Origin of the sequence: Cohnella massiliensis (assembly GCF_900169535.1) — a bacterium.
Classification (GTDB): Bacteria; Bacillota; Bacilli; order Paenibacillales; family Paenibacillaceae; genus Cohnella; species Cohnella algarum.
The window spans coordinates 2,854,634-2,960,351 of record NZ_LT821259.1 but is presented as its reverse complement, the minus strand read 5'-3'; the positions used below and the strand labels follow the sequence as shown (position 1 = coordinate 2,960,351).

The following is a 105,718-nucleotide window of genomic DNA, read 5'->3' as shown; positions in this document are numbered from 1 at the left end:
CGGTTTTACGTCCCGGCATCTTTTGAATCTGCCGTGCATTGGCGAGAGTCAATTCACAGGTGGACTCCAGGACGTTCCATATTGGCTTCCACAGCACACCGGTGCTCTCCATCGCTACCTCTCGGCACTCGCGCTCCTCGAGCCAATCCTGCAGCTCCAGCAATTCGCGGGTAGTGGTACCGAACGTGCGGATTTCGGACTTGGGTTTGTGTTCCAACGAACCCGACAAGACGCATGCAACTACGGTTTCCTGATGGACATCCAGACCAGCACAAATTTGACGTACAGCATCCATACCAACACCCTCTTGTTTCAGATTAAACAGACCATGCAGTCCTAAAGGAGAGAGTTTATACGCGTCTTTAGGGACAATGGGCGGCTCTCGCAAACTGCAATAAGACGGATTACTCAACGGGGGACCAATAAATTTCCGTCTTTTGATCTGTTCATTATCTGTTTGTCCAGAATGTAAGAAGGATAAAAGGACGCGTACGACCACATTTTCATCTATGGCGGTGACGGTAACGTCATAGGGGATTACTCACCTCGGCCGGTCAAACGCACACAGCCAGGATCAGTGGGGTCCGGTTGAGTATCTCAACCCGCCATGCGCATGGGGGCGCCTTTTTCGAGGAAAATTTTTTTGACCGTAGATATAGCCGGGTCCGTCTCACGCGACATTCCGCACCAAATCCCCACCTTTCACGATCCCCGTGGAGTTTGTCTTTTTTCCAAGGATTCCTTCAGGCATATTTCTTAGCCTTTTCCTGTCGTTTGCATCGCTTTGCGGCAACCGCTATAATCAGGCCAAGCTTCAGGAAGGAAGGTGGCCGCGATGGGAAGCGATGGGCGGATACGTTCGTTTCCTCCGATCGTGAACGAGCGTTCGAGGATTTTGATATTGGGCAGCATGCCGGGCGTGGCTTCGCTCAAGGCATTCGAATATTACGGCAATCCCCGGAACTATTTGTGGCGGATTGTTTATGGTCTGTTCGGAGATCCGGTACCGGACGACGCTTACGAGGACAGGCTGAAATTCGCGCTCGAACACGGGATCGCGCTTTGGGATACGATTGCTTCGTGCGAGCGGAAGGGGAGTCTGGACAGCGAAATCAGGGAAGAGGAGCCGAACGACATTCCGGGCCTTCTCCGCCGCTTCCCGGGCATCCAGGCGCTCGTTTGCAACGGGACGCAGTCGTATTCCGTGCTGCGCCGTTTTTTCGGCTCGGCGCCGGAGGTGGCGGAGCGGACGGTGCTTCGCTTGCCGTCCACGAGCCCGATTCCGACCCGCGACTATCGCGGGCTGGAGGATCGGCTCGCGGCCTGGCGGCGGGAACTCGCTCCTCTGCTGCCGTCTCCGCAACGCTGAGCGCATTGCCCGAGCGGAGCCATCGGCAGGAGAGGGGCAGGCGGCCGGAAGGTCGGAGCGCCTGCCCCCGGCATTCGCCTCGGAGAGGCCGCGAGGTGCCCCCGAACCGCGTCGCGTTTGAGCGCATTGCCCGAGCGGAGCCATCGGGCAGGAGGGGGCAGGCGGCCGGAAGGTCGGAGCGCCTGCCCCCGGGCAATGCCTCGGAGAGGCCGCGAGTGGGCAGGCCGCGCCTTGCTTGAGCTCTTGCCTTCGGCCATCGCCGCTGACAAGCCGTATCCACGGCCTGCCGCGTCGAACTTGAGAGACTTGCCCGGGCCAGGCCGCTGCCGATCAGGCTTCTTTGTCGGAGAAGCGGTCGCGAATTTCAATCAGCTCCGGCAGCACGCGGAAAAACGCGTCTACGACGTCGGGATCGAAATGCTTGCCCCGCTCGTCGCGAAAAAGCTGCTCGATTTTTTCGATCGGCCAGGCCGCTTTGTAGACGCGTTCCGCGCTCAGCGCGTCGAAGACGTCCGCTACGGCCGTGATCCGTCCGAAAATGTGAATCTCTTCGCCCGCCAGCCCGTTCGGGTAGCCCTCTCCGTTCCATTTTTCATGGTGCTGCTCCGCCACGATGGCGGCGGCATGAAGCAGCTCGCGGCGGGAACCCCGCAGCAGCTGGTGCCCGATCTTCGTGTGGGACTTGATAATGTCGTATTCGGCGTCCGTCAGCTTTCCCGGCTTGTTCAAAATGGAGTCGGGAATGGCGACCTTGCCGATGTCATGCATCGGGGACACCGTCCGCAGGACGTCGGCGTCGTGTTCCGACAGGCCGAGCGAACGAGCGAGCGCATACGAAAATTCCGCCACCCGCCTTACGTGATTGCCGGTTTCCTTGGATCGGATTTCGCCGATTTCGCCCATCGTCGAAATAATTTCCCGCTGGGTGTCGATAATCTCCTGATGGAGCATGACGGATTCGAGCGATTTGCCCGCATAGGAAGCGGCTAGCGACAGCAGCTCGATGTCCTTGGAAGTGAATATCGCGGCTTCGGTCAGCTTGTTGACCGCCTGATAGGCGCCGATGATGCGGCCATCGCTGTTCCGGAACGGAATGGTGATGACGGATTTGGTGACGTAACCGGTTATGCGATCGGTTTCGGCATGATGTCTCGGGTCCGCAGCCGCATCCTCGATGACGATCGGTTCCCCGGTTCGGATGGAATGTCCGACAAGGCCGCTCCCGTACGGAATGCGTATCGGCTTCGTGCCATGCGCGACGGTCGTGAACAGCTCTTCGTTGACCTCGTCGATCAGCCATACCGCGCAGCGGTCCGCCACGATCATTTCCCTGCCCATGTTGGCCATCAGAACCAACACTCGTTCCAGCTGGTTTTCCCCGGTAATTTTGGCCATATAATCAAAAATTACGCTTAGGAGTTGTTCCGACGACAATTCCTGTTTCATCCAATCCCCCGCTTGTTCGATCCCTTGAATGGTTCATATTCGCGGAGAATCGTGTCGAATCCTGCCAGCGACAGGGATGGAGTATAAAAAAATATAGCGTTCCGCCAAAAACTTGGCGGAACGCTATGGAAAGCAGGCCGATTACCAGCCGTTTCGCTGCCTCAAAGACGTGATATGCGCCGTATGATGCCGAATGTGCCAGGCCGCATAAGCAAACAATTCATACAGTTTCGTAGGTCCGTTCGCCGGGTGGATGAATTTGCGTTCGTAAACGGAGGCGTCTAGCGTTCGCAGCAGCGCCTCCAGGCGCACGGCCACCCCCTCGAAGACGAGCAGGGAGGAGTCGACGGGAAAACGCGCCGAATCGGGCAGCTTCGCCCATTCGTCCTCCTCGAACGCCGCGATCGTCGGTTCGTTCTCCGTCAATCCGAGCTTAAAGCGCGTATATTGCTGCATGAGCGCGTCCGCCATATGATGAACGACCTGCCGGGCCGTCCATCCGCCCGGGCGGTACGGGGTATCGAGCTGTTCGTCGCTTAAATCCCGGACCGCGAGCCGCAGGTTTTCCGGGGCGGCCGGAAGTTCCCCGATCCAGCGGCGTATTTCCTCCATGTCCAAAGCGGAAGGCTTTTCGAAAGCTCCGACCGGATAACGCAGATTCTCTTCGTTTTCCATCGCTTCGTTTCCCCTCTCTCGCAGCCGATTATTTCGTCAGCTGTTCCATTTGATCGAGCAGATTTTCGAATACGCTCATCGCTTGGGCGATCGGCTCTTCGGTCGACATGTCGACGCCGGCTTTTTTCAGGATTTCGATCGAGTAGTCGCTTCCGCCGCTGCGGAGGAAGCCGAGATAACGCTCGACCGCGGGCTCTCCTTCGTCCAGGATCTGTTTGGCGAAGCTGGTTGCCGCCGAAAACCCGGTCGCGTATTTATACACGTAAAAGCTGGTGTAGAAATGCGGGATGCGAGCCCATTCCATTTCGATGTCCTTGTCGACGACGACGCCGTCCCCGTAATACGTTTTGTTCAATTCATAGTAGATGTCGCACAGCTCCTGCGGCGTGAGCGCTTCGCCGCTTTCCGCCTTCGCGTGGACGATTTTTTCGAATTCCGCGAACATCGTCTGCCGGAAGACGGTCGTCCGGAACTGGTCGGCGTAGTAGGTGAGCAAGTACATTTTTTCTTTCGGGTCAGTCGTTTTCTCCAGCAGATGGTTCATAAGCAGCGCCTCGTTCAGCGTGGAGGCGACTTCCGCGAGGAAAATCGTATACTGCGCGCTCCGGTAGTCGTTGCTTTCGTCCGAATAATAGGAATGCATCGCATGGCCCATCTCGTGGGCGAGCGTGAACATGCTGTTCAGGTTGTCCTTATGGTTGAGCAGCACGTACGGGTGCGTGCCGAACGCCCCCCAGCTGTAGGCGCCGCTGCGTTTGCCTTCGTTTTCGTAAACGTCGATCCAGCCGCCGTCGAAGCCTTCCTGCAGCACTTTGCGGTAGTTTTCGCCGAGCAGGGCGAGGCTTTCGTACACGGTTTTCTTCGCTTGCTCATAGGAGATGTCCATATCGAATTCTTCCACGAGCGGGGCGAACAGATCATACATATGCAGCTCGTCGACCTTCAGCAGCTTTTTGCGAAGTTCCATGTAGCGATGCATGAGCGGCAAATGCCGATGGATAGTGGCGATCAGGTTGTCGTATACGCTTTGCGGGATATTGTCGCCGAACAAAGACATTTCCAGCGCGCTCGGGTACTTGCGAGTTTTGGCGTAGAAAAGGTTTTTCGTCACGTTCGCGTTCAGCGTCGCAGCGAGCGTATTCCGCCATTTGCCGTACGTGTCGTACATTGCCTTGAACGCTTCGCGGCGCACGTCGCGGTTGCGGCTTTCCAAAAACTGAATATAGCGGCCGTGGGTCAGATCGACTTCCTCGCCTTGCTCGTTTTTCACCTTCGGGAATTTCAGGTCGGCATTGTTCATCATTCCGAAAATGGTGCTGGGCGCCTGGGAAATGTTGCCGACCTGCGCGAGCAGCGCTTCTTCGCTTTTGGACAGGATGTGGGGCTTTTGCCGCAGCATCTCCCGGAGCTCGCGTTTATATGTAGAATTGAGTGCGGGCGAATCGATCATTTGCTTCAGCTTTTCCTCGGACAAGGCCAAAATTTCGGGCGTGATGAACGAAAGCGACTCGTTCGCTTCGACGCTCAATTTTTTCGCTTTTTCCGAGAGCGCCTGGTAGCGGCCTTCGGCCATATCCTCGTGATGCCGCATGCTGGCGTAGACGTAAAGGCGCTCGACGCCCAGCGACAGCTCATCCTCCAGGGCGAAAACGGACGCGACCGTCGCGGCGTCGTTCAGCTTGCCTTGGTAAGCGGCGATGTCCCCGATCTGTTTCTTCACTTTGGCGTATTCGGCATCCCAAGCCTCCTGGCTTGCGAACAGGTCTTCCAGACGCCAGTGAAATTCGGCGTTCGTTTCGTTTCGTTTCGGCAATTGGCTCATGTCGGTTGACAACCTCCTCATCATAATCGCTTGGCGGAGCGTCGATTCCGCGGGCGCCGCGGCGGCTACCGCGGAATCGGGGCGGCCGGAGAGCGCGGCGAACGGCTTCGCGGCCTGGTCGACGGCAAAAGACAACGCCGCCAGCAAGGCGGCGGACAACGGGACATACGATTTCATAACGGACCTCCGTGCGAGCGGATAGGCGATTCCGTTTGGTAGTATGTCCCAACTGGTCCCGAATATAAGTCAGGTTCCCAAGGCGAAAAAGGTGTACACGATGAGCCCGAACGCGAACAGGATCATCAGCGCCGCGAAAATCGCGAGCGGTTTTTTGAGCTTTTGGGGAATGTATTCCCTTTGCCAGATCAGCACGGCTCCGAGACAGAAGACGACGATGGCGAAAATAAGCGTCGGATTATCGTTCAAAGAAATTGGCAGCCTCCCGTTAGCGAATGTCAGACGGAGCGGAGCTTTTCGAGCGTCTCCTGACGCTGCGGCTCGCCGCCCGGAAAGTCCTCGGCGGCAAAATGCCGCTCCGCCCAATTCATCAGCTCCGGCCGGCTAACGAAGCGATGGCATTCCTCGCCCCATTGATCGGAGATTTGACGGACGACGATCGTCTTGCCTTGCACCTCGACGGTCAACATATTATAGTTGTCATGCTTGTAAATCACGTGTTTGGCGAACATGATCGGTTCTCCTGTCCGGCTTCGCCCGCTCCGAAACCGGGACGCGCGAGGCCTTATTGCATGAATTCGGTTTATTTGATCATAGAAGAGATGGGCGAAGAAATCAACGTTTCGCCGGAAAGATTCGGCTGCTCCGTATGTCTCCTCGAAGAGGGCGGAAGATGCCGGACCGGCAATGCCGAATTCCCATCGCGACGGGCGGCTCGCCGAGCTTGAAAACGTTGCCGGGGCGCGGCCGCAGCCGGGCCGCTTACAAAAATCATCAATCTTTTCACATATTGCGTCTTGACAATGAATAGGTTATAATGATTTCATTCGCCGAGCTACGGCGAGATTTTTAGGAGGTTTTTCATTTGAGAGGAACAGTTAAGTGGTTTAACGCAGAGAAAGGTTACGGCTTCATCTCGGTTGAAGACGGCAACGACGTATTCGTGCACTTCTCTGCTATCCAAGGCGAAGGCTTCAAAACCTTGGAAGAAGGTCAAGCGGTTGAATTCGAAATTACGCAAGGCAACCGTGGACCGCAAGCATCCAACGTGGTGAAACTGTAAGTCTCGCTCGCGCGAAGGCTTATCTTCATATCACGAAAGAGCGCTAACGAACAAACCCCCGGAATTCCGGGGGTTTTTCCTTTGGCCGTTCGGGGGCGCCGGCGTCAGACGGGCCGGCCCGCCGCAACGGCCTTGTGGACCTGGCAAATCGTGCCGCCGCCGAGACAGACGTCGCCGTCGTACAGTACGACCGCTTGGCCGGGCGTTACGGCCTTTTGCGGGACGTCGAATTCGACGCGCCACAGCCCGCCTTCAAGCGGTTTGACGGTGACGCCTTGGTCCGCCTGGCGGTAACGGAATTTGGCCGTGCACTTCACTTCCGCGGCCGGCGGCTCCGGGGAAATCCAGTTGACGTTTTCCGCGGTCAGCGCGGTCGAGTACAGGCTCGGATGGGCGTCCCCCTGGACGACGTACAAAATGTTGCGTTCCAGGTCTTTGTCCGCGACGAACCAGGGTTCGCCGCTGCCGGAGCCCCCGATGCCGAGCCCTTGCCGTTGGCCGAGCGTATAGTACATCAGCCCGTCGTGGCGGCCTTTGACCGCTCCGGTCGCCAGATCGACCATGTCGCCGGGCTGCGCGGGAAGGTACTGGCTCAAAAATTCCTTGAAGTTGCGCTCCCCGATAAAGCAAACGCCGGTGCTGTCTTTTTTCTTGGCGGTATACAGCCCGGCTTCTTCGGCGATTTTGCGCACTTCCGGCTTGGGCAGGTGCCCGATCGGAAACATCGCCCGGGACAGCTGGGACTGGTTCAGCGCATGCAGAAAGTAGGTCTGATCCTTGTTGCTATCCACGCCCCGCAGCAGCCGGTATTCGCCGTCCGCTCGCTCGACGCGCGCGTAATGGCCCGTGGCGATGACGTCGGCGCCGAGGTCGAGAGCCTTTTGCAGAAATTCGCCGAACTTGATTTCGCGGTTGCACATGACGTCGGGATTCGGCGTCCGGCCGCGGCGGTATTCGTCCAGAAAGTAGGAGAACACCTTGTCCTGGTACTCGGCTTCGAAATTGACCGTATAATAGGGGATTCCGATCTGATCGCAGACGCGGCGAACGTCTTCGGCGTCCAGTTCAGCGGTGCACACGCCGTTTTCGTCGGTATCGTCCCAATTTTTCATAAAAACGCCGATGACGTCGTAGCCTTGCCGTTTAAGCAAAAGCGCGGTGACGGAAGAATCGACTCCCCCGGACATCCCGACGACGACGCGCACGGATGCGGGATCGGCGGATTGCAGATCGATCATCAGTATCACTCCTTGGGTTACGGGTCCGAAGACGAACCGGCTTTCCGGTTCGCTGCGGATTGTCCTCATTTTAACACAACCTTGCCCGGTGCACACGCCCGCTCCGTCCGCATTCGGCGGAGAGCGAATAGTTTGCGTTTTTTTTGTCCAAAAAGGTGATGTTATGATAACATAGATGTGATATGGGGATACTGCCCTATTTTCCGGTACATTTTCCTGAATTAACAAATAGAAACCATGCCATGCATGAAAACGAGGTGCGATTTTGAAAATTTCGACTAAAGGCCGTTACGGTTTGACGATTATGATGGAGCTCGCGGCAAAATTCGGCGAAGGACCGATTTCGCTCAAAAGCATCGCCGAGAAAAACGGGCTCTCCGAACACTATCTGGAGCAATTGATCGCTCCGCTGCGCAACGCGGGACTCGTGAAAAGCATCCGCGGCGCTTACGGCGGCTACGTCCTGTCCAAGGAACCGGAACAGCTGACGGCGGGCGACGTCATCCGCATTCTGGAAGGGCCGATCAGTCCGGTCGACTTTACGGAAGAGGACGATCCGGCGAAGCGCGATCTTTGGCTGCGGATCCGCGACAGCATCGCGGAAGTGCTCGATTCCACGACGCTGTCCGACCTGATCAACTTTAAAGGCGAAGCCCAGGACAGCTATATGTTCTACATTTAAGGCGGCGAGCATGACGACGATTTATTTTGACCACGCGGCGACCTCCCCGATGCTCCCCGAGGCGATTCGGGCGTACGCGGACGCGGCGGCGGCCGGACCCGCCAACCCGTCCAGCCTTCACCGCTTCGGAAGGGAAGCGCGGTCCCGCGTGACCGCAGCAAGGGACGAGCTGGCCCGCATTTTGGGCTGCCGGCCCGAGGAAATCGCGTTTACGGGCGGAGGCACGGAAAGCGACAACGCCGCTTTGTACGGGGCCGCTCGGTCCCAGCGCGGGCGCGACGCCGCGCGCCGGGGAATCGTGACGACGGCAATCGAGCATCATGCCGTGCTGAACGCTTGCCGCAGGCTGGAAGAGGAAGGGTTCGAGCTTACGCTGCTGCCCGTCGACGACCTCGGCCGGGTTTCGGTCGAAGACGCGGAAGCGGCCATCGGGCCGCATACGGCCGTCGTCAGCATCATGGCGGCCAACAACGAGACCGGCACGAAGCAGCCGATCGAGGAAATCGGCCGCATCGCCCGCCGCCACGGCGCCGTTATGCATACGGACGCCGTTCAGGCATTCGGCTACGAAGCGTTCGATCTGTCGAACCTTCCGGTCGATCTGCTGACGGTAACCGCGCACAAAATCGGCGGCCCGCAAGGCGTGGGCGCCTTATATATTCGCAACGGCACGCCGTTTCAGCCGACGCAGGTGGGCGGTTCCCAGGAGCGTTCCCGCCGGGCCGGCACGGAGAACGTCGCGGGCATCGCGGCGTTCGCCGCGGCTGCGAAGATCGCGCACGAAAGCCGCGAGGAGCGGCGCTCCCTCGCGGAAACGATTCGCCGCAAGCTGATCGAGTCGCTAGAGCGCGAGCTCGGCGCCGACCGTTTCGTCGTGAACGGAGATCCCGATCCGGCGGGAAGATTGCCGAGCATCGCGAACATCGGCTTTTCCGGCATCGCGAACGAAACGATGCTGATGAATCTCGATTTGGCGGGAGTCGCCGCTTCCGGAGGCTCGGCCTGCACGTCGGGCTCTTTGCAGCCATCGCATGTGCTGCTCGCGATGGGACTTTCGGATCATTTTTGCAAATCCGCCGTCCGTTTTAGCTTCGGAATGGGCAATACTATAGAAGAAGCGGAAAAAACCGCAAAAATAATTGCAACCATTGCGGCGCGTTTGCGTAAAAGATAACAAGCGCCTCGCGAAAAAGAGGTGCCAGACCTTGCGAAACGTGCAGCATCTTATCGGGTTGCCGGTTGTTCTGACGAACGGCAAGCGGGTCGGAAGAGTCCAGGATATCGGATTCGACGAGTTTTGGAAGCTCTCTTTCATCGTTTTGGATACGCGCATCTGGTTTCGCAAAGCCGTGTACACGGTGGATTGGAAGGACGTCGCCGTTTGCGGCGACGACGCGCTCGTGATTTCCGATCGCAGCGCGCTGCGCCCCATTCCGCGGAATCAGCTGCTACGTTCGTTTCAAACGGGCACGGTCAGGTTGAAGGAGCTTCCGGTTTGCACCGTAGATGGACAAGAACTAGGCCGGGTGGCGGACGTTTACTTTCGCTCTCCGGAGGGTACACAAATAATAGGCTATGAATTAACGGACGGTTTTCTCGCGGATGTGTTCGAGGGACGGCGTCGGCTGCTGCTGCCGGATGGGCCCGAGGGCGTAACCTTGGGCGAGAATGCCATCCTCGTGCCCGCCTCCTGCGAGCGGGTGCTGAGAGAACCTTACGCGGAAAGTGACAGGTGATAACGATGATGAGATGCCCAAACTGCAATTCCAAAGATATCGGGAAAATCGGTTCCCATCAATTTTATTGCTGGAGCTGCTTTATCGAATTGACGGTCAACGGCGATAAAATGTCGGTCTACCAAGTGGAAGAGGACGGAACGCTCAGCTCGCTCGACGATCTTTTCTTCGAAGAGCCGATTCCTCCGCACGTTCACGCGAACGGGATGTAATTATTACGGCATAAAGCGGGAGCATGAAGTCCGGAACGCGATTTATCGGGCTTCTGTTTTCCCCTGCGCAAACCCCGGTACTCCATCATGATGGAGGCCGGGGTTTTTGCGTGCCTCCGTCCATTCCGCCGGTTTAAGGGAGCGGACAAGTACATATACTGGAAGGAGACGACGGCGGAAGCAGCCATACGGATCGGGGGTGCCGGAATGAACCGGTTTGCGCAAAGCCGCCTTTTTACGGTGCTGATCTTCGTTATTCTCATATTGATCGCCTTGTTTCTCGTCAGTCTCGTCCGCCCGATGCTGCTGTCGGTATACGGCTTTCTTAAAGCCGTGCTCGCTCCGTTCCTGATCGCCATGATTATCGCGTACGTGCTGAACCCGGTCGTCGGGCTGCTGCATGAGCGAAAGGTTCCGAGAACGGCCGCCGTATTGCTGATATATGCGGTTTTTATCGGTTCCAGCGCGGTCATCTTCGTCAACGTGACGCCGATGTTCATCGGGCAAGTGCAGGAGCTGAACGAGCACGTGCCGGAAATGACGATGCGCGCCCAAAATCTGCTGAACCATTTCAACAACAACGACATCCTGCCGGAAAGCGTCCGCAACGGCATCAATCGGGCGATCGCGGGGTTGGAGAAGCAGATATCCGAGCGGGTGACGGAGTTTTTGAACAACATCGGCGCGGTGCTGAACGTGTTTTTTCTGGCGATGATCGTCCCGTTTCTCGCGTTTTACATATTGAAGGACATGGACGTGCTGGAGCGGGCCGTCCTGAAATACGTGCCCCGGGCGAAGCGCAAGCCGATGGTGCGCATGCTCAAAGATATCGACCAGGCGCTCGGAAGCTATATTCGCGGACAGCTGCTCGTATCGGTTTGCATCGGCTTGACAGCCTACATCGGATATTTGCTGATCGGCATGCCGTACCCGCTGCTTCTGGCGGCGTTCGTCGCGCTGTTCGATATTATCCCGTATCTCGGGCCGTTTCTGGGGGCGCTGCCCGCTCTCGTCATGGCTTCGACGATTTCGTGGAAAATGGTGCTGCTCGTCATCGTCGTCAATTCGCTCTGCCAAACGCTCGAAAGCAACGTCATCAGCCCGCAGGTCGTCGGCCGGTCGATGCATATTCATCCGCTGACGATTATTTTGGTGCTGCTGGTCGGAGGGGAGCTCGCCGGCGTTGCGGGCATGATATTGGCCGTTCCGTTCTACGCCGCCGCCAAAGTGGTGGCCCAGCATCTGTTCGGTTACTACATTCGCAGAAAAACCGTTTGACATCGCGAAATTTTGTTGACTATAATCAATTGTGATTGTTTGAAACGCCTATAGTCAACGCGTTGACGAAACAAGAGTACTTTGCAGACCGCAAGACCAGAGAGAAGATTCCCGGGCGCGCGTCGTCCTCGGGCTGAAAGAATCTTCATTGCGAAGGGCGAAGGAAGCCGGTTTCGGAGCGCGGGGCCAATCCCCGCCGGTTCGAGGGCCGTTATCCCCTCTCGAGGAGATCGCGACGTCGCTTGGGCGGCAGCGCGATAACCAGGGTGGTACCGCGAAGCTTTTCGTCCCTGAATTGTTCAGGGACGTTTTTCATTTAAAACTGAAGGATGGTGAAAAAAGTGCTTTCGTCATTCTCTGCGAAAAAATTCAGGAATCTGAATATCGAGCACTTAAAGCTCAACAAATTGAATGTGTTCGTAGGACCGAACAATTCCGGAAAAAGCAATTTGATCGATGCGATAAGTTTTATCTCTGAGATTGTGAAATTCGAGAAGGATCAAGCTTATCCTACGGCTTTCTGGAGCGAATTAAATAAACGCGCATGGGGAAGCTTGCTGGACAGGCAATCCGAAAAGCCCGCTACGATCGAACTGAACTGGATTTTACAGGATGGACAAAATCGTCCGCTGCAATACGATTTTTGCTTTCGGATACCCGAATCGGGTACGGAAGCGTCCGATTACAGGATCACGAAGGAACGGCTTGCGGACGTCGAACCGAGGAAAGGTCATGACCAACCGTACGAGTATTTTTCCTGTCACAGTCATCAGCAAGGGAAGGGCTATTTTTCGGCTCGCTCGCGAACGGAAGGAAAGCAATCGGCGGCCAAGCGGCCGGGGATTGCCGTTTCCCCGTTTGATTCTGTTATGAATCAACTGGAGCAGTTGCTTAATCATGAAAAGTTTCGCACGGAATATTATCCGAACTTTAAAAAGTCACTTGAGCGGGTAAAGCAGTTTTTCGAAGATTTCCGCGCGTATTCGAGCACGAAATTCGACTTGCTGCAAATCCGAGGAGGGGAGCTTCAGCCTTCTTTTTTAACGCATTTGAAACAGGATGGTTCGAATTTAGCGTCTCTTCTGGAATTGCTTGAAAAAAAATATCCCGGCTTCCTGTCGGAATATGCCGGTTATTTGCGGGAGCTCATTCCAGACTTGCAAAACATCATGGTCGATGTAAGCGGAGGGCTTTATCGCAAAACGATCCGCTTGCAGATATCTAACCATTTATTTGCGTTAAACGAAGTGTCGGATGGAACCATTAAGGCAATGCTTCTCGCCGTGTTGCTCTGGACTCCGCAAAAGTTTACTTTGCTTAGCCTTGACGAGCCCGAGCTTAATATCCATCCGGCTTGGCTTAAAGTGATATCGAACTGGATTACACGTTCTGGTTCTTCCGAACAAGTGATGATCAGCACCCATTCCCCCGATTTTTTGGATGGGCTGACTCCGTTATTTCGTTCCGGTGAACTGAACGTTTACCGTTTCAGCTTAAACAAGCCAATGCCAATGATCGAGCAAATCGAGCTCTCCGAATTTGAACCCTATTTTCAGGAGGGCTGGGAACTCGGCGACATATATCGAACCGGAAAACTGGGCGGATGGCCATGGCTCTGACAATCCATTGCTTTTTTTCTGACGGCTATAGCGAAAGAGGCGGAATGTATCCATTTTTAAAAAAATGGAACGACCGTATCGACTGGATCCAGGTGTTTCCTTCCCATGTGAAAGAAAAGCCGGGTCCAAAACCCGGAACGATCGAAAAGCCCAAGCCGACCGGATCTACTGGCAAAGATTTCATTTCCAGGGTCAAAAAATATTTGGTGCTGCCGTCCACACTCAAAGCTATACGGGATGGCGACTATATTTTACTTGTTGACGATGCGGATTGCCGCTTTTCGGCCTATTCGGAAGTGTTGGACAAGCAAGCATCTCTTGAATCCGAATTTAAGGCACTAACCAGAAAAGACATTCGCCTACGCCTCCTGCTTGCATCTCCGGAGCTGGAAGCCTGGTTTTATGCCGATTGGAAGAACAGCATCTCCCTTCTGGTCAGACAACAATATCGGGAGCGTTTTGGCTGGGAGGATTCCCGATGGGTGCGCGTTCTCGCTATGGTTCAGCGGCGCTTTCGAAAAATTTTAAAGGAACACGGTTATTCCACCGACACGCCCGAGTGGTCTGCCATGCCATATAATACGGTTACCGGCACATGCACGTACAAGTTCAGCTCGTTTATTGGAATGGCGCTGGATCAAACTTCGATTTTAATCCATAATCGTAAAATCGTATTGGAGCCACCGAGATTGGAATATAAAAAAGATCGGGATGGCAGCGTTCTGCTTAAGAATATAGATCCAGCCAGAGTAAGTCAAAAGTGTAAAGTTTTCTTTGCTCCGGTATATGAGGAATTATCCCAATTAAAATAAAATTGCAAAACAGATTATGGAGGGAAACCAAAGATGAAAGCTGCGGAAATCCGCGACAAATGGCTGAAATTTTTCGCATCCAAGGGGCATCACGTGGAGCCGAGCGCCTCGCTCGTGCCGCACAACGATCCGTCCCTGCTGTGGATCAACGCGGGGATGGCGCCGCTGAAAGCCTATTTCGACGGGAGGGTGAAGCCGGAAAATCCGCGCATCGCCAACTCGCAAAAGTGCATCCGCACGAACGACATCGAGAACGTCGGCAAGACGCGCCGGCACCATACGTTTTTCGAAATGCTCGGCAATTTCTCGATCGGCGATTATTTTAAAGAAGAAGCGATCGCGTGGGCGTGGGAGTTTCTGACCGGGCCGGAATGGATCGGTTTCGCTCCGGAGCGCCTGTCGGTGACGATCCACCCGGAGGACGAAGAAGCGTTCCGCTACTGGAACGAGAAAATCGGCATCCCGGCGGAGCGCATCGTCAAGCTGGAGGACAACTTCTGGGACATTGGCGAAGGCCCTTGCGGGCCTTGCACCGAAATTTTTTACGACCGCGGCGACAAATACGGCGACCTGTCGGATCCCGAATGCTACCCCGGGGGCGAGAACGAGCGTTTCCTCGAAGTTTGGAACCTCGTGTTCTCGCAATTCAATCATAACAAGGACGGCAGCTATACGCCGCTTCCGAACAAAAACATCGATACCGGCGCAGGCCTGGAACGCTTCGCCTCGATCGTCCAGGACGTCGACTCGAACTTCGATACCGACCTGTTCCAGCCGATCATCGGGCATGCGTCGCGCATCTCCGGCGTCGCCTACCGGGCGGGCGCGGAGACGGACGTGGCGCTCAAAGTCATCGCCGACCATATCCGCACGGTGGCGTTCGCCGTCGGCGACGGCGTTCTGCCGTCCAACGAAGGCCGCGGCTACATCATCCGCCGTTTGCTGCGCCGCGCCGTTCGCTACGGCAAGGTGCTCGGCGTGGACCGTCCGTTCCTGTGGGAGCTGACGCCAACGGTGGGAGACGTCATGGGCTCCTACTATCCGGAAGTGGTGGAAAAGCGCGAATTCATCGAAAAGGTGATCCGCACCGAGGAAGAGCGGTTCCACGAGACGCTGAGCGACGGCCTGGCCATTCTCGCCGACATTTGCGGCAAGGCGAAAAGCGAGGGCGTGTCGGTCATCTCCGGCTCCGACGCGTTCAAGCTTTACGACACGTACGGCTTCCCGTTCGACCTGACGGAGGACTATGCCGCCGAACAGGGAATGACGGTCGATCGCGGCGGCTTCGACGCGGCGATGGAAGAGCAGCGCGAACGCGCCCGTTCGGCCCGCCAGGAGACGGAAAGCATGAAGGTGCAGGGCGGACCGCTGTCGGACTTCACGGAAAAAAGCGAATTCGTCGGATACGACCAGCTGACGGAGCAAGCGCGCGTCATCGCGATCGTGGCGGACGACCGTCTCGTCGATTCCGTCCGCGCGGGCGAGCAGGCGGTCGTGCTGCTTGACCGCACCCCGTTCTACGCGGAAAGCGGCGGCCAGGTGAGCGACAAGGGCACGCTCGTCGGCGAAGGCGGCGTCGTCGCGAACGTGACGGGCCTGTACAAGGCGCCGCACGGACAGCATGCTCACCTCGTGACGGTCGCTTCGGGAACGCTGAAAGCGGGCGACGCGGTAACGGCCAACGTCGACGCGAAGGACCGCGGCGACATCGTGCGCAACCATACGGCGACGCACCTGTTGCACAAAGCGCTCAAGGAAGTGCTCGGCGTCCACGTCAACCAGGCGGGCTCGCTCGTCGAGCCGGATCGGCTGCGCTTCGATTTCTCGCATTTCGGGGCGGTGACGCCCGAAGAACTGGCGGATGTCGAACGCCGCGTCAACGAGCAAATCTGGCTGGGCACCGAGCTGGATATCGGCTACAAGCCGATCGCCGAAGCGAAGGCGATGGGCGCGATGGCGCTGTTCGGCGAGAAATACGGCGACATCGTCCGCGTCGTCCGCGTCGGCGACTACAGCCTCGAGCTGTGCGGCGGCTGCCACGTGCGGAACACGGCGCAGATCGGCCTGTTCAAGCTGGTCAGCGAGAGCGGCATCGGTTCCGGCGTGCGCCGGATCGAGGCGCTGACCGGGCGCCATGCGTACCAATATATGGACGAACAATTGGGACTTCTGCGAGGCGCGGCTACGCTGTTGAAAACGGGCGTCGCCGACGTGCCGAAGCGGATCGAGGCGCTGCAGGGCGAGATCCGCCAGCTGCAGCGGGACTACGAGTCGCTGCAGGGCAAGCTGGGCCGGCTTGCGGCCGCCGATCTGGCGGCGCAAGCGGTCGACGTCGGCGGCGCGAAGCTCGTCGCCGCGCAGGTGAACGCGGAAGGCGGCATGGACGCCATCCGCGGCATCGCGGACGAGCTCAAGGCGAAGCTCGGCTCGGCCGTGGTGGTTCTTGGCGCCGCGGACGGCGACAAGGTTCAGCTTGTCGTCGCGGCAACGGCGGATTTGACCGCGAAAGGCGTGCACGCGGGCAAGCTGATCAAGGAGCTCGCGGCGATTTGCGGCGGGGGCGGCGGCGGCAAGCCGGAGCTTGCCCAAGCGGGCGGCAAGGATCCGTCGAAGCTCGGCGAGGCTCTCGCGGCGGCGGAACGGCTTTTGCAGGCGCAGGTTGCAGGAAAATAACGCAGACGTTGACAGACGCACTTCCCGATTGCGGAAGTGCGTTTGGCGCTCTGCGGATGTTGACGGCTCGCCCGTGAAAGCCGCAATTTCCTGTCCGCGCCAATTTGTGATATGATGATTGGGAATAAAGTGCTGGTCGAAGAGAAGCGAGGTGTTGAGTTGATGAGCCCGTCGGACAAAAATCATCTGGACAAGACGGTCAAATTCGACGTCGTACCCGATCCCGAAGAAGTATCGTCGAAGGATATCCTGCTGTCCGTTCACGATGCGCTGGTGGAGAAGGAATATCATCCCATCAATCAAATCGTAGGTTATCTTCTTTCCGGCGATCCCGCTTACATTCCTCGCCATAATAATGCACGCAGCCTGATTCGGAAGAAGGAACGCGACGAATTGATCGAAGAACTCGTCCGCTTCTATCTTAGCCAACACCGATAGCGCATGCGGATTATGGGGCTGGACTACGGGGATAAGCGCATCGGCGTGGCGCTAAGCGATGCGTTCGGCTGGACCGCGCAAGGAGCGGAAGTGATCGAGCGGAAGAAGGATAACGATTACCTCGTACGCATTCGCGAGCTGGTTCGCGAGAACGAGGTGGAGTCGATCGTGGTCGGACTGCCGAAGAACATGAACGGCACGATCGGGCCGCGTGGCGAAATTTGCATGGCATTCGCGGAAGAACTTAGGCAGAAACTAAACGTGCCCGTCGAACTTTGGGATGAACGTTTGACCACGGTCGCTGCCGAAAGGGCTTTGCTTGAAGCGGATGTCAGCCGCAGCAAGCGCAAGCAGGTGATCGACAAGATGGCGGCGGCCATCCTGCTGCAAAATTATTTGGATTCCCGCCGGAAATGAGGGATAGACGCGATGGCAAACGAATCGAACCGCGAAGAAGAAGCGGAAATTATTTATATTCCCGACGACGAGGGGAACGATGAAGCGTTCGAAGTGATCATGCGCTTCGAGCCGGACGACGGCACCGACCGCAAATACATGCTGCTCGTTCCCGCGGAGGACATCGAGGAAGAACAGGAAGTATACGCTTTCCGCTACGAAGAAGACGACGAAGGCGAAATCAAGCTGTACCCGATCGAGGATCAGGAAGAATGGGACATGGTCGAGGAGACGTTCAATACGCTTACGGCCGAGTTCGGAGACGACAACTAGGGACGCAGGTTCGTCCGTTGCGGGGGAAGATGGCAAATGGACAAAAGCGTTAGCGCGGAGCCTTCGCTCCGCGGCGTTTTCGGAGAAACGATCGAGCTGGACGGCGGCGGCATATACCGGATTTTGGCGGAGCTTTCGTTAGGCGGCAATGCCTATGCGGTCCTCCAGTCCGACGCGATGAAGAAGGACGGAGAGATCGAAGTGTTCCGGGTCACGGCGAACGCGAAGGGCGAGCCGGAACTGGAAACGGTCGAGGACGACGACGAGTGGGAGTCCGTCGCCGAAGCGTACGACGATTTGCAGTTCGGCGGTGACGAGCGGCCCTGAAGGCAAGAAGGGACGTCGACAGAACGCAATCCAAAGAGCGGGCGACCGCTCTTTTGCATGATTAGATGGTTTGGTGTCGGGCAGGAGGGAAGGCAATGGCCAAGGACAACGACGATAACGCAACCGGGTGGAAAGCGTTTTTTCCCGGGGAACAATGGGAAAAGCCGAGCGAGGAGCCGCCCGAACGGCCGAAGCAGGCTGCAGGCGAGCCGGAGGGTCGATTGCGGGATGCCGCCGCCGGACCGGAGGAGGAACGGCCGCTCGATGTCGGGTATCCGCGGGAATTTCCGTCGACCGATGCCGAGCTCGGCAAGCGGAAAAAATCCGGAGACCCGGGAAATCGGCGCGCGACGGAGGCCAAGTCCGAAGGGAAAGCCCCGGAGAAGCGCCGCCGCAAGCCTCGCCCGGCCTTGTGGTCGTTTTTTATCGCGCTGGGGATCGTGCTCGTATCGGGAGGGGCGGTTCTGTTTTACATCTGGAACGGCTTGCGTCCGACCGCCGCGAAGGATCCCGTTCGCTTTACGATCGAAAGAGGGAGCAGCGCGGACGAGGTAGCCGCCGTGCTGGAAACGAACGGACTGATCCGCAACGCTTTTTTGTTCGATTACTGGCTTAAGCTGAAGGACGAAGGCTCCCGCTTTCAAGCCGGCGAATACGAAATGGCCCCCGGAAGCACGCTGGAGGAAATCGTCGCCAAGCTTAACAGCGGCGATACGGTTGCGGCCGAGACGATTCGGTTTACGATTCCGGAAGGGTTTACGGTCGTGCAAATGGCCGACAAGCTTGCGGCGGAAGGGATCGCGGACAAGGACAAGTTTTTGGCCGCGCTGAACGATCCGTCGGCTCTGACCGGTTCCGTGTGGGTCAAGCAAATCCCGGACGACGACGATTTGCGTTATCCGCTGGAAGGCTACTTGTTCCCCGATACGTACGAACTGAAGAAGGGCAGCACGGAAATCGATATCGTCAACCGGATGCTGTCGGAGCTGGACCGGAAGCTGAACCAGCTTCCCGAAGACTGGCAAACGACGCTCGAAGAGCGAGAAATGACCGTTCACGAGCTGCTCACGCTCGCCTCCCTTATCGAACGCGAAGTGGTGCTCGACGAGGAACGGCCGATCGTGGCCAGCGTCATCGAGAACCGGATCGAAGAAAAGATGCCGCTTCAAATCGACGCGACGATTCAGTATTTGCTCGACAAACAGAAGGAAAATTTGACGGAGGCCGATTTGAAGGTCGACAGCCCTTATAATACGTACCAAAATGCCGGACTTCCGCCGGGGCCGATCGCAACGCCCGGTCTGAAATCGATCGAAGCGGTCCTGTATCCCGCGGAAACCGATTACTTTTATTACGTGACCAAAAAAGACGGCAGCAATCAGCATCTTTTCGCTTCGACGTACAGCCAGCATCTGAGAAACAAGGAGCAGAGCGAGCGAAACGTTCAACAATAGCGGCGCGATCTGCTGGCGCAAATGACAAGCTTCATACCAAGGGCCCGGCGCACTCGATCCGTCTCCTGACAAGAGACGGCATCGGCGTCGGGTCGTCATCATTCAAGGAGGTGAGCGGCCATTCTTCCAACTGTTGGGGAATTGCTCGTTTCGGCCGGATCGATCGATCAAATGAAGACCTATATTCAGGCGGGAGCGGACGCGGTGCTGATCGGCGAGGCGCGCTTCGGCATGAGATTGCCGGGAGATATCGGAGCCGACCGGTTGAAAGAAGCGGTAGCCGCGGCTCACGGGCTCGGGGCGAAAGCGTACGTGGCGATGAACAAGCTGTTCCGAAACGAGGAGCTTGTCCATCTTCCGGAGTATGTTCGGCTTGTCGCCGACGCCGGAGCCGACGCCGTCGTTTTCGGCGATCCGGCCGTGCTGCTCAACATTCGGGATCACGCTCCGGGCATGGCGCTTCACTGGAATGCGGAGATGACGGGGACCAATTCGGCGGCTGCCGCCTATTGGGGACGCAAAGGGGCGATCCGGGCCGTCCTCGCCCGCGAGCTGAACGAAGAGGAAATCGTCGATTTCAAGCGCCAATCGGCGCTCGAGGTGCAAGTTCAGGTTCACGGGGCGACGAATATTTATTATTCCCATCGCAATTTGCTTCAAAGCTATATGGATCATCTCGGCAAAGAAGCCCGCCTGGTCGATTTGGGGGGCGACCGCGGACTTTACCTGGTCGAAGTCGAGCGTCCGGAAGAGCATTTGCCCGTGTACGAAGACAGCAACGGCACGCACGTGATGAGCTCGGACGATATTTGCCTGCTCGAGGCATTGCCCGAACTGCTGTCCGCGGGCATCGACAGCTTGTATGTCGAATCTCTGCTCAAAACGGAACGATACAATGAAACGGCGATTCGGGTTTATCGGAAAGCGATCGACGCCTGGAAAGCGGATCCCGACGGCTATGCGTTCCACGAACGGGATTTGGATGCCATACGCGAGCTGCAGCCCGCGGATCGCGAGCTCAGCTTCGGATTTTTGTACAAGGAGCAGGTTTATTGACCCGAAGCATCGCGCAAAGGAGGAATGAACGATGAACGGCACATTGCAAGCGGTCGGCAGGACAGCGGGAAAAGGCAAACGCCATCGGCTTGCCAAGCCCGAGCTGCTGGCTCCGGCGGGCAGTTTGGAAAAGCTTAAATTCGCCGTCCGCTACGGCGCGGACGCCGTCTATATCGGCGGCCAAAAGTACGGCCTGCGTTCCAACGCCGACAACTTCAGCATCGAAGAGATGCGGGAGGGGGTCGAATTCGCTTCCCGCTACGGGGCGAAGGTGTTCGTCGCCACAAATATATTCGCCCACCAGGAAGATTTGCCCGGAGTCGCCGATTATTTGAAGGAGCTGGAGGATGCGGGCATCGCGGCAATCATCGCGGCCGACCCCGCCATCGTCGAAACGGCGCTTCGAAAGACGCCGGGCCTGGAAGTGCATTTGAGCACCCAGCAGTCGACGATGAATTGGCAGGCGGTCCGTTTTTGGAAAGAGGAAGGACTGCCGCGCGTCGTTTTGGCGCGGGAAACGACGATGGACGAAATTCGCGAGATCAAGGACCGCGTCGACATCGAGATCGAAGTTTTCATTCACGGAGCGATGTGCTCGTCCGTATCGGGCCGCTGCGTGCTGTCCAATCACTTCACCGATCGCGACTCCAATCGGGGCGGATGCTGCCAATCGTGCCGGTGGAAGTACGATTTGCGCTCGGGCGAAGGGGCGTACGCGGAGCCGGGCGACCAGCTTTTCACGATGGGAAGCAAAGATTTGGCCATGATCGGGAATTTGCCGGACTTGATCGAAGCGGGCGTCGACAGTTTCAAAATCGAAGGCCGGATGAAGAGCATCCACTACGTCGCTTCGGTCGTCAATGCTTATCGTCAGGCCATCGATGCTTATATGGCCGACCCGGAGGGCTATTCGCTTGCGCCCGAGTGGGTCGGCGACATCGGCAAGGCGGCGAACCGGCCGCTCAGCACCGGCTTTTTCTACAGCACGCCGGGAGCGAACGAGCATATTTACGAGCCGCAGGAGAAGCCGGCGCCGTACGATTTTGCCGCCGTCGTCACGGACTACAATCCTTCGACAGGAATCGCCGTCGTTCAACAGAGGAGTCCGTTCAAGCCGGGAATGGAAGTCGAATTTTTCGGCCCGGGCGGCCGCAGCTTTACCCAGAAGGTCGGAGAGATTAGCGACGATCAGGGAAATCGGTTGGATGTCGCCCGGCATCCGCTGCAGACTATCCGGCTTAAGACGGATTTTCCGGTGGAGCCGTGGGACATTATGCGCAAAAAGATTTTGTAACAACTTCCAATGGAATTTGTGGAAACGAACAAAAAAAGCAAAAATGAGAAGCGAATGAGAGGATTCTAATCTGACTTGTCGAAAATACTCTAGTAAAGTCATTCATTGCCATAAGGGGGCAGATGAAGAACTTACCTGAGTAGGCGGCAAGTCCTTTTTTTGTTTTTATTTTCGTCACTATTAGCCGGAGGGTGTTACTTCAGATGAAAAAGACGTGGCGCGATCGCATGAAAGATGTCGATTTGAAGAAAGGCTCGGGCAACGTGGGCAAGTATGCGCGGTATTTAGGAAAAAGCCTGAAAAACACGAGGTTCGTTTCTCCGTTTCGTTCCGTAGGCATGAAGCTGTTCCTAATTATTTTTTGCGGCATTTTGGCTTGCGTCGTGGCTCTCGGCATGATTTCCTATACGCAAGCGCGCAAAGTAATTGAGACCAAAGTCGCAGAATCCACGATCGAGACGTCGGCGCAAACGGCCGGCCGCATGGATTTGCTTTTGAGCGGGTACGAACGCAAGACGATGGAGTTTCTTTCGGATGCGGAATTTACGACCCTGCTGTCGAGCGCGATCAGCGCGACGGACGATTACGAGAGGTTCGACAGCCAGCGAAACCTGACGAACAAGCTTTCGTCCGTCATGCTTTCGGACTCGATGCTGGCGGGCATTTATTTGATTCCGTCCGACCCGAACATGGAAGTAATGGGATCGGCCTCGTCCGGAGGGCTGCCTAACGTTTCGGAAAATATGCCTGCCTTCGTAACCCAAATGGTCGAGGCTTCCGGCAAAGTCGTTTGGGTGCCCACGATGCCGAAGGGCGTATCCGGCAATATGAGCAGCGGGACGATCGCGGTCGGACGCGCCATGATGAGCGTGAACAGCAACAATCCGTATGTGCTGGTGATCGAGGTCCACATTTCGGCGCTGGACGATATGCTGGAGACGGTCGATTTCGGGGACGGCAGTTCGACCTATATCGTCGCGCCGGACGGCACGATCGTTTACTCCCCCGTCAAGGAAGAAATGGGCACGGCGTACGGTTATGAGCTTCCGGCAAGCGGCAGCTCCAGCAATTTCAAATTGGACAAAAAGGAATACTTGACCGTCGGGGCGGACTCGACGGCCAACGGGTGGAAGGTCGTCGGCAATATGCCGATCGAAACCTTGACGAAGGATGCCGGAGTGATTGCCAGGGTGACCTGGATCGTCGGATCGTTATCCGCCTTGATCGCGGGCGCGATCGGCTGGTTTATCGTCTGGTCGATCGGCAGACCGCTCGGCCAGCTTCGCAACTTGATGAACGAAGGCGAACGCGGCAATTTGACGGTTCGTTCGAATATTCGTTCGAAGGATGAAATCGGGCAGGTTGCGGACAGCTTCAATCGCATGATGGAAAATATTACAAACCTGGTCATGAAGACGACCGAATCGGCGGCGGAAGTGCTCGCGACGGCCGCCTCCCTGGGCGACGCTTCGCGCAAGACGGCCGGAGCCGCCAAGGAGATCGCGATCGCAACCGAAGAAATCGCGAGCGGCGCGACCAACCTCGCCGTCGAATCGGAGCGCGGCAGCGAGATGACCGGAGAAATCGGCAACCAGGTGCAGCTCGTCATCGCCTCCAATACGGAAATGGGCCGTTCCGCCGCCGAAGTCGAGGAAGCGGGCCGGAGAGGTACCGATTATATGGCCGGGTTGATCCAGAAAACGGGGCAAACCGAAGAGATGACCCGTTCGATGGTGGAGAAAGTGGACAAGCTGCAGGACAGCACCCGCTCGATCCGGAAAATTCTCGACGTGCTGGGCAATTTGACCAAGCAGACGAATATTTTGTCGCTTAACGCAACGATCGAGGCGGCGCGGGCCGGCGCGGCGGGCAAAGGCTTCATGGTCGTCGCCGACGAAATCCACAAGCTTGCGGATCAATCGCGGCAATCGATCGGCGTCGTCGGCGAAGTGGTCGAAACGATTCAGAATGAAATCGAAGAGACCGTCTCGGTTTTGTCGGAAGCCTATCCGCTGTTTAAACAGCAGATCGAATCGGTGCGCGAAGCGACGGAAATTTTCCACAACGTTCAGGAGCAGATGAACCTGTTCGCGGAACGGTTGGATTCGGCCACGCAATCGGTCGGACGACTGGAGGAAGCGCAATCGACCTTGTCGCTCGCGATGACGAACGTCAGCGCGGTCGCCCAGCAATCCTCCGCCACGTCGGAGGAGGTCGCGTCGCTCAGCAACGAGCAGTTGAACATCAGCGAAGGGCTCGTTCAGCTGTCCAGCCGGCTGGAGGCCGTATCGGTGCAGCTGCGGGAGTCTCTTTCGAAATTTACGGTTCAATAATGAAACGGTTAGTCGAAAAAAGGTCGTACGGACTGCGGTCCGTCCGGCCTTTTTTTCTACGGCCGACCAATTAACTAACAAGGATTTACAAGGCCTCTGTCGAAGTAGTAATGAGCTATTTGAGGGAGGTCTTTCTTCATGCCATTACCAAAAAATCGAATCGTGCCCGAGGAAACCCTTTATTTCGTGCGGAAATTGAGACTTGCCCAGATTGCGGTAGAAAATTGAAACGTCACCATACCGCGTGGAAGAAGAACATCTCCACGCTCAGCGGCGTTTTTCAGGTTTGGAACATGGCTTATCATTGCCCTCATGAAGAGTGCGGGAACTTAACTAGATATTTCAGATCTGCTCGGGCAGTTGCCCGTTGCATGAAGCACACGTCATACGGATTTGAGCAAAGTCTGTGAGTTAATTGGTCAGCCGTAGTTTTTTTAGTATGAAAAGATTGTTTGCATTCATCTTCGTACGAATGTGCCAAGCAAGCTTGGGGGCAGGCGCGACGCTCGGATAGCGTAAAATAGTGTTCCGTCGCCGACTTCCTTATCCATCCCCATCGGAAGCCGGCTTGACCTTCCGCGGAACCAGTTGAGCTGTGAGTGCCCATCTGCGCTGGTTAACCGGATGCAGCCGGGGGCAGATGGGTAAAAAATACTCAACTGGCCCGGTTAACCGAATGCGGTAGGGGTCAGATGGGTAAAAAATACTCAACTGGTTACTCATCTCAGCCGATAGACCGCATATAGCCGCACTCCGTTAGGTGACCATGGCTCATCTCACTGCCTCCGCACGCCCGCTAATCCAGATAAGCCGAGGCTCCTCATCTGAACCTGCCATACCGAACTTTCCAGGAAATAACGACTCTAGCGATATTTCGCCCAAAACCTCACATATTCATGATCCCCGGGGGTTCTGTCTATCAAGGACGCCGTCCTGCGTTTTCTTATCAAAGACTCCCGCCGATTCAGCCGGGAGTTCACGAAAGCAATCGCCGCGATTCGTCATTTCGACGTTTTTCCGCCCGCCCTTCGTGTTGGACGAATAAAATCCGGCAATAATGGTTACTATCCAACATCCAAAACGGAGGTAACGCGGGTTGAAAGCGTCAAGTCGGCTCAGACTGGTTAAAGTATTGCTGCTGTTTGCCATCTTGTTCGGCATCGCGGAAGCGAGACTTGCGTGGGTGCAGCTCGGCATCGGCGGCAAAAAGCAAGCGCATGCCGTCTTGCAGCGGCAAGCCGCTTTGCAGCATGCGGATGAGCTTGTGCTCGACAACGGGAGGGGGCATTTTCTGGACCGCAACGGCGTTATGCTGACCGGGAAAACCGTCCGCGCGCTGGCGGCTTTTCCCGCGCAAGGCATGCCGAGAGGAACGGAGAAAGAGCTGGGCGAGCTGTCGGACATATTAGGCGCGGATCGCGATCGGCTGGCCGAATGGCTCGACGAACTGCGGACGGCCGACGTGTGGCGCGCGGAAGGGGGGAAACAGGCGTACTCGTTAAGCGAGGAGCAAGCCGCCCGAATCCGGAGCCTCGATTTGTCCGGGATCGCCGTTCTGCCTTACCGCAACCGCTATCCGGACGATGCGGCTTTCGACCCGCTGCAGGCGATCGGGTACGTCTCCCAGGATCCGTCGCATCTTCGGGAAACGTACGGCAAGCGCCTCGCCGACCTGCGCATAAACGAAACCGATCCGATCGGCGGAGCGGGTCTCGAGCATTCTCTGGACCGGCTGCTTCGCGGGACCGGACCGACGAAGGCGATGCAGTTGACCGACGGGGCGCGAAGGCCCTTGAAGGGGCTTGGAATCCACGTCGCATCGCCGGATAATGCCCATTATCCGCTGCAGGTCAAAACGACGATCGATGCCGGTATGCAGCGGGCGGTTACGGAAGTGCTGGACAAGCACGGCATTCGAAGAGGAGCGGTCGTCGTGCTCGATGCGGGAAATGCGGACGTTCTGGCGATGGTCTCCTTGCCGGCATTCGATCCCGGGCGCATCGGAGCGGCCGGAACCGACGAACGGAACCATGCGCTCCTCGCGGTCGCGCCGGGCTCGATCTTCAAAACCGTTACGCTGGCGGCCGCATTGGAGGCCGGCATTACCGACGTAACGGAACGCTTTTATTGCGACGGAACGTACGGCCGCTACGGCCTGAAATGCTGGCACGAGGGGGGGCATGGTTTGCTTACGCTGGAGGAAGCGTTCGCGGAATCGTGCAACGTCGTTTTTGCGGCGCTTGCCGAGCGCCTCGATCCGGCGCTGCTGCAAAGCACGGCCGACAAGCTGGGCATCGGCCGCCAAGTCGGCTGGAGCGCGGAACGTTTCGTCGACGGACAGCCGCTGCGGCTGCTGCCCGAAGAGCAGGCGGGGGCCGTCTTTGCCGATCTGGAGGCGGCAAAGGACGGCGGCGTCCGCACCGGATCCGGAATCGGCCAACGGGACGTGCGGGTGACGCCGCTGCAGGCGGCCAATTTAGCGGTGACGCTGCTGCACGGGGGCAAGGTGCTCGCCCCCCGGATCGTCAGCGAAATCCGCTATGCGGACGGCGGACGGATGGCCCGGCTGCATCCGCAAACGGCTTCGTCCGCTCATGGGAAAATCGGGCCGGATACGGCCGCGTTCGTGCGCAAGGCGATGGAATCCGTCGTCGCGAAAGGGACGGCGGCCTCCGCTTTGAAAACGTCCGTCTGGCCGCTTGCGGGCAAGTCGGGCACCGCCGAGCTGGCGGGCCGGGATGCGGGTTCGAACCATCACTGGTTCATCGGCTACGGGCCGGCGAAAGGAAAAGCCCGATTCGCGGTATCCGTCCTGCTCGAGAAGGAGCCGGCCGGTTTGCGCAATCGGGCGGGGGCCGTATTCGGCGACATTATGGAAGCGTTGCGGCTGCTGGAGGAGGGCCGAAACCGTAAGGATCAGCCCGCTACGGCTGTTCCTTCTGCGGGGGCTGAAGCGGGGAAACGGTGAATTCCTCTTTCGGCAGCCGGATCCATTGCTGCAAATATCCTTGATCGTAAAGCGCCTTGAGCAAAATGATCAGAATCGGCGCCAGAATCAGGCCGGCCACCCCGAACAGCGACATCGAAACGAGCATGGCCGCCAGCATCGTGAACGCCGAAACCCCGACCGTGTTGCCGGTGATTTTCGGTTCGAGCATTTGGCGCGTCAGCGTGACGGCGGCCAGCAGAACGGTCAGCCATATGGCGAGGGTCGTATCCCCCACAATGAACAAATACAAAATCCAGGGGATGAACAGCGCGCTTACGCCAAGCAGAGGCAGCACGTCGAACAGGCCGGCGAGCAGGGCGAGGGCGAACGCGTTTTTGACGCCGAGCAGCAGCAGCGAAATAAAAATGACGATAAACGTGACGCTGATCAGCTTGGCCTGCGCCGAAAAATAAGCGCCGATGCCTTTAAACACGTTTTCCCGCAGAAAAGCGAAGGCGGTCTTGAGCGTTTTGGGCGAACGGTCCGAAGCGATCCGGCGCCACCAATCGATTTCGACGCTCAAAAAATAGGCGAGAATGATCGCCATGACGAAGTTGAAAATAAACGCGGAGAAGGAAGAAAGAAACGAAACGAGCCAGTTCAGGAACGAAGTCGCCACGTTCGTGCCGAACTTCGTTACGGTGTCGACCGCTTCCTGCGCTCTTTGCGTAATGTCGGGCGGAAGCCGGTCGATATGCTGCTTCAAGTATTCGACGATTTGGCCGACTTGACCGGTCAATACTCTTTGGTAATAGGGCAGCTTTTCGCTCAATTGGCTGATCTGGGAGTAAAAAATAAAGCCGAGGCCCGCCAGCACCGCCAGCACGATCAGCGAAAACAGGAGAATGCTGATGCCGGACGCGATCGATTTGCGGATGCCGATGCGGTTCAGGCGTTTGGCGAGCGGCTCGATGCATATAAAGACGAGCAAGGATAAAAATACGGGCGTGGCGATGCTGTACAAATAGCTGAATATGTACATCGTAAGCCATACGGTCAGCGCGACGACGCCGATATCGAATGCGGTGCGCCAGTATTTCTGGTACAAATGAAACATGCATTTCCCACCCTCGGATGAAATAGGATCGTATTACGACTTATTTTACATGATTCCAAAAAAGATGCCTACAACGATGCTAAATGTTAAATACGTATGATAAAATATAAGGTGGCATCATTCGTGTTTAAACTATCCGGCAAGTTGGTGGGAAGTCATGGACAGAATCCTGTGGTGGGTGTTTTATTACTTTACGATTTATGCGTTTTTGCCGGGCTTCGTAAGCCGCACGTTCGGGCTGCGCGCCTTCCGGCGCGGCCGGACCGAGCGCGAGGTTTCGCTTACGTTCGATGACGGTCCCGATCCGAAGTATACGCCGCAATTGCTCGATTTGCTCCGGGAGCACGGCGCGAAAGCGACATTTTTCGTCGTCGGGGCTCACGCGGAAAAGTATCCCGAACTCGTCAAGCGCATTTATGACGAAGGTCACGATCTCGGCATCCATAATTACGTCCACAAAAGCAACTGGGTCATGCGCCCGAGGACGGTCAAGCGGCACGTCCAGCGGACGTCGGACATTTTAGAGGGCATCACCGGAGCGAAACCGCGATTTTATCGCCCGCCTTGGGGAATCATCAATATTTTCGATTTTGTCAGGCGCGGTTCGCTGCAAATCGTACTGTGGACTTCGATGTTCGGCGACTGGAAAGTGAAGGTCGGAGCGGACAACCTCTACGCGAAAATGAAGGAAAAGCTAGGTCCCGGACAGGTGTTTCTGCTGCACGACCGAGGAGATACGCTCGGCGCCGATCCCGGCGCTCCGGCAAATACGATCGAAGCGGTTCGGCGCATTCTGGAAGACGGCCGCAAGCTTGGGTTGCGGTTCGTCGGCATCGGGGAGATGATGGAATTGACCGAACGGTTCAAAGCGGCAAAACGCAGCGGCAGGTCGGTCTCGGCAAGGGAGAACGGCGCGTCCCGCGACGAAACTGCAGCGGCGTCGAGCGGCGTTTCCAAGCCTCGCACGGGTCCGTTCAAACGGGCGGTCGTTGCGGTTTGGCTACTATGGGAAAAGCTGTTCCGCATTGTGTTTCGGCTTCGTCCGGTGGGCGATCGCGCCTTCATGCACTACCGCATTCGCAAGTACGGCGGTCCGGATTTGCAGCTTAAAGATTCGTCCTGGCTGCGCCGCGGCGACGTCGTCATGGAAATGCATTTCGACAACGCCAAAATGTACGAGCTCGGGATGAATTCCCGCTCCGCGCTGCAAATCGCCATCAAGCTGATCCGGGAGACGGAGCATGCGCTTCCCGACTTTGCGCGGGAAGCGGAGCAGCTGCCCGACGGGCATCGAATTCGGGCGCTGTACGGCGTGACGATGGTGAACCGGGGAGCCGAAGGGCTCGGCTTCGAAACGTACGAGCTTCCCCCGGGACTGTTCGCCGCTTCGACCAATTGGTATTTGCGATTGATGATGCGCATCATTCGGCCGGACGGGGGAAAAAGAGGGATGGACAACATCTCTCCGCGAGCCGTCATCATGACGCGGGAGCGGTTGGCCCGATGGCGGGACGACTCGGTTCCGGTTCGCCCGGCTATCCGGACCAAGCAGGCAAGCGAACGGGCGGAGCATGCGGAATTCGAGGAGGAACCGCTGCACAGTCCGGTGGGCTGAAACGATTGAAAACGAAAGAAGGGCTTTCCCGCGGAATCGCTTCGACCCGCGGGAAAGCCCTTTTGCGCGATGCGCGCATAGAACCGGATTAAATTTTCATGACGCCGCCGTTGCTGGCGTTGGTGACCATCGCGGAGTAACGGGCGAGGTAGCCGCGTTTGATTTTCGGCTCGAAGCCTTTCCATTCCGCGCGCCGGCGATCCATTTCCTCGTCGCTCACTTCAAGCGTGATCGTACGGTTGTTCAGATCGAGCTCGATCATGTCGCCGTCGCGCACGAAGGCGATCGGACCGCCTTCGGCTGCCTCCGGGGAGACGTGGCCGACGGCAATGCCGCGCGAAGCTCCGGAAAACCGTCCGTCGGTGATGAGGCCGACTTTCGTGCCGAGGCCCATGCCGACGATTTGCGAAGTGGGAGCGAGCATTTCCGGCATGCCGGGACCGCCTTTCGGCCCTTCGTAGCGGATGACGACGACATGGCCTTCCTTCACTTTGCCTTCGGCGAGACCTTTCAGCACTTCGTCTTGCGAATCGAAGCAGATGGCCGGGCCGCGGTGGTAGCCGCCGACGGATTTGTCTACGGCCCCGACTTTAATGATGGAGCCGCCCGGCGCCAAGTTTCCGAACAGAACGGACAGGCCGCCTTCCTTGCTGTGCGGATCTTCGATCGAGCGAATGACGGCAGGGTTGGCGATTGCGGCTCCCTCCACATTTTCTCTCAACGTCTTGCCGGAGACCGTCAGCACGTCGCCCTTCAGCGCGCCTTCCTTGCGGAACAGCTCGTTGATGATGGCGCTCACGCCGCCCGCTTCGTGCAAGTCTTCGATATGGTGATCGGATGCCGGCGCGAGCTTCGACAGGTACGGCACGCGCTTGGCCACTTCGTTGATGCGCTCGATCGGGTAATCGATGCCCGCTTCGTGGGCGAGGGCAAGCGTATGAAGCACGGTATTGGTCGATCCGCCCATCGCCATGTCCAAAGCGAACGCGTTGTCGATCGAATCTTTCGTCACGATGTCGAGCGGCTTGATGTCCTGCTTAATCAGCTCCATGAGCTGTTTCGCGGACTTCTTGACAAATTCGCGGCGCTCGGGCGCCACGGCCAGGATGGTGCCGTTGCCGGGAAGCGCAAGGCCGAGCACTTCGGCCAGGCAGTTCATCGAGTTGGCGGTAAACATGCCGGAACACGAGCCGCAGGTCGGACAGCCGTATTGTTCGAGCTCGGTCAAGCTTTTTTCGTCGATTTTGCCGGTCATGTAGGCGCCGACGCCTTCGAAGACGCTCGTCAGCGAAATGGCCCGCCCGTCGCTCGTGCGGCCGGCTTTCATCGGGCCGCCGCTGACGAAAATCGTCGGAATGTTGATCCGGAGAGCGGCCATCATCATTCCGGGAGTGATCTTGTCGCAGTTCGGAATGCACACCATGCCGTCGAACCAGTGCGCGTTGACGACCGTCTCGATCGAATCCGCGATGATTTCGCGGCTTGCCAGCGAATACCGCATGCCGATGTGGCCCATCGCGATGCCGTCGTCCACGCCGATCGTGTTGAACTCGAACGGCACGCCGCCCGCTTCGCGGATCGCTTCTTTGACGATTTTGCCGAACTCCTGCAAGTGCACGTGGCCGGGAACGATATCGATATAGGAGTTGCACACCGCGATAAACGGTTTGCCGAAATCTTCTTCCTTGACGCCGGCGGCGCGCAGCAAACTGCGATGCGGTGCGCGGTCGAAGCCTTTTTTGATCATGTCGGACCGCATTTTTTTCGATGCCATTATGAAAATCCCCCAATCTTGTGTTGAGAACTGCTGTGCTCCAGATAAGAATAATTCTATCATACATCTTATCTTATTCGCTATAAAGGTATTGCTGTAACTTGCTGCATGTTCATGCTCGGACGGATGTCGCATGATGTCGAAATAGGAAAAAAGTAGGAAATCTGTTTCAGATTGCGATTTTTTTAGATAAAATATTCTCATATCGCCAGGAAATAGTATAATAGGATGACAGTGGTTGATATTCGAAGCGCGGAGGGGTAGGCCATCCATGGCACAGTTGTACACTCTCTTTTTTTCCCTCGTCGAAACGATGGGAGCGACCGCGATCATTTTGACGCTCTTCCGCTACAAATTGACGAGCTATTTGCTCCCGGCGATCGCCGTCAATCTGTTGATGGCCTTTCAGGGGCTCGTGCTCGGAGGGGATTACCCGATTTCCGATTACACGCCGCTGATCAATATTATTTTGCTGAGCGTATTCATTTGCAAAATCGTCCGGGTTCCGATGATCTGGTCGTTCGTCGTCAGCGTATCCGGCTACATGGTGTCCGTTGTCGTGCAAGCGGGGCTCGTCGTCTTGTCCGGGTATCCGCTCGCGCAGCTGCAGTCGGACTCCGGCAAAATTTACGCGATTCAAACCGCCACCAACGCTTTGCTGATGATCGCTTCCTATGTCCTGTACAAGCGCGGCATCGGCTTGTCGTTTCAGTTCAAGCGGCTGAGCTTCAAGTCCGAGCGGGCGTTCGTTCTCTTTTTGATCGTCGGCATGACGATCGCCTTCGGCATTCTTCTCCGATACAGAGCGGTATACATGGACATTATTTGCCTCGTGCTCGCCCTTCTCGTGTTCGCCTTTTACCTTTTGAAGAAGGAGTCGAAGTGGAATGATTGACCAGCTCGCTTCGAGGATGGCCGTCGCGATCAAGCGGTCGGCGGCAGATCATCCGGCCAGCGTGGACGTGCTAACGTTTTCGCTGATCGCGATTTTGAACGGATTGTCTATCGTTCTCCTCACGATGGCGGTGTCGCTCGCGACGGGCAAGCCGGGAGAAGCGGCCGCGGCGCTTGTCGGCTACGCGCTGCTCCGGCAAATGTCCGGCGGCATCCATCTGAAGTCCGGCGACCTTTGCGTCGTCGTATCGGTTTTGGCGCTAACGGCCATGTCGTTCGCCCGGTTCGACGATTCGGCGGTCATCGGCCTTACGGCCGCGGCCGCTTTTCTGGCCCTCATTTTTTCGCCGTCCCGGATCGACGGACAAACCCGGATTCCCCGCAAATACTACCCGCTTCTTAAAGTTTTGTCCGTCTTGACGGTCGCGTCCAACTTCCTGTTCATGTCCTCCGTGCTCGCCGTCGCGTTTCTGGTGCAGTGCCTCACGTTAATCAGAGGAAGGGGGTGAATTCATATGCAAAAACGTTTTTTCCATGCCATCGCGTCCGCGCTTGGCGTCGTAGCGGTTGCTGTCGTGTCCACGGCATGCCTGTGGTATTTCCATCAGCCGAAAGTGCCGCAAGAACTTCTGAAGTAACCGGATTCGGGGGATGGCGATGATTCTCTCTGTTTCCAAAGATCCGGAGGCGGCTTCGGGGTTCCATGAGCTTCCAGTCGAAGAGATTCTGTTCATCGAAGCTCCGAAACTGAAAGACATGGTCAGTTTTCATACGCTGACCGACAGATTTTATGCGCCGGGTACGCTCAGATATTGGGCGGAAGGATTGAGGGCTTCCGGATTGGATTTTGCCATGGTCGATCGAACGAACGCCATCCATCTGACGAAAGTCATGCACGTCGACCGCCGTTACCGCATCGCTTATTTTGACGAAAGGAAGTCCAAGTCCTGCACCATTTCCATCAGCAACGTGAGCAAAGTGCTCCAATATCTGAGCGTATGATCGAATGAGGCTGCCATGACCGGCAGCCTGTTTTTGTATTTTAGTCATAAAACACAAAAAAACGACGGCAATAAACATGACATGCCTCATTTACTTCTGGATTTTGGCACCCTATAATAAAGAAAATAACGGAGGTGATATTACATGAACCTCACGGAAAGGGAGAAGGAAAAGTTGTTGATCACCGTTGCGGCCGATCTGGCGCAGCGGAGATTAAGCCGGGGCGTGAAGCTCAATTACCCCGAATGCGTGGCGTTGATTACTTCCGCCATCATGGAAGGAGCCCGCGACGGAAAAACGGTGGCGGAATTAATGGCCTACGGCCGCACGCTGCTTACGCGCGATCAGGTGATGGAGGGCGTGGCGGAGATGATCCACGAGGTCCAGGTCGAGGCGACGTTTCCGGACGGAACGAAACTGGTGACGGTGCATCATCCGATTCCATAACACAAGGGGGCCTATTGATCATGATACCTGGAGAAATCCGGCCGGCCGCCGGCGAGCTGGAACTGAACGCGGGACGCCGGAAGGTCGAGCTGACGGTGGTCAACAACGGCGACAGGCCGGTGCAGGTCGGATCGCATTTTCATTTTTTCGAGGTGAACCGGGCGCTTTCCTTTTCGCGGGAAACGGCGTTCGGCATGCGGCTGGACATCCCGGCCGGAACGGCGGTCCGGTTTGAGCCCGGTGAGGAAAAACCGGTCGTCCTGACCGAGCTTGGGGGAGCCAGGCTGTCGTACGGGTTGAACGGGCTGACGAACGGCTCGGCCGAAGGCGGCATGCCGGCGGATGTCGCGGAGCGGCTTGCCCGTTGGCATGCATTGGACAAGGGGGAAGCCTGATGCGCATGGATCGCGGAAGCTACGCCGGCATGTTCGGGCCGACGACGGGAGACGCCGTCAGGCTCGCGGACACCGAATTGTGGGCCGTCATCGAAAAGGATCACACCGTGTACGGCGACGAAGCCAAGTTCGGCGGCGGCAAAGTCATACGGGACGGAATGGGGCAGTCGAGCCGGGCCGTTCGGGACGAAGGCGTGCTGGACACGCTGATCACCAACGCGGTCGTCATCGACTATACCGGAATTTACAAAGCCGATATCGGCATGAAGGACGGGCGGATCGTCGGCATCGGCAAGGCGGGAAATCCCGACATCATGGACGGCGTCGACGCGAATATGGTCGTCGGGGCTAGCACCGAGGTGATCGCGGGCGAAGGAAAAATCGTGACGGCCGGAGGCATCGACACGCACATTCATTTTATCGCGCCGCAGCAGATCGAAACGGCGCTGTCTTCCGGCGTCACGACGATGATCGGCGGCGGAACGGGACCCGCGACGGGAACGAACGCGACGACGTGCACCCCCGGCGCCTGGCACCTCCGGCGGATGCTGGAAGCGGCCGAAGCGTTCCCGATGAATGTGGGCTTTCTCGGGAAGGGCAACGCCTCGACGCTGCCGCCGCTGATCGAGCAAATCGAAGCGGGAGCGATCGGGCTGAAGCTCCACGAGGACTGGGGCACGACGCCGGCGGCGATCGACGCCTGCCTGACCGCGGCCGACAAGTACGACGTCCAGGTGGCGATACATACCGATACGTTGAACGAGGCCGGGTTCGTGGAGGATACGCTCCGCGCGATCGGCGGCCGCACGATTCATACGTATCATACGGAAGGTGCCGGCGGCGGCCATGCGCCGGATATTATCCGGGCGGCGGCCGAGCCGAACGTCATTCCTTCCTCGACGAATCCGACGCGGCCGTTTACGGTCAATACGATCGAAGAGCATCTGGATATGCTGATGGTTTGCCATCATCTGGACAGCCGCATCCCCGAGGACGTCGCCTTTGCCGATTCGCGCATTCGTCCCCAGACGATCGCGGCCGAAGATATTTTGCACGATTTGGGAGCGTTCAGCATTATCAGCTCCGATTCCCAGGCGATGGGGCGCGTTGGCGAGGTCGTCATCCGCACCTGGCAGACGGCGGACAAAATGAAAAAGCAGCGCGGCCCGCTCGCGGGCGACGACGCGAACGGGGACAACCACCGGATCAAACGCTACGTGGCCAAATATACGATCAATCCGGCGATCGCGCACGGCATTTCGCATTTGGTCGGATCGGTGGAAGTCGGCAAATGGGCGGACCTCGTGCTGTGGACGCCGGCCTTTTTCGGCGTGAAGCCGGACATGGTGCTGAAGGGAGGCAGCATTGCCTTCGCCCAAATGGGCGATCCGAACGCCTCCATTCCGACGCCCCAGCCCGTCTTCGGCCGGCCGATGTTTGCCGCTTACGGCCGCTCGCTTGCGCAAAGCTCGATCACGTTCGTCTCTCAGGCGGCTTACGACAGCGGAATCGCGGAGCGGCTCGGATTGGCGAAAAAAATCGAACCGGTGCGCGGCTGCCGCAACATCGGCAAGAAGGATATGATTTTCAACGACGCGACGCCGGCGATCGAGGTCGATCCGGAAACGTACCGGGTGACGGTGGACGGGGAACTGGCCGTCTGCGAGCCGGCAACGGAGCTGCCGATGGCCCAAAGGTATTTTTTGTTTTAGCGGTTCGTACCCGCGTGCAGCGATTGCATATGAGCAGCGGCGGCTCGTTTTCGCAAGCAGCGGATGCAAATAGGCAACGGTTCGTTTCCGCATGCAACCCGGCGCGCTGAACCGGCTGACGGATCCCAAGCGCGCTAACGGATGTCAGAGACTCTGTTTCGTCGAAATTCGGGTAAAGCCTGCACATTCGCATGAATTTCACCCTTTGGCGCTTGTTCTTGGATGAGAATTCGATGGAGGTGAGCAAGTCATGACTGCCAAAACAGGCGGCCCCGTTTCCCAGGAGCCGTACAACTGGCTGTCGCTGCAACTGCTGCTCGACTCCGCGCTGCCGATCGGCAGCTTCGCCCATTCCTACGGGCTGGAAACGCTCGTGCAGGAAAATGTCGTCCGCGACGGGGCGGAACTGCGGCAATATTTGGAGGGCATGCTACTGCACAGCTGGGCGACCGGCGATTTGATGGTCGTCAAGGCCGTTTATGCCGATGAGGCTTACAGCGGAGGAGGCCGGGACCCGGCGCGAGCCGGCGCCGCGGCGGCCCAAACCGGCCACGCGGCCAGCGTGCCAGGCAGCGTCCATTCGGCGCACGCTGGTGCATCGGCGGCCCTTCCCGGCGGCTCGCGCCCGTCCGCCGACGATGTCGCGTACGCCGCCTCGATCGAGCGGCTCGTGCACGTTCAGCGGCTCGGGGCGGAAACGCGCGACGGGGTGGAGAAGACCGGACGGAGGCTGATGCGGCTTGCGCCCCATCTGTTCCCGTCCCTGCCGGTGGAGCGGCTTGCGGCCGACGTGCGCGCCGGCCGTTGCCTCGGCACTTATCCGTACGTTTTCGGATGGTTATGCCGGCATCTCGGCATTCCGCTCGATCGGGCGGCCGAAGGGTACTTGTACGCTTGCGCGTCGACCGGCGTCAATGCCGCGTTAAGGCTGATGCCGATGGGCCAACACGAAGCGCAAAAGCTGCTCGCTTCGTTGTTTCCCGTCATCTCGGAGGCTTGGGCCGACGTTCGCGATATGGATCCGGCGGACGCCTACGGCGCGATGCCGCAGGCGGAAATCGGCATGATCCGGCATGAGCGTCTGTATTCCCGCTTATTTATGTCGTAACGGAAATCGCAATCGAAAAATCGGAGGAGATCTTTTCATGACCAGAGGACAAGGACATTTGCATCACCGCGAATTTCGTTCGGAACGCGAACAACTTCGGTTTCACCGGCTCGGCCACGATCACGAGCATCCGGAATGGGAAACGCCGGCGCTGACCGGCGGACGCCCGCTTCGCATCGGCATCGGCGGCCCGGTAGGATCCGGCAAGACGAAGCTGGTGGAGCGGATTTCCGCCGCGCTCAAGGACGAGCTGGACCTCGCGGTCATCACGAACGACATTTATACGAAAGAAGACGCCCGGATTCTCGTGGACAGCGGCTGCCTGCCAATGGAGCGGATTATCGGCGTCGAGACCGGCGGCTGCCCGCACACGGCCATTCGCGAGGATGCTTCGATGAATTTCGAAGCGGTGGAGGAGCTGCAGGAACGGTTTCCGAATTTGGAGCTGATTTTGATCGAAAGCGGCGGAGACAACCTGGCGGCGGCGTTCAGCCCGGAGCTGGCGGATCGCTTCATTTATATCATCGACGTCGCCCAAGGCGAGAAAATCCCGCGCAAAGGCGGGCCCGGCATCAGCCGCTCCGACCTGCTCATCATCAACAAAACCGACCTGGCGCCTTTTGTGGGCGCAAGCTTGGACGTCATGAGGGATGATTCCGGAAAAATGCGCGGCGACAAGCCGTTCGTCTTTACGAATTTGTTCAGCGGCGAAGGTTTGGACGACGTCCTGAAGTGGGTGCGGCGGCAGGCGGAGGAACACGCCGCGGCGGTATGAGGCCGGGGGAGCATGCAAAGCTGCAGGTCCGCTCGCGCCTGAAAGCGAGGGCGGAGCTCGTTCGCGGCAAGCCCGCGCTTGCGGAAAGCTATCACGAAGCCCCGCTCAAAATCGCCAAAACGTTCCCGCTGCACGACGAGGCGGGCCCGCAGCTGGCCGTCGTTCATATGGACGTCTCTCCGGGGCTTATGGACGGCGACCGCTATGCGTACGACTGGCGTATCGGCGAGGGGGTGCGGTTATACGCGACCAATCAGGCGTACACGCGCGTGCACCCTTGCCCTTACGATGCGGCGAAAGTCGAGCAAAGATTCGTCCTGGAGCGGGATGCCGTGCTGGAGTGGCTGCCTGAACCGGTCATGCTGTACCGGGACGCCCACTACGAATGCGTTACGGAAGTGGATTTGAGCCCGGGCTCGATTTGCGTCATCGGCGAAGCGCTCGCGCCCGGCCGGATTTCCCGCGGCGAACGGTTCGCTTTTCGATGCAGCGATACGAAGCTGGCCGTCCGTCATAACGGCGAGCTTATCCATTATCAACGCCAGCGCCTGCTGCCGGACAAGATGTCGCTGGCGGCGCCCGGCAGCTTCGGCTCCTATACGCATCTGGCTTCGCTGTACGTTTTTTCGGATAAAATCGGGCCCGAGCTGGCAGATCGGCTCGCCGGCGTAATGGAGGAAAGCTGTCCGGAAGGCGTCGTCTGGAGCGTCGCAAGAACGGCCAAGCTGGGCGTTGTCGCGATGCTGGCGGGGAACCGGGGCTGGCAGCTTCAACGGCTGCTGACGCTCGCTTGGGACGAAACGCGCCGGCAGCTCCTCTCCGCGCCGCCGCTCCGGCTGATCGGTCACGCCTGACGAGGAAGGCCTTACGGGCCGACTGCCGCAATATCGCGCGCGTCGGCCCGCAAGGCCTTTTTGTCGTGTTCGATCGTCAGCCCTTGTCGGGAAAAAGCCCGGCGAGGCCCGCGAACGGAAGATTTTCGTAGTGATCGGTTTTGTAGACGATTTCGGATTCCAGCTTCGCCTCGTCCGACAGCTTGTTGCGGCGGAATTGGAGGCGGTCGAACAGCTTCACCAAAATGCGGGCGGTATTGACCGCGTCGTCCAGCGCACGGTGATGGGAGCCGACGAACGGGATTTCCAGCATCTCCAGCGCGTTTTTTAGGCCCATTTGCTGATGCTTCTCGAGCTTGAACGTTTTGGACAGCATTTTTTGCAAATTGTTATGGTTGACGATCCAGTCCGTCGGAATTTGATGGGTTCGGCATTCGTTCACAAGCTGCCGGTGATCGTCGGGACCCCAGGCGCACAGGAAGTATTCGCCGTCGCCGATCCAATCGGCGAATGCGGACACGACTTCGGCCAGCGTGCCGGATCCGTCTACGTCTTCCTGCTTGATGCCGGTAAACGAAGTGGTGTCCTCGGTCAATTTCGGCACGATCACCGGCCGGACAAACGATTGAAACGTATCGACGATGACCGGCGCTCCGTCCGCGATTCCGACTTTGGCCGCGCCGATTTCGATAATTTCCGCGACTTGGCCTTTTTTGCGACGGACGGTCATTTCCAAATCATATACGATATAAGTCAAGTGGGCACACCTCTGAAAAATTCGGTCAATGGGATTCTATACTTCGTTATTATAGTTCCCGCGGCCTTATTTGTCATGGGATTCGGATTTTTTGCTATAATGGGCGCATGAACACGATTACGTTATTATATGTGGAAGACGACCCGGAGATCGGCGCGCTCGTGAAACGCCATTTGCAGGAAAAGGGATTCGAGGTAAGGTGGCTGCGCAGCGGCGAAGAAGCGCTTGCCGAGGCGGAAGGCTGCCGGCTGGCCGTTCTCGACGTCATGCTGCCGGGCCTGGACGGCTTCACGGTCGGCCAACGGCTGAAAAAGCAAATGCCCGGCCTGCCGATTTTGCTGCTGACGGCCCGCACGTCGATCGAGGACAAGCTGCAAGGGCTGGAATTCGCCGACGATTATTTGACCAAGCCGTTTCACCCGGAAGAATTGGAGGCGAGAATTAAAGTTCTGCTCCGGAGGCACGGCTCGCACGCTTCCGAGCCGGTCGCGATCAAGCATTTGCTGTTTTTCGAAAACGAAAACCGGCTCGTCGACCGCGACAGCGGGGAAGAGCTGACGCTGACCGGCAAACAGTTTCAAATTTTCACCTATATGGTGCGGCATTTGGGGCAAATTTTGACGAAAGAGCAAATCTTCGAAGCCGTTTGGGGGGAAACGTATCTGGAAGGCGACAAAACGCTGATGGTCCATATCCGTTATTTGCGCGAAAAGATCGAGCGAGATCCCGCCGCGCCGGAAGTCATCGAAACGGTTCGCGGCATCGGCTACAGGGTGAGGGCATGAAGCCGGTTGAAGCGGGAAACGCGGACAAGTCCGAAAAGCCGGCCTTTCTCGGCTCGCTGTTGTTCCGCTACATGATGATCGTCGTGCTGGCGCTCTTTTTTATTCCCGCCGTGCTTGTCGCGGTTTCGGTTTTTTATGCCGTCGTCAACGGCCCGGTGCAGCCGGAGCTGAAATACGGAAATTCGCAGCAGGTGAAGTCGGACTGGGACGCGGAAGCGGGCAAGCTCGACGCCTCGAACCCGGAAATCGTGAACGAGCGGCTGCGGGAATTGAAGCTGCGGTATGAAGACGCGTCCATGTTCTGGGTGGACGGGACCGGCCGGACGAGGCTGCAATTGCCCGAGCAAGCCGGTTTGCCGCTTTCGTGGACGGCGGACGACACGGTCCGCTTCATGAAGCAAAGCGTGAACGGCGATCCGTATACGGTCGTGTCGTTTCTCGGCGCGGACGGGGCGGGTCCCGGATTTATGGTGCTGCAGCTGCCGAGAACGTTCCTGCGGGCCGATTCGCCCGTCGATATGATGGCTCCGACGTTTTTCGGGCTCGTCCTGCTCATTTTCCTCGTTTTCGTCCTGCTGTCGTGGCTGTTTTTCCGGAACATTCGCCAAAGGCTTCTTCGGCTGCAGTCCGCCATGACGGCAACGGACGGAGACGGCATCCCGGTTCCGATCGTTTTGTCGAAGCGGGACGAAATCGGCAAGCTGGAGCAGGCGTTCAACGGGATGGCGGAACGTCTGCGCGTCGGCAGAGAGCGGGAACGCGAGGAGGAGAAGCTTCGCAAACAGCTGATCGGCAGCTTATCGCACGATTTGCGAACCCCGCTGACCGTCATGCGCAGCCACGTGCATTTGCTCGGACGCGAGGCGCTCAGCCTGCAAGGAGAAGAATCGGTCCGCCAGCTGGAGGCGAAGACGGAACGGCTGGGCGGCCTGATCGACAACCTGTTCGCCTATACGCTTATGACCAGCGGCAAATACCCGCTCAAGCTCGAAGTCTGCGATATCGCCCGGCTCGTTCGGCAAGGCGCGGCGACCTGGTATCCGTTATGGGAAAAAGAAGGGATCGAGCCCGAGGTCGATTTGCCCGAAGTCCCGATCCGATGGGAAGTGGACAAGGAAGGCTTCCTCCGCATTCTGGACAATCTGTTCCAAAACGTCGTCCGCCACGCCCGTTCGGGCGGATGGATCGGCATTTCCGCCCGAACGCTCGATTCGGGAGCGTTCGCTCTCGTCATTTCCGACCGGGGCCCCGGAATGAGCGCGATTTCGGCCGCCAAGGGCGGAGGCATCGGGCTGGCGATCGTTGACTACTTGCTGCGGGAGATGAAGTTGTCGTCGCGGGTCGAATCGGGCGAAACGGGAACCCGAATCGCCATTTGGCCGCGCGATATGCAGCTTTAACCGTTTTTTAAACTCCGGGCGCTCCTTGTTTTAACCTCCGCGAGCTATGATGGCTTACGAGGTGAACGAGATGAGCGAATGGATGATTCAAACGAAAGACCTTAGCAAGACGTACAAAGGCCGCGCGGCGGTCGACCGCCTTCATTTGAACATAGCGCGGGGCGACATTTACGGGTTTCTCGGACCGAACGGCGCGGGCAAAACGACGACGATCCGCATGCTGCTTGGGCTGATCAAGCCGACGAAAGGCAGCGTGGAAATTTTCGGCAGGCCGCTTGAACGGGACAAGCTGAATATCCTGCGCAAAGTCGGCTCGCTGGTCGAGTATCCTTCCTACTACGGACATTTGACCGCCGTCGAAAACCTGGAGGCGATCCGCCGGATATTGGACGCGCCCAAGTCGCGCATCGCGCAGGTGCTGGAAACGGTCGGCCTGACGAAAGAGGCCAAACGTCCGGTCAAAGGCTTCTCGCTTGGCATGAAGCAGCGGCTCGGAATTGCCGCCGCCTTGATCGGCGATCCGGAGCTGCTCATTCTGGACGAGCCGACGAACGGGCTGGACCCGTCGGGCATATTGGAAATTCGCGAGCTGATCAAAGGGATGCCGAAGCAATACGGCATTACCGTGCTCGTTTCCAGCCACTTGCTCAGCGAGGTGGAGCAAATGGCGGGCACGGTCGGCATTATCCGCCAGGGCAAGATGGTGTTCCAGGACACGATCGAGTCCCTGCGCCGGCAATCGGAAGGCTCGATCTCGGTTGCCGTGTCCGAGCCGGAGGAGGCGCTGCTTGCCCTGCTCCGGATGGGATATCAGGGGGCGCTGGAGCAAGGGCGCATTCGGCTCGAAGGCGCCGACGACGAAAGCGTGGCGCGCATCGTCAAGGAACTGGTGCAGCGGAACCACGCGATCTACCGGATCGAAGAAAAGCGGCAGTCGCTCGAGGAGCTGTTTTTGCAAATCGTCGGAGAGGGGCTGCGGGCATGATGGGTCGCGTGCTTTCCGCCGAATTGCTCAAAATCCGCAAAAAGGGCTTGTGGCTGCTCGCATTTTGCGGCCCGGTCGGCCTCGTTGCGCTGCAGGCGCTCAATTTCGGCATTCGGTACGATTATTTGACGAAGGAATACGCGGCCGATCTTTGGGGCGGACTCGTCGGAAACATCGTGCCGTTTATTCCCGTGACCGTCCTGGCCGGCATTACGCTGATTTGCTCGCTCCTTGCGAACGTGGAGCATCAGACCGGCGCCTGGAAGCAGCTGCTGGCTTTGCCGGTTCCGAGGCGAACGGTGTTCGCGGCCAAATTCGCGGTATCGTCGCTGCTGCTCGGCTTTTCCTGCGGCGTGCTTGCCCTGTCGACCGTCGCCCTCGGCGTCGCGCTCCGTTTCGGCTGGGACTTCCCGGCCGCCGACATTTTGCGCTTCAGCTTTCTGCCTTTTCTGGCCTCGCTGCCGTTTCTCGCGCTCCTGCTTTGGCTTTCCATCGTCTTGCGCAATCAGACGCTTCCGGTGACGCTCGGGATGGTGTCCGGCGTTTGCTCCTTGTTTACCGGCAACCTGTCGGAGTTCGCGCCGATCAACTGGCCAATGTTCGCTGCCGGACCGGCGCCGGTCATGCGGATCGCCGTCGGGGGAGGCTTGCTGCTCGGAACGGTCGTTTACTTGATCGGCTCGGCGCATTTCAACCGGAAGGATGTGAGCTGACGATGATGGCTTTCTTGCGTCTATTATCGACGGAACGCTTGAAACAAGCCAAATCGCGAATCGGTTGGCTGATTCCGATCAGTCCGCTGCTTTCCCTCGCCGTCGGGCTTCTGTCCCAGCCGCCCGAAGAGGCTTCGCAGAGCGAGTCGTTTGCGGTCGTTCTCTCCTCCATGTCGTTTTTTCACGCGATGCTGCTGCTTCCGATCCTGGTCGGACTGTTCGCTTCCAATGTATGCAGGTACGAGCATATGGGAGGCGGCTGGAAACAGCTGCTGTCGCTGCCGGTCACGAGAACGAAGCTGTACGCGGCGAAATATATGATGATCGCGTGGCAAATCGCCATCGTTCAAGCGCTTCTTGCGGCCGCCGCCGTCGCCGTATTTTACGTGCGGAAAATGCCCGGCGAGCTGCCGTGGGACATGCTGCTGAGCAGCGCGCTCGGCGGCTGGGTCGCCTGCCTGCCGCTGGCCGCTTTGCAACTGGGCGTCTCGCTGGCATGGTCGTCCTTCGCGGCTCCGCTTGCCGTCAATATCGCGTTGACGCTGCCGAACATTTTAATCGTCAACTCCGCTCAATACGGACCTTTCTATCCATGGGCGCAGCCGATGATCGCGATGATTCCCCGGGAGAGCAACGACACGTTCGGCGCTCTGGGGCTTCCGCTCGAAAGCATCATGATCACGGTGGCCGGCAGCTTCGCGGCGTTCGTCGCGGCGGGTTTGATCTACTTTAAACGAAAGGCCGTGTAAGGCGTAAGGAAAACCGGCTTTTGGAATTTTGCGAGGGACCGGCGAGCGGGAAGCGGCGGAGCCCGTCGTCTCGCCCGCCTTCATAACCTCCGTTCGGCTTCATATGCTTTGAAGGAGGGGAGCGTGAAGCCGGGTGGAGGAAAAATTCGGCAAGGTCAATCCAGTCAATAAAGTCGCGCTTTACTACGATTTGAAAAAGGCGCAAAAAGAAACCGAAGAAAAGCTGGCCTCGCTGCGTGCGGCGATATTGGCCGAATTCGATTCGGGAAACGGCTCGTCCGAACGGCTCGTCGGGGATTACCGCGTCAAAATCGTCGTCCAGGAACGCCGGGAATACGACGACGACAAGCTGTACGAGGCGCTTCCGGACCCGGACGTGTGGAGACTGCTGTCCCGGGCGGATCCGGCCAAGGTAGCCGCGCTGATCAAGCTTAACGTCATAACGGAAGAGGCCGTGAGAGGAGCTTTCGCGGTGAAAAAAGTGCCGGCGCTGCAGGTGGACCGGGAGTAGGAAACAGGGGGATAGGGGAGTAGACCTCATAGCAGCCGCTGAAACGATAGGTTTCGGCGGTTTTTTTGTATAAGAAAACCCCCAGTTCGACTGGGGGTTCAGGAAAGCTTATAGCTATGAGTAGTCATCCCTTGACCTTCAATGATAATATGGGAGCCGGTCTGCCAACCGCTACCAAACATCAATGGAGGACAAGGGATGGACAAGAGCAGTCTAGCACACACGAAATGGAACTGTAAATATCATATCGTATTTGCCCCGAAGTATCGGCGGCAAGTGATCTATGGGAAATTAAAAAGGGAAATCGGAAAAATCATCCGGGAGTTATGTGAGCGAAAAGGGGTAGAAATTCTCGAAGCTGAAGCATGTCCGGATCACATCCACATGCTCGTGAGTATTCCGCCGAAGCTAAGCGTGTCCGAGTTTATGGGATACTTAAAGGGAAAAAGTTCACTGATGATCTTCGATAAATTTGCGAATATGAAGTACCGCTACGGCAATCGACAGTTTTGGTGTAGAGGGTACTACGTCGATACGGTGGGACGAAACAAAAAGGTAATCGCCGAATACATTCGGAATCAACTAACAGAGGACAAGAACTACGAACAACTCACGATGAAGGAACTGATCGACCCGTTTACGGGTGAGTCGGTGAAAAAGGGCGTATAAAGAGGCCCCTTTCCAGGGGCTAGCCTGAGGTAACACGCGGTTGGCAGATCTTCAGAGCGCCTTAGAGGCGCTTGCTTGTAACATGCCCTTATAGGGCTGATGGAAGCCACCGGCTAAGCCGGTGGTTATGACTCTGCAGGGAAAGGAATCCTGAATTCTTCGCCTCGCGAAAGCGTAACCTCTCATGACACTTCGCTCAAAATCCCCGTCAATCACGATCCCCGCAGCTCTGTTTTTTATTTATCCTAAATTACGAAAGCCTATAGAATCAGGCTTTTGAAGACGCAGAACTTGGATTTCACAACCAATTATGGAGGCAGAATATGCAGTCAAAATGGAATGCGAGCAAAAATGCCGTTACTTTCCCCCTCCCCACATGAAGGGGCAACGGGATTTCCAAGACACAAATTGGGATTATCGTTTATTCCAATAAAATACTTTTTCGCTCCATTCGTCGCCATGCCCACTGGTTTTGGAAAGACGTACTCAGTTTCAATGTCATTTGGCGGGCATGCTGGACAAACACACCTGCACAAACAAAAAACGTTCGCCGGAACCGCTGGATGGTGTAGGATCGGTGAATCGGCTCACAACAATGATGCTTGAATCGCTCAAAGAGATTATAGGCGAGCAGCTTTAAGAGCAGGTCGATTTCATTGGCGGCAAACGACTGCGTTGGAATGCGGTGGATGGCAAAGCCATTCTGGACTCCTTTGATGGAGTTCTCCACGCGGCAGCGCGGGTTTTAGACCCGCCACACATCCATGGCTTCCCATTCCTCCGTTGTGACCATGGCTTCGTATTGCCAAAGCAAATCCAGTTCCAACTGAGACTGATCCCCGTCCCAACGCGGCATTTTGCGGATGACAGCAACACGACGCATCTTCTTCCAACCGATCGCTTGGTAGGCCAGCACGATGCCTTCAATGATCCAGTCCTCGTCCACAAAGCGTGTCCAATGCGCACAGGTTTTGACTTGGTCCTGGAGACGACTTGTCCATTTCAGCTTGCCGACGTAGCCGATCTGACGGGACTCCCAGAACGCGTAGAAGTCTTCTCCGCCAAAGCCTTTGTCAAACCGGGCATAGCGTACGTGGTGGGATTCCAACAACGCCAGCGTTTGCCGGGCAAACGAAAGGACGTCGGTCGAACTGCTCGTGTTGCCGGGACGCAGCGCGGCATTCACTAGCATTCGCGACTGCCCTTCGTACACGAGAAGGGGATGATAGCTCTTTCGGCCGCGCTTCTGACTGTTAAAACCGACTTCCGCTCCCTGCTGGTTGCCGTACACCGTCTCAACAGTCGAATCCAGATCGAGAATCAAGGAGTCGGGTAGCTGCGGTGCAATGATTTCGACATTCAGGTTTCGCAGGGCTGGCGCTAAATGGTCGTGGGCTTTGCCCAGACGAAGCAATTCCTTGTTTAACAATGTGTGATGCGGCACCCGGCCGCCCAGCGCCTGGGCGATCAAGGCATCACCTTGTAGGGATTTGAAATGAAAGAGACGTTCGCAGCCCAAAATCCAGCCGATGATGAGCATCTGCAGAATGCGATGCGTCGGAAAGATGGCATTCGCCGCTTTGGCTAGTCCAAGGCTCCGAAGGGCTTGATTCAAACCGATGTTTTCAAGAAATCCGAGGATCACCTTGCTTCCTGCAAAATTTGTTGCATTTCTCATAGAAAATGCCGTTTTCAATGACGCGATTTTTGTGGTAGACTTCACCTTAAGGGTGCTCCTCTCTTGGTTGGTGATGTTCTAGGCAAACACCATTCTACCAAAGATCTGGGCACTTTTTCATGTTTTTATGAGGTGGTACTTTCGTAATTCAGGTTTATATGAACATTCGATATTTTGGTTTAATATAGGCATTAAGGGCTCATAGACATGTAGTTGCCGAAACCAGTAAAAAAAGAGAAATTGATCGGGGATGCCGCAAATGGAGCTGTGAAGCTTCAAGACGCAATTGGAGGCGATTTGAGGGAATGAATTACATTTGTTTGATTGAATTGAACGACGTAACCCCAAAGATATGGAGAAAATTTCAGTTTCACCCGAACATCACTTTCGAGCAGTTGCATCATATCCTTCAATTCGTCATGGGGTGGGAAAACGATCATCTCTACGAATTCGAAATCAAAGGACGAAGGATCGGCGAGCAGAATGCGTTTTCCGGCATGTTTTTTGGTAACAATAACGAAGCCGCCGCAGAAAGCGAAATCGTATCCGCTCACCTGAAAAGAAAAAACGCGAAACTCAAGTATTTGTACGATTTCGGCGACGGCTGGGAACATACGATTACGCTTATCGATCCGAAAGCGCCTCCCTTAAACGACGCTTCTTATCCCGTTTGCCTGGAGGGAGCGCGCTGCTGTCCTCCGGAAGATGTGGGAGGCGTGCCGGGATATGAGTTCATGCTCGAGGTACTGGACGATCCGGAACACCCCGAATACGAGCATATGACCGATTGGCTCGGGGAAGATTATGATCCGGAGCGGTTTTCCATCGATGCCGTCAACGAGCTGCTTCGGTCGGACAAGTTTGTTCCGAAGCCGCTTCCCCGCAACGCACCGTTGCCAAAGTCAAAGCCGAAGCCGGCAAAGTTGACCAAATCGGCGCTCAATAAATATTTGAACCAGATAAGTCAAGATCAACTCATAGATTTGGTTAAGGAGTGCTTCGACTCAAGCAATGACGTCAAAAAACTGCTCTCCGTCCGAATTATCGGGGAGGATGCGGCGATATCCTTGTTCTACGAATGTCGCCAGAAAATCGAAAAAGAATTTTTTCATGATCGCGGCCGCGACAACCCCGATTTTCCGAACATATCAAAAGAAGTCACCCATTTCGTGAAACTTACGGGAAACGACAAATTCGGCGCCGAACTGATGATGCTCTACGTGGAAGCAAGCATGATTTTCGCAAGGACCCATTTCATCTCGGACGCCTCTCTTTCCAACAGCTTGTTGTCGGTTTTCACCGACCTGATTCATTTGCTTCAAAAGGATGAAACTCGCGAGCTGATCGAAGCGTACAAGAGCCGGATTCATGCGGCGCTGCAAAGCGCGGACAGGATCGATTACTGGGTTCTGCACAAGATGCATCATTTGTACGAGGGATTGGGCGGGATTGAGGAACAGAAATAATCGATGGATGAATAATCCGAGTGACAATAGTCGGATTTAAGTTTTGTCATTCGGTAAGGGGAATGCAGGAAGGGTGTCATGTCATTCTAAGATTTTGAACATCCATAACGGTTGAACTTGGGGGCTCGACTCAGGTTCAACCGTATTTGTTTGTGCTCGAACTTCTGTTCGCTGACCGGCTCTCGTAGAATGAACATCAACGAAGCTCAAATGAGGGGGCAAGTAAGAATGAAAATTTCTCAAGCGCGGCAATCCCATTATCAAACCTGCCAAGATTGCGGCAAAAACGTCTGAAAAGTCAATGCACTTCGAAAAGGGCAAAAATTTGCAACCTGTGCAGGATGCAGCGGAAGGGAGCTTATCCATATAAGGGCATTCTTATAATCGGGGATGGCTTTAAAAGGCAACGAGGGGCTTGTCACTTTTCAATATAAATCGGGGCATCGCCAACTGTTGACATTAAAGAACGCATGGGATTATGTACGGGAGGCCGCGCGCGTATAAACGGGGACAGAAGTCATTAGAGAGATCATGGATGTTGATGAAGCAGAAAAGCACGTGGTAGAGCGGGAAGAAGGCCGTTCTGCAGGAGCCCTTCCGCTCGGTTGGCCGCATCGCAGAGCTGTTCGGCGAAAACATGGACGACGCCCGGGAGATTATCGGCATTATCGACGATATAAATCGGAGTGCGGAGGTTGTCGGGGTTTGATTGGGCCTAGACAGGCAAAGAAACCTTGGTGAATTAGTCCAAGGTTTCTTTGCCATTCATGTGCGACATAAAAAAACACTACATTTCAATCCTCATTCATCAGAAGATGAATGACATGAAAACCAAAAAACGTCTTGACAACATTATTTAGCCAAACTTAAAATTGGTATCAAGACAAGAAAATTATTACATAAAAAAATACTACGAATCAAGTCCTTCGATGGATACGACGATTTTTATTCTTATCGACTAAACATTCGCAATATGTGATCGACCAACATCCTTGATGTAGCTTGGCCAGTTGAAAGTAGTTGCCGCATCCGTAGCAGTATACTCTGTTAACAAATGGCATCTATTGGTGAAAAGGAGAGCGATTGTGTTTCATATGAATACGCCAACAACACATCACATACTTACGGAATGGGAATCAGATACGAATGCTAGTAATCTTGTAGTTCATTTATATTCGCTACCTGTGCGTAATGTGTTCGAACTACACAATGAAAATGGACATGCTTGTTCCGAGTTACGAAGATTAAACAAAACTAATGTTATAGACTTTTTTGAACAGTTTATTGCAAGTTGGCAACCTATAGAAAATTGGGGCAAGTATACATTCACTAATCATGAATGCCGGTCAATAAATGCTTTAGTTTCAACTGAGCGAACAGTATTAGAACGTTTGCTTTTAAGAACGATTGAAAGCGCTCAGCCAAGAAATGAAATTGCCGCGGGTAGCCGGAAGTTTACGTGGCTGAAAGCAGAGAAAGTCGTTCAGAACATTTCAATTCATAGGGTAATTCATTGCGATGTTTCTATTAATATCAACGGTGTAATAACGGTTGGATTTGATTTAAATCATAGCTTTCGAACGAATGATTCCGTGTTTGATCTGATGAAGTCTAAAGCAATTATTAAAGGTGATCGAGTTATTGATAAATACAATAATCTGCATTATGAGTTCGATAAAGTTACAGAGTATACCATTAGTGATGTAGTACCAGAACTTGGTCAATCCGTCATTAATTACTTTGTTAGGGAAAGAAAACAAACTTGGAAAGTTGACAAGCTCGATCCGAGCATGCCCGTCGTTTATGTAAAAATGAAAAATAGACAAGCTCCCATTGCATATGCTCCTGCCATGTTACAAAAGGAGCTAACTTTTGAATCGCTTCCGGTTGCCGTAGTACGTCAAACGTCGGAAGTTTATAAACAAAATGCAAATCAAAAAATCAAGATATTGTTAGACGAGATGCAAAACATATTGAAACGTACAGATAAACTTCAGTTTTCCAAACAAAAGCTGCTTGTTCAGCAAAGCGGTTATAAGGTAAAGCAAATCGAAATCCCGAACCTTACATTTGGTAAAAATGTTACACAGTCACAGCCCAGATACGGTCTTGAAAAAGGTGGCGTTGTGCTGTCTAAGCCATTATCGATTAATTTACTCGTTTATCCGGAACTGATTAATACGAAGCTCAATGCCATTACAGCTTTTAATGATAAGTTAATCGCATTGTCTCATAAATGGGGAGTACCGCTTACAATACTTAAAAAATCTGAGACATATCGCAACAAATCAATCGATTTCACAAACCCGCATCAATTTGCTATTCTACTTAAGGAACTTGCGAATTATTCATTCCAGGAACTTACTCTTGTCATCATTCCGGAGAAAGTTGCAGGAATGTGGTATGACTTGATTAAAAAGGAATTTGGAGGGAATTCGTCAGTTCCTACTCAGTTCATAACAATAGAAACATTACAAAAAGCTAACGACTTTATTCTGGGAAACCTGCTCCTAGGGCTTTACTCCAAATCTGGTATTCAACCGTGGATCTTAAATTCATCACTATCATCCGATTGTTTTATTGGATTAGATGTATCCCATGAGTCGGGCAGGCATTCTGCTGGCATTGTGCAGATCGTTGGCAAGGACGGTAGGGTATTGTCTAGCCGAGCAAATACATCAAATGAAGCAGGGGAGAAAATCCGCCATGAGACAATGTGTCAAATTATATACTCAGCAATTGATCAATATCAGCGCCATTACAATGAAAAGCCAAGGCATGTTACATTTCATCGGGACGGGCTCTGCAGAGAAGATCTAAATAGTCTGGACGAAGTTTTTGACAGTCTGGGTGTAGACTATGATATGGTGGAGATCATAAAAAAAACGAACCGTCGAATGGCGATTAACGTCGATAAACAAGGATGGGAAACCAAATCAGGACTCTGTTATGTTAAGGATAATTGGGCATATCTCATTTCCACTAATCCGCACCCGCGTGTCGGAACGGCACAGCCCATTAAGATCGTCAAGAAACAGGGATCACTTTCTCTTGAAGCAATCGTCCAAGACATTTATCATCTTTCATTCATGCATATCGGGTCGTTATTAAAATGTCGGTTGCCCATAACCACGTATTATGCAGATTTAAGTTCTACCTTTTTCAATCGGCAATGGATTCCGATTGACTCCGGAGAATCACTTCATTTTGTCTAATAAATTTGACTTGCTTATTGATTTGAAATCAGGCTCCGCTTTCATTCGGATGCGGGAAGCTCCGGTATTTTGCTTTTGTCAGCTCCACATGCCCTCGTTTCAATTCATGCGAAATAACCGATTTCTTGCTTAAAAATGCCATCGTCTCGCATGTGCCAGATACCCGTTGACGTAAAAATAATTTGCGCAACTTATTTTTAAATCCTTGAGCGGTACAACGAGGTTCGGGGCATTTTGACGGATTATGTGCTGGAATCGGAAATCGAAGAGGAGACGGGACGGATCTTCATCCAGTCGATGGCCATTTACGAAATTTACCGGCCGAAGGATGTCGATTTTGTCACCTTGTTCCGTTACCGCTGGAATGGAAGAGTGAAAGAGTACGTGAAAGGAAACGAGTGATCAGGAGTGAAACCGGAAAAGGATGCGTCAAACCGTACTATTGCCTATTTTAGCCGGACCGGATTTCGGCGCGCCCTGGAGGCGATGTGGAAAAAGTACGTATCGCTTGGGCGGATCGGCGGGCAAGCGGTCGTCGAGCGGGCGTCAGAGGAAGAATGCGAGGCGATCAACTCTTTATTTGGCTGGAACAACAAGCCCGGCGATTCGGTTCGAATCCCGCTGGAGCTGTTCGATCAGGAGCTTCGCGAATCGGGCTTCGGCAACGATCTTCTCGAATTGCACCGGATGTTGAAAGGGAAGCCGCTGCTGACGAAGAGCGAACGAAAGGCGGGGCATCAAGAAAATTGGCGGAGACTCTTTGCGGAGGCGCGAGGGGCGGCATCGGATCAATGGGGCCCCTACAGTTTGCAATAGGCTGGCTCTAATGGAGGAAGAGACGGGTGCCGGGAGCCGCGCGTTTCGTGAGTGCTATAGGACGGATCGGGAGGCGGCCCGGACTTCGCTGGCAACCGTTGCCCGGGTGTTGAAGCATCTATTTGACGAAGCGGATTCCAAAGCAAACAGAACGCCGATCCGGCTTCCCGTTCTAGCGGCCCGCATCAGCGGAGACGCCCACGCGCTCGACCCGGGAACGCCTGCCGGCAGAATGCTGATCGCGGTTCTGCGATACGAAAAGGGGCTTGAAAACCGCGGAACGGGAGCATTCGAGCGACGAAGCGGTGGATGCCGACGATGGTTCGCAAACGTTAAAGCTTCGGGAGCTGTACCGCAGCTTTGGCATTTTGGACGATGACCTTTCTTCCATAGTTTATTGGTATTTTTCAGATTGGAGAGAATCGGCTATCCCAACCGTCTGGACGTTAAGGCAAGTCGATTCGGAGAAGCGGATTCCTGCCTGCTTGCGCATTTATGTCGTGGAGAATCCGGCCGTTTTTTCGACGATTCTGGATTCGCTGAACTCTTGCGCCAATGAGGGAGGCGAGCCTGCGGCTCTCCTGTGCACGAGCGGTCCCGCGAGCGCGGCTGCCATTCGCTGGATCCAGCGCTGTCTGGATATCTCCGGGGGCGATTGCCGCATTTATTATTACGGGGACTTTGACGTAAAGGGCCTGGTCATGGGTCAAACGCTGTACCGGTTGTTTCCGGGGCGGTTCGTTCCCTGGAGGTTCGATGCCAAGACCTACCGGGAGGCTGACGAAAAATGCCTCCTCGGTCTTTCGTTCGAAAGTGCCGAGTTGGATAAGCTTTGGGAAGATGGAGATGCCTTGGGACAGGCAATTATGCGGCACGATGCGCCGGATCGGAAAAAAAGTTCACCAGGAATCGCTCGTCTCGAAATTGGTTGAAGATTTTGCAGGGCGAAGCTGAGGTTTTAACAAAATATGCACCTCTATGCGGCGGGGCTTTTTTCCAGGAAGTCGCCTTTGTAGATCAAGGCGCCTCCTTAAAATCAATTTTTGCGGCAAAATAGCGGCAATGTTATGATGTAATTGAGGAGGGTGATTTCATGTTCATACCCGAATATTCAATTACGGATGCCATTGCCCGCAGACTGATGGATATATAGCGCGCCAGTGCAGTAGTCGATTTGCTTCCGTTGCCTGCATCTATTCTGGATTTGCTTAAGAAAGAATCGATGGAAAAGACGGTCATCCTCTCAACAAAGTTTGAGGGGAATACGCTTGACGAGGCGACGAAGCGAAAAGTTTTGTACCAAAATAGCAGCGACAATGAAGAGCAGGAAGTTTATAACTTGATGAAAGCTTTGGAATACCTGGATGAAGCCGAAAGAAGGCAGCTCCCGATCACCGAAGAGTTTATCAAGAAGCTGCATGCCATAATTAAAATATCGCACGGTCGAAGACTGCGCGTAGCGAATATCGTGAAAAGCAAAATCAAGTAGGGAGCCGCCATGCTTCCGGATACTATCTGCCGCCGGAACGGCAAGATGTCCCTTCATTGATGGAAGATCTGGTTGCCTGGATTAACTTGCCGGAAGTTTATTCTGTTCCGGTTCCCATCTAAGCAGGGATTTTTATGTGGCAGTTTTCTCACGATTCAAGCTACTGTAATTGCTTTATTTCCGGGGGGATTCGTTCCTCGGGGATTCGATATCGGAGAGCTAGCGCAAACCGCAGAAGCATCGAAGGGTTTTCTCACCGCTTCGCTTTGTAAAACTCACGGTAAAGCTTCATCAGCGCCCGCTTCTCGATCCGGGACACGTAGCTGCGGCTAATGCCGAACTCGCGGGAGATTTCCCGCTGGGGCCGTTCATCGCCGCCGAGTCCGAACTTCCGCGGATGACCTCCTGCTCGCGCTCGTCAAGAATGTCGAGATTGCGGTAGATTTTGCTTTTTTCTATTATAAGCTGAACTTTTTCGACCACTTCGTCAGGTTCCGTTCCCAGTATATATCACGGGGTATTCGTTAGAGGCGGGCCCGCTAGGAAAAACTAAGGGGTCCGACATGCGAAAAGCAAGACAGCACATGTGTTATAATGACTATAGATTAGGTCGCTGAAGGTTCATATGATGGAAGGTGATATCCATGAAACGGACGGAAGAACTTCATAAGCTTATCAAGCTTACAGGCGATCGGGCGAAGCTTGATGCAAAAGCAAATGAGACATACATCGTTTACAAAGCAGCGAACGGTCAGATCGTAAAAGAATACAGTAACGGCGAGATCGTTTTGGTTCCAGAGCAGGAAATTCCTCATGTTTGAACCATCAGGGATCATGTATGTATTTGCAGGGAATAACGGCAGCGGTAAGAGCACGATTTGGAATCTAATTGTTGATCGGCTTGGCATCAGCGTAAATATTGATGCGGATGCCTTAGCAAGGGGAATAGATGCTGTTCATCCGGATCGTCATAGGATGTCTGCAGGGAAAGAAGCCATAAAATTGGCTAGAGACTGTATTCGAAACCATCGTGATTTTTCGGTTGAAACGACATTAGCTGGCGGCAATACCATTCGTCTTATACAGGATGCAAAGACTAACAAATTTGAAATTACGATGTTTTATATCGGTCTTGGGGATTATCGCCTGAACATCGAAAGGGTTGCGGTTCGTGTGAAGAATGGCGGTCATCATATCCCATCTGAGGATATCATACGCCGCCATAAGACCTCCATTCGTAATTTACTTTCAAACCTTCACTTAATCGACCATTTAATGGTTATTGATAACAGTCGTGCCGAAGGGGAGATCGTGTTAGAGATGAATCATAACAAAATTACATATCGTACTAAGTCAATGCCGACTTGGACCGAATCGATCGAACAAAGAATAACAATGGTCCAATAATGAGATGATGCTTATATGTAAATCGAAGTTAGTATTTCTAAATAATGAACACTCCCTTAACTGAGGCTGTGTCGCAAGCCTTTGATATGGAATGCAAAGCGATGGGGGGATTGCCGGATCACATCGTTAAGTTGCAGCGGAAATGTGCTTTTTCCGATGTTGCAGCGCAATTCAAAGTGATCCCGGAGGAGCATGTGACGGTTGTAGCGGATGCTGAGCTTGCAAGCAAGCTGAGCAAGGGACTTGCTATATCGGCAAAGGAACTGCAGAAAGGCAGTGTTAGGATAAGGCGTTCCGTTTTAAGCAGGCTTGGGTGCGGTCAAGGGGAATTGCCTGTGCTTGCAGAGAGCCAGTATGACAGATTCCTGGGTTATATAAAAAGCTTAGTTTGAATTTCACGTTAGGGTTGGCCATGAGGCCAACCCTGTTATGGTTATTTCCGGGGGGATTCGTTCCTCGGGGATTCGATATCGGAGAGCTAGCGCGAACCGGCAGATGCATCAAAGGGTTTTCTCACCGCTTCGCTTTGTAAAACTCATGGTAAAGCTTCATCAGCGCCCGCTTCTCGATCCGCGACACGTAGCTGCGGCTGATGCCGAGCTCGCGGGCGATTTCCCGCTGGGTCCGTTCGTCGCCGCCGCCGTCGAGTCCGAACCTTCCGCGGATGACCTCCTGCTCGCGCTCGTCGAGAATGTCGAGATTGCGGTAGATTTTGCTTTTTTCTATTTTAAGCTGAACTTTCTCGACCACTTCGTCAGGCTCCGTTCCCAATATATCTTGCAAGGTGATTTCGTTTCCTTCTTTGTCGGTTCCGATCGGATCGTGGAGCGATACGTCTTTTCGCGTTTTTTTCAGCGAGCGCAAGTGCATCAGAATTTCGTTTTCGATGCAGCGCGCCGCGAACGTAGCGAGCTTCGTCCCTTTGTTGGGCGAAAAGGACTCGATCGCCTTGATCAATCCGATCGTGCCGATGGAAATGAGGTCTTCCAGGTCTTCTCCGGTGTTGTCGAACTTTTTGACAATGTGCGCAACGAGCCTGAGGTTGTGCTCGATGAGCAAATTCCGCGAATGGGGATCGCCTTCCGCCATGCGGCGCAGGTGCAGCGCTTCTTCTTCATCGGTCAAAGGCTGGGGAAACGCGTTGTTTTTGACGTACGAGACGAGAAGGGACAGTTGCTTCAGGAACAAGGCGATTGCCGTAAATAATCCGGGCACGGGAAAGGCCACCTCCGGCTGTCAGTCGATTTCACGCAAAGAAGCACTACTTATTGTATGTGGGTAAGTGCCCAACCGTGCCTGTACCGCCAAAATGGGATGGCTGCGGGATGCCGATCCGCCGGCCGGGTTCATCAAATTGTCACGCCGTTCATGAAATGTTCGGTTGTTCCGGACGCGCAATTCCGTTAGGGTTAGGGTAACGGGAAATTTATTTCGTCACGATGAACGGGCGGGAGGTGACCGCAAATGACAGCGGCTTCGATGATCATCGTTGCCGGCGCGGCAGTCGCCATGCTTGTGGTGCTGATCGTCGGTTACAAAGCGATTTTAAAAGCGGGAGAATAAAGCGTTATCGTGTTTCGAAAAAGCCGGTTGCTTGCGGCCCGACGCCGCTTGCGAACCGGTTTTTTTGTCGAATTTCATAGGATTGTGAAACTTGCCTGCCATTTTTTGCGTTTCATAGAGTGATAGATTCCTTCAGGCGCGACGAGAGAGGAGCGATCGAATGAACAAAAGCGGAAAAAGCTTCCCGAACTCATTCCTGTTTTCCGTTATGCTGCTGGCCGCGGCGATCGGATCCTTCGCGGCTTTTGCCGAACCGGCCGAAGCGGGGTTCTTCGATCGGATCCAGGACATTTACGAGGCTCCGGACAAGCTGGAGGCGCTCGAATCGAAATACGAGGAAGCGACCGACGAGCTTCAGCGGCAGACGGAAACCTTTCTTCAGGAAAAGACGGAGCTGCTGGAGAAAAACGATGCCATGATGATGCAGAACGAGCAATTGGCGGGCCAAAACGAAGCCCTCGCCGAACAAAACCGCGCGCTGCTCGAACGGATGCAGATTTTGGAGGAACGGCAGGAAAGGCGGGCGGAATTGACCCGAAAGCTCGCATACGGCGCGGGGGCCGTACTCGGATTGTTTTTGCTTTACGTGCTTTCGGTCCGTTTTTGGCGGTTTCTCGCTTGGCGCCGGCAGCGGCAGATGGGAGGGGGAGCGTAACCGATGGATATTCGCGCTCCCGCCCCGCTCGGCCAAGTGAGGATCGTCCTTGAGCCGGGAGAAGCGCTGCATGTGCTCCACCCGAAAACGATCGTGGCGTTTCAAGGCGCGCCCTTGCAGCGGGAAGATCGGGTTATGGACCTCGCGAACGCCTACCGGAAAAAGAAATGGATCCGCAGCAAGCTTCAAGGCCCTGCCGACGTGCTGCTCGGCCTCCCGCCCGGGTGCGCCTTAACGGTCGTCGATATCGAACCGGACAGCGATCTTCTGTTCGATTTCAAGCACGTCCTTTTTTATACGGAAGGTCTCACGATGCGCAGCCGGATTCAAAAAATCCGAACGGCCTGGATCACGAGACAATGGGTTCGGATGAAATTTTCCGGTCCGGGGAAAGTCGGCGTCGTCACGGCCGGCGACCTCGCCTCGATTCCGCTACATGCCGGCGTGCCGCTGTTCGCCGAATCCGGTTCGCTCGTCGCGTTTCCGGAGCGGGCGGACGTCCGTTTGTCCGTATACGGTAATACGCTGGCGAGCCAGCACATGAACGTGCAGTGGGAGCTGACCGGCAGCGGTCCGGCGCTCGTGCAGAGCGGGACGAAGGAGACGGGGCTTGCCGATCAATTGTCCGGCGACGGCGTCGTCAAGCGGCTGCTGCGGGAACTGCTGCCTTTCGGCAGCGTGTATATAAAATAGGAAAGCTGCGGCGATTGTTTCTTGCCGCGGCTTTTTTGATGAGAGAGAATCCAGTTGAGTCATGACTACTCATCTTAACCCGCCTTGCGAGCATAGCCGTACGCAGTTGAGTAAAAATTACACATCTTGCCGCCTCCGCGCGAACGCCGCCGGCCCAGTTGAGTCGTGACTGCTCAACTCAACCCGCCTCACGCATGCTTGTGCTGCGAACATTTCGGTCCGCCAGGAAAAAAACGGCCCCTAACATAATTGTCGCTTTGCAGGTAAAACCTAAAACCGATCATTCCGCATGAAAGGAGAATGGCGATGGCCGGAAGCGAAGCAACGAAAGGCGGCTCGAAGTATAAGCCGCTCTCCATGACGGCGAAGGAGTATCAGGCGTTCGCCAAAAAGCGCGAGCCCGCCCGGTCCGTGTTCGGCAACTGCCTGAAGGCTTTTTTAATCGGCGGAGCGATCTGCGTGCTCGGGCAGGCGATCCAATACTTTTTCATGGCGGCCTTCGGCATGGATTCCCGGCAGGCGGCCAATCCGACGGTCGCGGTCCTTATCCTCATCTCCGTCGTGCTCACGTGTCTCGGCGTATACGACAAAATCGCCCAATGGGCAGGAGCGGGAACGGCCGTTCCCGTCACCGGCTTCGCCAACTCGATGTGCTCGGCCGCGATCGAGCACCGCAGCGAAGGGCTCGTGCTCGGCGTGGGCGCGAGTATGTTCAAGCTTGCCGGATCGGTCATCGTATTCGGCGTCGTGGCCGCCTTTGTCATCGGGATCATTCACTGGCTGATCGGAACGGGGGGGTAAGCATGCTCCAGGGGCAACGAACGTGGGTGTTTCCCGCGCCTCCCGTCATCGTCTCCACGGGTACCGTGGTCGGGCCCGACGAAGGGGCGGGACCGCTTGCCGCGGACTTCGACCTGGTGCACCCCGATCTCGAAATGCAGCAGCCAAGCTGGGAAAAGTCGGAACGGCTGCTGATGGAGCAAGCGGCGGATATCGCCATCCACAAGGCCAAGCTGAAAAAAGAAGACGTGCAGTTTTACGTTGGCGGCGATTTGCTGAACCAGATCATCAGCAGCTCGTTCGCGGCCCGTACGCTCGGCACCCCTTATCTCGGCGTCTTCGGTGCCTGTTCGACATCGATGGAATCGCTGGCGCTCGCCTCGCTGATCGTCTCGTCGGGCGCCGGCGACCGCGTTCTGGCCGGGACGAGCAGCCACAACTGCACCGCGGAAAAGCAATTCCGCTATCCGACGGAATACGGCTCCCAGAAGCCGCCTACGGCGCAGTACACGATTACGGGAGGAGCGGCGGCTATCGTGGCCAAGTCCGGCTCGGGACCTAGAGTCACGGCCGCAACCGTCGGGCGCATCGTCGATTTGGGCATTAAGGACCCGTTCAATATGGGAGCGGCGATGGCTCCGGCAGCCGTCGACACGATTCAGGGCCATCTGCAGGATACCGGCCGGGAACCGGGCTACTACGACCTGATCGTGACGGGAGACTTGGCCAGCGTCGGCCATCCGCTCGCGACCGAAATGCTGAAGGACAACGGGGTGCCGATGGAGCAAACCCGGTTCGCAGACTGCGGGCTGATGATTTACGATATCGCGAAGCAAAAGGTGCAAGCCGGAGGAAGCGGGTGCGCTTGCTCGGGCGTCGTGACCTACGGCCACCTGCTCAAAAAAATCGGCAACGGCGAAATCAAGCGGCTGCTCGTCGTCGCGACCGGCGCGCTGCTGAGCCCGCTTTCGTTTCAACAAGGCGAATCGATTCCGTGCATCGCGCACGCCGTTTCGATCGAAGCTTGATGTGAAAATACGTGCGAAATGAAGGAGATTGTGACCGCATGCAATATGTATGGGCATTTCTGATCGGGGGCGGCATCTGCGTCATCGGGCAATTGATGTTTGACGTCCTGAAGCTGACGCCCGCCCACACGATGGCAACGCTTGTCGTGGCCGGCGCCGTCATCGACGGACTCGGCTGGTACGAGCCGCTGATCGAGTTCGCTGGCGCGGGGGCGACCGTTCCGATCACCAGCTTCGGCAATTCGCTCGTGCACGGCGCGCTTACCGAGCTTCAGCGCGACGGGTGGATCGGCGTCATTACCGGCATCTTCGAGGTGACGAGCGCGGGCATATCGGCGGCGATCATTTTTTCGTTCCTTGCGGCGCTCGTCGTCAGGCCGAAAGGGTAAGCGACGGACGATATCGACCTTGCCAGGTACCGGGGCCGGCCGCGCGAGAGCGCGGTTTGGCTTTTTTTCTATGTATCTTTGTAAGATATCAAAATTTACGACCGTCTCCATATTCCGGTATAATGAAGGGGGAATGATTACTTACGGGATTCCATAGGAGGACACGGACATGGAACAACAGACCGCGATGCAATTGTTGGATCAAATTCGGCACAACGTGGAATCTTGTATTTTCGGCAAAAAAGATGAAATCACATGGATGCTGACGGCTATCGTGGCGGGAGGCCACGTGCTGATCGAAGACGTGCCCGGCACCGGCAAGACGCAGCTGGTCAAGGCGCTGTCGCAATCGATCGGCGGATCGTTTCATCGCATCCAATGCAACCCGGATTTGCTCCCGACCGACATTACCGGCGTTTCCATATATCATCCCAAAGAGGAACAGTTCGTGTTTCGCCCGGGACCGATTATGGCCAACATGCTCCTCGCCGACGAAATCAACCGCGCGACGACGAAGACGCAATCCGCGCTGCTCGAAGCGATGGAGGAGCGGTCCGTCTCGGTGGACGGGGTCACCTACGAGCTTCCGAAGCCTTTCGTCCTGTTCGCGACGCAAAATCCGATCGAATTCGAAGGCACGTACAGCTTGCCCGAAGCCCAGCTCGACCGCTTCCTGATGAAAATTTCGCTGGGCTACCCCGACGAAGCTTCCGAACGCCGGCTCATCACGGAGCCCGGCGCCGGCCGGTCGGCCGACCGGCTCGGAGCGGTCGCCTCCGTCGACGAAATCGTCGAGATTCAGCGGCTGGCGGACCAGGTTCATCTCGACCACAGCGTCGCCGATTACTTGATCGCGCTTATCCGCACGACCCGCAGCCATCCGGCCGTGCTGCTCGGCGCGAGTCCGCGGGCCGGCGTCGCGCTGGCTTCCGCGGCGAAGGCGTACGCGTTTTTGCAGCGGCGTTCGTTCGTGCTCCCGGACGACGTCAAGGCGATGTCGCCGCTCGTGCTCGCCCACCGGCTTCATCTGCGGGCCGAAGCGCGCATGCAGGGGACGACGGAAGCCGGCGTTCTGCAGGAAGTGCTGCGGCTGCTGCCTGTGCCGGTCGGCTTGGAGCGGTGACGATGAAGCGGCTGCCGATAACCCGGTTCGGGTGGCTGAGCATAGGCCTTTATGTTTCTTCTTTTCTTTTTCTCATGTTTCAAGGCGGCAAAACGTCGCTCATGCTGTTCGTCATGTTGAACGGACTCGCCGCTTATTTGCTGCTCGGACGGTTCAGCGGCATCGGCAACGTCAAGGGAACGAGAAGGCTCGACGATCGGCACGCGGGGGCGACGCTGTTCGCGGCGGGCAACCGCATGCGCGTCAAGCTGGATATCGAAATTCCCGGCTTTTGGCCGCTTCCGTACGTGATCGTCAAGGAACGGCTCGCGAGGGTGAACGGCAGCGAGAGCCAGGAGTACGAGCTCTCTTTCGTTCCGGACTACAAGCGCAAAGGGACGATTTTGTACGAAACGGCTCCGCTGCGCAGAGGCCGTTACCGCTATCAATCCACCTTGTGCTCGACGAAAGACATTTTCGGGCTGTTCGAGCATAAGGGCTCGTTCGATAACCCGCTCGAAATCAAGGTCGCGCCGCGAACGATCGCGCTGCGGGAATGGCGCATGATGCGCCGCTCCAAAACGGGCGTTTCCCAGCAGCGGGTAGCTTCGCTGTGGGCGCGCGAAACGACGCAAATCGACGGCGTCCGGGAATATATCCACGGGGACCGGATGTCCCGCGTCCACTGGAACGCCACGGCCCGGACGGGCCAATGGAAATCCAAGGAATTCGAGCGCGAAGCGCTGCCGCGTTTCGTTATCGTCCTCGATGCTCTCTCCGCCTCTTATCGGACCGCCGACAGCTTCGAGCTGGCCGTTTCCTCCGCCGCTTCGCTGCTCGATTTCGCGCTGCGCAAAGGAATGCCGGTCGGCTTTGCCACCGTCGGCGAATCGAGAAGGTGGTTCGGCGTCGAGCGCCATCCGGTCAACCGCGAAACGATCATGGAGCATCTGATCGATTTGGAGCCGGAAGGCAGCGGATCGCTCGGCGATGCGGTGTTCGAAGCGCTGGACCGGTTCGAAGCCGGCGCTCATTTCGTCGTCATCAGTTCCGGCACTGACGAGCCGCTCGCTCGCGCCCTGGAGGCGTTGAGCGCGAGGCGGCAGTCTCCGAGCCACGTGCTCGTCGGCGAGCGGAACCCGAGCGCGGACGAGCAGAAGCGATTGCACCGCTGGCAGCAATTGTTCCGCACGAACGGGTGGGAACTGATTTCCCTTTCCCGACTGGAGGATTTGCCTAACGCATTGGAGGTGGGAACCGCGTGAGTACCGTTTTGGCTAGCGCCAACCGGCGCACGGAACCGCTCTTCTGGCACCGCCTGCTGCTGGATCGGCTGCACCGCTTGTTCGCGATCGTGATCGTGCTGCAGCTCGTCCAATGTTTCGGCGAATATTGGTGGGACGAAACGTTCGGCGTCGTGTATGCCGCCTGCGCGGCATACGCCGTTACCGAACTGCTGATTCCGCGAGCGTTCGCGGCGCGGCTCGCCATCCAGATCGTCGCGTCCTGCGCGGCCGTCGTCTGGCTTACCGATTTCGTCTGGTACGGCTGGCCCGATTCCTGGCGAAGCTGGGACGCCATCCGGATGTTTCTGGAGTGGCACGGCAAGCAATTTCACCCGTATGTCGAGCTTGCCGCCGGTTCCCTGCTCGTCGCCCATTTCATGGCTTACGTCGGCTCGAACAAGACGAGGGCGATCGTGTTCATTCTGACTTCCGTCGCCGCGCTGTCCGTCGTCGATTCCTTCATGCCGCTCGAGCTGTGGCGGAACATCGCGTGGACGGTGCTTGCCGGGCTCGGCTGGCTGTTCGTTCTGCACCTTCGCACGCTGCGCGAGCGGCATTCCGACAGCTGGAACGCGCTTGCCGAGAGACCGCTGACGCTGCTCGTTCCCGCGATCGTCGTCATCGGCATGCTGGTCGCCATCGGCATGGCGATGCCGCGGGCGCCGGCGCTGCTTGAGGACCCGTATACGATCTGGCTGCAAGCCCAGAACAAGGAAGTGCCGAGCTTCTCCGGCGAAGGCGGACTGCTGAGCCGCTCGTCCTCCTCGTCCCAAAGCGCGCTTTCCTCCACGTCCGGCTACGGCCGCGACGATACCGAGATCGGCGGCGGCTTCCGGTTCGATTATTCGCCGGTCATGGAAGTGGCGACCAGCCGGCGGTCCTACTGGCGCGGAGAAACGAAGGCCGTCTATTCGGGCAAAGGCTGGAGCGACCGCAACGGTCTCGAAACGGTTCCTGCCGCGGCGGGAATGAGCGACTTGCCCATGGATCCGGAAATTCCGGAAGGGGTCGAAACGCGCCAGGTGACGCAAACCGTGACGATGCTCCGGGAGGAGCGGATGCCGGTGCTGTTCGCGGCCGGCCCCGCCAGCTCGGTCGGCGCGGTCGATGCTTCCGGCAACGCCAGATTGAACTGGGATCCGGAGGAGTGGGAGCTCAAGTTTCAACGCCCCGCTAGAGTGGAGTCGTACACGGTCGTTTCCGAGGTGCCCGTTTTGGACGTTGCGGTCTTGAGCGCGCTGCCGGCCATTCCCGAAGACGGCCGGACGTCCATCGACGTCGATCCTTACTTGCAGCTGCCCGAATCGCTGCCTTCGCGGGTGCGCGACCTCGCGGCGGAAGCGACGAGCGGCGCGACCGGCGATTACGACCGGTTGAAGAAGCTGGAGCAATATTTGCGCACGGCTTATCCTTATACGAACGAACCGGACATAAGCAAGCAGCGGAGCGAAGACATCGTCGACGCGTTCCTGTTCGAAATCCAGGAAGGGTATTGCGATTATTTCTCGACGGCGTTCGTCGTCATGGCGCGGTCGCTCGGACTGCCGGCTCGCTGGGTGAAAGGCTACACGTCCGGGTTCGATCCGAGCATGGAGGAGCAGATGCGGCTGGGCGGCTATCAGCCGGATCCGGACGGAGCGGGAACGTACACGGTTCGCAACGCGGACGCGCATTCCTGGGCCGAAGTGTACTTCGAAGGCTACGGATGGGTTTCGTTCGAGCCGACGGCGGGCTTCAGCATGCCGGTCGCGGAAGTCGAACCGACGGCGGAACTGCCCGAAGCGACGACGGAACCGGTAACGGAAACGGCAACCGAACAACCGGCCGAGCAAGCAAGCGGCCGTTCGCTGGCGCTTCCGATCGCGGCTTCGGCCGTTGCCGTCGTCCTTCTGCTCGCGGCCGCGTGGGCCTGGTTCCGCCGCCGGGCGCTCATGGATGCCTGGAGGCAGTTCCGCAACCGCGGCACGACGCCGAACCAGCGGATCGTACGCGAAACGGAGAGACTGATTCGCTTCCTTAAAAGAAAAGGCTTCAAGCACGATCCGCACGAAACGCTGCGCGAGACCGTCTCCGGTTGGAGCGGGCGGCTGCAGACGCTTGGGCCGGATTTCGAGCATGTGCTCCAGCAATTCGAGCATGCCCGCTACGCGGGAGGAACCGGGGACGAGGAGACGTACCGCCGGTTCATCGCGGCCGCGGACAAAATCCGCAAATCGTTATAAGGAGGGAGAGTTCCGGCCCGGGATTTGCGCTTTCGACGAATCGTCGCCATTCGTCGGATCGCTTCCCGCGCGGGCGCTCTTCCTTTTTTGCAAGGCGGGGCGGCGTGTGGTATATTTTGTTCATCATTGTTTAGGAGACAGGGGATTAGGGTGAATGTTTCAACGCTTGCTGCCCGATCAGATCGTGGGCACCGTTTACGATATCGATTTGACCGCTCTGCATGCCCGGGGAATCCGGGGCATCATTACCGATCTGGACAATACGCTCGTCAGCGCCAAGACGCCGCTCGCGACGCCGGAATTGGCCGAATGGCTGGAGAAGGTGAAGCTTGCGGGTTTTCGCGTTGTCGTGCTTTCGAACAATAATCTGACCCGGGTGTCCGCTTTCGCCCAGCCTCTCGGCATTCCGTACGTGCCGGCGGCCCGCAAGCCCGCCCAGGCCGCATTCCGCAAAGCGCTGGACATGCTGGGACTTGCCCCCGAACAAGCGGTCGTCGTCGGAGATCAGATGATGACAGACGTGCTCGGAGGCCGCCGGATGGGGCTCCATACGATACTCGTGACCCCGATCGCGCCGGGAGAAGAAGGGTTCGGCACGCGGATCAACCGGCTGATCGAGAAAATTGCCCTGTCCCGTTTGACGAAACAAGGACTATGGCCGAAAAAGGAGGAACGCTAAGCTTGACGGAAACGGTACGAGAACGACTCAACTGCGCCGGCTGCGGCATCGCGCTGCAATTCGACCGGCCGGACGCGCCCGGATACGTGCCGGAAGCCGCGAGAGACCGCGAGCCGGTCATCTGCCAGCGCTGCTTCCGCATCAAAAACTATAACGACGCCTCGAGCGTGGCGATCGATCAGGACGATTTTTTGCGGTTTTTGGGCGGCATCGCCGCGACGAGCAGCCTGGTCGTCCATATCGTCGACCTGTTCGACTTCGAGGGCAGCGTCATTTCCGGGCTGCAGCGTTTCGTGGGCAACAACCCGGTGCTGCTCGTCGTCAACAAAATCGACCTGCTGCCGCGGGTGACGAACTTGAACCGGCTTCGCAACTGGGTGCAAAAGCAGGCGAGCGCCAACGGCCTGAAGGTGGCGGACGTCGTGCTGTGCAGCGCTCGCCGCAATACCGGATTCGACCGCGTTGTCGAGCGGATCGCGGAGCTGAGGGGCGATCGGGACGTCTATGTCGTCGGAGCGACGAACGTCGGGAAAAGCACGCTGATTAACCGCTTGATCTCGGACTACAGCGATTTGAAGCGGGAAGTGACCGTTTCCAGGTATCCCGGCACGACGCTCGACGCGATCCGGATTCCGCTCGACGACGGAAAGTCGATTATCGATACGCCGGGAATCGTATACCGGTCGCGGCTTTCGGAGCTGGTCCCCCGTGAAACGCTGCCGGCGGTCATGCCGGACAAACCGCTGAAGCCGCTGACTTACCAGCTGAATAGCCGGCAGACGATTTTTTTCGGCGGGCTTGCGCGCTTCGATTTCGTGGAAGGGGAAAGGCAGTCGTTCACTTTGTATGTTTCTTCCGCTTTGCCCGTTCACCGGACGAAAATGGAGAAGGCAGACGAATTGTACGAGGTTCATCGCGGCGACATGCTGTCGCCGCCCTCGCGCGAGCAGCTCGACAGCCTGCCGGCCTGGACGAGACACTCGCTGCGAATTCCGAAAAACGCGTCGCTCGATATTTTCGTTTCGGGATTGGGCTGGATTCAGGCCAACGGGAAAAGCGGCGCGCAAGTGGATATCTACGCGCCCAAAGGGGTCAAGGTGCTGCTTCGGGATTCGATGCTGTAACCGGCGGTGTAAAGAGAGATAGAGGAGATACGAAAGGTTATGGACAGTCATACGGTTTTGTACGGCGTGATCGGGGACCCGATCCGCCATTCGCGTTCCCCGGTCATGCTGAATCGCGCTTTCGAAGAAGCGGGAATTAACGGCGCGTACGGCGCGTTCCACGTCGAGCCGCAGCGGCTGGGCGAAGCGATCGCGGGCATTCGCGCCCTCGGCTTCCGGGGACTGAACGTGACCATTCCCCACAAGGTCGAAGTGATGGCGCACCTGGACGCCATCGACGAGAGCGCCCGGGCGATCGGGGCGGTCAATACGATCGTCAACGACAACGGCAAGCTGACCGGCTACAATACGGACGGGGTCGGCTATGTCCGCTCGTTGAAGGAGGAAGTCGAGCCGGAGCTGGCCGGCAAGCGGATCGTCGTCGTCGGCTGCGGCGGCGCGGCGCGCGGCATCGTCTGGGCGCTGACGCGGGAAATGCCGTCCGGAATCGTGCTGGCGAACCGGACGGAAGCCCGCGCCCGGGAGCTGGCCGCCTCGTTCGGACCGGAGGCGGGCGTGACGACCGTGCCGTGGGAGGCGCTGCGCGAGGCGTGCGCGGAAGCGGACGTCGTCGTCAACACGACGTCCGTCGGCATGGCGCCGCATACGGAAGCGACGCCGATCGACCCGGGCTGGCTCGCGCCCGGCGCCGTCGCGAGCGATCTGATTTACAATCCGCTCACGACCGCCTTTTTGCGGGGAGCCGCCGAACGGGGCTGCCGCATTCACGGCGGGCTGGGCATGTTCGTCTACCAGGGCGCATACGCTTACGAATATTGGACGGGCCGACCGGCGCCGGTTGCGGCCATGCGGGAAGCCGTGCTGGCCTCCTTCGCGGACGAAGCGGCCCGAAGCGCCAAGTAACGCGTAACGGCGCGCATACGAGTACGATACGACCGAACCGACCAAACGAACGAAAGCGGGTTTGAATTTATGCTTACTGGCAAGCAGAAACGTTATTTGCGCTCCGAGGCGCATCATCTCCAGCCGATTTTTCAGGTCGGCAAAGGCGGCGTCAACGATCATTTGATCCGCCATATCGAAGAAGCGCTCGAAGCGAGGGAATTGATCAAAGTCAACATTTTGAACAATAACGACGACGACCGCCACGAGGTGGCCGACGAGCTCGCGGAGCGCTCCGGCGCGGAGCTCGTGCAGGTGATCGGGAAAACGATCGTCCTGTACAAAGAATCGAAAGACAACAAGCAAATCGAACTTCCTTAAGCAGAAAAGAGTCGATCGGCGATGAAGCGAACGGGGTTGATGGGAGGTACCTTCGATCCGATTCATATCGGCCATTTGCTGGCCGCCGAGGCCGCCCGGGAGGCGGCGAGCCTCGACGAGGTGTGGTTCGTGCCCTCCTCCGTGCCTCCGCACAAGCCGCAGCCGGGAGCAAGCGGCGAGCACCGCAGGGCGATGGTGGAGCGCGCGATCGGGGGCCACCCGGCCTTTCGGATCGAGGATATGGAGCTTGCGCGCGGGGGCGTGTCCTATACGTTCGATACGGTCGCCGCGCTGCAGAAGGAACATCCGGACCGAAGCTTCTGCTGGATCGTCGGGACGGATATGATGAACGACTTGCCGAACTGGCACCGGATCGAGGAGCTGGCGGAGAGGATCTCGTTCGTTTGCCTCGGACGGCAAGGCGAGGAAAGCGAGGAGCGCAATCTGCCGGAGTACTTGCGCAAGCGGCTCATTCCGGCGTCCATGCCTCCGATCGGCATATCCTCGACGGAAATCCGCCGCCGCGTCAAAGCCGGGCGGACGATCCGCTACCAGGTGCCGGAGGCGGTGCGGGAATATTTGGAAAGGTGGCGCTTATATGAATCGTGAAGCGTTGATGGAAGCGACCCGGAGCCAAATGCCGGAACGCAGATGGCGGCACGTGCTGGGAGTCGTGTCCGCGGCGGAGGAGCTCGCCGCCAGATTCGGCGGGAACCCCGAGCAGGTATGGCTGGCCGCGCTGCTGCACGATTATTGCAAAGCTTGGCCCGCCGACCGCATGGAAAGCATCATTCGCGAGCAAAACCTTCCTCCGGAGCTGCTCGATTTCGACAAGGAGCTATGGCACGCGCATGTCGGCGCCTGGGCCGTCCGCGAGGAGCTCGGCATCGAGGACGAGGAAGTGCTGGACGCGATCCGCTACCATACGTCCGGCCGCGAGGGCATGACGCTCCTCGACAAGCTCGTGTGCCTGGCCGATTATATGGAGCCGGGAAGGGATTTTCCAGGAGTGAATAAGATTCGCGAACTCGCTCAACATAGCTTGGAAGAAGCGCTCGTGGCGGGCTTCGATTCCACGATCTCGTTCCTCCTCGAAAAGGGCAAAACCGTTTTTCCCTTGACGGTGCTCGCGCGCAACGATTTAATACGAACGATACGGAATCAAACGAAAATTTCTTAAAATCGGAGGGTGATCGATTGGTTACGGCGGATCAATTGCTTCAAACGGTAGTGGCGGCGGCCGAAGAGAAAAAAGCTCACGAGGTGCTGGCGCTCAATTTGCGCGGCATATCCCTCGTGTCGGACTTTTTCGTCATTTGCCACGGCAACTCGGATACGCAGGTTCAGGCGATTTCGACCGAAATTCGCAAGCAGGCCGAACAATTGGGCTGTACGGTGCGAATGGAAGGCTTGGATACGGCGCGGTGGGTTTTGATCGACATGGGCGACGTCGTCGCCCACGTGTTCCATCGCGACGAACGGGAGTACTATCAGCTGGAGCGGCTTTGGTCGGATGCGAAAGCCGTGACGTTCGCATGACGCTCGCCGCGGGAACGATCGCTAGACTGCGCGTGCATCGCGAAGTGTCCCCGTACGGCTGGTACGTCGGCGAGGCCGACCCGGCAAGCCCGCAAGTGCTGCTGCCGTACGGCGAAGCGGCGGATTCGCGTCCTGCGACGGGCGACGAAGTCGAGGCGTTTCTGTTTCACGACGACAAGGGGCGGATGACGGCCACGCTGCGGAAGCCGCTGCTTACGCTCGGGGCGATGGGCCGGCTTGCGGTAGCCGACTTCCACCCGCGGCTCGGCTGGTTTTTGGAAATCGGCATCGGCCGGCAATTGCTGCTCCCGCTTAAAGAGCTTCCTCCGACGAAAGAATGGTGGCCTAAAGAAGGGGACGAGCTTCATGTCGTCATGAAGCACGACAAGGAAGGCCGGATGCTGGCGCGGCTCGCCAAAATCGAAGACTACGAGGCGAAAGCGTTCCGGGCTCCGAATTCGTGGCATCACGAGCAGAAAACCGCCTGGGTAACGGACGTGTTCCGCGACGGCGTGTTCGTTCTGGTGGACGGCGGCTTGATCGGCTTCGGCGCGCTGGGGTACATCCCTAACGGTTCGGCGCCGAGGCAGCTGCGCATCGGAGAAAAGGTGGAGGCGCGCGTCGCGAAAGTCCGGGACGACGGAAGGGTGACGTTGTCGCTCAGACCCTCCAAGGAGAAGGGGAGGGTCGAGGATGCGGACCGCATCCTCGCTTTTTTGAAGGAACGGCCGGGCGGAGCGATGCCTTATTCGGACGCGACGGAAGCGGATATTATCCAGCGCAAATTCGGCCTCAGCAAAAGCGCGTTCAAACGGGCGCTCGGCAAGCTCATGAAAGACGGGCTGATTAAGCAGGAGGGCAATTGGACGAAGCTGGCCGCGGAACAAAACGAAACCGGCAGCGGCAAAACGCCGGCAAACGACTGAAACGGGGAAACACGATATGCGTTCATACCGTCAATTCGCTTCGGTTTACGACCGATTGATGGAAGAAATGCCGTACGCCGAATGGATGAATTTTGCCAGGCGCTGCTGGGAGAAGTACGGAATGCCCGCCACGGTCGCCGATCTCGGCTGCGGGACCGGCAACATCGCGATACCGCTCGCCAAAGCGGGCTTTACCGTTTTCGGCATCGATCTTTCGGCGGATATGCTGGCGGTCGGCCGCAGCAAATGGGATTCGGCGTCCGGCGGGGATCTGATTCGCTCGCGCGAACCGGGATCGATTCGCTGGCTGCAGCAGGACATGTGCGACTGGGAGCTGCCGGAGCCGGTGGACGCGGTCATCTCCTTTTGCGACAGCCTGAATTATTTGACGGAAAAACCGGATATCGTCTCGGTTTTTCGCCGAACGTTCGCAGGCCTGGCGCCGGGCGGACTGTTTCTGTTCGACGTTCACGCTCCCCGGCAGCTTGCCCGATATGCCGAAGAGCAGCCGTTCGTGCTGGACGAGCGGGATGTCGCCTACATCTGGACGTGCGAATACGATCCGGCGCGGCAGGAAATCGAGCACGACCTGACGTTTTTCGTGCGCGAGGACGAGCAAAGCGGAGGTCAGGCGGCATACCGGCGTTTCGAGGAGTCTCACGTGCAGCGCGCGTACGAGCCGGAGTGGCTCAAGGACGAGCTCGCCGCGGCCGGGTTCGAGCTGCTTCATCTGGTCGCCGACTTTCAGTGGAGCGAGCCGAACGCGGAGTCGGAAAGGCTGTTTTTCGTCGCCCGCAAACCGAAATAAAAAGAAAATCCCCCCGGCGGATTCGGAAGGGCGAGAAGCCTTATTCCGTTCCCCGGGGGGATTTTTACGTGCGGCTTTCTGCCAGGCTTTCCGTTACTTGATCGGCGATGCTGTTTTTGCGAATTTCCACGCTGCGGACGCGATGGCTTTCTCTTTCGCGCACGATGAAAATGATTTCGTTCCAGATCACCTGGCCCTCGGAATCGTCTTCCGGAAGCTGGTTGTACAGCCAGCCGCCGATCGAATCGACCTCGTCGTTCTGAATGTCGGTGCCGAGCAGCTCGTTAATGTCCGACAGCAGCACTTTTCCGTCCACGATATAATGGTCTTCTCCGATTTTTTCGATCGGCTTCTTTTCGTCCGCGTCGAATTCGTCCCGGATTTCGCCGACGATTTCTTCCAATATATCCTCGATCGTGATCAGTCCCGACGTTCCGCCGTATTCGTCCAGCAAAATCGCCATATGCACTTGCTCTTGCTGCATTCTTTTGAGCAGGCTGTTGACGGGCATCACTTCGGGAACGGCCAGGATCGGCCGAATCAGGGACCGGATGTCGGTCGACGAAGGATCGGTCACGTATTCGATGAACAGCTTTTTCGTATTGATGAACCCGATGACGTTGTCTTTGCTTTCGCTGACGACCGGATAACGGGTGTATTGTTCGGTGCGGATGATGCTCATGTTTTCTTCCAGCGATTTGTTCGTGTACAAGCAGACCATATCGGTGCGGGGCACCATGATTTCGCGGGCGAGCAGCTCGTCGAAGGCGAAAATGTTTTCGACGTAGCCGTACTCCGTCTTGTTGATATTGCCGCTTTCGTAGCTGTCGGACAAAATGATGCGGATTTCTTCTTCCGTGTGCGCTTCTTCATGCTCGCTTGCCGGTCTCATGCCCATCAGGCGAACGAGGAAGTTGGCCGATCCGTTCAGGACCCAAATAAACGGGTAGGCGGCTTTATGGAACCAGATGATGGGTCTTGCGACCAAAAACGAGATTTTCTCCGCGATGTTGATCGCTACCGATTTCGGAGCGAGCTCGCCAAGCACGACGTGAAGGTAGGTCATGGCGGCAAAAGCGATCAGATACGAAAACAGGCTGCTGATTTCGGGGGTCAAGCCCCACTCGTCGAACCACGGGTGCAATATCTTTTCCACGGTCGGTTCGCCCAAGGCGCCGATGCCGAGCGCGGTAATCGTAATGCCCAACTGACACGCGGACAAGTAGCCGTCCAGATTGGTCGTGACTTTTTTAACCGCAAGCGCGCCCTTGCGTCCTTCTTGAACGAGTTGGTCGACCCGGCTGGGACGAATCTTGATGATGGCAAACTCGGTAGCGACGAAAAAGGCGGTAAGGAAAATCAATACGGCAACCAAAACTAGATTGACGACCAATTCACTGCTCAGCTCCTGTTCGAATTTTTAGGAAAAGTTCTTATGAACTTATGATAAGATTTCGTGCTTTGATTCTCAAATGGCGTTTTGGGCGGTATCGGACGGTATTCGCCGATTTTGGTTCATAATGGACCATGAATTGGATGGGGGACGATCTTTTTTTGCTTTGACATTCAAATGCCGTCATTTTAAGATGAGTTCATAAGAACTTGTGAAAAGAAGGTGGCCGAAAGATGGAAACCTTTACGCTGACCCGCCGGGAAATGGCGCTGTTTCTTATGGCGCTATCGGGCACTTGCCCCAAATCCCCGCTCGTCGTGCTGCAGGATGCCTGGATACGCGCGCACCGGGAGGACATGGAACAGGGAAAATCGTTTTCCGTCCTGCTGTCCACGCTGCTGCCCCAAGCGTTCGAAAAGCTCGTCAAGGGCCAGAAGCTGACGGGGTTTTCCCTTCACGATATTGTTTCCTTGGGCAATTTGATCGAATACACGAACTTTTCCATTACCTCGATGCAAAATTGGGTGAAACGGGATTTCAAGGCTTATTTGGGAACGCCGAAGGCCGGCAAGAAATACTCTCTCGACCAAATGGTCATGCTGTTCATTATCGAGGATCTCAAATCGTCGCTCGATTTCGAATCGATCCGCAAGCTGTTCGAAATTTTGTTCGGCCGGTCGGAAACCCCCGCGCGGCCGATGATCGACCCGCTCAAGCTGTATCAGTCGTATTCCGCGTTGTTCGAGGAACTGGACGAAAACAACGACCAGCTGCTGGATGTGCCGATTCATGACGGCAGCCTGCGCAATCACGACGCGTTCATCGAACAGCGGATCATGCAGAAGACGGAGAACTTCGTGAAGTCGCTGGAGCAATTGAAGACCGAGGAACGCGAAACGGTCCGCAACGTGCTGATCATCGCGCTGATCTCCGTGCAGACCGCTTTTTTCCATTCGTTGTCCCGCCGGTATTGGAACGCCACGCTGTTTTTGCGGCATTTGCAGACGATGTAGGGCGAAGGCGCTTGACAGGATTCGCCTCAGTTGGCTATAATCATGGCATACTTTTGTGGCTGCGAAGAGGAACAGTAGCTTTATTCGCGTTATCCAGAGAGCCGGCGGCAGGTGCAAGCCGGTTGACGCAAACGGCGAACTCGCCTCGGAGCCTTCGCGCGTAATCCGATCGGAACAATCGTTGCGGCCGGCAAGCGCGGCGTTTCCTCCCCGTTACCGGAGGCAAAGTGGACGGATGCCCAAGCAGGGCGACGTCAACTAGGGTGGTACCACGGGAATCCGACTCTCGTCCCTAGCGTTTTTCGCTGGGGCGGGAGTTTTTTGCTTTGTACGGGACGGCGTTCGGGCCGCGGCGCGGGCAGCCTTCGGCGACCGCGATTCCGCGCGATCGGACGGCTCCCGGGAACATTTTTTCCACAGGACAGAGAGGGGCTATGGCGCCATGACGCAGGACCAGCAGCACACCGGCTATCGGCCGCAGCACATCGAACCCAAATGGCAGCGCTATTGGGACGAAAACAAGACGTTCCGCACGACCGAGGACAAGGACAAACCGAAATTTTACGCCCTCGACATGTTCCCGTATCCGTCCGGAGCGGGGCTTCACGTCGGTCATCCGGAAGGCTACACGGCAACCGATATCGTCAGCCGCTACAAGCGGATGAGAGGCTACAACGTCCTTCATCCGATGGGCTGGGACGCTTTCGGCCTGCCCGCCGAGCAGTACGCGTTGCAGACGGGACGCCATCCGCGCGACATTACGGTGGAGAACATCGACAACTTCCGCCGGCAAATCAAGTCCCTCGGCTTCTCGTACGATTGGGACCGCGAGTTCAGCACGACCGATCCCGATTATTACAAATGGACGCAGTGGATCTTCATCCAGCTTTACAAGAAGGGGCTTGCCTACGTCGCCGAAGTTCCGGTCAACTGGTGCCCGGCGCTCGGCACGGTCCTTGCGAACGAGGAGGTCATCAACGGCCTCAGCGAACGCGGCAATCACCCGGTCATCCGCAAGCCGATGCGCCAATGGATGCTGAAAATTACCGAATACGCCGAACGTTTGCTGGAAGATCTCGAGGAGCTGGACTGGTCCGAGAGCATCAAGGACATGCAGCGCAACTGGATCGGCAAGTCGACCGGCGCGGAAGTGACGTTCGCGGTCGAAGGCTTTGCGGACTTGGCGCTGACCGTGTTTACGACGCGTCCGGATACGCTGTTCGGGGCGACGTATTGCGTGCTTGCCCCGGAGCACGAGTTCGTCGGGACAATCACGACGGAGGCGCAGCGAGGCGCGGTCGAAGCTTATATCGAGCAGGCTTCGCGGAAGAGCGATTTGGAGCGTACCGACCTGGCGAAGGACAAGACGGGCGTATTCACGGGCGCATACGCGGTCAACCCCGCGAACGGGGCGAAGCTTCCGATCTGGATCGCCGATTACGTCCTGGGAGGGTACGGCACCGGAGCGATCATGGCGGTGCCGGGCCACGACGAGCGGGACTGGGAGTTCGCGAAGAAGTTCGGCCTCGACATCGTCGAAGTCGTCAGCGGCGGCAATGTGGCGGAAGCCGCGTACAGCGGGGACGGCGAGCATGTCAACTCCGGCTTTTTGAACGGATTGTCCACCCCGGACGCGATCGCCAAGATGATTTCCTGGCTGGAAGAAAACGGGCACGGCCGGGGCAAGGTCACGTACCGGCTGCGCGATTGGCTGTTCAGCCGCCAGCGCTACTGGGGCGAGCCGATTCCGATTTTGCATTACGAGGATGGGACGATGGAGCCGGTGCCGGAAGAGGAGCTGCCTTTGCTGCTTCCGGACGTGGAGTCGATCACGCCGTCGGGAACGGGCGAGTCGCCGCTCGCCAACGTGACGGAGTGGGTCGAGGTGACCGACGCGAAAGGCCGCAAGGCCCGGCGCGAGACGAACACGATGCCGCAATGGGCGGGCAGCTGCTGGTACTACCTGCGGTTCATCGATCCGCATAACGACAAGGAAATTTGCGCTCCCGACAAGCAGAAGGAGTGGCTGCCGGTCGATCTGTACATCGGCGGGGCCGAGCATGCGGTGCTTCACTTGCTGTACGCCCGCTTCTGGCACAAGGTGCTGTACGACCTCGGCGTCGTGTCGACGAAGGAGCCGTTCCACAAGCTGGTGAACCAGGGGATGATTCTCGGCACGAACAACGAGAAGATGTCCAAATCCCGCGGCAACGTTATCAATCCCGACGACATCGTCAAGGAATACGGAGCCGACACGCTCCGCATGTACGAAATGTTCATGGGACCGCTCGAAGCGACGAAGCCTTGGAACACGAACGGCGTCGAAGGCATGTTCCGGTTCCTTGGCCGCGTTTGGCGTTTGTTCGTCGAGGACAACGGCCAACTGAGCGCGAAAATTCAGGACGTACCGGGAGACGAGGCCTTCCGCCGCATCTGGCACAAGACGGTCAAGAAGCTGACCGAGGATTTCGAAGCTTTGCGTTTCAACACGGGGATCAGCCAATTGATGATCTTCGTCAACGAAGCGTACAAAACCGAAACGCTGCCGAAGCAGGCGATGGAGCATTTCGTCCAAATGCTGTCGCCGCTCGCGCCGCACATCGCCGAAGAGCTGTGGCAGAAGCTCGGTCACGACGAATCGATTGCGTACGCGCCGTGGCCGGAATACGATCCGGCGCTTACGGTCGACGCGGAAATCGAAATCGTGGTGCAGGTGAACGGGAAGATCGCCGATCGCGTCTCCATTCCGTCCGATCTGGACGAAGCGGGCATGCAGGAGCTGGCGTTCGGCCTGGATAAGGTGAAAGAGCTGACAGACGGCAAAACGGTCCGCAAAGTGATCGCGGTCAAAGGCAAGCTTGTCAATATCGTAGCGAACTGACGAAGAAGGGGCGGCACCTCTCGATTGAAGAGGGCCGCCCCGTTTTATTTTCGGGCGAGGCGATACAGGCTTTGTTCGGTTCAAGTTCGGCGACTGCCGCCGCTAGGGATTGCCATGCCGCTCCTGGAGCTTGCGAAGCCGAAGCAGAGATTCCGCTTTTTCCACGTCTTCCGCGAACTTTTCGTGGGTCGTCCGCAGCACGCGCGGAAAGGCGTCCTTGGTCGCATCGCGCAACTCGGCGAGCGCCGCCGCCGTTATGCCTCCGGGCACGGATACTCTTCGCTGCAGCTCGGCGGGCGAGCATCCGGACTTTTGCAGCATCCGGGAGGTGCCGAGCAGCATTTCGCAGGCGAGCGTGCTGGCGGTTTGGCGGTTCATCCCGGTTTCGGTCGCGGCCGCTTCGATAAATTGCTCGAGCAAAAACGCAAAAAACGCCGGCCCGCAGCTGGACAGGTCGGAAGCGACCCGGACCTCTTCCTCGCGGATCTCCACCGGACGGCTGATTGCGGAGAACAAGCCGAGCAGCGAGTCGCGGTCGTCTCCGTTCAATCTTTCGCCGAACATAAAAAGAGAAGCCCCGTTTCCGACGGAATTGATGACGCTCGGAATGATTTTCGCGACTTTGGACGGAACGATTTCTTCCAAAGACGCGATCCGGATCGGACTCGTAATCGAGACGACGATTTGATCTCTCGAAAGCGCGGGCACGATGTCATCCAGCACCGTCCGGAAATCGGACGGTTTGACGCACAGAAAGACGAGCTTTGCGTCCTTCGCGCCCGAACGGTTGTCTGCGGCGACAGCGAGGCCGGGATAACGGGCAGCCAGCGCTTCCGCCTTGGAGCGCGTCCGGGTGGCTATCGTCACTTGCTCCGGCATCAAGGCCCCGGCTTCGATCAGCGCTTCCGTCAACAGACTTCCCATGCTGCCTGCCCCAATGAAGCACACGTTCATGCTTCCTTCCCTCCTCACCGACGCTGACTTCATCCCATTGTATGAGGGACGGTTTGGCCGACATGACGCAAAACGTTAAAAAAATTACAAGGAGTGAGCTTTATGCGCAATGATTTCGGCCGCGGCTCTTCCGCCGCAAGGAAAACGGCGGTTGTCGCCGCGGCGGCAGCCGTGCTGCTGCTCGGATTCGCAATGTCGCAACCGACGAAAAACGGGGAGCTTCCGGAATGGCAGCCGGTGAACGGGGCATTGGCGAAATCGTTGGACGTTTTGCGCAATGGCGAAGCATCGGAGCAGGGGAATCCGCCGGCCTCCCCGCTCGTTGCCGCCGCCGCGACGGAGAAGGAGCCCGGGGCGCCGGCCTCTCCGGACAATTCGTCAAGCGGGACCGATCCCGAAGCTGCCGGGTCTCAAGCGCTGTCGGAGGGGGCGGCGAGCCAGCCGGCGGATCCGGCGGAAGCGGGCGCCAGGCCGGCAGCCGCGGCGAACTCGCCGACGTTCGCAGGCGGGACGGATGTTAAGCCGTCGGAGGATTCCGCAGCCGCAGGCGAGCAAGCCGCTCCGGCGGTCGTCTCCGGACGGATGAACATTAACGCGGCGACGGCGGAGCAACTGGACGAGCTGCCGGGCATCGGCCCTTCGAAAGCGAACGCCATCGTCGAATACCGCGAGGCCAACGGCAGGTTCAAGACGGTCGAAGAACTGAAAAACGTCAAGGGAATCGGCGACAAGCTGTTCGCCGACATCCGCGATTGGGTGGCGATCGGTGCCCCCTGACCTCCGCTTATGGGTGTCCGAATCAAAAGCACGATGGAAAATTTTCAGCGAAAGTTCCCAAACGACGGGGAATTCCTTCCCAATTGGTCGGAAATATGCGACAATAAGGGGGAAATGCTCGAATGAACAATCGTTGGGAGGATTATCCATGAGCGAAGAACGGAAATTGTCGTTGGAAACGCTTGCTATTCATGCCGGACAGCAGTTGGACCCGACTACTTTATCGAGAGCGGTCCCCATTTACCAAACGTCTTCATACGGTTTTCGAGATACCGATCATGCGGCGGACCTGTTCGCGCTGAAACAGTTCGGCAACATCTACACCCGAATCATGAATCCGACCTCCGACGTGTTCGAACAGCGCATGGCCGCGCTGGAAGGCGGAGCGGGAGCGCTGGCCGTCGGTTCCGGACAAGCCGCCATCACCTACTCGATTTTCAACCTTGCGGGCGCGGGCGACGAGATCGTTTCGGCCTCGAGCCTTTACGGCGGTACATACAACCTGTTTTCGACGACGCTGCCGAAGCTGGGCATCAACGTCAAGTTCGTCGACCCTTCCGACCCGGAAAATTTCCGGTCCGCGATCACACCGAACACGAAGGCGCTGTACGCGGAAACGATCGGCAATCCGAGAGGCGACGTGCTGGACATCGCCGCCGTCGCGAAAATCGCGCACGACAACGGCATTCCGCTCATTATCGATAATACGTTCGCCACTCCGTACCTGTGCCGGCCGATCGATTTCGGAGCGGATATCGTCGTCCACTCGGCAACGAAGTTTATCGGGGGCCATGGGACGTCGATCGGGGGCGTCGTCGTCGACGGGGGCAAGTTCGACTGGAAAGCTTCGGGCAAATTCCCCGGCCTGACGCAGCCGGACCCGAGCTATCACGGAGTCGTCTATACGGATGCGGTCGGCCCGATCGCGTATATTATTAAAATGCGCGTGCAGCTTTTGCGGGACATGGGAGCCGCGCTCGCGCCGTTCAACTCGTTCCTGTTTTTGCAAGGGCTGGAGACGCTGCATCTTCGCATGGAGCGCCACAGCAGCAACGCGCTGGCCGTCGCCCGGTTTTTGGAGAAGCATCCGGCGGTCAAGTCGGTGAATTACGCCGGACTGCCGGAGCATCCGTCGCACGGGCTGGCGCAAACCTATTTGCCCAAAGGCCAGGGCGCCATCCTGACCTTCGAGATCGAAGGCGGCGTCGAAGCCGGCAAAAAGGTCATCAACTCGGTCAAACTGTTTTCCCATCTCGCGAACGTCGGCGATTCCAAATCGCTTATTATCCATCCGGCCAGCACGACGCATCAGCAGCTTTCCGAGCAGGAGCAGGCGGCCGCCGGCGTTCAGCCGGGGATGATTCGCCTGTCGGTCGGGACGGAAGGCATCGACGATATTTTGTACGATCTGGATCAGGCTTTGAAGGCAAGTCAGGAATAAAGCATAATTAGACGTTTCCGGCACGCCGCTCCGGCGCCGGACGGGAGGAGTCAGTTCGCCATGGCGACATCCGTGCGCAAAGATTGGGACACTTATTTTATGGATATCGCGTTCATGGTTTCGACCCGGTCGCGCTGTCCGCGGCGGCATGTCGGCGCCGTATTGGTGCAGGGAAAAAAATTGCTCGGCACCGCCTACAACGGGGCGCCGATGGGAGTGCCGGATTGCTCGGAAGCGGGCTGCATGATCGTGGAGGAGTTCGAGCCCGCCCCGGGAGGCGGAACGGAATCGATGGTCAAAAAGCAGCGCTGCATCCGGACGATCCACGCCGAACAAAATTTGCTGCTGTTCACCGACCGCATTGACCGCGAAGGGTCGACGGTGTACGTGACCGATCAGCCGTGCTGGACGTGCGCGAATATGCTCGCCAACAGCGGCATCAAGGAGATCGTGTACCGCCGGCCGTACGCGAAGGATCATGACAAGGTTTCCGCCCTGATGGCGCGGAAGGGCCTCGTGTTTCGGCGGATCGAGGAGTATACGCCGCCTCCGGACACCGAAGTCCAGGATGAAGCGAATTGAATAGCGAATCGTCAGAGCGACAAGGAAGAACCTTTCGCGCCCGCGGGCGTCGGAGGTTCTTTTTTGCGTTCCTGCAAGAAGGTTTGAAGCAAGCCGAGGTTAAGCCAGGCCAAGTCGAAAAAGGAGGAGGAACGAAATGGCGAAGAGGCCGCTTGTCGCTTTTGCGGGGTGCTGGGCGGCGGGAAATGCATCCCTGTCTTTGTGGGCCGGCTGGCCGGCGTTTGCGGCGGTCGCGGGAATGCTGATGCTGCTCCTCGCCTATGCCTGCATCTCGCGAATGCCTTGGCGCATCGCGCTCGCTCTCGCACTTGCCGTCGCGCTGTCCGCGGGCGAGCGGGCATGGTTCGAATCGCGGAACGTTACCGTCCTGGACGAGCTGCTTGGCGAGCCGGACGGCCGGCTAGCGGTCGCGGCCGGAAAGCTGATTTCTCCCCCCGATATCGACGGAGATGTCGTCACGTTCCGAATGGCGGTCTCCCGGATTGCGGGTCGGGCCGTCGAGCCGAAGGAGAAGCTGCTCGTTCGGGTTAGGCTTTCCGCCGAATCGGAAATCGGGACCGCGGGAACGTGGAAGCGCGGGGACGGCGTCCGCGTCGAAGGGGAGCTGGAGCTGCCCGGGACGGCGACCAACTTCGGCGGCTTCGATTACTGCGCGTATTTGAAACGCGAGCGCGTTCATTGGGTGCTGTCCGCCGACGGCGCCGGCGCCGTCGAGCGGTCGGGCGAGCGCGTGTCCTGGCCGGATGCCGCGTTGCGCTGGATCGACGAACGGCGGGCGGGTATCGGCAAGCTGATGGACGAGCTGTACGGCGAGGCGGATGCCGGCTACATGAAAGGGCTCGTCGCCGGCATTCGGGAAGATCTCGATCCGGAGCAGTTCGACGTCTTCGCCAAGCTCGGGCTGACGCACGTGCTTGCCATCTCCGGCCTTCACGTCGGCGTCGTCGTTTTTTTGCTGCTCCGCCTCGGCGCGTTGTTTCGGCTGAGCCGCGAACGGTCGCTGGACGCGACGATCGCGGCAATGCCGGTCTACATGCTGCTGACGGGAGCTTCTCCTTCTGCCGTAAGAGCGTGTCTGATGGCGATGCTGGCGCTTTTTTTGGCGCGAAAAAACCGGCTCAAGGACGGACTCCACCTTTTGGCAGCATCCGCCCTGGCCATGCTGATCGTGAATCCGATCATGATCGAAAACGTCAGCTTCCAGCTTTCGTTTATCGTGACGTTGGGACTGATCGCGCTGGTGCCGCTCGTGTCCGCATGCCTCCCTGTCCGGAACAAATCGCTTCGCGGCGCGCTGGCGGTCGCGATAACGGCGCAAGCCTGCTCGCTGCCGGTCTCGATCTTTTATTTTCACCAGTTTCACTTGCTGTCGTTATTGTCCAACCTCGTGCTCGTACCGTTCATCAGCTTTATCGTGATGCCGCTCGGCATGGCGTCGGTCGTACTCGGAGCGGCGTGGCAGCCCGTCGGGGCTTACGCGGCCTGGGCCGCTTCCTGGTGCAACCGGCTCACCTTTGCCGCGACGGGGCGACTGCAGGCGATCGACGGCATGCAGACGTACTGGCCCCAGCCTTCGCTGCTTTGGGTTGCGGCGGGCTACGTTTTGCTGGGCGCGAGCGCCGCGCTGCTCAAGGCGGGGCTGACCCGGCGGCGGGGGAACGAAGCGTCGGCGCGGCGTCGGGCCGAGCGGCTGAGGCGGGAGGCGGACATGCGGTTCGACGCGGAGCGCAGGGCAAGCCTCGTTGCGGCTTACGCCGGTTCTTTGCAAAGCGAGGGGAACGATACGAAACCGCTGTTCGGCGGGGAGGCGGAACCGTCGGCGGAATGGCCGAAACCGGGGCTGACGGGGAATGCGGGAATCGTCCGGTTCGGGGCGCTGATTGCGCTTGTCCTGTGGGCCGGGTGGCTTATATGGGGCCTGCAGCCCGCATGGCTGAACCGCGACGGCTCGGTGGCGTTTCTCGATGTCGGGCAGGGCGACGGCATTTTGATCCGCACCGGAAAAGGCCGGCATATTCTGGTGGATGCGGGAGGAACCGCAACGTTTCGCAAGGAGGACGAGGCGTGGCGGGAACGCCGCGATCCGTACGAAGTGGGACGGAAAACGGTCGTGCCGCTGCTCAAGGCGCGCGGCGTTCGGGAGTTGGATGCGCTGGTGCTGACGCACCTGGACCAGGATCATATCGGCGGGGCGGCGGCCGTGCTCGGCGCGTTTCCGGTGCGCTCGGTTTTGTTCAACGGAACGCTCAAGCCGGCGGCGGAAGCGCTTCGCGTATTCGAGCTGGCGCTTCGGTCGGGAGCGAACGTCTATGCGGTCCGCGAAGGCATGACGTGGGAGATCGACGAGACGGCGCAAATCGAGGTGCTGTATCCGGCGGAGGAAACCGCGCGCCCGGACAACGCGATTCCCGTCGCGGAAGAGCAAAACGACCGAAGCGTCGTGCTGCTGCTGAATATGTACGGACGTCGGTTTTTGCTTCCGGGCGATTTGGAAAAGCAAGGGGAAGCCGCCGTCGTTAACCGGCTTACAGAACGGGGAGCCGGGCCGGAGACGGCCGCCGTCGACGTGCTGAAAGCGGGCCACCACGGGAGCAAAACGTCGACGACGGCGATTTGGCTCATGCGCTGGAGTCCCGGAGAGGTCGTCATATCGGCCGGCCGCAACAATTTTTACGGGCATCCGCACCCGTCCGTTCTCGAACGGTTGAAGCGGATGAATATTCCGTATGCCAGAACCGACCTGAACGGCGAAATCCAGTACAGGGTATCGCCCGACGGACGGCTCGCCAAACGCATGAAGATGGGAAGCTCTTCCGATCCGTAGCCTTTTTGCGAAAAATTTTCCGTAACCGAATGCCGGACAGACAAACGATAAGTTTTTTGCTAGACTGTGAATGTTGGCGTCTTCGGCCTCCCGAAATCCGCGGCGGATAAAATTCCCTGCGGAGCGGGACATGCGGGATGCAACCTTTTAACGAAAGATCGCGTCAATGGAAGTGCAGGGGAGGAGGATCTTCTGTGGTGGAGCTTAGCCTGATCAAAGCTGCGCAAGCCGGCGATCGCGACGCCCTTGTCGCGCTGCTCCGCGAGATCGAAAATCAAGTTTACCGAACGGCCTATTACTTATTGAATAACGAGCAGGACGCTTTGGACGCTTCGCAGGAGGCGCTTATCCGCATTTATAGCAAAATCGGTTCCTACGAGGAGAAAGCCCAGTTCCGCACATGGGTTCAGCGCATCGTGACGAACATCTGCATCGACAAGTTCCGTCGCAGCCGCCCTTCCGTATCCATCGACGAGCACGAGCTGGTTTTTCACGCTACCGACGACGTGGAAGGGGAAGTGATGGCGCATTACGCGGCCGAGGACATCCGCGAGGCGATCGGCAAGCTGCCCGAGCATCATCGGACGGTCGTCGTTTTGCGGTATTTGCAGGATTTTTCGTACAACGAAATTGCGGATTCGTTGAATTTGCCGCTTAATACGGTCAAGTCTTATTTGTTTAGAGCCCGGCAACAGCTGCAAGTGCTGCTGCATGATTATCGGAAAGGTGGTGTCCGGGGATGAATTGCGAAGAGGTGATGGAACTCATGCAGCGTTCGCTTGACGGAGATCTGAGCCTGCAGGAACAAACGCGCATGACGGATCATATTCGAGCATGCCCGGAATGCGCGGTTTTGCTCGAGCGCCTCGTCCGCCTGTCGAACAACCTGGCCGACCTGCCCCGAGTAGAGCCCCGATTCAGCCTGGTGGACGCCATTTTGCCGAAGCTGGACCAAATCGATGCCGAACGGGAAGCCGCTCGCGCGGAAGGGAAGGACAACGGTTCCTCCGAAGCCGACGCGATTCCCGCAGCCGGCGCCGAAGCCGAAGCCGAGACCGAAGCTGAACTCGAAGCCGAAGCGGAAGCCGAACGCGCCAAGCCCGCGGCCCGCCCTTCGCGGCCGTGGAAGCGCCGGCTGGGGGCGATCGCGGCGGCGGCTGCCGTCGTCGCTGCGGTTATCCTCTCCGATCCATCCTCCTGGTTATCCCGGTCGGAGATGGACCGCGCCGCATCCGACGAGAGCGAAAGCTTCAGCTTGAAAATGATGAAGCAGGAAGCCCCCGCGGCCGAAAATTCGGCTTCGGCGGACGAGGCGGCTCCCGAAGCCCGGGGCTTCGCCGTCGAACCCGATGCGAATTCCGGCATCGGGCAGGAAAGCGCGGCGGTTCCGCCGCTGACGGAATCGAACGGCGCGGGCGAGCAGGGGCAAGCGCAAGCGGGCGACTCCGGCGGAGCGCCGGCTTCGGAAGCCCCGGAATCCGGGGGATCGGCTCCGGGGGCGCCCGCCCGCGGGAACTCGGAAACCGAAGCGCCGACGTTAGGGGGGCCGGTTCCCGCAGCCCCGCCGACCGAAGGAGCGGCCCCCGGCTTCTCCGCGGCCGAGAAGCCCGTTGCCGGCGAACCGGAAGCGGAGACGCCGGCAGACGGCGGCGGCACGGGGGAAGCTTCGGGGATGAACGTGCCGGAAGATTCGGCCCCTTCCTTGACGAGCGCTTCGATCCCGTCGCCGGACGGTTCGCGCTACGCGCTGGTGGAGAGCGAGAGGTTGAAGGTTTACGCCGCCGACGGCGCGCTCCTGTTCGAGAGCGGATTGACGGGGAGCTTTTCCGACGTGCGTTGGAGCGAAGACGGCGCCGAGCTGTATTACGCGTTCGCGGAAAGCGACGGGAAAGCGACGAGCTATGCGTGGAGCGCGGAAAAGGGAGAGCAAGCGGCGCCGTAAACGGGCGCACCTTTCGGCCGCAAACTGCGTATAGTGTATCGAACGGCGAAAGCCGACAGAAGGACGAAGGTCGCGGTCGTTCGCGCGCGGTACCATGGACCGGGCCGGCGGACGTTGACATAGATGTCCTACGACAAAGGGATCGCGCCTTGACTGGGCGCGGTCTCTTTGTTGTTTTTTTGCCGAACTGCACGTATAATTTTTCAGATAAGCGACGAAGGAGGTCGTCCGATATATCGGCTCGGCCGGAATTCGCGAACGGAAAGGAGTTCGTTATGGAATCCAGTCAAGCTTTCCGCGAGCTGCGCGACGGCAAAATCCGCCCGCTATACGTTTGCTACGGCACCGAAGCGTATCGCATGAACGAATTCGCGGAGCAGTTGGCGGGCAAACTGATCGAACCGGAACACCGCGACATGGCGATCGTCCGCTTCAGCACGTCGGAGGTTTCAATCGACCAAATCGTCGACGAAGCCGAAACGCTTCCGTTTCTCGTGCCTTATAAGCTGGTGTTCGTGCGCGACAGCGTCGTGTTCGCTTCGGCGGGCAAGGAATCCGCCAAAATCGAGCACCGAACCGAACGGCTCCTGGACTATATGCGAACGCCGTCGGAAACGACGATACTCGTCTTCCTCGTCCCTCACGAAAAGCTGGACGAACGCAAAAAACTGACCAAAACCGCCAAGCAAGCCGACAACGTCGTTCGTTTCGCGCAGCTGTCGGCGGACGATTTGATGCAATGGATCGCCCGCAGGGCGGAAAGGCAAGGACGGCGCTTCGAAACGTCCGCGCTGGATGAGCTGCTGCGCCGAATCGGGACGGATATGGGATCGCTCGCCGCGGAAACGGACAAGCTGTGCCTGCATGCCGGCGATCGGGGGACGGTAACCGCCGCGTCGGTCGCGGAGCTTGTGCCGGCCAGCATCGAACAAAGCGTGTTCAAGCTGACGGAGGAGATCGCTGCGCTGCGCACGGACAAGGCGCTCGCGCTTTATTACGATTTGCTCAAGCAGCGGGAAGAGCCGATCAAGCTGACGGCGCTGCTCGTCAGGCAATTCCGCAACATGCTGTTCATCAAGGAGCTGGCGAAGCAAGGCTATACGCCGCAGCAAATGGCCGGCCAGCTCGGGCTGCACCCGTATGCGGTGAAGGTGACGAGCGAGCATATCCGCGGCTTCAGCACCGAGCGGCTGACGGCGCTGCTGAGCCGGCTTGCCGAGCTCGACTACGAGATGAAGACGGGACAAGTGGAAAAAACGCTCGGCCTGGAATTGTTCCTGATGGAAGCGGGAACGCCGACAGGCTGACGGACAGGCCTGGACCCCGGCAAACGAAAAAAGCCGTTCGATGCGTCGAAACGCAAAGATCGGCTTTTTGGCGCTGCTTATGTCAGAAACAAGCTTACGCTTGTTGGGACAGAGCGTTCAACTTTTTGGCCAGGCGGGATTTTTTGCGGGCAGCCGCATTTTTATGGATGAGGCCTTTGGTTACCGCTTTGTCCAGCTTCTTCTGAGCCAATTGAAGGGCTTCTTTAGCAACGTTCACATCGGTTCCGACAACCGCTTGGTCAGCCTGTTTGACGGCCGTACGGAGGGCGGATTTTTGGGAAGCGTTACGCAGACGGCGCTTCTCGCTCGTCTTGGTCCGTTTGATGGCGGATTTGATATTCGGCATTCATTTCACCTCCCACTGCAAAACAAGAAGTATTTCTCCACACAACTTGTAACATTCTATCATGCAGGGGGGCAAAACGCAAGCAAATCCCGGGCGCGCCTTAAGCGAACGGAATTCAAACGAACGAAAGGGGCAACGCCAACGTGGGCGATCGAGATTTGGACTTAAGCGCATACGGAGTAAGAACCGATCTGGCATTGGAAGCCAGGGAAGCGGCGCAGACCGACGAGAACGGCAGCATCCCCGGCGTGACGAGCGAGACGAACAAGGAAAACGGAATTACCGTCACGCGAATGCATATTCAAAACGAGGAAGGCGCGAACCGTATCGGCAAAATGGTCGGCCATTACGTCACGTTGGAGGTGCCGGAACTGCGTCGCGGGGATTCGGATTTGCAGGATAAAGTGGCGACGGCGTTCGCCCGCGAATTCGAAACGTTTTTGCAGCGGATCGGAGTCGGAGCTTCCGCCAGCATTTTGATCGTCGGGCTCGGCAACTGGAACGTGACGCCGGATGCCCTCGGTCCGCTCGTCGTCGAAAACACGATGGTCACCCGGCAATTTTTCGAGCTGATGCCCGACCAGGTCAGTCCGGGCTATCGCGCCGTGAGCGCGGTCGCTCCGGGGGTGCTCGGCACGACAGGCATCGAGTCGAGCGATATCGTGCAAGGCATCGTGAACCAATCCAAGCCCGATGTCGTCATCGCCATCGACGCGCTGGCCGCCCGTTCGCTGGACCGGGTCAATACGACGATCCAGATCGCGGATACGGGCATCCACCCCGGCTCCGGCATCGGCAACAAGCGCAAAGGGCTCACCCGCGACATCCTCGGCGTGCCGTGCATCGCGATCGGCGTGCCGACGGTCGTCTACGCCTCCACGATCGTCAACAATACGATGGACATGGTATTCGAGCACATGAAAAAACATACCGACAATACCGCGCCGCTGTTCGGCGTCTTCGGCTCGATGGCCGAGCAGGAGCGGCTGCAGCTCGTCAAGGAGGTGCTCGATCCGGTCGGGCACAATTTGCTTGTAACGCCGAAGGAAATCGACCAGTTCATGGAGGATATCGCCAACATTATCGCGAGCGGGCTGAACGCCGCGCTTCACGAAGCGGTGGATACCGACAACGTCGCGGCTTATACGCATTAAACGAATGAGAGGCGAAAAAAACGAAACGAAAGCTAACTGTCGTCAGGTGTCGCCTGCGATCGGTTAGCTTGTTTTTTATTGTTGTTAGCATAACAAAATCAGGTTATAATCAATCGCAACGGCTACATTCCTCCCGAAAAAGGGGGTGACATAGTGAGCAGAAGGGGGTTTCGCCTGCCGTCTTTCCTGCGTTGGCCCGCTCAACGAATGGAAGGAAAGCTGCTGATCGTCTTTTTGTTTTTGATCATCCTGCCGATCGGAATCCTCAGCTACGTGTCCGCCCTCCGTTATTCCGATTCTATCGAGCGCAATACGGCAGCCTATGTCACTCAATTGACCGACAAAACCATGGGCAAGCTGGACGACTACATTGCCGACATGAGAAAGATTTCCATCATTCCTTCTTATCTGGACGCCATCCAGGCCGGTTTGAAAATGTCCAACCAATACTACGAAGGGCGCGCGCTGCCCGAAGAAAACGTTCCGAGCCTGCTGCCCGGAGACCAGCAAAGAACGATCGATATCCAGCGAAAAATCGGCAGCAGCATTTATTTTTTGAACAATATCAAGCAGGGAACGAATACGGTTTACCTGTTCGACCGGTTCGGGAACGTTTACTACGCCGTCAAAAGCTCGGGAATCCGCTCGGATTTGCGAACCGTTTACCCGAAATGGCGGGAAATGGCGGCCGAAGCGCACGGCGCTCCCGTTCTCGTCAGCACCCAGGAGGTCGGGGAGTGGGCGAGCGGCAAACGGTACGTCTTTACCGTCGTCCGGCAAATCATCGATCCTTCGACGTACGAGCCGCTCGGGATGATCGCGGTCGACGCGAACATCGGCGTCATCGAAAGCATCGTCCGGGACATGGACGACACGACATCGGGAACGACGCTCATCGTCGACGACGGCGGGAAGGTCATTTACGACAGCGGCCGCCAATATTTGGGCCAAACGTGGCCGGAGAACGATCTTTTGAGGCAAACGGCCGGGCCCGAGGGAAGCTTCCGCGCCGCTAGCGGCGGGGAGCGGGTTTTGACGATTTACAAGCAATCGGAGGTGACCGGCTGGAAGGCGCTCGTCGCCATTCCGGAGCGAACGCTGACGGCGGAAGCTCGGCTTATCCGCAACCAGACGCTCGTGTTCGCCACGCTCATCGTCGGGTTCGCGCTGCTGATCTCGCTCGTATCCGCTTTCGCCCTGACGCGGCCGCTTCGTTCCCTCGTGCGTCTGATGAAAAAAGTGCAAAAAGGCAATCTCGACGTCGTATTTCCCGTCGTCCGAAGAGATGAAATCGGCTTGGTTGGCAGCGCTTTCAATCGGATGATCGACCGGGTGAAGCTGCTCATTGCCGATATTTACGCGATGGAGCAACGGAAAAAGGAGGCGGAGCTGCAATCGCTGCAGCAGCAAATCAACCCGCATTTTATTTACAATACGCTGGAATCGATCCGGATGACGGCCGTTTTGCACGACGACGACGAAGTGGGGGATATGGCCCAACTGCTCGGCAAGCTGCTCAGGTACAGCATCCATGCAGGCAAGGAGACCGTTCCGCTCGCAAGGGAATGGGAGCATTTGCGAATGTACGTCAAGCTGCTGAACTACCGGTATTCGGATCGCTTCGCGCTGGAGCTGCCGGAGGCGGAGGAACCGATTCAGGTGATGAAGCTGCTGTTTCAGCCGATCGTGGAAAATGCCGTTTATCACGGGCTGGACGAATCGAAGCCGCATTTGCGCATTCGCATCGAAAGCCGGGTCGAAGGGGCCGACCGGCTGTTCGCCGTAGCCGATGACGGGGGCGGAATGGAGCCGGATACGCTGCTGCGGCTCCGGTCGAGCCTGAACCGGCCGCCCGGGGAGTGGGACGGCAGGGGGATCGGGCTGCGCAACGTGCACGAACGGCTGAAGCTGCGATACGGGGAAGCATACGGCCTTGCGGTCGACAGCGAACCCGGCCGCGGAACGGTCGTAACGGTTCGCCTGCCCGCGGGCTGAACCGCGAATTTCATCCGAAAAAAGGAGGACGAACGATGCTGAAGGTTGCCGTTGTCGACGACGAGGAACGAATCCGGCTCGGACTAGCCAAGCTGATCGAGAAGACGGACGAATTTTGCCGGGTGGTCGGATGCTACGCGAGCGGGCAGGATTTGCTCGACCGGCTGCACGGGGAGGAAGCCGACCTGGTGATCACCGATATCAAAATGCCGCAAATGGACGGCCTTCAATTGATCGGCGAGCTTCGCCGCAGGCGGCCGGAAATCAAGCTGGCGGTCGTCAGCGGGTTCAGCGACTTCAGCTTTGCGAAGCGGGCAATCCGGCTCAACGTGCAGGATTATTTGCTCAAGCCGGTCGACCGGGAGGAACTCGAACAGCTGCTGATCCGGGTCAGAGCCGAGGTCGAAGGACGGCGGGAACGCGGCGATCCGGCCGATTCCGAGCTCCTCCGGCGGGAATCCGACAACAGCGCGGTCGAAGCGGTCAAAGCGTTTATCCGCGAGCACTACCGGGAGGAGCTGGAGCTTTCGAAGCTGGCGGAGACGGTGTATTTGACGCCGAGCTACTTGAGCAAGCTGTTTCGGCACGTAACCGGGGAAACGATCACCGATTACTGGATCGGCGTGAGAATCGGGAGGGCGAAGGATTTGCTGCGCGAACGCCGCGAGCTCAAAACGTACGAGGTCGGAGAACGGGTCGGATACGCCGATCCGGCCTACTTCAACAAAGTGTTCAAGAGGACGGCCGGCATGACGCCGAAAGAGTATCGGGAGCGGGCCGGACTTGCGCGCAGCGCCGAAACAATGCCCAATAAAAGACAATAAAAACAAACGGGCTCCCTTATATTCCCGCTTCAATCCTTTTATAATCTCGTATGAAAGCGGTGCCACGAAGGCAGATCGGCGAGGAGAGGATAAAGGAGGGGGCAAAAAACGTGTTTCGGATGAGCTACAAAAAGCAGCGAATCGCCATCTTGTTCGGATTTTTAACCGTTCCCGTGCTTTTGTGCTTGACGTTTTCGTTTTATCCGGCGTTTTCGATGCTGGCGTACAGCTTCACCGATTGGAGCGGCGTCGGCTGGGACATGAAATGGGTGGGCTTTGCCAACTACGCCGAAATTTTCTCGCGCCCGGACATTTTCGGAACGTTCAAAAACAACGCTTATTATTTCGTCGGAGGACTCGTTCAGACGGCGGTCGCGCTCTATTTTGCCGTCATTTTGAGCGGCCGTCTCAAGGGGCGGAACTTTTTTCGCGCGAGTCTGTTTCTGCCTTACGTCCTGCACGGCACGGCGATCGTCATCATGTTCCGGGCGCTGTACCATGCCGAATACGGATCGTTGAACCTGCTGCTCGGCGAAGTCGGCTTGGCCGGCTGGCAGCGAATGTGGCTCGGGGACCCGGCGCTCGTCAACGTATCGCTCGCCTTCATTTCCGTCTGGAAGTACATGGGGCTGAATATGGTCATTTTTATCGGGGCGCTGCAATCGATCCCGCACGACTATTACGAAGCCGCGAAAATCGATGGGGCGTCGTCCTGGCAAACGTTCCGTTTCGTCACGTTCCCGTCCATCCGGCGCGTCGTCGAGCTGATGATGATTTTGACGCTGACCGGCGCGCTCGAAGCGTTCGAAATTCCGTACATCATGATGCTCGGCGCCAACGATACGTCCACCTTCGTCATTTCCACGCTCGATATGGCGTTCAAGTTTCAAAAGGCGGGGCTGGCCTCCGCGATGGCGATCGTGCTGCTGATCATGGTCGTCCTCGTGATCGCGGCGCAGCGGAAATTGTTGTTCCGGGAGGAGAAATAGGATGGTTCGCACCCCCGCATGGATACGGGCGCTTCAATACGCGACGCTGATCGTCGGCCTGTTTATCGTCTTTTTTCCGATTTATTCGGTATTCGTCGGTTCGTTCAAAACGCAGGTCGAATATTACCAGTCCGGCCTCCGGCTGCCCGAAAGCTTCCTGAACTTCGATAACTTCGCGAAGGTGTACGAGGTCGGCAAGCTCGGGCTCGGCTTTAAAAACATTTTGATCATCCTGGTCGTCGCCGTCGCCGGAAACGTGCTGCTCGGCACGATGACGGCTTACGCGCTCGGCCGTTTCGAATTCAAGCTGCGCAAGCCGATCATGGGCATGTATTTGATCGCGCAGATCATCCCGGCCATTACGACCCAGGTGGCGACGTTCAGCGTCATCCAGGCGCTGGGCGCCTACAACCGCCTGTCCGCTCCCATCTTGCTGTATATCGGCGCGGATGTGCTGCAAATCGTCATTTATCTCCAGTACATCAACAGCATCCCGAAGGATTTGGACGAAAGCGCGATGATCGAAGGAGCCTCTTTGTTTCGCATTTACCGCTCGATCATTTTTCCGCTGCTCGGTCCCGCGACCGCGACGCTCGTCATCCTCAAAACGATTCAAATCTACAACGACTTTTATACGCCCTATTTGTATATGCCCAGCCAGAAGCTTCGCGTCGTCTCGACGGCGATCTATTCGTTCGTCGGCCCGAACGCCGCGCAAATCAACGTGATTTCCGCCGGCATTCTCCTGATTTTTATCCCGACGGTAGTCGTCTTCCTGTTCATGCAGCGGTATATTTTCTCCGGGGTGACCAGCGGCGCGGTCAAATGACGATGTCCCGTTTCGCGAACGTTCGGTCTATGTTATGATAACGAAAAATTTGGCAATTCGGCGAAAATCGACCGAGCGAAAGCAGGGATCAGGTGTCCAGCAAAGTCACGATGCAGCAAATTGCCGAACGGCTCGGCTTGTCCAAGTTCGCCGTGTCCAAGGCGCTGTCCGGGAAGTCCGGCGTCAGCGCGGATACGCGCGCCAAAATTATCGAGACGGCGACGCAGCTCGGCTATTTCGCGCAAAATCGAACGAGCCGGGCGCGCGGGCGTTCGGCGGCGGGCGGAGAACGGAAGGGAGAGACGGTCGTCGTGCTCATCCCGAACGTGCGGTATCAAACCCGGGGGTCGCGATATTGGGGGAAAATTATCGACGGCATCGACTTCGCTCTCGAAAAACGGAAATTAGGCATGATGCTGGCGACGGAGCAGGGCGAGGGTTCGCTGGCGCGGCTGATCAATCCGGAGGGCGTGCTCGGGCTGATCGGCGTCGGGCTGATTTCGGGCCAGCAGCTGCTGGAAGTCCGGAGCCTGCGCATCCCGTTCGTCCTCGTCGACCACGAAGATCCGCTCGTTCCGGCCGACGCGCTGTTCGCGAACAACGGCGAAGGCATGCGGCGGATCGTCGACTATTTGATCGGCGAAGGGCACCTCCGGCTGCAGTTTGTCGGAAACATCCGGTATTCGCGCAGCTTTGGCGAGCGGTGGCTCGGGTTTCGTTCGGCGCTCGAGGAGCGGGAAATCGGCGGCTTCCAGGAGCCGGAATTGCTTGCGCTCGCGGGCGAGAACCGGTCCGAGCTGACGGAAGCGCTGGAGCCGATCCTTCGCCGCATGCTCGGCGAAGGGACGCTGCCGACGGCGCTCGTTTGCGCCAACGATTCGCTCGCCATTTGCGCCATGACCGCGCTGATGAAGCTCGGCGCGAGCGTGCCCGCGGACTGCTCGGTGACGGGGTTCGACAACATCGAGGACGCCGCGCTCGCGCGGCCGCCGCTGACGACCGTTCACGTGGACAAGGAAGGGCTCGGCCGGCGGGCGGTGGAAGCGCTGCTGCGGCGGATCGAACGTCCGGGAGAACCGCGGGAGCGGATTTTGCTGACGGGAGACGTCGTGCTGCGGCAGTCGGCAACCGCCCGAACGGGGCGAAACCGCGCCGGCGCATTTAGCATAACCGACGACAATAAAAACAAATGCATTGCCTTTTATCCCCTCCCATTTTCTCTATAATGAGTAAATGTAAGCGATGCCATCTCGTTAAATGGAATCCAATGGAACTCAAATCGATTGTTGGGGGGAACAAACGTGAAAAAAGTTTCGCCGGTCATCCTGATGGTCATGCTCGCCGCCGCCTTGCTTGCCGCCTGCAGCGGAGGCGACAACGGCAACAACGGTTCGTCGCCGTCCGCCTCGCCGTCTCCTTCGGCTTCGGAATCCGCTTCCGCGTCGCCGAGCGCCAGCTCGGAGCCGTCAGCTTCCGCGTTGACGGGGAAAATCAAAGTGCTGTCGCACCGGACCGATCTCGTGAACGACGGCACGATGGACAAATACGCGGCCAAATTCAAGGAAAAATACCCCGGCGCCGAAATCGAGTTCGAGGCGCTCACCAACTACGCGACCGACATTAAAGTAAGGATTACGACCGGCGAAGCCGGCGACGTCAACATGCTGGACGGGGGAATGGCGACGAGCGAGCTTCCCAACTATTACGAGCCGCTGCCGGATTCCATGTTCGAGGACGTTTATTTTCCCGATATCCGTTCCCACGAGGGCAAGCGCTACGGCATCACGACCGGCGTGAACACGCAGGGAATCGTCTATAACAAGACCGCGTTCGCCAAGGCCGGCGTCGACAAAGTGCCGACGACGCTCGACGAGCTGTACGACGCGGCCGCGAAGCTGAAAGAGGCGGGCATCATTCCGCTGTACATGAACTTCGGCGCCCAGTGGCCGATGACGAACTGGGGAGAAAATTCCTACGCCTACGTCGCCGGCGACGCGAAATGGACCGACACGCTTATCGCCCAGGAGGCTCCGTTCACGGTGGACGGACCGTGGGGCAAGCTGATCCAGATCGCCAGAACGTTCGTCGAAAACGAGTGGGTGGAGAAAGATTTGTCCACAAACAATTGGGAGATGTCCAAAGGCGAGATTGCTTCCGGCAAGGCCGCGATGTATTTTCTCGGCAACTGGGTCATTCCGCAGGTCATCGGCGCGGGGGCGAAGTCCGAAGATATCGGCTTCTTTCCGCTCCCGTACGACAACGGCGGCACGTACAACGTTCCGCTCGGCGGGGACTATTTTATCGGCGTAAGCGAGGACAGCAAAAACAAGGAGCTGGCCATCGCCTGGGTCGAGTTCTTCGTCAAGGAATCCGGCTACGTGGAAGATTCCGGCTTCATGCCGATCGTCAAAAGCCAGGAGCCGAAAGTGCCGCAAATGGCCGAGTTCGCTTCGTTTAACCCGAACTATATCGAAAGCGAATTCACCGACCCGCGGTACAACGAAATCGCGAACAAGGCCGAAATCGCGCTCGGCACCGGCAGCGTGGATCAGGAGCTGGTGATGGCGAAGGATTTGCAAAAAGCGTTCGACGACTTGAACCAAAAGTGGGCGAAGGCGAAAAAAGAGCTGGGGTACTGATCGCCGATCGAAAATTGATGAGCCGGGACCAAAACGGGACGGGGCTGCCCTGCGGCGCCTCGTCCTTCTTTATCCGCGAAAGATCCGGACAAGCTCGCGGGGGCACGGGTACGCCGCTCGGGCTGTACCGAATATTTGTCCGGCGACATCTCCCCCATCCGCTCCCGAAGTCGGCTCGGCCCTCCGGGATCCGGTTGAGTGATGACTCCACCCGCCGTGCGCATGCGGCCTCAATTACCCATCTCGATCGTCGATGTGCCTGAAACGCACTCCAGTTGCATAAAAATTACCCATCTCGCCCGTCGATGCGCCTGAGTCCGCACTCAGTTGAGCAAAAATTACCCATCTCGATCATTTATATGCCTGGAACGCACTCCAGTTGAGTAAAAATTACCCATCTCGCCCGGCCATGCGGCCGGGTTTTTCGGAAAGCTTGGCAACGTTCTAGCCCGCTTCGGAAATGCAGCTTCGGCTCCCTCATGCTTTGCCGTTTTAAAGCTCCATGCAAGTCCAATACGGCTCAAACCCGAATTTCCTCCAAAAGCGGACCCCGCGCGCGTTCGCATTCAGGACGTCAACGCACACCTTTGCGCCTTCGGGAAACGAAAAACGGATCAAATGCGCTAGCGCGCCGGTGCCGTATCCTTTGCGACGATGCTCTCTTCTTATATAAAACTGCCGAAGGTAAACGAACTTTTCGTCCGGCTCGAAATCGTCCTCTCCGAGTCGAAATACCGCGTAGCCGATAACTTGTTCGTCGTTCAAAAGGATCCCGATTTCCCATTCTCCCCGCAGCCAGCTCCTCATCCGTTTTTCCCGACAGGTTCTTTCCGGCTTTTTTCGCTCTCCGAGCGCAATAATCCTTCCGTCGCTCCAAGCATTGCGCCCTCTCGCTCTATCAACCTCCGAAGCTTCCGGGTTCTATCATTTTCGTTTCTCTCATATACTTGACCATCAACGCAAAAAGAGAGAATCGCCCGCGAGACAGGGGGGCTGGGAGGAAGAAGATGAAACGGAACGCATTCGCGCCGCAAGGCCCGAGGATGAAATATCGGTTCAGGAGGATGCTGGTGACCGGCAAAGCCTACCTGACGCTAAGCCTGGTTTCGATGATCGTCGTGCTTATGCTCGGTCTCGGGGGCATTCTGCAAAACGTGCTGGCGACGTCGCCCGTGCAAACGATGAAGGGATTCGCTTCTTCGGTATCGGCCTCCTTCTTTTCTTCGCTTCTCGGAATGGAGCTGCCGCATATGGATAAGCAAAGGGAGTCTTCCGGCGTCCCGGTTTCCCGGCTGGCCGCCTTCCTCGTTCGCTGGATGACCGAGCTGAACCCGAACGACCCGAAAAGCCTGCTCGCGTTGGAAATGCCCGGAGTCAACCGCGACAGCGCCGTCCTGCTGCGGCCCGGATCGGGCGGGGGAGCGGAAGCGCCCGAAGATCACGGTCCGGGACATAACCTGCCGCCGGATGCCGAAGGAGGGGAAGCGGGCACGCCCCCGGACGGAAGTGGCGGAGCGGCCGAACCTCCGGACGGTCAGCCCGAACCGACCGAGACGCCGGCCCCCGGGACGGAAGGACAACCGGATCCGGAGCAGGGGACCGGCGGCCGCAAAGTGGCGTTCATCTATCATTCTCACAATCAGGAATCGTGGTTTCCGGAACTGAAGGAAGGGACGAAGGATCCGAACTCGAAAACGGTCAACATTACGCTCGTCGGCAAACGGATGGCCGAGCAGCTGGAAAAGCTCGGCATCGGCGCCGTTCATTCCGACGAGGATTATTCGGAAACCGTCCAAAACTACAACTGGAATTATTCCTATAAGTATTCGCATCAAACGGTCAAAGACGCCCTGGCGGAAAACAAGGAGCTCGAATACTTTTTCGATATTCACCGGGACTCCCAGAGACGCAGCAAGACGACGGTGACGATCGACGGCGTTTCGTACGCGCAGGTGTATTTCATCATCGGCCACCGCAACCCGAACTGGGAGCAGAACGAGGCGTTCGCCAATTCGATTCATCAGCTGCTGGAGGAAAAATACCCGGGCCTCTCCCGCGGCATTTGGGGGAAGACGGCGGCCACGGGCAACGGGGAGTACAATCAATCCATTTCGCCGGACAGCGTCCTGATCGAAATCGGCGGCGTCGACAACACGCTCGCGGAATGCTACCGGACGGCCGACGCCCTCGCCAAGGCGATCGCCGAAATATACTGGGACGAACGGAACGCGGTCAAGGCGGACGCTTCGGCCGCCTCCGGCGGATCGTCTGCGAAAGGGGACGGAAAATGAAAAGGGACATTTGGAAGCTTTCGATCGTCGCCGCGCTCCTCGTGCTCGCGATGATGTACGGCATGGAATTGGCTTCGAGCGGGATATCGAACGTATACGGGCCGCTGGAGGGGGAGGAGATCCGGTCGGGAGAAGCGGGCGAGACGGTTCCGGATCCCGAAACGGCGCCGGAGGAAGCGCGGGAACGAGCGGAGCGAACGGAAGAGGGGACGCCTGCCGGACAGAGGTATGCGGACGAGCCGCCCGGCATCGCGTACGATTCGGAAGCCGAGCCGACGATTCCGCGCAACGACAGCGAGCCCGTCGTCGACCGGCTGGCCGGAAAAACGGCGGAAACGCTTCAGCAGCTTTCCAAAAGCGGGATCCGGTTCATCGTTTCTTTGTTCGATCAAGCGACGGAATAACGGAGGGTAAGACAAAAGACCCGAAATGAACAAAAAATGTAATGGCGGTTACAGAACATATACTTGGGGTGTGGTAGCATTTGGTTGTCGGATAGGTCATTCGACATGAATTGAAGGATTTGAGGAGTGGGCTTTATGCGATTGGTTACGGTGTTCGAGCTTAAGGAAGGGGATAGTCTGGCCCAAAGTTTGTGCGATCGGGATGGACGCCTTATGCTTCAGCAGGGCGTTAAACTGACGGATCGTTTAATAGAGGGAATCAAAAAAAGAGGGATCTCGCAGCTGTACGTTCAAGGCTCTCCCGAAAGCGAGCCGAAGGAACCGAAGGAACCGAAGGTGCCGCCGAAGCCGGCGGCGTCCAAGCGGCAGCTGCGAATCGCGACCGAAGAACTGCTGGGCAGCATTTTCCAGGCAGTGCAAAACGACAAACCGATTCCGGTCGCCTCGCTGATGGCCTGGGCCAAGCATGCGACCGTCTCGGTCATGAGCGACGGCGAGATGGCGATGCACTACGGGGATTTTCATGCCGAACCGTCGTGTCTTTCCCGTCACAGCGTGAACGTTTGTTTTTTGGCGATGCTGACGGCCAAGGCGCTCGGCTATAAGGAACTGCAACTGCGGGATGTCGCCATCGGAAGCCTGCTGCACGATATCGGGCTTGTTCGGCCGAACGGCCAGGGAGACCTGTACATCAAGCATCCCGTGCTCGGCCATGAACGGCTGCGCAAAATTCCGGAAATTCCTTCGGCTTCCCTGAAGATGGTGCTCCAGCACCACGAGCAAATCGACGGACGCGGGTTTCCGTACGGGATCGGCGGAGAGGAATTCGAAGAGGCGGCGCAAATCGTCGGCATTTGCAGCGAATTCGACTACTTCGTCCATGACCGGCTCGTCCATCGGCAGCCGGGCGAAGAGATCGAGTACGTGATGGCCAAAGTCGATTCCGCCTTCGATCACCGGATTGTCCGGGCATTCCTGAAGGCCTACCAGCCTTATCCGGTAGGCACCGCCGTAAGGCTGACGGGCGGACTGAAAGGAACCGTCTGCGAGCAAAACCGCGGACACTCGTACCGGCCGGTCGTCAAGCTGCAGCAGTTCGGAACCCGATTGAACTTGATGGAATATACCACCTTTATGATTGAGGAAGTGTTGGATGCACAGTCAGAAGTCGTCTAATCCAAGCATCAAACGCGCCGTGTCGGTCGCCCGGCTCCGATCCGTCTTTCCTTTTTTCAAGGAAATCGCGCCGGAGGCGCTGGAGCCGGTCGCGTCCCGCATCGTCGAAAAAAGCTACCCCAAAGGCAGCCTCATTTTTTTGGAGGGCAGCTTCGGAGAAGAAATTTATTTTATCCTGTCGGGAAGCGTCAGCGTCTTTACGTTGAACAAAACGAAAAAAGTCGTGTTGAGCACGCTCGGCGAAGGCGACTATTTCGGCGAAATGGCGCTGATCAATCCGGAAGCGGGCCGCTCCACGGCCGCGGAAGCGCTGACGGCCGTTCGCGTTTATACGTTGAAGAAGCAGGATTTTCTGACCTTGTTCGGGCAAGATCGGAATTTGCTTCAGCATCTGCTGGTTTGCACGATGGACCGGCTGAGCAAAGCGAACCGGCAAATTTACGATTTGACGTTTCTCAGCGTGAGGGCGCGCATCATGAAAAGATTGCTCGCTTTGGGCAGGCAGGCTTCCCTTCCGGACGGACGGGCGCCGGTTCCTGTCCGGATTACGCATCAGCAATTGGCCGACATGGTAGGGGCCGTTCGCGAGACGGTATCGAAAATCGTGCACGAGCTGCAGGAAGAGGGACTGATTGCCCTGCGGCACCGCATGATCTATTTGAACGATCCGGCGCTGCTGGAAGCCAGGCTCGAAGAGGAGCTGTAAGGGGGAACTGGACCCGCTGCGAGGCTCTTTTCGCATTCGCTTGTTGACATGAATCCATTTTCGTCATATTATAGAAGAAATTCGTTTCAAGGGGAAATTTTCATGCGGGTCGAGGTTCTTAACTGATCAATTGGATATCCCGTTTATCGCGGCACAAGCCGAAGCAGGCCGAATGAGTTCGGTTTATTTCGTTTGCCGCAGGCGGGTTCAATGACCAGTCAAGAACCGGCGAAGTCCGCCCCTGCCGAAACGGCATGATCGGAACTTGGAGACCGCGCTCTTACGGGCGCGGTTTTTTGCGTTCGCGCGCAGGCATTCGTCTGCGCGCAAACGGGTTCCGATCCCTCAGCAGGCTGCGAGCTTTTGCCTATTGGCAACGGCTGCGGCCTGTTTTTTTGTACCCAAATTCCTTTATGGAGGTTATGAGACATGAATCCGAATTCGTTCGAAAAACTTGAATATCCGAAAGCGATCCAGCAGCTGACGTCCTATGCGCAAACGTATCCGGGAAGAAAGCTCGCGGAGCAATTGCGTCCGATGACCGATATCGGGGTCATAAAGGTTCGCCTCGCGGAAACAAGCGAAGCGCGCGCCCTTATCGAGAAAGGATCGAACGTGCCGCTCCCGTCGCTGGAAGGAATGGAGGAAGCGATGGGGCTTCTCGGAACGGGGTATATTTTTTCGGAACGCCAGCTTGAATACGTGGCGAAGTTCATCCGAAGCTGCGGCCAGCTCCGCCGCTTCATGGAATCCAAAACGGCCGTCGCCCCGACCGTCGCGGCTTACGCCGCATCCTTGCACGACCTGCAGGAGCTGAGGTCCGCGATCGAAGGCAGCATCGACCGGGGACGCATCGTCGACGAGGCGAGCCCGGGGCTTGCCGGCACGCGAAAAAAAATCCGCATGGCCGACGAGAAGCTGCGCAAGCGTCTGGAAAGCCTGCTGTCCAGACATGGGTCTATCCTGCAGGAACGGCTGATCGGGCAGCGGAACGGGCGTTACGTGCTCCCGGTCAAAAAGGAATACCGCAAGCGGGTTCCGGGCATTGCGCTTGACGAATCCGCCAGCGGGCAAACCGTGTTCGTCGAACCGGCGGAAGCGGCCGGGCTGCAGGCGGAGCTGGCGTCGCTGCGGGCGGACGAAAGCAGGGAAGAGCTGCAGGTGCTGGCCGGCCTGACCGAGACGGCCGAAAGGTACGCCCATGAGCTGTCGGTGAACGTGGAAGCGGTCGGCTATTACGACTTTTTGTTCGCGAAAGCGAAATGGGCGCTCGCCGTCGACGGCCGGAACGTGGAGTTGAACGAAACGGGAAAAATCGAGCTGCGGGGAGCCCGGCATCCGTTTCTGGCCGGCAAGGCCGTTCCGCTGAACGTGGCGGTAGGCGGGGAGTACCGCTCGCTGCTTATCACCGGGCCGAATACCGGAGGCAAAACGGTCGCGCTCAAAACGATCGGCCTGCTGACGCTGATGGCCCAGTCCGGCCTGCTCGTTCCCGCCGAAGCCGGCAGCGAGCTCGCCGTCTTTCGGTCCGTCGCCGCCGACATCGGCGACGGCCAAAGCCTGGATCGTTCGCTCAGCACCTTTTCGTCCCATTTGACGAACGTCATCGGCATTTTGGCCGAAGCGGGCCCGGATTCGCTCGTCCTGCTCGACGAGCTCGCGACCGGAACCGATCCGGGCGAAGGCGTCGGCCTTTCGATCGCCGTGCTGGAGGAGCTTCATCGGCGGGGGGCCGTTGTCGCCGCCACGACGCACTTCAACGAAATCAAGGAATACGCGCGCGCCGCCCCGGGCTTCCGCAACGCCCGGATGGCGTTCGACGAGGAGACGCTGCGGCCGCTGTACCGGCTCGAGATGGGCGAGGCGGGCAACAGCTACGCGTTCGTCATCGCGCGCAAGCTCGGCATCGGCGAGGACATCATCGGCCGCGCCCGGGCGATCGCGAAAAGCCTGAAGCGGGGCGGCGCGCATGCCGCGATCCCCGGCGCCGCGCCGCCCCCGGCGGCTCCGCCGGCGACCGCGCGAGCGAACGGGCGGCGGTCGGACAGGAAGCCGAGACGGGGAACGAGCCGTCCGGCTTCGCCGAGCGCAACGAAAGCGGCCGAAGCCGACGAGCCGCATGCCGGCGATGCTGCAGCCGACCGCCCGCTGCAGGCGGGCGACGCCGTCTGGATTCCAAGCATGCGGACGAGCGGCATCGTGTACCGGCTGCCCGACGAACGCGGCAATCTGATCGTCCAGGTCCGCAAGGAGAAAATCAAAATCAACCGGAAGCGGGTGAACCTATATATAGAAGGAAAGCATTTGTATCCGGAGAATTACGATATGGACATCGTGTTCGAGACCGTCGAAAACCGGAAAAAGCGCAAAGCGATGAGCAAGCGCCATGTCGAAGGCGTCCGGATCGAGAAGCCGCCCGAGGACGGCTGAGCGGGAGCGGGCGATCCGGGACTCCCGGGAACCGCTCATTGCCGCCCCGGACTTCCCTTGCTATAATTAACGGGATAGGCATATGAGGTAAACGCCGGTGGAGGTTCTGATGGCAGACATTCGATCCAAACAAAGCCATATTCGAAATTTTTGCATTATCGCGCATATCGACCATGGGAAGTCGACGCTGGCCGACCGAATTTTGGAATATACCGGCGCGCTGTCTTCGCGCGAAATGCAGGACCAGGTGCTCGACTCGATGGATCTGGAACGGGAGCGGGGCATTACGATCAAGCTGCAGGCCGTGCGGCTGGAATACAAGGCGGACGACGGAGAGACGTATACGCTGCACTTGATCGATACCCCCGGACACGTCGATTTCACATATGAAGTGTCGCGCAGCCTGGCCGCTTGCGAAGGGGCGCTGCTCATCGTCGACGCGGCGCAAGGCATCGAAGCGCAAACGCTCGCCAACGTCTATTTGGCGCTGGACAACAACCTGGAAATCCTGCCGGTCATCAACAAGATCGACCTTCCGAGCGCGGAGCCCGAGCGGGTCCGGCAGGAAGTGGAGGACGTCATCGGCCTCGACGCGAGCGAGGCGGTGCTGGCCTCCGCCAAAAACGGGATCGGCATCAAGGAAATTCTGGAGCAGGTCGTGCAGAAGGTTCCCGCGCCGAGCGGCGACCCGGACGCGCCGCTCAAGGCGCTCATTTTCGACTCGTACTACGATGCGTACAAGGGCGTTATCTGCTATATTCGCGTTATCGACGGCACGATCCGCGCGGGCACGCCGATCCGGTTCATGGCGACGGGCGCGACGTTCGACGTCGTCGAAGTCGGGACGTTCAAGCCGCGCGCGACGATCGTGGACGAATTGGGTCCCGGCGACGTCGGCTTCATTACGGCCTCGATCAAGAACGTGAAGGACACCCGCGTCGGCGATACGATTACCGACGCGAAAAACCCGACGAAGGAGCAGCTGCCGGGCTACCGCAAAATCAACCCGATGGTGTACTGCGGCTTGTATCCGATCGATTCCTCGGACTACAACGATTTGCGCGACGCGCTGGAAAAGCTCGTGCTGAACGACGCCTCGCTGCAGTTCGAGCCGGAGACGTCGCAGGCGCTCGGCTTCGGCTTCCGCTGCGGCTTCCTCGGCATGCTGCACATGGAAATCATCCAGGAGCGGATCGAGCGGGAATTCAACATTCCGCTCATTACGACGGCGCCGAGCGTTATTTACAAAGTGACGCTGACGAACGGCCAGCAACTGGAAATTTCCAACCCGTCGGAATATCCGGAGGCGGGCAAGCTCGAGTTCGTCGAGGAGCCGTACGTCAAAGCTTCCGTCATCGTGCCGAAAGATTTCGTCGGCGCCATCATGGAGCTGTGCCAGGGCAAGCGCGGCGAATTCATCGACATGCAATATCTCGACGCCAACCGCGTCACGCTGAAATACGAAATTCCGCTCGCGGAAATCGTCTACGATTTCTTCGACCAATTGAAATCGAGCACGAAGGGCTACGCCTCGTTCGATTACGAGCTGTCGGGCTACCGCCAGTCGAAGCTGGTGAAGATGGACATCCTGCTGAACGGCGAACAGGTCGACGCCCTGTCGTTCATCGTGCACAAGGATCGCGCCTACCAGCGCGGGCGCGTCATTTGCGAGAAGCTGAAGGAGCTCATCCCGAGACAAATGTTCGAGGTCCCAATCCAGGCGGCCGTAGGCCAGAAGATCATCTCCCGGGAGACGATCAAGGCCATGCGCAAAAACGTCCTCGCCAAATGCTACGGCGGCGACATTTCCCGGAAGCGGAAGCTGCTCGAAAAGCAAAAAGAGGGCAAAAAGCGGATGAAGCAGGTCGGCAACGTCGAAGTGCCGCAGGAAGCGTTCATGGCCGTCCTGAAAATCGACGAAAATTAAAGCAGGAACAAGTTGGGAAGGGCGCGGCTTCAAGTCCGCGCTTTTCCCGTTCCCGGAAGAAAAGGAGGCGAAGATCGTGACCCTCGCGCCCAACGGCAACGCGCAAGGCGAAGCGTCCGTGCCCTTGCACGCGTGGACCCCGCGCGCGCTTTATATCCACATTCCCTTTTGCACGAACAAATGCTTTTATTGCGATTTCAACTCGTACGTCGTCGACGGCCAGCCGGTGGACGCCTATTTGGACGCCCTGGAAAAGGAAATGGAGCAAACGGCCCGGCTGCTGCCTCCCGAGACGGTCCGGACCGTCTTCGTGGGCGGCGGCACCCCGACCGTTCTGGATCCGCGGCAGATGGCGCGGTTTCTTCAGGCGGTGGCCCGGCATTTTCCGATTGCCGCGGACGCCGAGTTTACGATGGAAGCGAATCCGGGCACGACCGATCCCGCCAAGCTGGAGGCGATGCTGGCGGGCGGCGTGAACCGGATCAGCTTCGGCGCCCAGTCGTTCGACGACAAGCTGCTCGCCGCGATCGGCCGGATTCACGAGGCGCGCGACGTCGTGAACAGCATTGCGAACGCCCGCCGCGCCGGATTTTCCAATCTGTCGATCGACCTGATGTTCGGGCTGCCTAACCAAACGCTCGAGCAGCTTGCCGACAGCGTATCCCGGGCGCTCGAGCTCGATCTGCCGCACTACTCGCTGTACAGCCTGAAAGTGGAGGAAAACACGCTGTTCCACCGGCTGTACGAGCGGGGCGAGCTGCCGCTTCCGGAAGAGGACGTCGAGGTGGCGATGTACGCCCACCTTCGCGAACGTCTCGGCGCGGCCGGCTACGACCATTACGAAATCAGCAACTTCGCGCGTCCCGGCTTCGAGAGCAAGCATAACTCCGTTTATTGGCGGAACGAGCCGTATTACGGGCTCGGCGCCGGAGCGCACGGCTACGCGCGCGGCATCCGCCATATGAACATCAAGGGCGTGCAGCCATATATCGAAGCGGCCGCGAGGGCGCTGCCGCGCCTGACGACCGACCCGGTGTCGGTGCGGGAGGCGATGGAGGATTTCATGATGGTCGGACTGCGTCTTCGACAGGGCGTGCGGAGGGCGGATTTCGCCGCCCAATTCGGCGGGACCGAGCCGGAGG

Annotated in this window: 101 protein-coding genes, 3 pseudogenes and 1 other annotated feature (1 of these 105 only partly in view); of the genes and pseudogenes, 87 read left to right on the top strand and 17 right to left on the bottom strand. The window is 57.6% G+C overall.

Going from position 1 to position 105,718, the window contains the following annotated elements; translation table 11 throughout:
* Positions 1–295 (bottom strand): IS110 family transposase (locus B7E11_RS29890; protein ID WP_176220920.1); only part of this gene is annotated, 295 nt, incomplete at its 3' end.
* A gap of 540 nt (positions 296–835) precedes the next feature.
* Here B7E11_RS29890 and B7E11_RS27615 point away from each other — a divergent pair.
* Positions 836–1,369 (top strand): DNA-deoxyinosine glycosylase, encoded by a 534-nt coding sequence (locus tag B7E11_RS27615; protein ID WP_080840643.1) that lies wholly within the window; start codon positions 836–838, stop codon positions 1,367–1,369.
* 330 nt (positions 1,370–1,699) lie between these two features.
* Here B7E11_RS27615 and B7E11_RS27610 read toward each other — a convergent pair whose 3' ends face one another.
* From B7E11_RS27610 to B7E11_RS27590, 5 genes are all read right to left on the bottom strand, one after another.
* Positions 1,700–2,815: an HD domain-containing phosphohydrolase gene (locus B7E11_RS27610; RefSeq protein WP_080840642.1), complete on the bottom strand. Its 1,116-nt coding sequence runs from the start codon at positions 2,813–2,815 to the stop codon at positions 1,700–1,702.
* A 141-nt stretch (positions 2,816–2,956) separates the two neighbouring features.
* The gene (locus B7E11_RS27605) at positions 2,957–3,490 is read right to left on the bottom strand and encodes a YfiT family bacillithiol transferase (protein WP_080840641.1); all 534 of its coding nucleotides are present in this window, start codon (positions 3,488–3,490) and stop codon (positions 2,957–2,959) included.
* A gap of 28 nt (positions 3,491–3,518) precedes the next feature.
* Positions 3,519–5,312 (bottom strand): oligoendopeptidase F, encoded by a 1,794-nt coding sequence (gene pepF, locus B7E11_RS27600; RefSeq protein ID WP_080841066.1) that lies wholly within the window; start codon positions 5,310–5,312, stop codon positions 3,519–3,521.
* A gap of 246 nt (positions 5,313–5,558) precedes the next feature.
* A complete protein-coding gene (locus B7E11_RS27595) occupies positions 5,559–5,738 on the bottom strand; it encodes a hypothetical protein (protein ID WP_080840640.1) in 180 nt (59 codons plus the stop codon).
* A 29-nt stretch (positions 5,739–5,767) separates the two neighbouring features.
* Positions 5,768–6,001, bottom strand: a complete 234-nt coding sequence (locus tag B7E11_RS27590; RefSeq protein ID WP_080840639.1) for a hypothetical protein — start codon at positions 5,999–6,001, stop codon at positions 5,768–5,770.
* A 353-nt stretch (positions 6,002–6,354) separates the two neighbouring features.
* On the opposite strand from B7E11_RS27590, the gene B7E11_RS27585 reads away from it, so the two are divergent.
* On the top strand, positions 6,355–6,552 hold the full coding sequence (locus tag B7E11_RS27585; RefSeq protein WP_080840638.1) for a cold shock domain-containing protein: 198 nt from the start codon (positions 6,355–6,357) through the stop codon (positions 6,550–6,552).
* A 104-nt stretch (positions 6,553–6,656) separates the two neighbouring features.
* Here B7E11_RS27585 and mnmA read toward each other — a convergent pair whose 3' ends face one another.
* Positions 6,657–7,790: a tRNA 2-thiouridine(34) synthase MnmA gene (gene mnmA, locus B7E11_RS27580; RefSeq protein WP_080840637.1), complete on the bottom strand. Its 1,134-nt coding sequence runs from the start codon at positions 7,788–7,790 to the stop codon at positions 6,657–6,659.
* 265 nt (positions 7,791–8,055) lie between these two features.
* Between mnmA and cymR the strand changes: the two genes are divergently transcribed.
* The 17 genes from cymR (at position 8,056) to B7E11_RS27495 (ending at position 27,401) form a co-directional block, all read left to right on the top strand.
* Positions 8,056–8,472 carry a cysteine metabolism transcriptional regulator CymR gene (gene cymR / locus B7E11_RS27575; RefSeq protein ID WP_080840636.1) on the top strand — a complete coding sequence of 139 codons (417 nt, stop codon included), beginning with the start codon at positions 8,056–8,058 and terminating at the stop codon, positions 8,470–8,472.
* A 10-nt stretch (positions 8,473–8,482) separates the two neighbouring features.
* On the top strand, positions 8,483–9,646 hold the full coding sequence (locus tag B7E11_RS27570) for a cysteine desulfurase family protein (protein WP_080840635.1): 1,164 nt from the start codon (positions 8,483–8,485) through the stop codon (positions 9,644–9,646).
* Between the two features lie 40 nt (positions 9,647–9,686).
* Positions 9,687–10,208 carry a PRC-barrel domain-containing protein gene (locus B7E11_RS27565; protein WP_245809873.1) on the top strand — a complete coding sequence of 174 codons (522 nt, stop codon included), beginning with the start codon at positions 9,687–9,689 and terminating at the stop codon, positions 10,206–10,208.
* Between the two features lie 5 nt (positions 10,209–10,213).
* Complete coding sequence (locus B7E11_RS27560; protein WP_080841064.1) at positions 10,214–10,420, top strand: hypothetical protein; 207 nt, start codon at positions 10,214–10,216, stop codon at positions 10,418–10,420.
* 207 nt (positions 10,421–10,627) lie between these two features.
* The gene (locus tag B7E11_RS27555) at positions 10,628–11,698 is read left to right on the top strand and encodes an AI-2E family transporter (protein ID WP_080840633.1); all 1,071 of its coding nucleotides are present in this window, start codon (positions 10,628–10,630) and stop codon (positions 11,696–11,698) included.
* Positions 11,699–12,039: 341 nt separating this feature from the next.
* Complete coding sequence (locus tag B7E11_RS27550; protein ID WP_176220919.1) at positions 12,040–13,317, top strand: AAA family ATPase; 1,278 nt, start codon at positions 12,040–12,042, stop codon at positions 13,315–13,317.
* Positions 13,308–14,129: a PDZ domain-containing protein gene (locus tag B7E11_RS27545; protein ID WP_139787334.1), complete on the top strand. Its 822-nt coding sequence runs from the start codon at positions 13,308–13,310 to the stop codon at positions 14,127–14,129. The genes B7E11_RS27550 and B7E11_RS27545 overlap by 10 nt, the downstream gene beginning before the upstream one ends.
* Before the next feature lie 33 nt (positions 14,130–14,162).
* Positions 14,163–16,802, top strand: coding sequence for an alanine--tRNA ligase (gene alaS / locus B7E11_RS27540; protein WP_080840630.1), 2,640 nt, complete (start codon positions 14,163–14,165; stop codon positions 16,800–16,802).
* Positions 16,803–16,964: 162 nt separating this feature from the next.
* A complete protein-coding gene (locus B7E11_RS27535; RefSeq protein ID WP_080840629.1) occupies positions 16,965–17,240 on the top strand; it encodes an IreB family regulatory phosphoprotein in 276 nt (91 codons plus the stop codon).
* A 3-nt stretch (positions 17,241–17,243) separates the two neighbouring features.
* Entirely contained in the window at positions 17,244–17,657 is a 414-nt protein-coding gene (ruvX, locus tag B7E11_RS27530; protein ID WP_080840628.1) for a Holliday junction resolvase RuvX, read from the top strand.
* A gap of 12 nt (positions 17,658–17,669) precedes the next feature.
* Positions 17,670–17,969, top strand: coding sequence for a DUF1292 domain-containing protein (locus B7E11_RS27525; protein WP_080840627.1), 300 nt, complete (start codon positions 17,670–17,672; stop codon positions 17,967–17,969).
* 36 nt (positions 17,970–18,005) lie between these two features.
* Positions 18,006–18,296, top strand: coding sequence for a DUF1292 domain-containing protein (locus B7E11_RS27520; protein WP_080840626.1), 291 nt, complete (start codon positions 18,006–18,008; stop codon positions 18,294–18,296).
* Positions 18,297–18,706: 410 nt separating this feature from the next.
* A complete protein-coding gene (mltG, locus tag B7E11_RS27515; RefSeq protein ID WP_080841062.1) occupies positions 18,707–19,750 on the top strand; it encodes an endolytic transglycosylase MltG in 1,044 nt (347 codons plus the stop codon).
* A gap of 171 nt (positions 19,751–19,921) precedes the next feature.
* Entirely contained in the window at positions 19,922–20,806 is an 885-nt protein-coding gene (locus B7E11_RS27510) for a peptidase U32 family protein (RefSeq protein WP_080841060.1), read from the top strand.
* A 31-nt stretch (positions 20,807–20,837) separates the two neighbouring features.
* Positions 20,838–22,100 (top strand): peptidase U32 family protein, encoded by a 1,263-nt coding sequence (locus B7E11_RS27505; protein WP_080840625.1) that lies wholly within the window; start codon positions 20,838–20,840, stop codon positions 22,098–22,100.
* A 203-nt stretch (positions 22,101–22,303) separates the two neighbouring features.
* Positions 22,304–24,433, top strand: a complete 2,130-nt coding sequence (locus B7E11_RS27500) for a methyl-accepting chemotaxis protein (RefSeq protein ID WP_245809835.1) — start codon at positions 22,304–22,306, stop codon at positions 24,431–24,433.
* A gap of 1,096 nt (positions 24,434–25,529) precedes the next feature.
* Positions 25,530–27,401: a peptidoglycan D,D-transpeptidase FtsI family protein gene (locus B7E11_RS27495; RefSeq protein ID WP_080840624.1), complete on the top strand. Its 1,872-nt coding sequence runs from the start codon at positions 25,530–25,532 to the stop codon at positions 27,399–27,401.
* Here B7E11_RS27495 and ytvI read toward each other — a convergent pair.
* Complete coding sequence (gene ytvI, locus B7E11_RS27490; RefSeq protein WP_080840623.1) at positions 27,358–28,479, bottom strand: sporulation integral membrane protein YtvI; 1,122 nt, start codon at positions 28,477–28,479, stop codon at positions 27,358–27,360. The two genes, B7E11_RS27495 and ytvI, sit on opposite strands and share 44 nt — an antisense overlap.
* A 157-nt stretch (positions 28,480–28,636) precedes the next feature.
* Here ytvI and B7E11_RS27485 point away from each other — a divergent pair, with 157 nt between their 5' ends.
* The gene (locus tag B7E11_RS27485; RefSeq protein ID WP_080840622.1) at positions 28,637–30,094 is read left to right on the top strand and encodes a polysaccharide deacetylase family protein; all 1,458 of its coding nucleotides are present in this window, start codon (positions 28,637–28,639) and stop codon (positions 30,092–30,094) included.
* Between the two features lie 88 nt (positions 30,095–30,182).
* Here B7E11_RS27485 and ilvD read toward each other — a convergent pair whose 3' ends face one another.
* Positions 30,183–31,868: a dihydroxy-acid dehydratase gene (gene ilvD / locus B7E11_RS27480; RefSeq protein ID WP_080840621.1), complete on the bottom strand. Its 1,686-nt coding sequence runs from the start codon at positions 31,866–31,868 to the stop codon at positions 30,183–30,185.
* A gap of 271 nt (positions 31,869–32,139) precedes the next feature.
* Here ilvD and B7E11_RS27475 point away from each other — a divergent pair, with 271 nt between their 5' ends.
* From B7E11_RS27475 to B7E11_RS27430, 10 genes are all read left to right on the top strand, one after another.
* A complete protein-coding gene (locus tag B7E11_RS27475) occupies positions 32,140–32,763 on the top strand; it encodes a hypothetical protein (protein WP_080840620.1) in 624 nt (207 codons plus the stop codon).
* Positions 32,756–33,271 carry an accessory gene regulator B family protein gene (locus tag B7E11_RS27470; protein ID WP_080840619.1) on the top strand — a complete coding sequence of 172 codons (516 nt, stop codon included), beginning with the start codon at positions 32,756–32,758 and terminating at the stop codon, positions 33,269–33,271. Before B7E11_RS27475 ends, B7E11_RS27470 begins: the two co-directional genes overlap by 8 nt.
* Before the next feature lie 6 nt (positions 33,272–33,277).
* Positions 33,278–33,400 carry a cyclic lactone autoinducer peptide gene (locus B7E11_RS27465; RefSeq protein ID WP_080840618.1) on the top strand — a complete coding sequence of 41 codons (123 nt, stop codon included), beginning with the start codon at positions 33,278–33,280 and terminating at the stop codon, positions 33,398–33,400.
* A 19-nt stretch (positions 33,401–33,419) separates the two neighbouring features.
* Positions 33,420–33,764 (top strand): LytTR family transcriptional regulator DNA-binding domain-containing protein, encoded by a 345-nt coding sequence (locus B7E11_RS27460; RefSeq protein ID WP_080840617.1) that lies wholly within the window; start codon positions 33,420–33,422, stop codon positions 33,762–33,764.
* Between the two features lie 144 nt (positions 33,765–33,908).
* Positions 33,909–34,211, top strand: a complete 303-nt coding sequence (locus B7E11_RS27455) for an urease subunit gamma (protein ID WP_080840616.1) — start codon at positions 33,909–33,911, stop codon at positions 34,209–34,211.
* Positions 34,212–34,231: 20 nt separating this feature from the next.
* A complete protein-coding gene (locus B7E11_RS27450) occupies positions 34,232–34,606 on the top strand; it encodes an urease subunit beta (protein ID WP_080840615.1) in 375 nt (124 codons plus the stop codon).
* A gap of 5 nt (positions 34,607–34,611) precedes the next feature.
* Entirely contained in the window at positions 34,612–36,318 is a 1,707-nt protein-coding gene (gene ureC / locus B7E11_RS27445) for an urease subunit alpha (protein ID WP_420830692.1), read from the top strand.
* Between the two features lie 250 nt (positions 36,319–36,568).
* Entirely contained in the window at positions 36,569–37,426 is an 858-nt protein-coding gene (locus B7E11_RS27440; RefSeq protein ID WP_080840613.1) for an urease accessory protein UreF, read from the top strand.
* 37 nt (positions 37,427–37,463) lie between these two features.
* The gene (gene ureG / locus B7E11_RS27435) at positions 37,464–38,201 is read left to right on the top strand and encodes an urease accessory protein UreG (protein ID WP_080840612.1); all 738 of its coding nucleotides are present in this window, start codon (positions 37,464–37,466) and stop codon (positions 38,199–38,201) included.
* Complete coding sequence (locus tag B7E11_RS27430) at positions 38,198–39,055, top strand: urease accessory protein UreD (protein WP_080840611.1); 858 nt, start codon at positions 38,198–38,200, stop codon at positions 39,053–39,055. The genes ureG and B7E11_RS27430 overlap by 4 nt, the downstream gene beginning before the upstream one ends.
* Positions 39,056–39,131: 76 nt before the next feature.
* On the opposite strand, the gene B7E11_RS27425 is transcribed toward B7E11_RS27430, so the two are convergent.
* Positions 39,132–39,791, bottom strand: coding sequence for a 3'-5' exonuclease (locus tag B7E11_RS27425; RefSeq protein WP_080840610.1), 660 nt, complete (start codon positions 39,789–39,791; stop codon positions 39,132–39,134).
* Between the two features lie 107 nt (positions 39,792–39,898).
* On the opposite strand from B7E11_RS27425, the gene B7E11_RS27420 reads away from it, so the two are divergent.
* The 7 genes from B7E11_RS27420 to tnpA all read left to right on the top strand — a co-directional run bounded on the left by B7E11_RS27420 (position 39,899) and on the right by tnpA (position 45,603).
* The gene (locus B7E11_RS27420; protein ID WP_080840609.1) at positions 39,899–40,576 is read left to right on the top strand and encodes a response regulator transcription factor; all 678 of its coding nucleotides are present in this window, start codon (positions 39,899–39,901) and stop codon (positions 40,574–40,576) included.
* A complete protein-coding gene (locus B7E11_RS27415) occupies positions 40,573–41,976 on the top strand; it encodes a HAMP domain-containing sensor histidine kinase (RefSeq protein ID WP_080840608.1) in 1,404 nt (467 codons plus the stop codon). The genes B7E11_RS27420 and B7E11_RS27415 overlap by 4 nt, the downstream gene beginning before the upstream one ends.
* Positions 41,977–42,046: 70 nt before the next feature.
* Positions 42,047–42,961, top strand: a complete 915-nt coding sequence (locus B7E11_RS27410; RefSeq protein ID WP_080840607.1) for an ABC transporter ATP-binding protein — start codon at positions 42,047–42,049, stop codon at positions 42,959–42,961.
* Positions 42,958–43,674, top strand: coding sequence for an ABC transporter permease (locus tag B7E11_RS27405; RefSeq protein WP_080840606.1), 717 nt, complete (start codon positions 42,958–42,960; stop codon positions 43,672–43,674). Before B7E11_RS27410 ends, B7E11_RS27405 begins: the two co-directional genes overlap by 4 nt.
* Before the next feature lie 2 nt (positions 43,675–43,676).
* Positions 43,677–44,423 carry an ABC transporter permease gene (locus B7E11_RS27400; RefSeq protein WP_080840605.1) on the top strand — a complete coding sequence of 249 codons (747 nt, stop codon included), beginning with the start codon at positions 43,677–43,679 and terminating at the stop codon, positions 44,421–44,423.
* Between the two features lie 133 nt (positions 44,424–44,556).
* Positions 44,557–44,934: a hypothetical protein gene (locus B7E11_RS27395; RefSeq protein WP_080840604.1), complete on the top strand. Its 378-nt coding sequence runs from the start codon at positions 44,557–44,559 to the stop codon at positions 44,932–44,934.
* A 198-nt stretch (positions 44,935–45,132) separates the two neighbouring features.
* The gene (tnpA, locus tag B7E11_RS27390; protein WP_080832172.1) at positions 45,133–45,603 is read left to right on the top strand and encodes an IS200/IS605 family transposase; all 471 of its coding nucleotides are present in this window, start codon (positions 45,133–45,135) and stop codon (positions 45,601–45,603) included.
* Positions 45,604–46,024: 421 nt separating this feature from the next.
* Here the strand turns inward: tnpA and B7E11_RS27385 are convergent.
* Positions 46,025–47,326, bottom strand: a pseudogene (locus B7E11_RS27385) (IS1380 family transposase).
* Positions 47,327–47,586: 260 nt separating this feature from the next.
* Between B7E11_RS27385 and B7E11_RS27380 the strand changes: the two are divergent.
* The 7 genes and pseudogenes from B7E11_RS27380 to B7E11_RS31100 all read left to right on the top strand — a co-directional run.
* Positions 47,587–48,747 carry a DUF6155 family protein gene (locus tag B7E11_RS27380; RefSeq protein ID WP_080840603.1) on the top strand — a complete coding sequence of 387 codons (1,161 nt, stop codon included), beginning with the start codon at positions 47,587–47,589 and terminating at the stop codon, positions 48,745–48,747.
* 1,094 nt (positions 48,748–49,841) lie between these two features.
* The gene (locus B7E11_RS27375) at positions 49,842–51,962 is read left to right on the top strand and encodes a Piwi domain-containing protein (protein ID WP_080840602.1); all 2,121 of its coding nucleotides are present in this window, start codon (positions 49,842–49,844) and stop codon (positions 51,960–51,962) included.
* 234 nt (positions 51,963–52,196) lie between these two features.
* The gene (locus B7E11_RS29885) at positions 52,197–52,364 is read left to right on the top strand and encodes a hypothetical protein (RefSeq protein ID WP_176220918.1); all 168 of its coding nucleotides are present in this window, start codon (positions 52,197–52,199) and stop codon (positions 52,362–52,364) included.
* An 84-nt stretch (positions 52,365–52,448) separates the two neighbouring features.
* Positions 52,449–52,778 carry a TIGR02679 domain-containing protein gene (locus B7E11_RS30715; RefSeq protein WP_080840601.1) on the top strand — a complete coding sequence of 110 codons (330 nt, stop codon included), beginning with the start codon at positions 52,449–52,451 and terminating at the stop codon, positions 52,776–52,778.
* 10 nt (positions 52,779–52,788) lie between these two features.
* Positions 52,789–53,157, top strand: a complete 369-nt coding sequence (locus B7E11_RS31105) for a TIGR02679 domain-containing protein (protein ID WP_080840600.1) — start codon at positions 52,789–52,791, stop codon at positions 53,155–53,157.
* Positions 53,147–53,710, top strand: a complete 564-nt coding sequence (locus B7E11_RS27360) for a DUF2399 domain-containing protein (RefSeq protein WP_213084156.1) — start codon at positions 53,147–53,149, stop codon at positions 53,708–53,710. Before B7E11_RS31105 ends, B7E11_RS27360 begins: the two co-directional genes overlap by 11 nt.
* A 161-nt stretch (positions 53,711–53,871) precedes the next feature.
* Positions 53,872–54,386, top strand: a pseudogene (locus B7E11_RS31100) (Fic family protein); the annotation flags it as partial.
* A gap of 134 nt (positions 54,387–54,520) precedes the next feature.
* Here the strand turns inward: B7E11_RS31100 and B7E11_RS27350 are convergent.
* Positions 54,521–54,774, bottom strand: a pseudogene (locus tag B7E11_RS27350) (sigma factor-like helix-turn-helix DNA-binding protein); the annotation flags it as partial.
* 137 nt (positions 54,775–54,911) lie between these two features.
* On the opposite strand from B7E11_RS27350, the gene B7E11_RS29880 reads away from it, so the two are divergent.
* The 3 genes from B7E11_RS29880 to B7E11_RS27340 all read left to right on the top strand — a co-directional run bounded on the left by B7E11_RS29880 (position 54,912) and on the right by B7E11_RS27340 (position 56,066).
* Complete coding sequence (locus B7E11_RS29880; protein ID WP_176220916.1) at positions 54,912–55,088, top strand: hypothetical protein; 177 nt, start codon at positions 54,912–54,914, stop codon at positions 55,086–55,088.
* Entirely contained in the window at positions 55,081–55,674 is a 594-nt protein-coding gene (locus B7E11_RS27345; RefSeq protein WP_080840598.1) for an ATPase, read from the top strand. Before B7E11_RS29880 ends, B7E11_RS27345 begins: the two co-directional genes overlap by 8 nt.
* 101 nt (positions 55,675–55,775) lie before the next feature.
* Positions 55,776–56,066, top strand: a complete 291-nt coding sequence (locus tag B7E11_RS27340; protein WP_213084155.1) for a hypothetical protein — start codon at positions 55,776–55,778, stop codon at positions 56,064–56,066.
* Between the two features lie 121 nt (positions 56,067–56,187).
* Here B7E11_RS27340 and sigK read toward each other — a convergent pair whose 3' ends face one another.
* Positions 56,188–56,889: an RNA polymerase sporulation sigma factor SigK gene (sigK, locus tag B7E11_RS27335; protein ID WP_080840596.1), complete on the bottom strand. Its 702-nt coding sequence runs from the start codon at positions 56,887–56,889 to the stop codon at positions 56,188–56,190.
* Positions 56,890–57,397: 508 nt separating this feature from the next.
* On the opposite strand from sigK, the gene B7E11_RS27330 reads away from it, so the two are divergent.
* From B7E11_RS27330 to B7E11_RS27250, 17 genes are all read left to right on the top strand, one after another.
* Positions 57,398–57,892: a hypothetical protein gene (locus B7E11_RS27330; protein ID WP_080840595.1), complete on the top strand. Its 495-nt coding sequence runs from the start codon at positions 57,398–57,400 to the stop codon at positions 57,890–57,892.
* 3 nt (positions 57,893–57,895) lie between these two features.
* Positions 57,896–58,585: an AIM24 family protein gene (locus tag B7E11_RS27325; RefSeq protein ID WP_080840594.1), complete on the top strand. Its 690-nt coding sequence runs from the start codon at positions 57,896–57,898 to the stop codon at positions 58,583–58,585.
* 306 nt (positions 58,586–58,891) lie between these two features.
* The gene (gene spoVAC, locus B7E11_RS27320; RefSeq protein ID WP_080840593.1) at positions 58,892–59,386 is read left to right on the top strand and encodes a stage V sporulation protein AC; all 495 of its coding nucleotides are present in this window, start codon (positions 58,892–58,894) and stop codon (positions 59,384–59,386) included.
* Between the two features lie 2 nt (positions 59,387–59,388).
* Positions 59,389–60,393, top strand: a complete 1,005-nt coding sequence (gene spoVAD, locus B7E11_RS27315) for a stage V sporulation protein AD (protein WP_080840592.1) — start codon at positions 59,389–59,391, stop codon at positions 60,391–60,393.
* A gap of 38 nt (positions 60,394–60,431) precedes the next feature.
* A complete protein-coding gene (gene spoVAE, locus B7E11_RS27310) occupies positions 60,432–60,782 on the top strand; it encodes a stage V sporulation protein AE (protein ID WP_080840591.1) in 351 nt (116 codons plus the stop codon).
* Between the two features lie 169 nt (positions 60,783–60,951).
* Positions 60,952–61,905 carry an AAA family ATPase gene (locus B7E11_RS27305; RefSeq protein ID WP_080840590.1) on the top strand — a complete coding sequence of 318 codons (954 nt, stop codon included), beginning with the start codon at positions 60,952–60,954 and terminating at the stop codon, positions 61,903–61,905.
* A 2-nt stretch (positions 61,906–61,907) separates the two neighbouring features.
* Positions 61,908–63,149, top strand: coding sequence for a DUF58 domain-containing protein (locus tag B7E11_RS27300; protein WP_080840589.1), 1,242 nt, complete (start codon positions 61,908–61,910; stop codon positions 63,147–63,149).
* A complete protein-coding gene (locus tag B7E11_RS27295; RefSeq protein ID WP_080840588.1) occupies positions 63,146–65,392 on the top strand; it encodes a transglutaminase TgpA family protein in 2,247 nt (748 codons plus the stop codon). Before B7E11_RS27300 ends, B7E11_RS27295 begins: the two co-directional genes overlap by 4 nt.
* Positions 65,393–65,546: 154 nt before the next feature.
* The gene (locus B7E11_RS27290; RefSeq protein ID WP_080840587.1) at positions 65,547–66,071 is read left to right on the top strand and encodes a YqeG family HAD IIIA-type phosphatase; all 525 of its coding nucleotides are present in this window, start codon (positions 65,547–65,549) and stop codon (positions 66,069–66,071) included.
* Entirely contained in the window at positions 66,047–67,195 is a 1,149-nt protein-coding gene (yqeH, locus tag B7E11_RS27285; protein WP_080840586.1) for a ribosome biogenesis GTPase YqeH, read from the top strand. Before B7E11_RS27290 ends, yqeH begins: the two co-directional genes overlap by 25 nt.
* Positions 67,196–67,234: 39 nt before the next feature.
* On the top strand, positions 67,235–68,098 hold the full coding sequence (locus B7E11_RS27280) for a shikimate dehydrogenase (protein ID WP_080840585.1): 864 nt from the start codon (positions 67,235–67,237) through the stop codon (positions 68,096–68,098).
* 69 nt (positions 68,099–68,167) lie between these two features.
* On the top strand, positions 68,168–68,458 hold the full coding sequence (gene yhbY / locus B7E11_RS27275) for a ribosome assembly RNA-binding protein YhbY (RefSeq protein WP_080840584.1): 291 nt from the start codon (positions 68,168–68,170) through the stop codon (positions 68,456–68,458).
* A 21-nt stretch (positions 68,459–68,479) separates the two neighbouring features.
* Entirely contained in the window at positions 68,480–69,067 is a 588-nt protein-coding gene (nadD, locus tag B7E11_RS27270; RefSeq protein ID WP_080840583.1) for a nicotinate-nucleotide adenylyltransferase, read from the top strand.
* On the top strand, positions 69,057–69,638 hold the full coding sequence (gene yqeK, locus B7E11_RS27265; RefSeq protein ID WP_080840582.1) for a bis(5'-nucleosyl)-tetraphosphatase (symmetrical) YqeK: 582 nt from the start codon (positions 69,057–69,059) through the stop codon (positions 69,636–69,638). The genes nadD and yqeK overlap by 11 nt, the downstream gene beginning before the upstream one ends.
* A 17-nt stretch (positions 69,639–69,655) precedes the next feature.
* Positions 69,656–69,997 carry a ribosome silencing factor gene (gene rsfS, locus B7E11_RS27260; protein WP_080840581.1) on the top strand — a complete coding sequence of 114 codons (342 nt, stop codon included), beginning with the start codon at positions 69,656–69,658 and terminating at the stop codon, positions 69,995–69,997.
* Positions 69,994–70,923: a S1-like domain-containing RNA-binding protein gene (locus tag B7E11_RS27255; protein ID WP_080840580.1), complete on the top strand. Its 930-nt coding sequence runs from the start codon at positions 69,994–69,996 to the stop codon at positions 70,921–70,923. Before rsfS ends, B7E11_RS27255 begins: the two co-directional genes overlap by 4 nt.
* A gap of 16 nt (positions 70,924–70,939) precedes the next feature.
* On the top strand, positions 70,940–71,731 hold the full coding sequence (locus B7E11_RS27250) for a class I SAM-dependent DNA methyltransferase (RefSeq protein WP_080840579.1): 792 nt from the start codon (positions 70,940–70,942) through the stop codon (positions 71,729–71,731).
* Between the two features lie 64 nt (positions 71,732–71,795).
* Here the strand turns inward: B7E11_RS27250 and B7E11_RS27245 are convergent, their stop codons facing one another.
* Positions 71,796–73,124 (bottom strand): hemolysin family protein, encoded by a 1,329-nt coding sequence (locus B7E11_RS27245; protein WP_080840578.1) that lies wholly within the window; start codon positions 73,122–73,124, stop codon positions 71,796–71,798.
* 233 nt (positions 73,125–73,357) lie between these two features.
* Here B7E11_RS27245 and B7E11_RS27240 point away from each other — a divergent pair, with 233 nt between their 5' ends.
* Together B7E11_RS27240 and leuS are read left to right on the top strand one after the other, a co-directional pair.
* Positions 73,358–74,137: a DUF1836 domain-containing protein gene (locus B7E11_RS27240; RefSeq protein ID WP_080840577.1), complete on the top strand. Its 780-nt coding sequence runs from the start codon at positions 73,358–73,360 to the stop codon at positions 74,135–74,137.
* A 52-nt stretch (positions 74,138–74,189) separates the two neighbouring features.
* Positions 74,190–74,434, top strand: a binding site (T-box leader).
* Between the two features lie 145 nt (positions 74,435–74,579).
* Entirely contained in the window at positions 74,580–77,018 is a 2,439-nt protein-coding gene (leuS, locus tag B7E11_RS27235; protein ID WP_080840576.1) for a leucine--tRNA ligase, read from the top strand.
* Positions 77,019–77,120: 102 nt separating this feature from the next.
* Here leuS and comER read toward each other — a convergent pair whose 3' ends face one another.
* A complete protein-coding gene (gene comER, locus B7E11_RS27230; RefSeq protein WP_080840575.1) occupies positions 77,121–77,972 on the bottom strand; it encodes a late competence protein ComER in 852 nt (283 codons plus the stop codon).
* Positions 77,973–78,074: 102 nt separating this feature from the next.
* Between comER and B7E11_RS27225 the strand changes: the two genes are divergently transcribed.
* From B7E11_RS27225 to holA, 7 genes are all read left to right on the top strand, one after another.
* Positions 78,075–78,749: a ComEA family DNA-binding protein gene (locus B7E11_RS27225; RefSeq protein WP_080840574.1), complete on the top strand. Its 675-nt coding sequence runs from the start codon at positions 78,075–78,077 to the stop codon at positions 78,747–78,749.
* 148 nt (positions 78,750–78,897) lie between these two features.
* Positions 78,898–80,190 (top strand): homocysteine synthase, encoded by a 1,293-nt coding sequence (locus B7E11_RS27220; RefSeq protein ID WP_080840573.1) that lies wholly within the window; start codon positions 78,898–78,900, stop codon positions 80,188–80,190.
* 60 nt (positions 80,191–80,250) lie between these two features.
* A complete protein-coding gene (locus tag B7E11_RS27215) occupies positions 80,251–80,772 on the top strand; it encodes a deoxycytidylate deaminase (RefSeq protein WP_080840572.1) in 522 nt (173 codons plus the stop codon).
* Between the two features lie 136 nt (positions 80,773–80,908).
* Complete coding sequence (locus B7E11_RS27210) at positions 80,909–83,596, top strand: ComEC/Rec2 family competence protein (protein WP_080840571.1); 2,688 nt, start codon at positions 80,909–80,911, stop codon at positions 83,594–83,596.
* 194 nt (positions 83,597–83,790) lie between these two features.
* On the top strand, positions 83,791–84,339 hold the full coding sequence (locus B7E11_RS27205; protein ID WP_080840570.1) for an RNA polymerase sigma factor: 549 nt from the start codon (positions 83,791–83,793) through the stop codon (positions 84,337–84,339).
* Positions 84,336–85,538, top strand: a complete 1,203-nt coding sequence (locus tag B7E11_RS27200; protein WP_080840569.1) for an anti-sigma factor family protein — start codon at positions 84,336–84,338, stop codon at positions 85,536–85,538. Before B7E11_RS27205 ends, B7E11_RS27200 begins: the two co-directional genes overlap by 4 nt.
* Positions 85,539–85,813: 275 nt before the next feature.
* The gene (holA, locus tag B7E11_RS27195; RefSeq protein ID WP_080840568.1) at positions 85,814–86,845 is read left to right on the top strand and encodes a DNA polymerase III subunit delta; all 1,032 of its coding nucleotides are present in this window, start codon (positions 85,814–85,816) and stop codon (positions 86,843–86,845) included.
* A 94-nt stretch (positions 86,846–86,939) separates the two neighbouring features.
* Here holA and rpsT read toward each other — a convergent pair whose 3' ends face one another.
* Positions 86,940–87,212: a 30S ribosomal protein S20 gene (gene rpsT, locus B7E11_RS27190; RefSeq protein ID WP_080840567.1), complete on the bottom strand. Its 273-nt coding sequence runs from the start codon at positions 87,210–87,212 to the stop codon at positions 86,940–86,942.
* Between the two features lie 143 nt (positions 87,213–87,355).
* Between rpsT and gpr the strand changes: the two genes are divergently transcribed.
* The 7 genes from gpr to B7E11_RS27155 all read left to right on the top strand — a co-directional run bounded on the left by gpr (position 87,356) and on the right by B7E11_RS27155 (position 95,642).
* Entirely contained in the window at positions 87,356–88,366 is a 1,011-nt protein-coding gene (gene gpr, locus B7E11_RS27185; protein ID WP_080840566.1) for a GPR endopeptidase, read from the top strand.
* A gap of 153 nt (positions 88,367–88,519) precedes the next feature.
* Positions 88,520–90,361 (top strand): cache domain-containing sensor histidine kinase, encoded by a 1,842-nt coding sequence (locus B7E11_RS27180; protein WP_080840565.1) that lies wholly within the window; start codon positions 88,520–88,522, stop codon positions 90,359–90,361.
* 35 nt (positions 90,362–90,396) lie between these two features.
* Positions 90,397–91,185 carry a response regulator gene (locus tag B7E11_RS27175; RefSeq protein WP_080840564.1) on the top strand — a complete coding sequence of 263 codons (789 nt, stop codon included), beginning with the start codon at positions 90,397–90,399 and terminating at the stop codon, positions 91,183–91,185.
* A 110-nt stretch (positions 91,186–91,295) separates the two neighbouring features.
* Positions 91,296–92,174, top strand: a complete 879-nt coding sequence (locus B7E11_RS27170; protein ID WP_080840563.1) for a carbohydrate ABC transporter permease — start codon at positions 91,296–91,298, stop codon at positions 92,172–92,174.
* 1 nt (position 92,175) lies between these two features.
* A complete protein-coding gene (locus B7E11_RS27165; RefSeq protein WP_080840562.1) occupies positions 92,176–93,003 on the top strand; it encodes a carbohydrate ABC transporter permease in 828 nt (275 codons plus the stop codon).
* Between the two features lie 92 nt (positions 93,004–93,095).
* Entirely contained in the window at positions 93,096–94,229 is a 1,134-nt protein-coding gene (locus tag B7E11_RS27160; RefSeq protein ID WP_080840561.1) for a LacI family DNA-binding transcriptional regulator, read from the top strand.
* Between the two features lie 75 nt (positions 94,230–94,304).
* Positions 94,305–95,642 carry an ABC transporter substrate-binding protein gene (locus B7E11_RS27155; protein WP_245809833.1) on the top strand — a complete coding sequence of 446 codons (1,338 nt, stop codon included), beginning with the start codon at positions 94,305–94,307 and terminating at the stop codon, positions 95,640–95,642.
* A 492-nt stretch (positions 95,643–96,134) separates the two neighbouring features.
* On the opposite strand, the gene B7E11_RS27150 is transcribed toward B7E11_RS27155, so the two are convergent.
* The gene (locus B7E11_RS27150; protein WP_281256565.1) at positions 96,135–96,500 is read right to left on the bottom strand and encodes a GNAT family N-acetyltransferase; all 366 of its coding nucleotides are present in this window, start codon (positions 96,498–96,500) and stop codon (positions 96,135–96,137) included.
* Between the two features lie 149 nt (positions 96,501–96,649).
* On the opposite strand from B7E11_RS27150, the gene B7E11_RS27145 reads away from it, so the two are divergent.
* From B7E11_RS27145 to hemW, 7 genes are all read left to right on the top strand, one after another.
* Positions 96,650–97,933, top strand: a complete 1,284-nt coding sequence (locus tag B7E11_RS27145) for a stage II sporulation protein P (protein ID WP_080840559.1) — start codon at positions 96,650–96,652, stop codon at positions 97,931–97,933.
* The gene (locus B7E11_RS27140) at positions 97,930–98,337 is read left to right on the top strand and encodes a hypothetical protein (RefSeq protein WP_080840558.1); all 408 of its coding nucleotides are present in this window, start codon (positions 97,930–97,932) and stop codon (positions 98,335–98,337) included. Before B7E11_RS27145 ends, B7E11_RS27140 begins: the two co-directional genes overlap by 4 nt.
* A gap of 135 nt (positions 98,338–98,472) precedes the next feature.
* A complete protein-coding gene (locus tag B7E11_RS27135; protein WP_080840557.1) occupies positions 98,473–99,513 on the top strand; it encodes an HD-GYP domain-containing protein in 1,041 nt (346 codons plus the stop codon).
* Entirely contained in the window at positions 99,491–100,219 is a 729-nt protein-coding gene (locus B7E11_RS27130; RefSeq protein ID WP_080840556.1) for a Crp/Fnr family transcriptional regulator, read from the top strand. The genes B7E11_RS27135 and B7E11_RS27130 overlap by 23 nt, the downstream gene beginning before the upstream one ends.
* 429 nt (positions 100,220–100,648) lie before the next feature.
* Positions 100,649–102,649 (top strand): endonuclease MutS2, encoded by a 2,001-nt coding sequence (locus B7E11_RS27125; protein WP_080840555.1) that lies wholly within the window; start codon positions 100,649–100,651, stop codon positions 102,647–102,649.
* Between the two features lie 109 nt (positions 102,650–102,758).
* The gene (gene lepA / locus B7E11_RS27120) at positions 102,759–104,576 is read left to right on the top strand and encodes a translation elongation factor 4 (RefSeq protein ID WP_080840554.1); all 1,818 of its coding nucleotides are present in this window, start codon (positions 102,759–102,761) and stop codon (positions 104,574–104,576) included.
* A gap of 124 nt (positions 104,577–104,700) precedes the next feature.
* Positions 104,701–105,718, top strand: the 5' portion of a protein-coding gene (gene hemW, locus B7E11_RS27115; protein WP_245809872.1) for a radical SAM family heme chaperone HemW. The gene runs 137 nt beyond the window's last position; the window shows 1,018 of its 1,155 coding nt (coding positions 1–1,018); the start codon lies at positions 104,701–104,703; its stop codon lies off the right edge, out of view.

Bases quoted from the DNA above. Each gene is read 5' to 3' on its own strand.
- B7E11_RS27615 (WP_080840643.1), top strand. From the start codon at position 836: ATGGGAAGCGATGGGCGGATACGTTCGTTTCCTCCGATCGTGAACGAG.
- B7E11_RS27610 (WP_080840642.1), bottom strand. From the start codon at position 2,815: ATGAAACAGGAATTGTCGTCGGAACAACTCCTAAGCGTAATTTTTGAT.
- B7E11_RS27605 (WP_080840641.1), bottom strand. From the start codon at position 3,490: ATGGAAAACGAAGAGAATCTGCGTTATCCGGTCGGAGCTTTCGAAAAG.
- pepF (WP_080841066.1), bottom strand. From the start codon at position 5,312: ATGAGCCAATTGCCGAAACGAAACGAAACGAACGCCGAATTTCACTGG.
- B7E11_RS27590 (WP_080840639.1), bottom strand. From the start codon at position 6,001: ATGTTCGCCAAACACGTGATTTACAAGCATGACAACTATAATATGTTG.
- mnmA (WP_080840637.1), bottom strand. From the start codon at position 7,790: ATGATCGATCTGCAATCCGCCGATCCCGCATCCGTGCGCGTCGTCGTC.
- B7E11_RS27570 (WP_080840635.1), top strand. From the start codon at position 8,483: ATGACGACGATTTATTTTGACCACGCGGCGACCTCCCCGATGCTCCCC.
- B7E11_RS27560 (WP_080841064.1), top strand. From the start codon at position 10,214: ATGATGAGATGCCCAAACTGCAATTCCAAAGATATCGGGAAAATCGGT.
- B7E11_RS27555 (WP_080840633.1), top strand. From the start codon at position 10,628: ATGAACCGGTTTGCGCAAAGCCGCCTTTTTACGGTGCTGATCTTCGTT.
- B7E11_RS27545 (WP_139787334.1), top strand. From the start codon at position 13,308: ATGGCTCTGACAATCCATTGCTTTTTTTCTGACGGCTATAGCGAAAGA.
- alaS (WP_080840630.1), top strand. From the start codon at position 14,163: ATGAAAGCTGCGGAAATCCGCGACAAATGGCTGAAATTTTTCGCATCC.
- B7E11_RS27535 (WP_080840629.1), top strand. From the start codon at position 16,965: ATGAGCCCGTCGGACAAAAATCATCTGGACAAGACGGTCAAATTCGAC.
- ruvX (WP_080840628.1), top strand. From the start codon at position 17,244: ATGCGGATTATGGGGCTGGACTACGGGGATAAGCGCATCGGCGTGGCG.
- B7E11_RS27525 (WP_080840627.1), top strand. From the start codon at position 17,670: ATGGCAAACGAATCGAACCGCGAAGAAGAAGCGGAAATTATTTATATT.
- B7E11_RS27520 (WP_080840626.1), top strand. From the start codon at position 18,006: ATGGACAAAAGCGTTAGCGCGGAGCCTTCGCTCCGCGGCGTTTTCGGA.
- B7E11_RS27510 (WP_080841060.1), top strand. From the start codon at position 19,922: ATGAAGACCTATATTCAGGCGGGAGCGGACGCGGTGCTGATCGGCGAG.
- B7E11_RS27505 (WP_080840625.1), top strand. From the start codon at position 20,838: ATGAACGGCACATTGCAAGCGGTCGGCAGGACAGCGGGAAAAGGCAAA.
- B7E11_RS27500 (WP_245809835.1), top strand. From the start codon at position 22,304: ATGAAAAAGACGTGGCGCGATCGCATGAAAGATGTCGATTTGAAGAAA.
- ytvI (WP_080840623.1), bottom strand. From the start codon at position 28,479: ATGTTTCATTTGTACCAGAAATACTGGCGCACCGCATTCGATATCGGC.
- B7E11_RS27485 (WP_080840622.1), top strand. From the start codon at position 28,637: ATGGACAGAATCCTGTGGTGGGTGTTTTATTACTTTACGATTTATGCG.
- ilvD (WP_080840621.1), bottom strand. From the start codon at position 31,868: ATGGCATCGAAAAAAATGCGGTCCGACATGATCAAAAAAGGCTTCGAC.
- B7E11_RS27475 (WP_080840620.1), top strand. From the start codon at position 32,140: ATGGCACAGTTGTACACTCTCTTTTTTTCCCTCGTCGAAACGATGGGA.
- B7E11_RS27470 (WP_080840619.1), top strand. From the start codon at position 32,756: ATGATTGACCAGCTCGCTTCGAGGATGGCCGTCGCGATCAAGCGGTCG.
- B7E11_RS27465 (WP_080840618.1), top strand. From the start codon at position 33,278: ATGCAAAAACGTTTTTTCCATGCCATCGCGTCCGCGCTTGGCGTCGTA.
- B7E11_RS27460 (WP_080840617.1), top strand. From the start codon at position 33,420: ATGATTCTCTCTGTTTCCAAAGATCCGGAGGCGGCTTCGGGGTTCCAT.
- B7E11_RS27455 (WP_080840616.1), top strand. From the start codon at position 33,909: ATGAACCTCACGGAAAGGGAGAAGGAAAAGTTGTTGATCACCGTTGCG.
- B7E11_RS27450 (WP_080840615.1), top strand. From the start codon at position 34,232: ATGATACCTGGAGAAATCCGGCCGGCCGCCGGCGAGCTGGAACTGAAC.
- ureC (WP_420830692.1), top strand. From the start codon at position 34,612: ATGGATCGCGGAAGCTACGCCGGCATGTTCGGGCCGACGACGGGAGAC.
- B7E11_RS27440 (WP_080840613.1), top strand. From the start codon at position 36,569: ATGACTGCCAAAACAGGCGGCCCCGTTTCCCAGGAGCCGTACAACTGG.
- ureG (WP_080840612.1), top strand. From the start codon at position 37,464: ATGACCAGAGGACAAGGACATTTGCATCACCGCGAATTTCGTTCGGAA.
- B7E11_RS27430 (WP_080840611.1), top strand. From the start codon at position 38,198: ATGAGGCCGGGGGAGCATGCAAAGCTGCAGGTCCGCTCGCGCCTGAAA.
- B7E11_RS27420 (WP_080840609.1), top strand. From the start codon at position 39,899: ATGAACACGATTACGTTATTATATGTGGAAGACGACCCGGAGATCGGC.
- B7E11_RS27415 (WP_080840608.1), top strand. From the start codon at position 40,573: ATGAAGCCGGTTGAAGCGGGAAACGCGGACAAGTCCGAAAAGCCGGCC.
- B7E11_RS27410 (WP_080840607.1), top strand. From the start codon at position 42,047: ATGAGCGAATGGATGATTCAAACGAAAGACCTTAGCAAGACGTACAAA.
- B7E11_RS27405 (WP_080840606.1), top strand. From the start codon at position 42,958: ATGATGGGTCGCGTGCTTTCCGCCGAATTGCTCAAAATCCGCAAAAAG.
- B7E11_RS27400 (WP_080840605.1), top strand. From the start codon at position 43,677: ATGATGGCTTTCTTGCGTCTATTATCGACGGAACGCTTGAAACAAGCC.
- tnpA (WP_080832172.1), top strand. From the start codon at position 45,133: ATGGACAAGAGCAGTCTAGCACACACGAAATGGAACTGTAAATATCAT.
- B7E11_RS27380 (WP_080840603.1), top strand. From the start codon at position 47,587: ATGAATTACATTTGTTTGATTGAATTGAACGACGTAACCCCAAAGATA.
- B7E11_RS27375 (WP_080840602.1), top strand. From the start codon at position 49,842: ATGAATACGCCAACAACACATCACATACTTACGGAATGGGAATCAGAT.
- B7E11_RS30715 (WP_080840601.1), top strand. From the start codon at position 52,449: ATGTGGAAAAAGTACGTATCGCTTGGGCGGATCGGCGGGCAAGCGGTC.
- B7E11_RS31105 (WP_080840600.1), top strand. From the start codon at position 52,789: ATGGAGGAAGAGACGGGTGCCGGGAGCCGCGCGTTTCGTGAGTGCTAT.
- B7E11_RS29880 (WP_176220916.1), top strand. From the start codon at position 54,912: ATGAAACGGACGGAAGAACTTCATAAGCTTATCAAGCTTACAGGCGAT.
- B7E11_RS27345 (WP_080840598.1), top strand. From the start codon at position 55,081: ATGTTTGAACCATCAGGGATCATGTATGTATTTGCAGGGAATAACGGC.
- B7E11_RS27340 (WP_213084155.1), top strand. From the start codon at position 55,776: ATGGGGGGATTGCCGGATCACATCGTTAAGTTGCAGCGGAAATGTGCT.
- B7E11_RS27330 (WP_080840595.1), top strand. From the start codon at position 57,398: ATGAACAAAAGCGGAAAAAGCTTCCCGAACTCATTCCTGTTTTCCGTT.
- B7E11_RS27325 (WP_080840594.1), top strand. From the start codon at position 57,896: ATGGATATTCGCGCTCCCGCCCCGCTCGGCCAAGTGAGGATCGTCCTT.
- spoVAC (WP_080840593.1), top strand. From the start codon at position 58,892: ATGGCCGGAAGCGAAGCAACGAAAGGCGGCTCGAAGTATAAGCCGCTC.
- spoVAD (WP_080840592.1), top strand. From the start codon at position 59,389: ATGCTCCAGGGGCAACGAACGTGGGTGTTTCCCGCGCCTCCCGTCATC.
- spoVAE (WP_080840591.1), top strand. From the start codon at position 60,432: ATGCAATATGTATGGGCATTTCTGATCGGGGGCGGCATCTGCGTCATC.
- B7E11_RS27305 (WP_080840590.1), top strand. From the start codon at position 60,952: ATGGAACAACAGACCGCGATGCAATTGTTGGATCAAATTCGGCACAAC.
- B7E11_RS27300 (WP_080840589.1), top strand. From the start codon at position 61,908: ATGAAGCGGCTGCCGATAACCCGGTTCGGGTGGCTGAGCATAGGCCTT.
- B7E11_RS27290 (WP_080840587.1), top strand. From the start codon at position 65,547: ATGTTTCAACGCTTGCTGCCCGATCAGATCGTGGGCACCGTTTACGAT.
- yqeH (WP_080840586.1), top strand. From the start codon at position 66,047: ATGGCCGAAAAAGGAGGAACGCTAAGCTTGACGGAAACGGTACGAGAA.
- B7E11_RS27280 (WP_080840585.1), top strand. From the start codon at position 67,235: ATGGACAGTCATACGGTTTTGTACGGCGTGATCGGGGACCCGATCCGC.
- yhbY (WP_080840584.1), top strand. From the start codon at position 68,168: ATGCTTACTGGCAAGCAGAAACGTTATTTGCGCTCCGAGGCGCATCAT.
- nadD (WP_080840583.1), top strand. From the start codon at position 68,480: ATGAAGCGAACGGGGTTGATGGGAGGTACCTTCGATCCGATTCATATC.
- yqeK (WP_080840582.1), top strand. From the start codon at position 69,057: ATGAATCGTGAAGCGTTGATGGAAGCGACCCGGAGCCAAATGCCGGAA.
- B7E11_RS27255 (WP_080840580.1), top strand. From the start codon at position 69,994: ATGACGCTCGCCGCGGGAACGATCGCTAGACTGCGCGTGCATCGCGAA.
- B7E11_RS27250 (WP_080840579.1), top strand. From the start codon at position 70,940: ATGCGTTCATACCGTCAATTCGCTTCGGTTTACGACCGATTGATGGAA.
- B7E11_RS27240 (WP_080840577.1), top strand. From the start codon at position 73,358: ATGGAAACCTTTACGCTGACCCGCCGGGAAATGGCGCTGTTTCTTATG.
- leuS (WP_080840576.1), top strand. From the start codon at position 74,580: ATGACGCAGGACCAGCAGCACACCGGCTATCGGCCGCAGCACATCGAA.
- comER (WP_080840575.1), bottom strand. From the start codon at position 77,972: ATGAACGTGTGCTTCATTGGGGCAGGCAGCATGGGAAGTCTGTTGACG.
- B7E11_RS27225 (WP_080840574.1), top strand. From the start codon at position 78,075: ATGCGCAATGATTTCGGCCGCGGCTCTTCCGCCGCAAGGAAAACGGCG.
- B7E11_RS27220 (WP_080840573.1), top strand. From the start codon at position 78,898: ATGAGCGAAGAACGGAAATTGTCGTTGGAAACGCTTGCTATTCATGCC.
- B7E11_RS27215 (WP_080840572.1), top strand. From the start codon at position 80,251: ATGGCGACATCCGTGCGCAAAGATTGGGACACTTATTTTATGGATATC.
- B7E11_RS27210 (WP_080840571.1), top strand. From the start codon at position 80,909: ATGGCGAAGAGGCCGCTTGTCGCTTTTGCGGGGTGCTGGGCGGCGGGA.
- B7E11_RS27200 (WP_080840569.1), top strand. From the start codon at position 84,336: ATGAATTGCGAAGAGGTGATGGAACTCATGCAGCGTTCGCTTGACGGA.
- holA (WP_080840568.1), top strand. From the start codon at position 85,814: ATGGAATCCAGTCAAGCTTTCCGCGAGCTGCGCGACGGCAAAATCCGC.
- rpsT (WP_080840567.1), bottom strand. From the start codon at position 87,212: ATGCCGAATATCAAATCCGCCATCAAACGGACCAAGACGAGCGAGAAG.
- B7E11_RS27175 (WP_080840564.1), top strand. From the start codon at position 90,397: ATGCTGAAGGTTGCCGTTGTCGACGACGAGGAACGAATCCGGCTCGGA.
- B7E11_RS27165 (WP_080840562.1), top strand. From the start codon at position 92,176: ATGGTTCGCACCCCCGCATGGATACGGGCGCTTCAATACGCGACGCTG.
- B7E11_RS27145 (WP_080840559.1), top strand. From the start codon at position 96,650: ATGAAACGGAACGCATTCGCGCCGCAAGGCCCGAGGATGAAATATCGG.
- B7E11_RS27140 (WP_080840558.1), top strand. From the start codon at position 97,930: ATGAAAAGGGACATTTGGAAGCTTTCGATCGTCGCCGCGCTCCTCGTG.
- B7E11_RS27135 (WP_080840557.1), top strand. From the start codon at position 98,473: ATGCGATTGGTTACGGTGTTCGAGCTTAAGGAAGGGGATAGTCTGGCC.
- B7E11_RS27130 (WP_080840556.1), top strand. From the start codon at position 99,491: ATGCACAGTCAGAAGTCGTCTAATCCAAGCATCAAACGCGCCGTGTCG.
- B7E11_RS27125 (WP_080840555.1), top strand. From the start codon at position 100,649: ATGAATCCGAATTCGTTCGAAAAACTTGAATATCCGAAAGCGATCCAG.
- lepA (WP_080840554.1), top strand. From the start codon at position 102,759: ATGGCAGACATTCGATCCAAACAAAGCCATATTCGAAATTTTTGCATT.